We start from the raw sequence: 101,701 nt of genomic DNA, 5'->3' as shown, positions 1-101,701 counted from the left end.
TAGGCCATGCCGAGATAGCCGAACACCGGCTTGCGGCTGAAGGTCGAGACGATCTGGCTGATGATGCCGAAGCCCGGCAGGATCATGATATAGACTTCGGGGTGGCCGAAGAACCAGAAGAGATGCTGGTAGAGGACGGGGTCGCCGCCGCCCGCCGCATCATAGAAGGTGGTGCCGAAATTGCGGTCGGTCAGCAGCATGGTGATCGCGGCGGCGAGAACCGGCAGCGCGAGCAGCAGCAGGAAGGCGGTGACCAGCACCGACCAGACGAACAGCGGCATCTTGTGCAGGGTCATGCCCGGCGCGCGCATGTTCAAAATGGTGGTGATGAAGTTGATCGCGCCCAGGATCGAAGAGGCGCCCGCAATGTGCAGCGACAGGATCGCCATATCGACCGCCGGACCCGCCGAGCCGCTGGTCGACAGCGGCGCATAGACGGTCCAGCCGGTGCCCGCGCCATTGCCGGTGCCGCCGGGAACGAAGGTGCTGCCCAGCAGCAGGGCGAAGGCGGGGATGAGCAGCCAGAAGCTGATATTGTTCATCCGCGGGAAGGCCATGTCGGGCGCGCCGATCATGATGGGCACGAACCAATTGCCAAAACCGCCGATCATCGCGGGCATCACCATGAAGAAGACCATGATGAGGCCGTGCGCGGTGATGAGCACGTTCCACAGATGATAGGCCTGGTCCAGCGTCGCGTCCGGCCCGTCCATAACCATCGCCCAGTCTTGGAGATACTGGATGCCCGGCTGCGCCAGCTCGGCGCGCATCAGCCCCGAGATCGCGCCGCCGATGATGCCGGCAACGATCGCGAAGATCAGATAGAGGGTGCCGATGTCCTTGTGGTTGGTGGACATGAACCAGCGCTGGAAGAAGGCCGGCTTGTGATCGGCATCATGATGATCATGCGCATGATCGCCGTGATGATCGGCAGTGATGGTGGTCATGGCGTTCCTACCCTATCAAATCTTTTCTTGCGCCGTGGCGGGCGCGGCGGCGGCGCTTGCAGCGGGGGCCGCGCCCTTCAGCGTGCCACCCTGCGACTGGACCCACTGGTCGAACTGGGCGGGCGGCAGCGCCTCGATCGCGATCGGCATGAAGGCGTGCCTCGCGCCGCACAGCTCCGAGCATTGGCCGTAATAGACGCCCGGCTTCTCGATGAAGACGGTCTTTTCATTGAGGCGACCGGGCACGGCGTCCATCTTCAGCCAGAGCGAGGGCACGGCGAAGGCGTGGATCACGTCGGCGCCGGTGATAATCAGCTTGATCGGCCGACCGGCCGGCAGCACCAGGCGATTGTCGGGCGCGAGCAGATAGGGCTCGCCATTGGCCTTCGCCTTGTCCTCGGGCAGCATGTTGGACACATATTCGGGGATGCCGTTGTCGGGATATTCATAGCCCCAATACCACTGATATCCGGTGACCTTGACGGTCAGCGCATCCTTGGGCGCGGGCTTATACTGGTCGGCCAGCAGCCCGATCGAGGGCACGGCGATCGCCAGCAGGATCAGCACCGGCACCACCGTCCACACCACCTCGATAAAGGTATTGTGCGACGTCTTGGACGGCACCGGATTGGCGGCGCGGCGATAGCGGACCATGACATAGAGCATCAGCGCCAGCACGAAGATCGAGATGATCGTGATGATCGGCAGCAGGATGATGTCGTGCAGCCAGCGGGCGGTGTGGCCGGTGGGGCTGAACTGTTCCTGGAGCGACATTTCGCCCGGACGCGGCATGCCGATGCCTTCGGTCGGTTTCATGCGCGGCGGCGCTGCGACCTTGGCGGCGGGCGCGGGCGCGCTCGCATTGGCGACATTGGCGTCGGCCGAATCGGCAGGCGCGCCGGGGTCGGAGGATTTGGGATCGGCGTCCACCGGAGTCGCGAGCGCCGGCGCGGCCGCCGTGGCGCCATTGTCCTGCGCCAGCGCCGCACCGCCTGCGCCAAGTGCCGGCGACAAGGCCAGCAGCCCCGCAAGAACGATCGATTTCACCGTCTTCATAGTGTCTTCGTACCCCTAACCCCTTGGCGCCGCTGCAACGAAGACGCGTGGTAAAGCGCCCTATTGTCCTCGCCCGTCCGGTTCTGCGGCGGCTTATAGGCAGGCTTTTACCCAGCCTCAAGCATCTGGGAGCAGATTTTCTTCGCTGTTGCAACGCTTGCCGTCGCCGCCTATCGGCAGGAGGCCGCGCATGGGCGCGCGATCATGGCGGGCCGGTCGGCTTGGCCATGCGGACGAATTGCGGCCGGCGGGCGTCTGCGCCCCCGCGCGACAGGGTAGACGGAACGGCATGACGGACGAAGAGGTATTGGCGGAATTCCGAGCGGCGGGCGCGCTGCTCGAAGGACATTTCATCCTCTCGTCGGGCCGCCGCAGCGCCAATTATCTGCAATGCGCCCGCGTCCTCATGAACGCTGACCGCGCCGGCCGGCTTGCCCGCGCGGTCGTGCAGAAGCTGCCGCGCGAATTGCGGCAGGAGATCGATCTGGTCGTCTCGCCCGCCATGGGCGGCCTCATCATCGGGCATGAGGTCGGCCGCGCGCTGGACAAGGATGCGGTGTTCCTCGAACGGCCCGAAGGCGTGTTCGAGTTGCGGCGTGGCTTCGCCATCGCGCCGGGGCAGAAGGTGCTGATGGTGGAGGATGTCGTGACCACCGGCCTCTCGTCGCGCCAGGCGATCGAGGCGGTGGAGAAGGAAGGCGGCATCGTCATCGCCGAAGCCGCGCTGGTCGATCGCTCGGCGGGCGAGGTAGAGCTGGGCGTCCCCTTCTACCCGCTCGTGTCGATCAACTTTCCGGTCTATGAAGCCGACGCGGTGCCGCCTGAACTGGCGGCGATCCCGGCGACCAAGCCCGGCAGCCGGAAGCAGTAGCCAGCCCCCATGTCCACGCCGCTGCGCCTCGGGGTCAATATCGACCATGTCGCCACCATCCGCAACGCGCGCGGCGGCGCGCATCCCGATCCGGTCAAGGCGGCGCTGCTGGCAGTGAAGGCCGGCGCGGACGGCATCACCGCGCATCTGCGCGAGGACAGGCGCCACATCCGCGACGAGGATATCGCGATGCTGATGGCGGCGCTCGACGTGCCGCTGAACCTTGAGATGGCGGCGACGGAGGAAATGCTGGAGATCGCGCTCAAGCATCGCCCGCACGCTGCCTGCATCGTGCCGGAAAAGCGGGAGGAGCGCACGACGGAGGGCGGGCTGGACGCCGCCGGGCAATTTGAGGCGCTGCGGCCGGTCGTGGCCAAGCTCAATGAAGCGGGCATCCGCGTCAGCCTCTTCATCGAGGCCGACGCCAAGCAGATTGACGCCGCGATCCGCCTCGGTGCGCCGGTGGTGGAATTCCACACCGGGGCTTACGCCCATCTCGACGGTTCTGCCCGCGCCGCCGAACTGCGCCGCATCGCCGACGCCGCCGCGCTTGCCGCCAGGAACGGGATCGAGCCGCACGCGGGCCATGGCCTCACTTTCGACAATGTCGCGCCGATCGCCGCTATCCCCCAGATCGCCGAACTCAATATCGGCCATTTCCTGATCGGCGAAGCGATCTTCGGCGGGCTGGAGGGCAGCATCCGCGAAATGCGGCGGCAGATGGACCTGGCGCGGTGACGACAGAAGGTCGTCATCCCAGCGAAGGCTGGGATCTCAGGCCGGATAGGACGCGCCTGGAGGCACGAGACCCCAGCTTTCGCTGGGGCGACGGCCTGGGGGGACCGTCGTGATCATCGGCCTCGGCTCCGATCTCTGCAATATCGAGCGGATCCAGAATTCGCTCGACCGCTTTGGCGAGCGGTTCGTCCGGCGCGTCTTCACGCCGCTCGAACAGGCCAAGGCCGCCCGCCGTCCGCTCACCCGCGCGGGCACGCTCGCCAAGCGCTTCGCCGCCAAGGAGGCTTTCTCCAAGGCGGTCGGCACCGGTTTCAAGGCGGGTGTGTTCATGAAGGATATCGGCGTCGTCAACGCCCCCTCCGGCGCCCCGACCCTCGCGCTGACCGGCGGCGCCAAGGCGCGGCTCGACGCGATGACGCCAGCCGGCCACCGGGCGGTCGTTCACCTGACGCTCACCGACGATCATCCATGGGCGCAGGCGTTCGTCATCATCGAGGCGCTGCCGCTATGAGCGACGAATCCACCAGCGAAAGCCAGCCCGTGACGGCCATCGACCTTCCCGAAGAACAGCAGGCCACGCCCGCCAAGACGCCGGTCAATTGGTGGCAGGAAATGAAAAGCATTTTCCTGCTGATCCTCGCCGTGCTCGCCTTCCACAGCTTCGTCGCCAAGCCCTTCTATATTCCGTCCGAATCGATGATGCCGGTGTTGCTGACCGGCGACCGGCTGGTGGTCAGCAAATTCCCCTATGGCTGGTCCTATGTCTCGCCCAGCTTCCATCCGCTGCCCTTCCTGAAAGGCCGCATCCTCGGCCGCCTGCCCGAACGCGGCGACATCGTCATCGTCTCGCCGCCCAACCGGCGCGAGGATTATATCAAGCGCGTCATCGGCCTGCCCGGCGACATATTGGAGGTGCGCGGCGGCCAGGTCATCCTGAACGGCACGGTCGTGCCGCAGAAGGCGCTCAAGCCCTTGCGCATCCCGGTCGACGGCAACGCGCCCTGCCCGCCGCTGCAATTTCCCGGCGCGCTGGTGACGGATCGCGACGGCAAAAGCTGGTGCGAGCTGCCGGTGCGGCAGGAAATCCTGCCCAATGGCAAAACCTATATCACGATCGATACCGGGCCGAGCGCGCTCGACTGGTATGGGCCGGTGCGGGTGCCGGCCGACCATGTCTTCCTGATGGGCGACAATCGCGACAACAGCGCCGACAGCCGCGCGCCGCTGGAGGAAAACGGCCTGGGCGGGCCGGTGCCGTGGGAAGCGATCGGCGGTCGGGCGGAGTTCATCACCTTCAGCCTGGACGGCAACGCGACCTGGAACCCGTTGAGCTGGCTCCACGCCTTCCGCGCCGGCCGCGCCGGCAACAGCCTGCGCCCGGCCAGCGTTTCGCGTCGCGATTGACGGGAACAGCATTGACGGGAACAGGGGCGACGCCGTCCGGTTTCTCTGTCATGATGATCGCGCGGAGAGGAGTCGGAGCGCCATGACCGAGTATCTGGACAAGCAGAAGAGACTGCATTTCGATCTGACCAATGTGGGGTTGCGCGCGCACGCCACATCGGCCGGGCTGGTGCAATTATGCCTGGAGCTGCGCCGGTCGGGGGTGCTGGATGACGCCGCGCTCGAGCGGATCAAGGGCAGCATCGCCTGCGACATAGAAGTGTCGGCCCCGCGTTCCGTCGCTACCCCCGCTTTCCGGCGCGATGTCAGAGCGCGGATCGACCGGATTTTCGCGGGCGAGGAGAAGATCGGCCACGACGATCTTCTGCCGGTCGAAGCCATGGATGACGAGGCGTTCCAGGGTCACGCCTGACCCTTGGCGCACACAGAAAAGGGGCCGAAAGCCGGCCCCTGTTTCTGCTATTCCGGCCTTCCGCCGATCAGCGCCCCGGCTGCGGGATCGCGCCCTGCTGCATCTGCTGCTGGATCTGCATCAGCTCCGCCTTCGACTTGAAATCATGCAGCGTCACGTCGAACACCAGCACCGACCCGGCCGGGATCGGGCCGGCGGCCTGATCGCCATAGCCGAGCTGCGGCGGAATCCAGAGGCGGTATTTGCCGCCCTTCTTCATCTTCTGGAGCCCTTCGGAAAAGCCCGGCACCACGCCGTCGACGGGCATCGGCGCCTGCGGATTCTCGTCGAACACCGTGCCGTCCAGCAACGTGCCCTTATAGCCCACCAGCGCCACGTCGGCGGTGGTCGGGCTGGCGCCGGTCCCGTCTTCCAATATCTTGTACTGAAGGCCCGACTCGGTCGTCACCACACCCTCGGCATGGCCATTGCTGGCAAGGAAGGCCGACGGCGAAGGCTCGACGCCCTGCTGCCCGGCCCAGGCCAGCCCGCCCGCCGCCAGCGCCACCAGCGCGACGCCGATCCACAGGCGCGTCAACGAACCCTTGGCGATGGGACGAAGGGGGACAGCCGTTGTGGACATGGGGTTTTACGCTCGCTTATGGGTCGCGGAAGTTCAGGCATCAGCGGGGCGGCGCAAGGCTGCCCCGCGAAACGGCGTCTTACTTGACGCCGTCGCGCTCGGCGCGCTTGCGCTCCATCTTGCGCGCGCGACGGACAGCGGCGGCCTTTTCGCGGGCGCGCTTTTCCGACGGCTTCTCATAGTGACGGCGCAGCTTCATTTCGCGATACACGCCCTCGCGCTGCAGCTTCTTCTTGAGTGCGCGAAGAGCCTGGTCGACATTATTGTCGCGAACGATGATCTGCATAAACCCGTCTATCTCCAATCGAAAACGATCGATTCGCCGGGACCATTACATCCTTCCCGACGGGCCGACCGAATAGCAAAGCCAGTGAGTCGTCGCGGGTCGCCCCGCGCCATGTGGGCGGCGCCCTACCAGCGCGAGCCCGCAAATTCAAGCCCAAAGCCCGCACTCTCGACATTTGCGCGGGGGACGGGAATAGTGCCTCGCATAAAGCATAAGGAGGATCGCCATGGCAACCGCCGCGAAACGGCCCGACATATCCGCCGCCGAATGGGACGCGCGCCAGCAGCTCGCCGCCGCCTATCGCATCTTCGACCATCTGGGCTGGTCGGAACTCATCTACAACCACATCACCCTGCGCGTGCCCGACGAGCCGGCCGCCTTCCTCATCAACCCCTTTGGCCTGGGCTATCACGAAGTCACCGCGTCCAACCTGGTCAAGATCGATATCGACGGGCAAGTGCTCGACGGCAGCCCCTATCCGGTGAACCGCGCCGGCTTCACCCAGCATAGCGTGTTCCACCGCCATCTGCCCGACGCCCATTGCATCATCCACACCCACACCACCGCCGGCATGGCGGTGAGCGCGGTGGCCGAAGGACTGCGCCCGATCAGCTTCTACGCCGCCGCCTTCATCGGCCGCATCGCCTATCATGAGTTCGAGGGCGTCACGATTCGGCCCGAAGAGGGCGAGCGGCTGATCGCGAACCTGGGCGACAAACGCATCATGATGCTGCGCAACCATGGCACATTGGTGATGGCGGGGAGCCTGCCCGAAGCCTTCCTCCAGCAATGGATTCTCCAGCGCGCCTGCGAGATCCAGGTCGCCGCCGGCGCGGCCGGAACCCCCGTCGACATCCCGCCCGAGGTGATCGCCGTCCACCAGCGCGACCTGTCCGGCGTGCAGCTGCCGGTCGGGCCGGGCGTGCCCGATTTCCAGTCGCTGGTGCGGGTGATCGATCGGATCGATTCGAGCTGGCGGGAGTAGCATCAGAGGCACGTCCCCGGCATCTCGGGTGGGATATAGTTGATCAGGTAGAATGGTAACGCGAGTCCAATCAGCCACGCAGCCGATATACCCATTATGATTTTGGACCGACGCTCTGCAAATGTGAGAAGTTGGACGAGGATCACTATTATGTTCACGAATGCCATGAAATAAGGGACGATGACCCACACCTCCTTGTTACAGCTGCTCGATTCATAATCCGGGTGGGTCATTTGGCCAACTGTGATCAGGATTGCCAAAAGACTCATAAGGCCAATGACGAATAGAATGCTGTAACCCAAAAACCGATTGAGAGACTTGTAAACCGTCTGTTCGTAACGGTCATCTTCGTGCATAAGCCTCCAGCATGATTAGGGCTGCGGACAACTCTCCCCCTCCGCCGCCAGCCGCCGCACCTCCTGCGCCGCGACCTGGGCCAGCCAGGCGCGGCGCTGCGCCTTGTCGGCATTCTCCTCCGCCAGCTTCCGCGCCGCCAGCGCCGCGTTGCGCTCCTTCACCGCCATGCGCGCATAGCTGAAGGCCGCGATCGACAGGCCGGACAGCACGACGATCAGCAGCAGCGCAGCGGCCGACAGTCCCGCCGCGATCCGCCGGCTGCGGCGCTGGTCGCGCCGGTAGAGCGCGGCATAGGATGCGCCCAGCAGCCCGGCGATGAGCTTCAGCTTCACCACGTTCCGCTCATTCTTCTGGAGATCGGGCGCGAGCGGCTCCAGCGGCCGGGTCCGGTCCAGTTCGCCATCCTCGTCCAGCGCGAACAGCAGGGGCGCGGGAAAACAGTCCTGCGCCGCATCGCCCGGCGTCCCCGCCGCGATCACGGCGAACACCGGCGCTTGCGGGTTCATCGTCTTGAACGCGCGGATTTCCTTGTCCACCCATATCGACCGCGCGGCGGCGGGCGAGCAGATGACGATCAGCGCGTCCGATCGCGCCAATGCCCCCTGCAATTTCGGTCCCAGCTCCGCCGCGCCAGCCAGCTCATCCTCGTCGCGGAACACCGGCCGCAGCCGCGCCGGGATCGGCCCGCGCTCGCCCATCGTGCCGACCAGCCCCTGGGGCACGCGGTAATTCTCGATCGCCCGGTGCAGCCAGCGCGCGACCTTCATATCGGCATGGCTGTAGCTAATGAAGGCGGCGTAGCGGCCGCTGCCGCCGCCCACCAGCGCGCTCAACTGCTTTTGCGCGAAACCCGCCAGCTCCGCCCCGCCCGCCAGCACTGGCTTTCCGACCGCGGCGGCGGTATCTACCGGACTCGAAAAGATTTTGCCGAGGGGATTGGACATGATGCGCTTCATCCTAGTCGCGGGCGCCGCAATGCTGACGGCCGGCCCCATCGGCGCGCAGACGCCCGCGCAGCAGCCCGCCGCCGCGCCCGCCCCGGCCGCCGCCCCCGCCGATCCCTTCGCCCAGGCGATCGCCGCGCGGCAGGTCGCCGATTTCGCCCGGCGCGAGCGCGATCCCTATGCCATGCTCACCGCCGCGCGCATGTTGCAGCAGGTGCCGATGACCGACGGCGCCAAGCCCGCCGAGGGCGACGCCGCCTTCTCGCCCGAGGCGCTGTTCGCCGAAGCCAGGACGCTGGCGCGTGACGATCAGGCGCTGCTGCTTCAGATCCGCATGGCGCAATCCTCCGGGCGCGGCGTCGTCGCCTCCGCCTTCGGCAAGGGGCTGGTGCGCCGCGTGCTCGACGTCAATCCGCGCAATGCCTATCGCTTCACCGTAACGGCCAAGGGCGGCGAGCCGCTGCGCATCGGGGCGATCGGCGACATTGGCACGGCCATGTATATCCGTCTGCTCGACGCTTCGGGGAAGCAGCTCTGCCTCGACGACAATGCCGATTACGCGCCGGTCTGCGCGGTTACGCCGCGCGCTTCGGGGCAATATCGTGTCGACATCGGCAACAAGAGCGCCGCGCGCAGCCGCACCGTGATCCTCAGCAACTAACGATCCGGCTCCGTCCATCGCCCCTCAATTCCCGGTGTAGAGTTCGCCGATGGTCAGGCTCGCCTGGCCCCCGCTCTTTGCCAGCAGCTCCCGGATCGGCGCGACCAGCCGGGCCGACGCGCGCTGATTCTCCACAGTCCTCAGCAGCAGGCGGAAATCCTGCGGCGGCTGCGGCGTCACCAGCGCCACCACATGATCCGCGCCATAGGGCGGGATCACCTGGCTTTCGAGCACGGGCAGCGACTGGCCGGGCGCGAGCTGCCCGTCTTTGTCCTGCTCGGCCACCGGATAGAGGCGCTGCACCGTGCCGTCCGCCGCGATGTTGAACACGGTGGCGTAGCGCGGGCCGCTGGCGACCTGCGTCTGGGCGAGCGCCAGCGTCACCGGCGCGCCGGCGGGATAGCGCGCGCCATTGTCCTGCGGGCCGACCATCAGCCGCGCCGCCTGTTCCGACAGCATCGGCCGCAGCGCTTCGAGCGCCGCCCATTTGTCGATCACGCCGCGCACCTGCGCCGCCGTCTTCACATTCTGCGCCACCACGTCGCCGGTCCGCCGCAGCATCGCCTGCGCGCGCGCGTCCCATACGAAGTCCGCGCCCTGCCCGTCGGTCAGGATGCGCCAGGGATAGTCGCCGGTCACGCTCGCCCGCGCCTTCACGTCCGCGACATAGAGGCCGGGGAGCGGCGGCGGCGCGGGCGGGGCGGGCGGCGGCGGCACGGTGGCGAACAGCCCCTGCCCCTCGCGCCCCGGCGGGATGATCGTGTTGCTCTCCTGCCGCTGCCCGCTCAGCATCCGCACCTGGACGTTGAGATAGCTGCCCAGTTCGCCGATCGAGAGGCTGCCGTCGCCATTCTGATCGGCGGCCATGCCCTGCCCGTCGGGGCGCGGCGTCGTCAGCCCCTGCTCGAACGACCAGGTGAGGAAACCGCGCGTCGGCGCGCCCTCGACCGGCAGCGCGTTTTCCCAGGCGATCTGGTCGTCGCGCGCGGCGCTGATGTAGAAGAGGTTGGGCAGGTCGTCGCGGGTCGCGCCGGCCGGGGCAGCAGCATCACCGCCCGCCAGCACGCTGGCGAAGCGCGGCGCGGGTCGGGCCGCCAGCTCGACATTGCGCGCGCCCAGCGTCAGGCGCGGGGCCATGCCGCGCACGCGCGGATCGACCGAGCGGTGCAACGTGCCCGAATGACAGGTGTCCGCCATCATCAGCACCTGCACCCCGCGCGGCACATAGAGCGACAGCCAGGTGTAGAAATCCTTGTCGACGATGAACCGCTCGGGATCCTGCACATCGGGGTCGAAGCCGGGCAGCGGCAGAAACTGGTCGGTGTCGCCGTCGCGCGTCCCCTTGACCGCCGCTTCGGCGAGCGCGCCATGGCCGGTATAATAGAGGAAAATCCAGTCGCCCGGCTTTGAGCGCAGCCCCAGCGCATGGAGCGCGGTCTCGACCGTGGTGCGACTCACGCCTTCGTTGCGCAGCACCGTGACGTCCTGCGCGCCCTGCCCCCGGATCAGCGTCTCCATCGCCGTCAGGTCATTTTCCGGCCCGGCCAAGTCCATGATAAGTTTGGACTGGAACTGCCAGGAACCGACGAGCAGCGCGCGTGTCTCGGCAAAAGCGTAACCTGGATCAAGCAATAGTGTGACAACGAATGTTAATACTGTTGCCCAGAGTCCACGCTGCCGCTTCGACATTGGAAGCCCCTATGGTTTTTTATTGCCTCGACAAGCACATATCCATAATCGTAGGACGGTAATGAGAGCAATAACTATATCTTGACTCGGAGCGGACAGATGGCGGCATTTCGTTCCACTTTAACCATTGCAAGCTTTGGATTTCTTTTGGCGGCTTCGGCTAACGCTCTGGCGCAGCAGGACAACGCTCCGCCTCCGTCGGATCAGGGTGCGGCCGGGCGGGGCGTGCGGATCGTGCCGCCCGAGCCGGTTTCGCCGCCGCCCGTTGCAAATCCGCCACAGCCCGTCGCGCCGGTCGCCAATGCCGTCGCCGCCGACCCGGCGGTTGCGGTCGGTCCCGCCGCGCCCGCCGCGCTCAAGCCCTGCGACCGTCCGGTGAGCCGGCCGAACCTGCGCTTCGACCAGCCCGATGGTTTCGATTCCCGCCTTCGCTCGAAACTGCGGCGCGGCCGGACCGTGGTGGTCGATCTCGCCACCCCCTATGCCGCCGACAAGGAAGCGCCGCTGCCGCTCGGCGCATGGCTCAATGAAGTGAAGCAGAGCGGCGGCTCGGTCGAGGCGCAGCCCTATTGCGTCAAGGGCCGGGGCCTTGGCGGCTTCTTCGCCCGCTTGTTCGGCGGCGGCCCGGCGGAACCTTATAAGGCCGCGCGCCGCTATGACGCGGTGCTGCACGTCGATGCGCTGGACCAGCGCGTGACGCAGGTCAGCTTCACGCCGCGCAAGGCGCGTCCGTGACCGATCGGGCGACGGGGGGCGGGCGCGGCTGGTTCGCCACGCTGCTGCTGGGCTGGCTGCTCGCCGCCTGTGCGCTTGGCCCGGCCGCGCGCGCGGCGGAAGAGCCGCGCCTGGCGCTCGTCATCGTCAACGGCGCCTATCAGTCCTTCGACCGCCTGGGCTCCACCTATGGCGATGGCGAGAAAGTCGCCACGGCGCTCAACGCGACCGGCTTTGCCGACGCCAGCGGGCAGGGTCCGGTGCAGGTCCGTCGCGATCTCAGCCGCGCCGATATGCTGGCGGCGGTCGCCGATTTCCGCGCGAAGCTGGCGGCGGCTGGCCCCAAGGCGTTCGGGATGCTCTATTTCTCCGGCCATGGCGCGGCGCTCGGCAGCTATGGCGACGTCATGCTGCTGCCGGTCGATGCCGGCCGCGACCTGACGCCCGAAAGCGCTACCCTCACCCGCGCGGCGCTCACCCATAATCTCCTGGGGTCGGGCGCGAAGACGGTGCTGATCGTGCTCGACATGTGCCGCAACGTGCTGCCCGCGCCGCCGCCGTCGCTCACGCAGATGATCGCGGCCGAAACCGGAACCGAAGCGTCGGCGGTCGGCGAACTGGCCGGCAGCAAGGGGCTGCGCCGCATGATCCGCGCGCCGTCGGCGACGATCCGGCCCGACCAGGGCTATCTCGTCGCCTTCTCCACCAGCGCCGATCAGGTCGCGTTCGACGACGGCATCTTTTCCAAGGTGCTGGCCGAGGAAATCCGCCGGCCGCAGCAGAATATCGCCGATGCGCTGAAGCGCGTGTCCGATCGCGTTGCTTTGTCCTCGGGCAAGAATTTCCAGAAGCCGACCTTCGACTATGGGCTTCAGGGCGCGCCGCCCTGCTTCATCTCCTGCGACCGGGCGGCGAGCGACCGTTTCTACGACTGCGCCAACTGCCCGTGGATGCGCGCGATCCCCGCCGGCCTCAGCCCGTTCGGCTCGCCCGCCTCCGAACCCGGCCGGGGCGGGGACGAGGCGGTGCAGGCCGATGTGCGGATCGACAAGCCCTTCGCCATCGGCGTCTATGAAGTCACGATCGCCGAATGGAATGCCTGCGTGCGCGACAATGCCTGCGCGAAGCTCGGCAGCTGGTCGAAGGAAAACCCCAATCCGCTGATCCCGGCGACCGACATCAGCTATGAGGATGCGCAGGCGTTCCTCGCCTGGCTCAGCGTCCAGTCGGGCCGGGCCTATCGCCTGCCGACAGAGCAGGAATGGGAATATGCCAGCCGGGGCGGCGCATCCACCGCCTTCCCCTGGGGCGACGATATCGGCCCGTCCATGGCCAATTACGATCATACCGCCCGCTATCGCGGATCGGACACCGCACCCTATCGCGGCTATCCCGAGGCGGTGAACAGCTATCCCGCCAACGCCTTCGGTCTCAACCAGATGCAGGGCAATGTGTGGGAATGGACGTCGGGCTGCACCGACACGAGCTGCCGCGCGCGGGTGATAAGGGGCGGATCGTTCGAAAGCGCGCCCGACGCGCTCCGCTCCGCCAATCGCTTCACCGTGGCGCCGGGCAAGAGGCGGCAGGATGCCGGGTTGCGGGTGGTGCGCGACCTGGAACCGGATGAGGTCGGCAGCATCGGCTAGTTATTGTGATGGGTTCGCGCGTCGGCTGGGGCCGGGGCGCAGCAAGAGGGGTACGTTATGAAGACAATGATGATCGCCGCCACCCTGGCGGCGCTGCTTCCGGGCATCGCGCAGGCATCGCCTTATTATGCGAGCATCGGCAGCCCCAACAGCATGCAGCACACCGCCATCACCACGGCGCTCAACCTCAACGATCTCGACTATGACGATGATCCGGATACGCCGGGCTTCGACATCGAGGGCGATGCCGACACGATTGGCGGCGCTTTCACTTATTGGGGCAGCGCGGGGGTCGAGGGCCAGCGCTACGAGCTGCGCTACCAGAAGGCGATGCGCGTGTCGGAAGGCAGCCGCGCCCGCATACTGATCGATCCGGTGCTCAATGTCCTGCACGTCAATGACGGCCAGACCACGATCATGGGTACGCTATCGACCGGCGTCGAGCTGCCGGTCCAGCCCAACTGGCTCATCACCCCGCGCGTCGCCTATAGCGCCAGCGACAATGACGGCTATTTCGGCGCGAGCAGCGAAGTGCTGACCCTGTCGGCCACCAGCCGCTACAAGATCGCGCAGGTCGGCCGGGGCGATCTCACCATCGGCAACATGGTCGGCTGGTCGACCACCACCGATATCGGCATCGGCAAGGATCCGGGCTTCTATTTCAAGGAGGATGTCTGGTCCTTCCGCAACGGCGTCGCCTATCAGCTGCCGTTCAAGGGCCGGATGTTCGGCGGCCGCCAGGGTTCGCTGCGCGCCAGCTACACCTGGACCAAGCTCACCGGCGATCCGCAATCCTATGAGGATGTGCATGAAGCCGCGCTCAGCGTCGGCATCCGCACCCGCGAAGCCGAGCAGAAGAGCCGCGCCGAACAGCTGCGCATCGGCCTCATCTATACCCATGGCACCAGCAGCTTCTCGCATGATTTCGATTTCGACGCGGTGACGCTGACCGTGGGCTATCGCTTCTGACACAAGGCAATCTGGGGGAGGAACGGGTGATGACTCGCCGTCTCATGACATGGGGCCTGCCGGCGCTGGTGGCATTGACCGCCGGCGCATCCTGGGCGCAGCAGAGCGGCGAGCCGGTCTTCATGACCGGGGCCGCGCCCGTTTCTCCCGAAGATTACGCCAAATTCCCCAAACAGGGCCGCTTCCGCGCCTATCTGCCCAAGCGGGTGGACCTGTCCAACGCCTATCCGCCGCCCGGATCGCAGGGGCCGCAGCCCAATTGCGTCGCCTGGGCCACCACCTATGCGGCGCGCACCTTCCTCAATTTCCGTGACAAGGATGTGCAGCCGGCCCAGCCCGCCGACCAGATGAGCCCGGCCTATGTCTATAACCGGCTGCGCCCGCCCGGATCGCCCTGCACCGGCGCGATCACCATCGTCCAGGCGCTGACCCTGCTCAAGAATGAAGGCACGGTCAGCCTCGCCGAATTCCCCGACGACATGACCAAATGCGCGATCCCCGCGCCCGAAGCCTTGAAGGCGAAGGCCGGCGACTTCCGCCTGCTCGACTGGCGCGCGATCGACCGCGAAGTGAAGGACGACTGGCGCACGCCGATCATCCTCGACGACGTCAAGGGCGCGCTGGCGCGCGGCGCGCCGGTGATCTTCTCGATGCCGGTCGCCGCCGATTTCATGGCCTTTCGCGGCGACGGCATCTTCCGCCGTCCCGACAAGCCGCAGAAGCTCAATTATCACGCCATGGCGATCGTCGGCTATGACGAGGACCGCCAGGCGCTGCGGATCATGAACAGCTGGGGTCCGATCTGGGGCGACAAGGGCTATGCCTGGATCGACTATGACACGTTCAAGCTGCTGGCGGGCGAAGCCTATTCGCTCGAAGCGCCGCTGACGACGACCCCTACCGGCGTTTCGCCGCCGCCCCCGCGCACCGACGCGCAGAATTTCGCCGAGCAGATGGCGGCCATGCCCTGCGGCGCGGTGTCGGTGCAGGGGAAGAGCGTCACCGGCTTCTCCGGCGACCTCAACGCCATTGCCGCGCTCAGGGAAGCGGCGGCCAAGGCCGACCCGCAGCTCAGCTTCGCCGTCCGCCACCTCCCCTGGCCGCAATGCGAGGCGGCGCTGACCCTTGCCCAGCCGCTCAACCGGCAGGGAACCACCATCGCCGCGCTTACCGAGACCGGCGGCGCGCGTGATGGCGATCCGGTGGCGATGAAGGAGAATGACATTTTCGGCGTCAGTGCGACCACCACAAGCGCCCGCCCCTATCTCAGCATCATCTATCTTCAGGCGGACGGCAGCGCGGTGGAACTCAATCGCAGCCACCCCGAGCCCGATGCGAAGGGACAGCGCCGGGTGACGATCGGCCTCAGCAAGACGGCGCAACGCTATCAGGTCGCGCCGCCCTTCGGCGCCGAACTCATCCTCGCCCTCGCCTCGGACAAGCCCCTGTTCGGCGACGATGAAGTGGTGAGCGGCACCGAGCGCCAGTTCCTCACCCGGCTGCGCGCCAAGCTCGCCGCGCGCAAGGGCGACGGGGTCGCCGCCGCGCTGGTGCGGCTCCAGACCAGCAACTGACCCCGGCCATGGGGGGCAGGGCGCGCAAGGGGATCAGGGGGCTGAAAGTGCCCCATGTCGCGCCGGTCGTGCGCTTCGGCGCGATGGCGGTCGCTTTTGCACTCGGCACCTGGGGTTTTGCACAGGCCTATGGGCAGGCAGGCATGGCCTCGACCCTTGCGCAAGATGCGCTGCGCGCGCTGCGCCTGATCGTCGGGCAATTCCCGCAGGCGCTGGAAAATCGCGACCTGCCCTTGGCGCTCGACATCGCGCGCTGGGCGCTGCCGCTGCTGACCTTCTGGTCCACCGTTGCCCTCGCCTGGGAGCAGCTTCGCAATCCCCTGCGCCTCGCCCTTATCCGCGCGCGCGGCGACCATCTGGTGATCGCGGGCGATCCCGATGGCGGGCTCGCAGCGCAGGCGGCGCATGGCGCGATGGATGACGGCCGCCGGGTGCTGCTCTGGGCGCAGGACCGGCGCACGCCCTGGATCGCCGACGCGCTGGAGGCCGGCGCGGCCGAGGTGGAGCAGGCGAACGCCGAGGAAAGCGCCGCCGCGCTGGCGCTGGACAAGGCGCGCGCCGCCTTGCTGCTGTCGGGCGAGGCGCGCCACAATATCGCGCTCGCCTCCGCGTTGCTCGCGCAGGCCGCCAGAGTCCGCCCCGCCGGCGATCCGCTCGACATCATCCTGCGCGTCGACGATCTCGATCTGCGCCGCAGCATCGAGGGCCGCTTCGACCATGGCGACCGGCGCACCGCACGCGTCCGCCTCGCCGCCCTGCCCGACATCGCCGCGCGCCATCTCGCGCTCGCCCGGCCGATCGACGGCTTCGTGCGCGTCGGCGACGCAGCGCGCCCGGTCCTCTCGCTCGGCTTCACCCCGCTCATCGAGCGCTTCGTCCTGCGCACGCTCGCCGGCGGCCATTATCGCGACGGCGGCAAGCCCGGCTTCACCCTGTGCCTCCCCGGCGCGGCACAGGCGGAGGAGGGATTTCGCGCACGCAACCCCGGCGCGGATACGCTCTCCCCGGTTCGCTTCGTGGAGGCGCGGCTCGATCCCGCGCGGATCGGCGCGTTGTTGGCCGACGCGCCCGATCCGGTCGCCATCCTGATCGACGCCGGTGACGACGACCGCGCGCTCGCCCTCGCGCTGGCGGTCGATGCGCATTATCGCGCCGCCGACCGCCCTGCCCCACCGATCCATGTCCGCATGGACGGCGCGCCCGATCATCGCATCGGCGCTGGCATCCTCCCCTTCGGCGCGCTCGCCGACCTTGCCGATCCCGACATGCTGCTCCAGGACCGGCACGACGCGCTCGCCCGATCGATCCACGACTTCTATCTCGAAGGCCGCTTCACCGAGGGCGAGACGATCGGCGCGCGCGCATCCATGCAGGAATGGGAGGATCTGCCCGAGAGCTTCCGCGACGATAACCGCCTCGTCGCCGATTGCTACCAACTGAAGCTGCGCGACATCGGCGCGCGGCTGGTGGACGGAATCGGTCCCGGCCTGCACCTCACCCCCGACGAGCTGGAGGAACTCTCCCGCGCCGAGCATGACCGCTGGATGGCGGCGAAGCTGGTGCAGGGCTGGACCCATGCCCCCGTCCGCGACGACGCGCGCCGGCTGCATCCCGACATCGTCCCCTATGACGACCTCAGCGAAGCGATCAAGGATCTCGACCGCGAGCAGGTGCGGATCATGGCGCGGCTGCTCGGGGCTTCGGGCAAGCGCGCGCTACGAACGCTGACGGTCGCGCTGCTGCCTGGCGGCGCAGCGACCGATCCCGCCCCCCTGCTGGACGCGCTCGCCAGCCACTATCCCGATCGCGCCCCGGTACTTCTGGGCCTGTTCTCCGATCCTGCCGCGCGCGCCATACTAGCGGCAGGGCGCGGCGCGCTCGCCCAGCTTGCGCTTACCGGCCATGTCCAGCCGATCCTAGACAGGCTGCCCGCCAGCGAAGCCACAACGGCCGCCCGCCTCATCGATCGCGCCGACCGAATCCACGCGCTGCCGGCCGGTATCGATCCCGCCGCCTGGCTCGCCGACCAGGGCGACCTGCTCATCGGCGCGTCCAACGACCCGCGCGCCATCCGCCTCGACGCGGATGGCGGAATCGCGCGCGCGCCATGGACACGCTGAAAGGGCTGCCCAAGCTGCTCGCCGCGATCGGCGCGGGTCTCTGGCTCACCCTGCGCGCCGCCAGCGGCATGGCCCGCCGCACCCTGGCGGGCGACGCTCTGGCCCAGCGCCAAATGGCGCAGGCGCTTCCCGTCCATGTCTGGCGGCCGCTCCGCACGCTGCTCCCGCTCGCCGCGCTTGCCGGCGCGATCGCCGGGACAGGGGCAGCGCGGCTGCTTGCGCTGTACAACGCCCAGATCCCGGTGCTGACCGCCCTCGCCGCCATCCTGCTCCGCGACATCGCGCCTTTGCTCGTCGGCCTGTTCGCCTGCGGCAGCGTGTCGGTGGCGCTCGCCGCCCGCCTTGGCGCGATGGCGCTCAACCGCGAGATCGACGCGTTGGAAGCGCTCGGCCGCGATCCCGTCGCCCATGCGCTCGGCCCCTCGCTCGCCGCCGTGCTGCTGTCGATCCCCATCCATATATCGCTGGCAGCGGTGGCGGCGGTGATCGGCTGCGGCGTGCCGCTCGGCCTCATCGCCAATGTCGCCTGGCCGCTTTGGGCTGGCTACGCCCTTTCGCACGACGCGGCACAGGCGCTGCTCACCGGCATGGGCAAGCTGCTGCTCTACGCGCTCATCGCCTTCGCCGTCGGCAGCGCGGTCGGCGCGAAACCAGTCCGCTCTCCCGCCGATATCGGCCGACGCGCGATCACCGCCTTCACCGCTGGCCTCCTCGGCATCTTCGCCGCGGCGGCGATCTGGACCGGCCTTGCATGAGCGCGCTGCTCGCCTTCGATCATGTCAGCCTCGTCATCGGCGGCGCGCGGCTGCTCGACCAGATCGACTTGGCGCTGGAGCCGGGCGAGCGGATCGCGATCATCGGCGAAAGCGGCGCGGGGAAGGGCTGGCTGCTCAAACTCGCGCTCGGCCTCGTCGCCCCCAGCAGCGGCACGGTCATGCTGATGGACACGCTCCTCGATCAGGGCAGCGCGGACGCCCGCCGTCTCGCCCGCGCCCGCTGCGGCGTCGCGATGCAGGGCGCCTCGCTGCTCGGCGACCTCAGCGTCGAGGAAAATATGCGGCTCGCCCTCGGCAGCGCCGGCCCGCGCGCCGCGCGCCGCATCGACCGGCTGCTGCTGGAATTTGCGCTGGAACAGGCCGCCGCCACCCGCGCCGACGCGCTGTCGGTCGGCGAGCGCCGCCGCACCGAACTCGCCCGCGCCTTCGTCCGCGATCCCGAACTGCTGATCCTCGACGAACCCTTCGAAGGCGCCTTCGCGCGCGGTGACGCCCTCGAAGCGCAGGTCCGCCGCCGCATCGTGCCGCAAAAACGCGCGCTCCTGCTGCTGACGCAGGACGAAGCCCTCGCCGCCCGGCTCTGCAACCGCCTCTATCGGCTGGAGCGCGGCCGGCTGCTTCAGCAGGCGGCGGCCGAGACCGTCCCCGCCGCCACATCCTGAACGAAGCTCCCGACCGCCTGCTCGATCGCCCGGTCGAACGCCGCCGCGCGCGCTGTGCCCGATGCGCCGCTTACCGGAACGGTGCCGCACGCGCGGCCAGCCCACACCGCCTTGCCGCCCGCGACCTGCGTCACATCGAACGCCACCACCGCCTTCGCGCCGCCCGCCTCGCTCACTTCCTCGAACCGGTCGAGCACCGCCACTACTCGCCGGTCTGCGGCCAGCGGCAGGTTCGGCCCCGTCACGCTGGCAAACCGCGTCCGCAGCCCCACCACCAGCGCGCGGGCCAGGCTGTCGGCCGGCGGCTCCTCCCAGAACAGGGTCGCCGCCTGGCGTATCTCGCCCGGCGCGTCCGCATCGACATAGGCATAGCGCAGCCCGCCGATCGCCCCACGCGCCTGCACCGGCGATACCGCAAAGCTCGGGCTTGCCGCCACCACCCCCGCCGCAAAGCGCGGCGACAGGCGCATAGTGACGGGTGTATCCCCGCCCTTCAAGGCGGCGCACCCGGCCAGCCACAGCAGCAACAGCGGAGCCACCAGCCTCATTTCGCGCCTCCCGGCGGAGGCGGATCGGCATAACGCTGCCCCCGTATCGCATAGGTCGGATCGCCCGCCAGCCGCTCGGACAGGCTGCCCAGGCTCGCGCTGGTGCGCTCCAAATTGGCGCTCGTCGCCACCAGAGAGGCCGACGCCCCCTCCAATATCCCGCGCACCTCGCCCGCGCTGCTGCGTCCTTCGGCGAGCAGCCCGGCGATGCTCGCCTGATTTTGCGCCACCAGCGCCTGCGTCTCGCGCAAGATGCCGTTGAGCGCGGCGACATCGATCTGCGACGCCCGCCCGCTCGCCTGCCGCACGTTCGATAGCGTCAGCGCAATATCCCCCTTGCCCGGCGCGAAACTCCGGTCGAGCTGCGTCGACAGGCTATTGAGCGCCGCCAGCGTCTGCGTCGCGTTCTGCGCCACTTGCGCCATGTCGACCGCGCTCGATCCGTCGCCCTGCAACATCCCCGACAGCTTCTGCGCCATGGCATTGGCGGTCCGCGCCACGGCCGCCGCCTCGCCGATCGCGGTCGCGGCGGTCTCGAACAGGTCGGCGGCGCGGCGGCATCCCGGCAACGCCTCGCCGCCCGCCCCGCCCGGCACCGGATCGCAGCCATAGGCCAGTCGCGCCGCGCGACATTGGGCAGGCGCCGTCTCCAGCGCGACGAGTTCGATGCGCGGCGCGGTCAGCGGATTGGCCGACGCCACCGTGGCGAAGGCGCAGTCCGACGGCCGCCAGTCCCGGTCCACCCCCATGCGCACGGCAAAGATGCGCCGCGCGCCATCAAGGTCGATCGACCGCACCGCCCCGATCGGCGCGCCGCGAAAATAGACGGGAACGCCGGGCGACACGCCCTCGACATCGTCGAAGCTGGTGGCGACCACCCGCTGGCGGAAGAAGGGATCGGGCACCAGCGCGAGCACGGCGACGACCATGATCGCCAGCAGCGCCGCGCCCAGGCCCCATCTGATCTGCGTAACCGAGTCCGGCGCCATGCCCCCACTCCCCTCGCCAAAGAACAGACCCGGCCGGGGTTCTTGTCAAGCGGCAACGCCTTGATCCGCGTTAGAGGAGCCCCAGTCGCGCGAGGTCGTTCAGCATCGCGGGCGGCATCGCGTCCAGATCGTCCGCCTCGCCGCCATCCAGATCGGGCGGCGCATCCTTATCCTCCAGATAGCGCCATCCCTGATGCGCGCGCTTGGGGGTCGATCGCACCGCGATCAGCCTCGGCTCCAGCTTGATCCAATGCCGGCCCGTCCCGGTTTCCTCGAACCCCAATATCGGGCTGCGTCCGACGATCCGGTGCTGGTGAATCCAGAATAGCGACCCGCCCGCCATCTCCGCCACCCGCTTGGGCAGATAGCGGGTCGAGGTGCGCGCCTCCCCCGGCTGGCTTTCCAGCCAGACGCGCAAGGTGGCGGGGCTTTCGGTCCCGAACGCGATCTTGGTGATGTTGAGCGGCATATTGACTAGGGCTTCCAGACGCAGTGCTCCTGCGAAAGCAGGAGCCCAGGGTGGATGGCACAGCGCGTGCCGCCCTGGGTTCCTGCTTTCGCAGGAACACGTCATCTCAGATGGGGACTTGCTTCACCCCGTCAATCCCGCCGCCGTCGCCAGCCCCAGGAAAGCCAGGAACCCCATCGAATCGGTAATCATGGTGACGAAGATGGAGGACGCCACCGCCGGGTCGAGATTGAGCCGGTCGAACGCCAGCGGCACCGCCGCGCCGGCGAGGCCCGCCGTCACGATATTGGTAATCATCGCCGCCGCAATCACCCCGCCGAGCGCCGGATTCTGGAACACCAGCGCCACGCCCAGCCCCAGAACCAGCGCGACGGTCGCCCCGTTCAATATGGCGACGCGAATCTCGCGCAAGATAGTCCGCCGCGCGTTCGATCCGGTGATCTGGTTGGTCGCGAGCGCGCGCACCGTCACCGCCATCGTCTGGCTGCCGGCATTGCCGCCCACCCCCGCGACGATCGGCATCAAGGTGGCAAGCGCCACCATCTTCTCGATCGTGCCCTCGAAAATGCCGATGATGGTCGATGCGACCAACGCAGTGACGAGGTTGGTGAGCAGCCAGCGCACCCGCGCGCGATAGCTGTCCATCACCGGCTCGTTGATGTCGCCCTCGCCCGCGCCCGACAGGCGGAGGATATCCTCGCCCGCTTCCTGCGAGATAATGTGGACCACATCGTCCACCGTTATCATGCCGACCAGCCGGCCGCTCGCGTCCACCACGGCGGCGGAGATCAGCGCATATTTCTGGAAGCGCAGCGCCACTTCCTCCTGGTCCATGTCGACCGGGATCAGCGTCTGCTCGCGCTTCATGAGGTCGGCCATGGCGATGCCGCGCGGGCAGGTCAGTATCCAGCTGAGCTGGGCATAGCCCACCGGCCGATGCGCCGCGTCGACGATGTAGATTTCCCAGAAGTCGCGGGTCAGATCGGCATTGTCGCGCAGATAGTCGATCACCTGGCCCACGGTCATATGCTCGGGCACCGCGACCAGGTCGCGCTGCATCAGGCGGCCGGCCGACTCCTCGGGATAGGACAGCGCGCTTTCGATCGCGGCGCGGTCCTCCGGCTCCATCGCCTCGAGCACGGCCTGCTGGTCGGCCGCCTCCATATCCTCGATGATGGCGACGGCGTCGTCGGTGTCGAGTTCGGCGGCGAATTCCGCGACCTGCTCGGGCGCGAGCGCGCCGATCAGGTCGTCGCGGACATAGTCGTTGAGTTCGGATAGAACCTCCGCGCCGACCAGGTCGCCCAGCGCCGCCGCCACCTCGGCGCGCCGCTCGGACGGGGTCAGTTCCAGCAGGTCGGCGATGTCGGCGGGGTGGAGCGGCGACACCAGCTCGCGCGCGGTTTCGCTATCGCCTTCCTCCACCGCGTCGAGCACGGCGGTCAGAAATTCGGGTTTCAGCCGGTCGTCCTCGTCATGGCTGGCCTCGGCCGCCTCGATCAGAATCGAGGTCTGGTCATCCCCATGGCGCAAGGGGTCGGCCATATCGCCGCGCTCGCTCATCGCGCCCCCTACTGTCCGGTTCCTGTAACATGTCGTCGCTTTCGCCCATGGGCCACGGAAAAGCAATGGGCAGTCAGCGCTTCCATCCCGGTCTTTAGCCTTTATATGGGCTCGACCTACCCCTTCCCCGGCAAGAGAGGATTTCCATGGCCGACGACACGCTCACACTCACCCTCGACAGCGGCGGCGATGTCGTCATCAAGCTGCGGCCCGACCTCGCGCCCGGCCATGTCGCGCGCATCGTCGAGAACGCCAAGGAAGGCTTTTACGACGGCGTCGTGTTCCACCGCGTCATCCCCGGCTTCATGGCGCAGGGCGGCGATCCGACCGGCACCGGCATGGGCGGCCACCCCGACAAGCCCGACCTCAAGGCCGAATTCAGCCGCGAACCGCATGTGCGCGGCGTCTGCTCGATGGCGCGCGCGTCCAATCCCAACAGCGCCAACAGCCAGTTCTTCATCTGCTTCGACGATGCCACCTTCCTCGACGGCCAATATACCGTCTGGGGCGAAGTGACGTCGGGCATGGAGCATGTCGACGCTCTGCCCAAGGGCGAACCGCCGCGCACGCCGGGCAAGATCGTGACCGCGACTGTCAGCTAGAACATCGAGCATTTAATCTGATCCGTTCGCTTCGAGCAGGTTCGAGCGAAGTCGAGAACCGTCCGTCGAGAAGGCCGTCGCAAGCGTTCTCGATACGCCTTCTCGACTTCGCTCGAAGTCTACTCGAACCGAACGGAGGGTGTTCGGATTTGAGGCTCGGCGCTCTTATAGCATCGTCACCCCGCACTTGGTCCGGGATGACGCCAAAGTCGACATGATCCCGCGTTACGGCCGCTTGCGGGCCATGCCGTCGGTCATCGAAATGGGCTGCGCCACCGCCGCATTGTCCGCGACCCCCGGCGTCTCCGGCGCGACATAGGCGCTGATGCTCTCGATATGCCAGCGCCTTTGCTCGGCGGTCGATCCAGGCACGTCGTTGACCCGGCGCAGCACCACCTGTCGCAGCGTGTAGAAGGGCTTCCCGGTCGCGGCGATGCGGCCATAGACCTGCACGGGCACCGTCACATAGCTGGAGCCCGCCGCGCCTTCGGGATCGGACGGCGCGCCGATACTGGCGTGAATTTCGCTGAAGCCCCGGAAGCGCGCGGCGAAGCGTGCATCGTCCTGCATGCCGATAGCGCCGGCAGGATCCCACAAATCCTGCGCGTCCTCGAACCTTTTTTCCTCCAGCAGGCCATAATAGCCCTGCACCACCTGCGCCGCGCCCTGCGCGCTGTCGGGATCGATCGCGCCTTCCTCCAGCGGCGCGGGATCGACCGGCAGCCCGCCCGGCGTTCCCGGTTCGGGCGGGGTCAGCGGCTCCATCAGCGCCAGCGCCTCGGCGCGGATATTATTCTCCACCTGGACGCTGTTCGCCCCGTTGGCGAGATTGTCGATCGCGCTCTCCTCCCGCCCGTCGCAGCCGGCGACGAGCAGGAGGGAGAGCAGCGCGGCGGCCTTCAGGTCAGCCCGCATCAGTCGGGGCGCGCCCTTGAACCACGCTCGCGCCCGCCGCCCCAGCTGCGCTGCGGACGATCGGCGCGCGGCGCATTGCCCGCGCCCCAATTGCGTTGCGGTCGCTCCATGCGCGGCTGGCCGGTGCCGGGCTGCGGCTGCGGGCGAGCAGCGTCATTGCCGCGCCAGCGGTTGCGCCCGCCATCTACGCCGGGCTGCGGCGGCTGGCCGTCCCAGCGCCGGCCATTCCATGGCCCGCGCCCCTGCTCACCGGCGCCGGGCCGCCCGCTCCACTGACCGTCATTGGGCCGCCCGTCGCCGGGGCGCCCGTCGCGCCAGTTGCGGTCGCGCCCGCGCCAGCGATCGCCGTCGGGCCTGCGGCCGGACCATTGCCCGTCACGCCGCCCTTCCCACCGGCGGCCTTCCCAATAGCGCCGCTGTCCATCGTTCCAGCGATGCCGGCGGCCGCCCCGGTCATAGACATAATAGCCGCTGCCGGGATAATAGAAGCCGTCATACCAGCCATAATAGCCGGCCCCGGCATAGCCCGGTCCCCAATAGGGGTCGTAGCCGCCGCCATAATAGCCGCCATTGCCATAATAGCCGGTGCCGACACTCACGCCGCCATAGCCATAGCCGTCATCATAGCAGCCGCTGAGCGCGAACGCGCCGGCGAGACCCGCCAGCGCCATTAACCGACGTCGGATGCCCGTCATCGCCTGTCTCCTGAATATATTTCTGATGTCGGAGTAACGCGCGCGAGTTGAATTGGTTGTGAATGAAAGTTGCGGGTGAATATCGTTTATCGCAGGTTCAGATAAGGCCCATTCCGTTCATCCAAGTGACAGAAACCGTGCCGTTTCCGTCACATAAGGGGGCTTTGCCGGCCTTTCTCACAAAGTTTCGGAAACCTTCTTCTATCCCCGATCATTGATGGTCCTGTCGACGCAGCGCCGCTTGGAGCGAGCCGGTCGGCCCGGCGGGTCCACACCGCCGCTTATCCCACACAATAAAACAAGGGTCACACCTCATGAAGACACTGCTTTTCACGGCGGTCGCCGCCGCGTCTTTGTTCCCCGTCGCCGCCATGGCGCAGGAGGATGCAGGCTCCACCCGCCGCGTCGAACCTTATGTCGGCGTCATGGGCGGCGTGCATAATTTCGATAGCGAGACCGGCAAGGAAGGCATCCCGCCCGTCGGCTATAAGGGCCGTATGGTCGAGAGCGTCGCCGGCGTGAACTATAATGTCGCCGGCCCGGTCGTCCTCGGCGTGGAGGGCACCGCGTCCAAGGGCGTGTCGGGCGACATCGACTGGGAATATGGCGTCGCGGGCCGCGCCGGCGTGAAGGCAGGCAAGGACAGCCTGATCTTCGGCAAGGTCGGCTATAAGTGGGTCAATTTCGACGCGCTCGGCCCGGACAGCCCGGACTTCCACGGCACCACCTATGGCGCGGGCGTCGAACTCTCGCCCGCCGACATGGGCAGCTCGGCGCAGAGCAGCAATATCCGCCTCCGCGTCCAGGCCGACACGATGGGCAATTTCCGCTCGATCCGCCCGATGGCGGGCGTCGTCGCGAAATTCTGATCTGAGACAGGGCGGGTCTGCGTGACCCGCTCCGTCACTTGGTCAGCGCCTTCGGGCGCTGGGGTCCGGGGCGGCCATGGACTGCGGCCGTCCCGGATTCTATTTATCAGCCTATGCGGACCCGTCCTGGCATCTGCGCCCGGAAGGCGCGCTATCCCTCGCTGGCGGACGCCACCGCCGTCGCCCTGCGCGCCAGCATCACCCTGCGCCCCTATCGCTGTGCCCTTTGCCGTGACTGGCACCTGACCAGCCGGACCAAGGGGATGCGGAGCCTGCGCCCTTGAGCGCTTACCCGCTGTTCCGCAGCGCCGTCGCGATCGCGTTGATCGACAGCTCGATCCCTTCCTTGATCCGCGCATCGTCCTCGCCCGCCCGGTGGCGCTTGAGCAACTCCACCTGCAACAGATTGAGCGGCTCGATATAGGGCAGCCGCAGCCGGATCGACTCGTCGAGCGCCGGATTCTTCTCCAGCAGCCGCCCCTGCCCGGTCGCCGCCAGCAGACCGTCATGCGCCTGTGCCCACCCGTCGCGGATGCGCCCGAAGATCGCCTCCGCCTTCCCCTGATCCTCGACCAAAGGCAGGTAGCGCGCCGCGATGCCCAGGTCCGATTTCGCCAGCACCATCTCCAGATTGGCGAGCGCCGATTTGAGGAAAGCCCAATGCTGCGCCATGTCCGCCAGCAGCGCCTTGTCCTCGAAAGCGGTGAGCGCGTGGCCCACGCCATACCAGCCCGGCAGCATCACCCGCGCCTGCGCCCAGCTGAACACCCAGGGGATGGCGCGCAGATCCTCGATCGCATTGCTCTTGGTCCGGCTCGCCGGTCGCGATCCGATCTTCAGGCCCGCAATTTCCTGGATCGGGGTCAGCTCGCGGAAAAATTCCTTGAACCCCTCGGTGCCGTAAACCAGGTCGCGATAGGCGGCAAAAGCGCTCTTCGACAGCGCATCCATCGCCCCGGCAAAGCGCTCGGCGTCGCGCGCCGAAATCGGCTCGGGCTCCAGGCTGGCGAGCAATGTCGCGCTCGTCATCGCTTCCAGATTGGTCATGGCGACGTCGCGCGTGCCGAATTTCGCGGCGATCACCTCGCCCTGCTCGGTGATGCGGATGCGCCCCTGCACGCTCCCGCGCGGCTGCGCCTGAATGGCGGCGAAGGCGGAACCGCCGCCCCGCCCCACCGCGCCGCCGCGCCCGTGGAACAACTGCATCGCCGCGCCCGCCTCGGCGAACACCGGCTCCAGCGCCTGGCTCGCCTTGTAGAGGCTCCAGGTCGAGGTGATATAGCCGCCATCCTTGTTGCTGTCCGAATAGCCGATCATCACTTCCTGATGGCCGCGCGCCTTCACCACCCCGGCGATCTCAGGCAGGCCGAAATAGGCGGTCATGATGCTGGGCGCGGCCTCCAGGTCGGCGATCGTCTCGAACAGCGGGATCGCCATCACGGCGGCCTGCGGCGGCGCGCCGTCCACCCCCGCGCGCCACAGTCCCGCCTCCTTGAGGAGGATATTGACCTCCAGCAGGTCGGACACGCTCTCCGCCTTGGAAATGATATAGTGGGTGATGCAAGCCGGCCCGTAGGTCCGGTGCGCCTTCGCCGCCGCATGGACGATCGCCAGTTCCGACGCGGTCTCCTCGCTATAGTCGCTGAACGGCGCGCCCAGCGGCCGGTTGTTCGCCAGCTCGCGCCGCAGCAGCGCGATCCGCGCATATTCGTCGAGCGCCAGATAATCGGCCTCGACCCCGGCGACCTTCAGCAGTTCGGCGACCACCCGCTCATGCACGGCGCTATTCTGCCGCATGTCGAGCGTGGCGAGGTGGAAGCCGAACGTCTCGACCGCGCGAATGAGCCGCCCCAGCGCGCCGCCGGTCGCCAGCGCCCCGTCGCCCTCGCTCGCCAGCCCCTGCGCCACGGTGACGAGGTCGCGGCGCAACTCCTGCGGGCTGGCATAAGGTTCGCCCTTCAACGTCGCCGGCCGGGCCGGCTGCGCGCCGGTCAGCGCGGTGCAGGTCGCCGCCAGCCGCGCATAAATGCCCGACAGCGCCCGCCGATAGGGCTCGTCCTTGCGGCTCGCCGATGCGTCGCCGCTCGCCTCGGCCAGCGCCAGTACGGCGTCGGGCACATGCGCGAGTTCGGTCGAGAGCGAGAGTTCCGCCCCCAACCCGTGCAGCGCGTCAAGATAATAAGCGATCGCCGCGCCGCAGCCTTTCTTGAGCGCCAGCTCAAGCTGCTCGGCCTGGACGAAGGGATTGCCGTCGCGGTCGCCGCCAATCCAGTTGCCCAGCCGCAGAAAACTCTGCGGCCGCGCCCCCAGCACCCGCTCCCACCGCGCATAGAGCGCCGGCAGCACCGGCAGGAAAACATCGCGGAAATAAGCGAGCACATTCTCGATCTCGTCGGCGACGAACAGCTTCTCGCGCCGCAAGGGGCGCGTCTGCCAGAGCAGCGCGATCTGGCGGAAGATCGCCTCGTCCAGATTTTCGCCCTCGTCGGTCTCGGTCCGCCCCGCGTCCTTGAGCAGCATGAGCGCAGCGATGCGGTTCTTATGGTCGATCATGCTCTTGCGCCGCACCTCGGTCGGGTGCGCCGTCATCACCGGCACGATCAGCGACCGGGACAGCAGCTCCAGCACCGCATCCCGCCCCACGCCCTCCTTCTCCAGCCGCTCGATCGCCGACGCCACGTCCGCGCCCGGTTCGGCCGCCACCCCCTGCCGGTCCTCGGCCAGGTTGGCGAGCATCGAAAACAGCATGAAGCCGCGCGTGAAGGCCAGCGTATCGTCGAGGCTCAGCGCCTCAAGCCCGGTGTCGGTCAGGTCCGCGCCCTGCACCCCCCGCGCCCGGTCGACCGAGGCGGAGCGGATATATTCGGTCTGCTTGTAGAGCTTCTCCCCGCCATAGGCGCGAATGACGTCGCCGAGCAGCTTGCCCAGATAGCGGATATCGGGATTTTGCGAGATCGCAGGAGCGGACGGATTGGATGCCAGAGTCGCCATGGCTGTGGATGCTGCATCGCAGCAAGGCGGCGGTCAAGGCAAAGCGGCCATATCGGCCGATGTCGCCCGCTAGCGCTCTTTCAAAATAGGAAATTCTCTGATCTATGCTGATCGATGACGATCCTGTCCCTTGCCTTTCCGCTTCTCGCGCCTCGACGCGCAACTGTCGCGTCACCGTGACCCGATCGGCGCGCAACTGTGACCCAACAGGCGCGTTGGTGACGCGTCGTGGGCGCGTCGCTGTGACCTTCAGGCCCGAAAACCCATCTTTTCCGTTCGGAAGTGGCGACAACGGTGTGAACTTCGGGACTGTGACCCGCACCGGCTTTCGCGACCGATGCCACGCCCCTTGCGCTGCCCCGCCGCCCGCGCCAAAAGCCCGGTCGTGACCGCCAGCATCAGCATAGGAACCGACAGCCACGGCAGGGACGTGGCCGTGGACGTGGAGGAATTGCTCGCCACCCGCCTGCTCGTTCAGGGCAATTCGGGCTCGGGCAAATCGCACCTCCTTCGTCGCCTGCTGGAGGAAAGCGCCGCCATGGTGCAGCAGGTGGTGATCGATCCCGAAGGCGATTTCGTCACGCTGGCGGACGAATATGGCCATGTCGTCATCGACGCGGGCGATTATGGAGAGCGCGACATTGTCCGCATGGCCGCGCGCATCCGCGAACATCGCGCTTCGGTCGTCCTCAGCCTCGACGCGCTGGAACTCGAAGCGCAGATGAAATGCGCCGCGACCTTCCTCTCGACCCTGTTCGACGCGCCGCGCGACCATTGGTATCCAGCGCTGGTCGTGGTGGACGAAGCGCAGATGTTCGCCCCCGCGGCGGCGGGCGAGGTGTCGGACGAGGCGCGCCGGCTTTCGCTCGCCGCCATGACCAACCTCATGTGCCGGGGCCGCAAGCGCGGCCTCGCCGGCGTCATCGCTACCCAGCGGCTCGCCAAGCTCGCCAAGAATGTCGCGGCCGAAGCGTCCAACTTCCTCATGGGCCGCACCTTCCTCGACATCGACATGGCGCGCGCCGCCGACCTCCTCGGCATGGAACGGCGGCAGGCGGAGCAGATCCGCGACCTCGAACGCGGCCGTTTCCTGGGGCTCGGCCCCGCCATCGCCCGCCGGCCGGTGAATGTGAAGATCGGCGCGGTCAAGACCGGCACGCGCGGCGGATCGCACAAGCTGATGCCGCCGCCCGTCACCACCGGCGAGGATTTCCAGGAACTGCTCTTCGCGCGGGCCGAGGACGACACTCCGCCGCCGCCGCCCCGCGCCGACCCGCCGCCCCGTGCCGCCGAGGACATCATGCGCCAGCTCGCCGACGCGCCGCAGGCCAAGCCCGCCGCGCCGGAACTCGACTTCGGCCAGAATGAGCCGATCGTCGTCGCCGTGCTGGAGGAGATCGTCGCCGATCTGGGCGACGCGACCCCCTCGGTCGCCAGCCTCTACCAGGATTTCGGCGTCCGCTGCCGGATGAAGGGGCTGAAAACCTCCCCGCTCGACCTCCCGGCTTTCCGCAAGCGTTTCGCCATGGCGCAGGCCGGCATGGCCGACGCCGACGATCCCCGCTGGCAGGACGCGATGAAGGCATCGGCCCCGGTGCCGGAGGATATGCTCGCCCCCTTCCTCCTCATCGCCCGCGCCGCGCTCGACGGCCAGCCCTGCCCCGACGACGCGGCGCTCGCCCGCGCCTATGGCACCAGCTCGCCCGGCCGCGTCCGCCGCCTGATCGACTATATGGAGAAACTCGGCGTCATCGTCGCCCGCACCGATTTTTCCGGCAAACGCTCCATCGGCGTTCCCGGCCTCGGCCTCTCGACGGCCGCGGCGGAAGGATGATCCATGTCATGCCCGCCCCATCTTGACGCGGGCGGCATCCCCTGTAGCTTCGGCAGCCTTATTCCTCAGCCGGCTGGAGCGCGTTCGATGTGCCATGCCCCGATGCTGATTGCCGCGGCGCCCTATGCCGGACCCTCGTCGTCCGGCCGCCCTGCCTCATGCCTTTCGCCCGTCCGTCATTCCCTGCGGAGCGGCCGATGATCTCATAACAGGGGGAGAGGAAATTTCATGGAGATTGTCATTATCGCCATAGGATGCGGCCTTTTGGCCGTACTCTATGGTCTGTTCACGAGTCGGCAGGTGCTGAGCGCATCGCCGGGCAACGAAACGATGCAGGCGATCGCGGGCGCGATCCAGGAAGGCGCGAAGGCCTATCTCGGCCGCCAATATACTACCATCGCCATTGTCGGCGTGGTCGTGGCGGTGCTGGTCGCCCTCTTCCTCGGCATCACCTCGGCCGTCGGCTTCCTGATCGGCGCGGTGCTCTCCGGCGCGGCCGGCTTCATCGGCATGAACATCTCCGTGCGCGCCAATGTCCGCACCGCCGAAGCCTGTCGCGGCACGCTGCAATCGGGCCTCACCGTCGCTTTCCGGGCGGGAGCGATCACCGGGATGCTGGTGGCGGGCCTGGCCCTTTTGGCGATCAGCGTCTTCTTCTGGTATCTGGTCGGCCCCGCCGGCCATGCGCCCGACGACCGGCTGGTCATCGACAGCCTCGTGGCATTAGCCTTCGGCGCAAGCCTCATCTCCATCTTCGCTCGCCTCGGCGGCGGCATCTTCACCAAGGCGGCGGACGTCGGCGCGGACCTTGTCGGCAAGGTCGAGGCCGGCATCCCGGAGGACGACCCCCGCAACCCCGCCGTCATCGCGGACAATGTCGGTGACAATGTCGGCGACTGCGCCGGCATGGCGGCCGACCTGTTCGAGACCTATGTCGTCACTGTCGGCGCGACCATGGTGCTGACCGCCCTGCTCGTCACCGGCGTGGACAACGCCTTCCTGCTCAATCTCATGGCGCTGCCGCTGGCGGTGGGCGGCATCTGCATCATCACCTCGATCATCGGCACCTATCTGGTCCGCCTCGGTGCCAGCCAGTCGATCATGGGCGCGCTCTACAAGGGCTTCTGGACCACGGCGATCCTGTCGATCCCGGCCATCTATTATGTCACCTGGCAGGTGCTGGGCGACATGAACGCCGTGTTCGGCGCGGACCTCGACGGCGTCGGCGGCTATACCGGGATGCGCCTCTTCTGGTCGATGATGGTGGGCCTCGCCGTCACCGGGCTGCTGGTGGTCATCACCGAATATTATACCGGCACCAATTATCGTCCGGTCCGGTCGATCGCCAAAGCATCCGAAACCGGGCACGGCACCAACGTCATTCAGGGCCTCGCCATCAGCCTTGAATCCACCGCGCTGCCGACGATCGTGATCGTCATCGGCATCATCGTTGCCTATCAGCTCGCCGGCCTCATCGGCATCGCCTTCGCCGCGACGGCGATGCTGGCGCTTGCCGGCATGGTGGTGGCGCTGGATGCCTACGGTCCTGTCACCGACAATGCCGGCGGCATCGCCGAAATGAGCCATCTGGACGACAGCGTCCGGGTCAAGACCGACGCGCTCGACGCTGTGGGCAACACGACCAAGGCGGTGACGAAGGGCTATGCCATCGGCTCGGCGGGCCTTGCCGCGCTGGTGCTGTTCGGCGCCTATACGGAGGATCTGAAATTCTACAATTCGGCCCTCGGCCTTACCGCCCCGGTCGATTTCAGCCTCTCCAACCCCTATGTCATCGTCGGCCTGCTGCTGGGCGCTTTGCTGCCCTATCTGTTCGGCGCGATGGGGATGACCGCCGTCGGCCGCGCGGCCGGCGACGTGGTCAAGGACGTGCGCGACCAGTTCGCCACCAACAAGGGCATCATGGAAGGGACATCGCGCCCCAACTATGCCCGCACGGTGGACCTCGTCACCCGCGCCGCGATCAAGGAGATGATCGTCCCCTCGCTGCTGCCGGTGCTCGCCCCGATCGCGGTCTATTTCATCATCGCAGGGGTGGCCGGCGTGTCGAACGGTTTCGCGGCGCTGGGCGCGCTGTTGCTTGGCGTCATCGTCTCGGGGCTGTTCGTCGCCCTGTCGATGACCTCGGGCGGCGGCGCGTGGGACAATGCGAAGAAATATATCGAGGACGGCCATCATGGCGGCAAGGGCAGCGAAGCCCACAAGGCCGCGGTGACGGGCGACACGGTCGGCGATCCCTATAAGGACACCGCCGGCCCGGCGGTCAATCCAATGATAAAGATCACCAATATCGTCGCGCTGCTGCTACTCGCCGCGCTGGCGCATGGCGGCTGACCGGCGATCGCTAGACATGACAACCCCCGGCCGAGGGTCTCGGCCGGGCGTTTGTGCGCCCGTCATGGGGTTCAGCGCTGCGCGACCTGAACCGCCGGCTTGTGGTGGATGGTGAGCCCGTCCAGCGCCCACTCCGCCTTGCTGCGGCAGGTGGTGACGGGAACCAGCGATCCGGCGCGGGGCTCGCGGAAGCAGTAACGGTCCTGCGCGGCGTCATAGGTCACCTTGGCGTCACCGAACCGGCCTTCGGCCTTAGCGAAGGCAGGAGTGGCGGCGGCCGAAACGGCGATGGCGGCGGCAACGACGGCGGCGGCGAAAGCGATGGTCTTCATGTCAAATTCCTTCCCTGAAACTGTGGTTGTGACCCTTGCCGGATCATGACCTCGACATTGCAGGGGGCGTGCCAAATTCGAAAAATCGCGGTTTACCGTGGTTTATTGCGCCGTTCCACATACGGGACATGCGGCCAATACGATAAAGCGGGCAAAACCGCCAAATAGCGGGAATATGTTCCAGGCCGATAAGGATCGTCTGCCTTTACTCTTTCTTAAGGGCGCGCGCGCAGGCTGCGGGGGCGGTCGGCCCCTGGAGTGAGACCGTCCCGCACGCCGAGCCAATGATGCAGGTCGATATGGGTGAACCAATGACGCCGCAGGACAGACTGACCGACGAACAGGGCCGCCTGGCTACCCTGCACCGCTATGACATTCTCGATACGCCCGCCGAGGGCGCGTTCGACAAGATCACCGAAATGGTGCGCAGCGTCGTAGGCGTGCCCATTTCGGCGGTGTCGCTGATCGACCGGGAACGGCAATGGTTCAAGTCGATCGCGGGCCTCGACGCTGCCCAGACCCCGCGAAGCGTCGCCTTCTGCGATCATACGATCCGGCAGGCAGAACCGCTGGTCGTCGCGGATGCGCAGACGGACGCGCGCTTCGTGGACAATCCGCTGGTAACCGGCGATCCCGGCATCCGCAGCTATGCCGGCGTGCCGCTGCGCACGCCCGATGGCTATCAGATCGGCTCGCTCTGCGCGATCGACACCAAGGCGCGCGATTTTTCCCCCGAACAGCTCGCCGTCCTGAGCGGCCTCGCTCCCATCGTCGTCGAACAGATGGAACTGCGCCTGCTTGCCGAGCGCGACACGCTGTCGGGCGCACTCACCCGCCGGGCCTTCATCGCCGAAGTCGACAAGCAGATCGCGCTCTTCCTGCGGCACCAGCGCCCGTCCGCTCTGCTCTTGCTCGACATCGATCATTTCAAGGCGATCAACGACAGCCATGGGCATGGCGCGGGCGATGAGGTGATCGCCGCCGTCGCTGATCTCTGCCGCGGCCTTTCGCGCCCGAGCGACTCGCTCGGCCGGCTGGGCGGCGAGGAATTCGGCCTGCTGCTGCCCGAGACGAGCGAGGCCGACGCGCTCGCCGCCGCGCAGCGCTTCTGCGACACGCTCGCGCGCCATATCGTGCCGCATGATCCGCCGCTGACCGTCACCGCGAGCTTCGGCGTGGCTGCGGTCGGGCGCAACCGGCTGACCAGCGCGAGCTGGATCGCGGCCGCCGACGCGGCGCTCTACGCCGCCAAGCGCGGCGGGCGCAACCGGGTCATGTTGGCCCCGCAGGACGCGCTGCGCGCTGCCTGATCCAGCGCTAACCGCCCGTTCCCGCGTCATGTTTTGCGTGACGCGCCCGATGATCTTCATTATCGTTTCGGCCGGGGACAGACATGGGGCGGGGACGATGAAGGCGATAGCGGGATGGCTTGCAGGCGCAGCTCTGGTTGCGGCGGGGATGGGCCACGCGCAGACGCCGCCTGGGCCGGCGACGCCCGCCGCGCCCGCCGCGCCGAAACAATGGACGATCGAGGATTTCGCGGCCCTGCCGATGATGGACGCGCCGGCGCTGTCGCCGGACGGGCTGCGCATCGCCAGCCGCGTCGCGGTGGCGGGCGAGCAGAAGCTGGTCATCGCCGATATCGCCGACGGCCCCAACCGCATCCGCTCGCTGGCGCTGGGCGAGAATGATCTCAACTGGTGGAAATGGGTCAATGACGACTGGCTGATCGTCGGCCTGGGGACGGAAACCAATGTGGATGGCTATCCCTGGTATATCAGCCGCGTCGCCGCGCTGAAGCGCGACGGCACCAAGATCAACATGATCGCCAAGAACACGGCGGCGCAAAGCGCCGACGACGTCATCTGGGTGGCGCGCGACGGCACGCCCCGCATCCTGCTCTCGTACCAGACCTCCATCTTCTACAACGAAGCCGGCTTCTGGCCGCGTGTCGATGAGGTGGACGTCAGCACCGGACGGATGCGCAACATCATGACGCCGCGCGAGATGGTGCGCAGCTGGTATGCCGACGCCAGCGGGACGGTGCGGATGGGCGTGGGCTATAATGACAGCACGCGCACGTCCAAGCTGCTTTACCGCCCCGACGTGAAAACCAGCTTCCGCGTCGTAGACCGCGCCGATCGCCGCCGCGACGAATCGCTGGTCGTGCCGCTGCTCTTCACCGCCGATCCGACCCGCGCCGTCGCCAGCAACGATCGCGACGGCACGGATGCGCTGTACGAACTCGATCTTGGCACGCTGGAGCTGGGCAAGAAGCTGTTCGAAGCCCCCGGTTTCGATCTGGACGGCATCGTCGAAGATTCGGCCGGCAGCGGCCTTGCCGGGGTGCGCTACACCGGCGACGCCGCAGCGGTGCATTGGTTCGATCCCAATCTGGCGAAAATCCAGGCCGATCTCGACAAGGCTGTGGGCAATCGGCGGGCGCGCATCGTGTCGTTCAGTCGGGACGGCCAGCGCATGGTCGTCCATGTCGGCACGCCCGACCAGCCCGGCGTCTATTATTTCTACGACACCGCCGACGGCGCGATGAGCGTGCTGGCGCGCGCCAGCAGCCGCTTTCCGGGCACGAGCCGGCTCTCCCCGGTCAGGACCATCCGTTACAAGGCGCGGGACGGGCTCGAGATCGCTGCGGTTCTGACCGTGCCGGCGGGGAAGGATCCGAAAAATCTGCCCTTCATCCTGATGCCCCATGGCGGCCCCTTCGCCCGCGACGCCGAGGAATGGGACTGGTGGGTGCAGTTTCTCGCCTGGCGGGGCTATGCCGTGCTTCAGCCCAATTATCGCGGATCGTCGGGCTATGGCACCGCCTTCGCGGAGAAGGGCGAGGGGCAATGGGGCCTTGCCATGCAGGACGACCTCAATGACGCGGTCGATTGGGCGGTGAAGCAGGGCATAGCCGATCCCAAGCGCGTGTGCATGGTCGGCGCATCCTATGGCGGTTACGCCGCCATGCGGGCGGCGCAGCGCGATGGCGGCAAATATCGCTGCGCTGTCTCCTATGCCGGCGTATCGGACCTGTCTGCGATGATGCGCTATGACAGCCGCTTCCTCTACCACAGCAGCCGCAAGGCGTGGATGAAGGAGCAGGCGCCCAATTTCGCCGCCGTGTCCCCCATCAATTTCGCCGCGCAATTTTCGACCCCCATCCTGCTGATCCACGGCAAGAAGGACCGCCGGGTCCAGGTGAGCCAGTCGCGGGAAATGGCCGAGAAGCTGAAGGCTGCGGGCAAGGTGGCAGGGCAGGATTATATCTATGCCGAACAGCCGCTCGGCGATCATCATTTCTCCCGGGAGGCGGACCGGCTGGATTTTCTGCAAAGGCTCGACGCCTTCCTGAAACAGCATAACCCGGCCTGAAGGCGATGGCGGCAGGCGGTCGGACCCTGATGACGCTGATGATGCTGGCGGGCTGCGGGTCCGAGGACGCGACGCCCCCCGCGCCAGCGCCTGCGCGGCAAGCCCCGATCGCGAAAGCAGCGCCGGCTCCGCCCGTGCCGCGTGATGATCTCTCGCCCCGCGCGGCACCGCCCGCACCCTCATCGGGAGACGCGCCGCCGCCAAGGTCCGACGCCCCGCCGACACCGGATTATCGCGCCATCGGCACCGAACCCTTCTGGGCAGTGACGATTGGGGGATCGGCTGCCACGCTGGAGCGGCCGGATCATCCGCCGATGCGGTTCGGAGTGATGCGCGAGGCGGATGATCGGGCGATCCGCTATCGGGCAGACGGCTTTTCGCTGACCGCCACCGAAGGACCGTGCAGCGACGGGATGAGCGACGCTGTCTGGTCCGACCGGGTGCAGATCGCCTTTGCGGGCGGCACGCTCAAGGGCTGCGGGGGGGTTCGGCAGGATATGTGGGAAGATCGGCGTTGATCGTTATGTCCATGGGCCAACTGAGATAAGGATGACGGCATGACCAACGGTTCCACCCGCCGCGCCGTGCTGGCCGCCGCTGCTTCGCTGCCGGTGATCGCCCGGTCGAGCGACGCCGCGGCGCAGGTCAGACCGGAGCCGCCGGTTCCGCCCAGCGGTCCGAAGAAGAGGCTGGGCATGATCGTGTTCGACGGATTCGAGCTGCTGGACGTGTTCGGTCCGCTGGAAATGTTCGGGATGTTGAAAGACCGGGTCGAGATCGTCATGCTGGCTGAAAAGGCGGGGCCGGTGAAGAGCGGGGCAGGGCCGGCGGTGGTCGCCGATATGGCCTTCACCGATGCGCCCAAGCTGGACATCCTCATGATACCTGGCGGGATCGGGACGCGGCGCGAGGTCAATAGCGCGCCGTTCCTGAGCGCCGTCGCCGCTTTGGCGAAGGACGCGCCGCAAGTCGCCACCATCTGCACCGGATCAGGCTTGCTCGCGAAAACCGGCCTGTTGGACGGCATGCGGGCGACGAGCAACAAGATGGCCTGGGCATGGGCGACGGCGCAGGGGGCCAAGGTGCTGTGGACGCCGAAAGCCCGCTGGGTGGAGGACGGCAAATATATTTCGTCATCGGGCATTTCCGCCGGCACCGACATGGCGTTGGGACTGATCGCGAAGATGTACGGCAAGGACATGGCGCGCTGGGTCGCGCACCGGGCGGAATATCGCTGGAACGAGGATGCCGGCGACGATCCATTCGCTGCGATGAACGGGCTTTAGTCAGCGCGCATCGCTTCGGCGACGAGCGCTTCGGCCTCCATCAGCAGCGCGTCCTCGGCCGCGCTCTGCGCCACCTGTTCCCGCCCGATCAGGATCAGCACCGGAACGGCAAGCGGGCTGACGCGGTCGAGCGTCACATGCAGCATCGTCGTCGCCGCCCGGTCGATCAGGTCGCCCAGCCGCCCCACATCGGTCATCCGCGCCCGCGCGTCGGCCCATGCCGCCTTCAGCAGCAGATGGTCAGGCTGATATTTGCGCAGCACGTCGTAGATGAGGTCGGTCGAGAACGTGACCTGCCGCCCGGTCTTGCGCTTGCCGGGATGCTGCCGCTCGATGAGGCCGGAGATCACCGCCACGTCGCGGAAGGCGCGCTTCAGCAGGCTCGACTGCTCGACCCAGTCGATAAATTCATGGTCGAGTATGTCGGCCGAGAAGAGGCTTTTGGGATCGGTGACGGGCTTGAGCCCATAGACCGCCAGCGCATAGTCGTTCGACACGAAGCCCAGCGGCATCAGCCCCTGGGCATCCATGCGCCGGGTTAGCAACATACCGAGCGACTGGTGCGCGTTCCAGCCCTCGAAACTGTAGCAGAGGAGGTAGTGGCGCCCCTCGTGCGGGAAGGTTTCGATGAGAAGCTGGCCGGGCTGCGGCAGGGCGGAGCGGAGTTTCTGCATTTCCAGCCATTCGCGCACATCCTGCGGGAAGCGGTGCCACTCCTGCGGCTCGGCGAGGAAGTGGCGCACGCGATCGGCAAGGCGGGTGGACATCGCCATGCGGGTGCCGCCCCAGCTCGGGATGCGCGCCTGCTTCGAGGTCGCGCGCACGACGAGGTCGGTGGTGTCCATCCGCACCACCTCCAGCGCCGCGCCGGAGAAGAAGAAGCTGTCGCCCGGCCGCAGTTGCGACGCGAACCCCTCCTCCACCGTGCCAAGCTTGCGGCCGTTGGCGAAGCGGACAATGAGCGCGGGCTGATCGACAATGATGCCGGCGTTGAGGCGATGCTGCTGGATGAAGCGCGGATGCGACACGCGCCAGCTGCCGTCTTCGTCCTGCGTGAGGCGCTTGAAGCGGTCGTAAGCGCGCAGGGCGTAGCCGCCGCCTTCGATGAAATGGAGGACGTTGGCGAAGGCTTCCTCCGTCAGCGCGCTATAGGGGGTGGCGGATCGCACCTCCGCCAGCATCGCCTCCGCGCGGAAGGGGCCGGCGCAGGCGAGACCCATGACATGCTGGGCCAGCACGTCGAGGCTGCCGGGGCGGAAATCGTCGGCGTCGCGCTCGCCCGCCTCCACCGCGTCGAGCGCCGCGCGGGCTTCGAGATATTCGAAGCGGTTGCCAGGGATCAGGATCGCCTCGCTCGCCTGGTCGAGCCGGTGGTTGGCGCGGCCGATCCGCTGGAGCAGGCGCGAGCTGCCTTTGGGCGCGCCCATCTGGATCACGCAATCGACATTGCCCCAATCGACACCGAGGTCGAGGCTGGCGGTGGCGACCAGCGCGCGCAGTCTGCCTGCCGCCATCGCCGATTCGACCTTCCGCCGCGCCTCGATCGACAGGCTGCCATGGTGGATGGCGATGGGGAGGTTCTTTTCGTTCGCCTGCCAGAGTTCCTGGAAGATGAGTTCGGCCAGGCCGCGCGTATTGCAGAAGATGAGCGTCGTCTGCCGCGCCTCGATCTCCGCCATCACCTGTTTCGCGGCATATTTGCCCGAATGGCCCGACCAGGGCACGCGGCCTTCGGGGATGAGGATGGCGACATTGGGATCGACGCCGTCCTCGCCCAACACCGGCGTCACCGCGTCGATGTCGCCATCGGGCGCGAGCCAGGCGCGGTAGGCGTCCACATCCGCGACCGTGGCGGAGAGGGCGACGCGGCGCAGCGCGGGGTTGATCGCCTGTAGCCGAGCCATCGACAGGCTGAGCAGGTCGCCCCGCTTCTGGGTGGCGAAGGCGTGGACCTCATCGACGATCACCGTCCGCAGCCGATCGAACAGCAAGGCGGCGTCCGGATAGCTGAGCAGCAGCGAGAGCGATTCAGGCGTGGTCAGCAGGATCTGCGGCGGGCGGACGCGCTGGCGCGCCTTACGGTCGGACGGGGTGTCGCCGGTGCGGGTCTCGACCTGGATCGGCAGACCCATTTCCTCGATCGGGGTCAGCAGGTTGCGGCGCACGTCCACCGCCAGCGCTTTCAACGGCGAGACATAGAGGCTGTGCAGTCCCTCGGCCGGATCGCGGATCAGGTCCACCAGCGTCGGCAGGAAGCCCGCCAGCGTCTTGCCCGCTCCGGTGGGCGCGACGAGCAGCGCATGGTCGCCCCGCTCGGCCGCCGCCAGCATCTCTGTCTGGTGCCGGCGTGGCCGCCAGCCGCGCGCCGCGAACCAGTCGTCTATGAGGGAAGGAAGCGCGGCCATGGGAGGGATGTAGGTTCCTCCCTTGCCTCTGTCATCGTCCCTGCAGGGGCATCGGAACAATGATGCAGCGCCAGGACATAATATTTCAATCGCCCTCTGGCGGCTCGACCCGCGCCTGCGGTAGACTGGCGCCATCAGCAGCGGCGCGTCAGACGCCGCCACCCATGCAGGAGATCGACATGACTGGCGAAACAGAAGCCGACCTCACCGGCGCAGAGCCCGCGCGCAACCGTCGCCGCCCCAAGGCGCCGATCATGGAAATCGACGGCCGCAAGCTCAAGCCCGCGACGCTGATGATGGGCCATGGCTATGATCCGACGCTGTCGGAGGGATCGCTCAAACCCCCGATCTTCCTCACCTCCACCTTCGCCTTCGACAGCGCGGCGGCGGGCAAACGGCATTTCGAGGGCGTGACGGGCCTCCGGCCGGGCGGCGCGGAGGGGCTCGTCTATTCGCGCTTCAACGGCCCCAATCAGGAGATTTGCGAGGACCGGCTCTCCGTCTGGGAAGAAGCGGAAGATGCGCTGCTCTTTTCCAGCGGCATGTCGGCGATCGCCACGACGCTGCTGGCGCTGGTGCAGCCGGGCGACGTGATCGTGCATTCGGCCCCTCTATACGCCGCGACCGAGTCGCTGATCGGTCGCATTCTCGGCAAATTCGGGGTGCAGTGGCTCGATTTCCCCGCCGGCGCGACCGAGGCGGAGATCGGCGCGGTGATCGACACGGCGAAGGGGCTGGGGCGCGTCGCTCTCCTCTATCTCGAAAGCCCGGCCAACCCGACCAATGTGCTGGTCGATCTGGAGGCGGTGGTCGCGCGGCGCGACTCGCTGTTCGCTGGCGAGGCGCATGTGCCGCCGATCGCGATCGACAATACCTTCCTGGGGCCGCTGTGGCACAAGCCGATCGCCCATGGCGCGGACCTCGTCATCTACAGCCTCACCAAATATGCGGGCGGACATAGCGATCTGGTGGCGGGCGGGGTGCTGGGCAGCAATGCGCTCATCAACGCCATCCGCCTGATGCGGAACACGATCGGCACGATCCTCGATCCGCACAGCGCCTGGATGCTGCTGCGGAGCCTGGAGACGCTGGAATTGCGGATGAGCCGGGCGGGCGAGAATGCGGCGAAGGTCTGCGCCTGGCTGCGCGATCAGCCGCAGGTGGAGAAGGTCGTCTATCTCGGCTTCCCGGAGACCGAGCGGCAGGCGGACATTTATCGCCGCCATTGCACCGGCGCGGGATCAACCTTCTCGCTCTACTTGAAAGGCGGGGAGGCGGAGGCGTTCGCTTTCCTCGACGCGCTCAAGATCGCCAAGCTGGCGGTCAGCCTGGGCGGCACCGAGACGCTGGCGAGCCATCCCGCCGCGATGACCCATCTGTCGGTGCCGGCGGAGCGGAAGAGGGCGCTCGGCATCGGCGACAATATGGTGCGCATCTCTATAGGCTGCGAGGATGCGGACGATCTGATCGCGGATTTCGCCCAGGCGCTGCGGCAGGTGGGCTGAGCGATGGGGCGGCCGTTGCTGATGGTGGGGCAGCCTTTGCTGGCCCCCCTGCTGCCGATGTTGCAGGCGCAGTATGACGTCATCGCGCTGTGGGACGCGCCGCCGGCGGAGCGGCTGGCGGCAGTGGAGGCTTTGGTGTGGGCGGGGGAGTTTCCGCTGGCCCGTGACCTTGTGGACGCGATGCCGCGCCTGTCGCTGATCGCCTGCTTCACCGTGGGCTATGACGGCGTGGACCTGGCGTTGGCGCGGGAGCGGGGCATTGCCGTCGCGCATGGCGGTGCGGCTAATGCGGAGGATGTCGCCGACCATGCCATCGGCCTCATGATCGCGCACCGGCGCTGGATCGTGGCGGGCGACCGCCATCTGCGTAGTGGCGGGTGGACGATCGAGGCCAAGACGCGGACGCACTCGATGCGCAGCGCGCGGCTCGGGATCGTCGGCATGGGCGCGATCGGCATCGCCGTTGCCGAGCGGGCGGCGGCGATGAAGATGGCGATCGGCTGGTGGGGGCCGCGCGACAAGCCGGCGCTTGCCTGGCCGAGGGCGGAGTCGCTGCTGGCGCTCGCGCGGGAGAGCGACATTCTCGTCGTGGCGGCGAAGGCCGACGAGCGCAATCGCGGGATGATCGACGCAGCGGTGCTGGACGCGCTGGGGCCGCAGGGGCTGCTGGTCAATGTCGGGCGGGGGCAGTTGGTGAACGAACCCGCGCTGATCGTGGCGTTGAAGGATGGGCGGCTTGGGGGCGCGGCGGTCGACGTGTTCGACCCCGAGCCGACCGATCCAGCCAAATGGGCGGACGTGCCCAATGTCGTACTAACGCCGCATACCGGCGGGGCGACGCATGAGGCGGTGGCGCAGATGGCGGCGACGCTGATGGGCAATCTGGCCGCGCATTTCGCGGGGGAGGCGTTGCCGGCGCCGGTGTTGGGGTGAGGGGCAGTCCCCCTCATCCAACTTCGCCTAGCCGCTGCGCGGCAAGGCTTCATATCCTTCTCCCCCTGGGGGAGAAGGACAAGCGGATCAGAACTTGAACACCGTGCCCAGATAGACGGCCTGGCTGTCCTGGCGCTCGTCGGTCATGGGGGCGAGGCGGCCGGCGACGCTGTTGTTGTAGCGGACGCCGGCGGTGACGTTCAGGTTGCGCGTCAGCGAGTAGGAGCTGGCGAGATCCAGCGAATAATCCTTGTCCGCGGACGGGTTCTTCACGCTGGCGACGGGCTCGCGGCGGGTTTCGAGCAGCACCTTGGTGCTGAAGCGATCCTTCTTGCCGTCATCCAGCGAGAAATTCTTCGCGTCGACCATGGTTTCGAGCGCCACCGGATCGAGCGCCTTGCGGCCAACCGATTCGGGCAGAGCGAATTTGCGCCAATTATGTCCGCCGTTCAGGCTGAATGCGACCGGGGTGATATCGACCGGGGCCACAGTGCGGTTGATCGTCACGCCGTCGTCGGCGGCGCGGACCATCACGGTCACCGATCGGCGGCCGCTCAGCGACCCACTGGTGGGCGTGAAGCGGAAACCCTGCCCGCTCGCCTTCGCCGCGATCTTCGCATAAGCGGCGGCGAGCTTGGGATCGCGGATGGTCGGGGTGAAAGAGGAAATGCTGCCAAGCGCGTCGAGCGACACGAGCGTGCCGCTGTGCGCGCGCGCCAGATCGCTGGCTGCGCCGAATGCCGGGGACAGCATGAAGCCGGTCACGGCTGCCGCCGCCCCTGCTACTGCCAAATATCCCCTATTCACGCGCATGACCCGAATCTGCCCCCGTCACTCTATGTTTCATGACGCACTACACCCATAAAGCCGCTACTGGCTAGTGGCAGAACGCCTTTTTGTGCCGGCTGTTGCATCGAATACACAGGCCCGCTACGCGCTCGCGGCGTGCCGATGGGCGCATGGCACAGCGCCCCCTTGCCCCGCGCCGCACGGCCACTATAGAAGCGGGCAGTTTTTCGTCTTTTTCAAGCTAGGACATGCCTGATGGTCCGCCGCCTTCCCGCTTCTGCAACCGCCGGCCTGATGCTGGCCGCGCTCCTGCCGCTCGCCGCCTGCGGGGGCGGGTCGAAGGACCGGCCCAAGGCGGACCTCGCCGCGTCGAAAGTGACGACGATCGGGGTGAACGCCTATCTGTGGCGGGCGAGCCTCGACACTTTGTCCTTCATGCCGATGGTGCAGACCGATTCGAACGGCGGGGTGATCGTGACCGACTGGTACGCCAATCCCAATACGCCGGGCGAACGGATGAAGGTGACGGTGTCGATCCTGGACCAGGATCTGCGCGCCGACGCGCTGCGCGTCGCGGCGAGCCGGCAGGTCAGCCAGAACGGCCAGTGGGTCGATGCGCCGGTCGCCGCTGCGACGGTGCAGAAGCTGGAGGAGATCATCCTCACCAAGGCCCGCGACCTGCGCCGCATGGCGATTGCGGGCTGAGACTGTAAACACGCATTTCTCCGTTCGGCCCTTCGACAGGCTCAGGAGAGCGAAGTCGAAGCCTATCACTGAGCGCAGCGAAGTGACCTCCCTGCGGTCGGTCTGGCCCTTCGACTTCGCTCAGGGCGAACGGAGCTGGAGGGAATAGACACATCATGCAAAGGCGCTTCAACCCGCTTGAGGCCGACGCCCGATGGCAGGCGACCTGGGACGAGAAGCAGAGCTTCAAGGCCGACGACGCATCGGCCAAGCCACGCAGCTATGTGCTGGAGATGTTCCCCTATCCGTCGGGGCGCATCCATATCGGCCATGTCCGCAACTATTCGATGGGCGACGTGCTGGCGCGCTTCCGCCGGATGACCGGGCATGAGGTGCTGCACCCGATGGGCTGGGACGCCTTCGGGATGCCGGCGGAAAATGCCGCGATGGAGAAGAAGGTCCATCCGGGGACATGGACGCGCGCCAACATCGCCAACATGCGCGCGCAATTGAAAAAGCTGGGTTTCGCGATCGACTGGTCCAGAGAACTCGCGACCTGCGAGCCGGACTATTATGGGCATGAGCAGGCGCTGTTCCTGGACATGCTGGAGGCCGGCCTCGTCTATCGCAAGGAGAGCGCGGTCAACTGGGATCCGGTCGACATGACCGTGCTGGCGAACGAGCAGGTGATCGACGGGCGCGGCTGGCGGTCGGGCGCGCTGGTGGAGAAGCGCAAGCTCAGCCAATGGTTCCTCAAGATCACCGCCTTCGCCGATGACCTCCTGGAGGGGTTGAAAAGCCTCGACCAGTGGCCCGACAAGGTGCGGACGATGCAGGAAAACTGGATCGGCAAGTCGGTCGGCCTGCAATTCCGGTTCGACTTTGCGCCTTTCCCGGAGCGCGAGGCGCTGGAGGGACTGGACGCGGGCGCGGGGATTGCGGTCTATTCGACCCGGCCCGACACCATCTTCGGCGCGAGTTTCGTCGCGATCGCGGCGGACCATCCGGTGGCGCAAGCGGTGGCGGCGAATGATGCGGACGCCGCCGCCTTCATCGAAAAGTGCAAGGAAGGCGGCACCACCGCGGCCGAGCTGGAGACGGCGGAGAAGCTGGGCTTCGACACCGGCCTGTCGGTGACGCACCCGTTCGATCCCGAATGGCAACTGCCCGTCTTCATCGCCAACTTCGTGCTGATGGACTATGGTACCGGCGCGGTGATGGGTGTGCCGGCGCATGACCAGCGCGACCTTGATTTCGCGCGCAAATATATGCTGCCTGTCGAGCGCGTCGTCGCTGCGGAGGGCGAGGCGGACAAGCCGATTCACGACGAAGCCTATACCGGCCCGGGTCGCCTCGTAAACTCGCGCTTCCTCGATGGGATGAGCGTCGAGGAGGCAAAGGCCGCCGTCATCGCCCGGGCGGAGAGCGAAGGCTGGGGCGAGGGCAAGACCGTGTTCCGCCTGCGCGACTGGGGCGTTTCGCGCCAGCGTTACTGGGGCACGCCGATCCCGGTGATCCATTGTGAGGGCTGCGGCGTGGTGCCGGTGCCCAAGGCGCAGCTGCCGGTGGTGCTGCCTGAGGATGTGAGCTTCGACATTCCCGGCAATCCGCTCGATCGCCATCCGACCTGGAAGCATGTCGACTGCCCCACTTGCGGCAAGCCGGCGGTGCGCGAGACCGATACGCTCGACACCTTCGCCGATTCGAGCTGGTATTTCATCCGCTTCGCCAGCCAGCCCGCCGACAAGCCGTTCGACCGGGCGACGGTCGAGCAATGGCTGCCGGTCGGCCAATATATCGGCGGGGTGGAACACGCAATCCTGCACCTGCTCTACGCCCGCTTCTGGACCCGCGCGCTCCAGCATATGGGGCAATTGGGCTTTGCCGAGCCGTTCACCGGCCTGTTCACGCAGGGGATGGTGACGCACGAGACCTACAAGGCGGGCGACGGAAGCTGGCTGTCGCCGGGTGAGGTCAAGAAGAACGGCGACGACTATACCCACATCGAAAGCGGCGCGCCGGTGACGGTCGGCCGCGTCGAGAAAATGTCCAAGTCCAAGAAGAATGTCGTCGATCCCGACGACATCATCGCCCAATATGGCGCGGACGCGGTGCGCTGGTTCATGCTGTCCGACAGCCCGCCCGAGCGCGACCTGCCCTGGACGGAAGCCGGGATCGAGGGGTCTTGGCGCTTCGTCAATCGCGTCTGGCGGTTGTTCGGCGAAGCTGACGCGGGCGCCGAGGGGCAGGACAAGGCGCTCGACCGCAAGCTGCACCAGACCATCGACGGGGTGGCCAAGGACATCGAGGCGCTGGGCTTCAACAAGGCCGTCGCCAAGATTTACGAACTGGTGAACGCGATCGAGAAGGCGAAGCCTTCGACGTCGCGCACCACCGCGATCCGCGCGCTCGCGCTGCTGGTCGCGCCGATGACGCCGCATCTGGCCGAAGAGGGCTGGGCGGAGATGGGCGGAGAGGGATTGATCGCTGACGCGGCCTGGCCGGCGGTCGATCCGGCACTGCTGGTCGAGGATGAGGTTACCATCGCCTGCCAGGTGATGGGCAAGCTGCGCGACACCATCATAGTGGCGAAGGGGACGCCGAAGGAGGAGCTGGAACGGCTCGCCATGGCGGCGCCCAATGTCGCGCGCGTCCTGGACGGGGCGAGCCCCAAGAAGGTGATCGTGGTGCCGGATCGGCTGGTCAATCTCGTCATCTGAACCGGCTGCCGTGCTCCTGTGAAAGCCGGAGCCCAGGGTCGACCGGCCTGCGCTCCATCCTGGGCTCCGGCTTTCGCCGGAGCACGGTTTAAATCGGCGTGGACAATGCTAAGGAGGGTCCATGAAGCGCGCACTCCCCCTCATCGCTCTCGCCACCCTCACCGCCTGCGGGCTGCGGCCGGTCTATGGCGGGGGGAGCCATGGCGCGGTGGCCAGCGCGCTCGGCAATGTCGAGGTCGCGCCGATCGAGGGCAAGGCGGGCTGGCTGGTGCGCAATGCGCTCAATGACCGGCTGGCGGCGATGGGGCAGGGCGATGCGCCCCGCTACCGGCTGGTGGTGAAGCTGGACGATGACATCGCCGGCTTCGGCCTCCGCTCCGACGCCGCCATCACCCGCGAGCGGCGGACGCTGCGCGCGCGATACCAGCTGGTCGATGCCGCGACCGGCGCGCAGATACTGGACGACACCGCCGGGTCGGACGCGGGCATCGACGTCACCTCCAGCGAATATGCGACGATCGCGGCCGAGGACACCGCGCTCGAACGGCTGTCGCAGCGGGTCGCCGACCAGATCGTCACCCGCCTCGCCCTCCATTCGCGCAAGGCGGCCAATCCTTGAAGGCCAGCCGCAGCCAGATGGAAAAGGCGCTGGATGCGCCGCCCGCCGAGGTCCGCTTCTTCCTGCTCTACGGCCCCGACGAGGCAGGCAGCACCGCGCTGGCCCGGCGGCTGGAGCGAGCGATGGGGCCGGAGGCGGAGCGGATCGACCTCGACAATGCGACGCTGAAGGACGATCCCGCGCGGCTGGCGGACGAGGCGGCGTCCTTTTCCATGTTCGGCGACAAGCGCTGGGTGCGGGTGAGCGGGATGGGGGACGAGGCCGCCCCGGCGCTCGCCGCGCTGCTGGAGGCGGAGGCGGCGGGCAATCCGGTGATTGCGGTCGCGGGCGCGCTCAAGCCCACGTCGAAGCTGCTGAAGCTGGCACTGGACCACAAGGCGGCGCTCGCGCTCATATCCTACCAGCCCGACGCGCGGGAGGCGGAGCAGATCGCCATCGGCATCGCCCGCGGAGGGGGCTTGCGCCTCCCTACCGAACTGGCGCGGCGGATCGTCGATCTCGCCAATGGCGACCGCGCGTTGATGGCGGGCGAGGTCGAGAAGCTGATCCTCTACCTCGACGCCGCGCCCGAGCGGCCGCGCGAGGCGAGCGCCGAGGCGCTCGATGCGCTGGCCGCCGACAATCCCGATACCGAGACCGGGCCGCTGGTGAATGCGGTGCTGGGCGGCGACCTCAAAGCCATGCACAAGGAGTTGCTGCGCCTCACGGAGACCGGCGCGGCGATGGCGTCGGTCATCCGGCCGCTGCTCAACCGCGCAATGCTGATCGCCACGATCCGCGCCGAGGCCGGCGATGGCGGCCGCGCAGAGGCGGCGGTGGAAGCGGCGGGCAAGGCGGTGTTCTGGAAGGAGAAGGTGGCGGTCACGCGGCAGGTGCGCCAGTGGGATTCGCCCGGCATCGCCCGTGTGGTCCAGCGGCTGCTGGATGCCGAGCGCGCGACCCGGTCGGGACGGGGCACCGGCGACCTGATGGTGCGGCAGGAATTGCTGACGATCGCGCGGCAGGCGGCGCGGGAGCGGGCTTGATCGCGCCCCTCGGCACGACCATATTGCCGCCATGGACAAGCTCACTCTTTCCGAAGCCGAATGGCGGCAGCGCCTGTCGCCCGAACAATATCATATACTGCGCGAAGCGGGCACCGAGCGCGCCTTCACCGGCAAATATAACGCCAACAAGGCGGACGGCGTCTATTATTGCGCCGGCTGCGGCGCGGAACTGTTCGATGCCGAAGAGAAATATGACAGCGGATCGGGCTGGCCGAGCTTCACCGCGCCGGTCGATATCGATGCGGTCGAGGAAATCCGCGACGCCAGCCACGGCATGATCCGCACCGAAGTGCGCTGCGCCACCTGCGAGGGGCATCTGGGCCATGTCTTTCCCGACGGGCCGGGCGTCAATGGCCTGCGCTACTGCATGAACAGCGCCAGCCTGGACTTCAAGCCGCGCGACACAGCCGAGTAACCAGCCTCCATTCATCCTCCATAAAGCGCCGATCGTGATGAAGGCGCATCGCGCCAGCATTTGCGCTGGCGAGCGCGGGGATTAGGCCCTATTCGGGGCGGCACAGATGGCAGGATCAGGCAAGAGCAAGGCGGCGCGCACGGGCGTCAGGAAATGGCTGGTGCGCGGGGTCAAGATCGGCCTGGCGGCGGCGGTCGCTGGCCTGCTGGCGGTGGTGATTGCGGTGGTGATCGCGATGCAGTCGCTGCCGAGCTATGACAGCCTGAAATCCTCGCCCAACGGCCAGATGATCCGCGTCCATGCCGCCGATGGCAGCGTGATCGTGTCGCTGGGGCCGAGCTTTGGCCAATGGCTCCCTTACGAGCAGATCCCGCAGGTCATGGTCGACGCCATGATCGCGACCGAGGACAAGCGCTTCTACCTGCACCCTGGCATCGACCCTGTAGGCATGGCGCGCGCGGCGTGGGTTGCGGTGGAGCGGCGCGGATCGGGCCGGCGCTGGCAGGGCGCATCGACCATCACCCAGCAGGTGACGCGCAACATCTTCCTCAACAACAGCTATAGTTTCGGCCGCAAGGTGCGCGAGATGGTGCTGGCGCTCGCCATGGAGCGCAAATTCTCCAAGCGGCAGATTTTGGAGCTTTACCTCAACAAGGTCTATTTTGGCGGCGGCGCTTACGGCATCGATGCCGCCAGCCGCAAATTCTTCGGCCATCCCGCGACCCGGCTGGACCTCCCCGAAGCGGCGATCATCGCCGGGCTGGTGAAAGCGCCGTCGAGCTACTCGCCCACCGCCGACGCCGATGCGGCGATCGGCCGCGCGGGCGTGGTGCTGGACCTGATGGAGGAGAATGACAAGATTTCCGCGTCGGAGCGGGCGAGCGCCGACCTTGCCGGCGTCAAAATGGCGCCCGAGCCGCCGCAGAACAGCGTGCGCTATTTCACCGACTGGGCGCTGCCGCAGCTCGACGTGCTGATCGACGAGCCCAATGAGCCGCTGGAGGTCTATACCACCATCGATCTTGGCATGCAGAATGCCGCGACCGCCGCGATCAAGGCCAATGTGCCCGCCGGCACGCAGGGCGCTCTGGTGAGCCTGGACCGCGACGGCGCGGTGCGGGCGATGGTGGGCGGGCTGGACTATGTGACCTCCAACTATAACCGCGCCACGACCGCGACGCGGCAGCCGGGATCGGCCTGGAAGATCTTCGTCTATATGGCGGCGCTGGAGGCGGGCTATACCCCCGACACCAGCGTGACCGACGAGCCGGTGACGATCAACGGCTGGAGCCCGCGCAACAGCAATGGGCGCTTTTCGGGCGCGATCGACGTGCGGACCGCCTTTGCCTATTCGATCAACACCGTCGCGGCGAAGCTGGGCGTAGAGGTCGGGTTCCCGACCGTTGCCGACATGGCGCGGCGGTTCGGGGTGACGACGCCGATCAACACCCACCCTTCCATGGTGCTCGGCACATCGGACGTGCGCCTGATCGACATGACCCGCGCTTTCGCCTCGATCGCGCGCAAGGGGATCGCGGTGACGCCCTATGGCATCACCAAGGTGACGACCGCCGACGGCCGGCTGCTCTATGCCCATGAGGATGATACCAGCCGCGTGCTGGTCGCGCCCTGGGTGGCGGCGGGCATGACCGACCTCATGCAGACGGCGGTCAGCACCGGCACCGGGCGCGCGGCGCAGATCGGGCGGCCGGTGGCGGGCAAGACCGGCACCACCAGCAGCAACAAGGACGGCTGGTTCCTGGGCTTTTCCAGCGGCATCACCACCGGTGTCTGGATGGGCCGCGACGACGCGCGCGCGGTGGGCGTGCTCCAGGGCGGCCGCGCGCCGGCCCGCGCTTTCGCCGCCTATATGAAGGTCGCGACGGCGAAGCGCCCGGTCGAGCAGTTCGAGACCGAGGTCACGCTGCCCGAATGGCAGCTGGAGCCCGACGAGGAAGCCTATTATGGCGCGCCCGACAATGGCGCCGATCCCGGCATGATGGTGGACGAGAACGGCCTGCCGATCGAGCGCGGCCGCCCCGAGGGATCGGATCCGGAGGACGACCAGCAATTGGAGGTCGATCCCGAGGACCGGCCGCAGCCGCCCAAGCTCGACCAGCAATGGATCGACAATGTGCTGGGTCGCCAGCGGCAGCAGCAGCCAAGGCCAGCGCCCAACCCCTGAGGCGGGCCTTAACCCGCCCCTTGGTCCGCGCCGGCGAAGCGCATCTTGTCGGCGGCGCTGGCGTCGGGGAGCAGGAAGTCGACCTTGCCCCTGCCGAAATCGATCGCAACCCGGTCGAAGATCCGCAACGCGCTGATGCCCAGCAGCAGCGCCGGCTTCTCCTGCATTCCGAGTTCGGCAAACGGGCTGGCGTCGGCGAAGAGGACCGGCAGCTCGATAAGATTGACGCGCCCCATCCGCACCGATTTGATGCGGCCGACCTCGGCGCTCATGGTGCCGCCAGTGACGCTGGTAAGGGTCGTGCTGAGCATGGCGGGCGCGCGCTTCTTGGCCAGCAGCTTGTCGCGCAGCGCCAGATTGCCGATGCTGTAATTGGTGCCGGTGTCGAGCATGATGTTGACCCGCATCCCATTCACTTCGGAATCGAGCAGGATGAGCTGGCCGCGCCTGCGCCGCGCCTCCACGACGATCGTGTCGGGATCGACCCGCGCGGCACGGCGGGCGTTGCTGCTGGCGATCTCCATGCGGCCGGTGCGGAAATTGAGCGTCACCCTTTTGGCGTGCAGGCTGTCGAGACCCAACAGCCCCGGTGCGCCGAGATGCTCGCCCTCCAGCACCGGGGCGACGATGTCGTCCACCTTGCCACCGCCGAAGGTCAGGTTCGGCACTGCGACCGTGCCGGCTTCGGCGCGGCCGGTCATGCTGATGATCGTCACATTTTCCTTGGGCGGCAGGGCAAGTTGCTGCGCCAGATCGCGGGCGATGACGGTGCGCTGCGATCCGGTGTCGATAATGAAGTTCCACGGCCCCTTGCCGTCGATCGAAATGGGGATGGTGACGCGATCGTCGGGATCGGTGGCGGTGCGGACCACCGCCGGCGGCTGGGCAGGATCGAGCGCGGGCGCATCCTGCGCGGGCAGAGGGGTAGCGCCAAGCGCCAGCAGGACGCCCGGCCAGACGGCGATCCGTGCCATATCCTCATCCTTCCCTTTTTGTTGAGGGTGCTTATATCATGGGTACGGTCAGTCGCGCCAGCGGCACCTTCTGCTTGATTTTCCGACCGGTCCCGCCTTGACTTGCGGGGGAGCGGCCCGGTAAACGCCAGAATATCCACCCGCCCGTCCGGCGCGGGAACCGGCAGGCGTCCTGCCCGCTTCTCTCCTCATCCCCTCTACGCCCATCTCCATCCTCTCCATCGGACCGACCCGCATATGCATCTCAAGGATCTCAAGAAACAAGCGCCCGCCGACCTCGTCACCATGGCCGAGGAACTGGGCGTCGAAGGCGCATCGACGCTGCGCAAGCAGGATCTGATGTTCGCGATCCTGAAGGCCGAGGCGGAGAATGGCGAGCAGATCATGGGCGAGGGCACGATCGAGGTGCTGCCCGACGGCTTCGGCTTCCTGCGCAGCCCCGAAGCGAACTTCCTGGCCGGTCCCGACGACATCTATGTCTCGCCCAACCAGGTGCGCAAGTTCGGCCTGCGCACGGGCGATACGGTGGAAGGCGAAATCCGCGCGCCCAAGGATGGCGAGCGCTATTTCGCGCTGACCAAGCTCAACACCGTCAATTTCGACGATCCCGACGCGGTCCGCCACCGCGTCAATTTCGATAACCTGACGCCGCTCTATCCCGAGCAGAAGCTGCGGCTCGACACGCTTGATCCGACGATCAAGGACAAGTCGGCCCGCGTCATCGATATCGTGTCGCCGCAGGGCAAGGGCCAGCGCACGCTGATCGTCGCGCCGCCGCGCGTCGGCAAGACGGTGATGCTCCAGAATATCGCCAAGGCGATCACCGACAATCATCCCGAAGTCTTCCTAATCGTGCTGCTGATCGACGAACGGCCGGAAGAAGTCACCGACATGCAGCGCAGCGTGAAGGGCGAGGTCGTGTCCTCCACCTTCGACGAGCCGGCCACCCGCCACGTCCAAGTCGCCGAAATGGTGATCGAGAAGGCCAAGCGCTTGGTGGAACACAAGAAGGACGTGGTCATCCTGCTCGATTCGATCACGCGCCTCGGCCGCGCCTACAACACCGTCGTGCCGTCCTCGGGCAAGGTGCTGACGGGCGGTGTCGACGCCAATGCGCTCCAGCGGCCCAAGCGCTTCTTCGGCGCGGCGCGCAATATCGAGGAAGGCGGGTCGCTCTCGATCATCGCCACCGCGCTGATCGACACCGGCAGCCGCATGGACGAGGTCATCTTCGAAGAATTCAAGGGCACCGGCAACTCGGAAATCGTGCTGGACCGCAAGGTGGCGGACAAGCGCATCTTCCCGGCGCTCGATGTCGGCAAGTCCGGCACCCGCAAGGAAGAGCTGCTGGTCGACAAGCCGACGCTCAGCAAGATGTGGGTGCTCCGCCGCATCCTGATGCAGATGGGCACGATCGACGCGATGGAATTCCTGCTCGACAAGATGAAGGATTCCAAGACCAACGAGGATTTCTTCGCGACGATGAACCAGTAAGCGGAAGGGACGTTAGACCGCGATGTTCGACCTTCTCGCCACGGCTGCCGCCGCTGCCCAGGGGCTGGGTTCGCCGGCTGATATCTGGCAGCATATCGTCAATGATTTCAGCAATATAACCTCGCCATCAGCGCTGTCCGCCTTCGTGCAGGTGCTGATGATCGACGTGCTGCTGGCAGGCGACAATGCGATCGTCGTCGGCGCGCTGGCGGCGGGGCTGCCGACCGATCAGCGCAAGAAGGTGATCCTGATCGGCATTCTTGCCGCTCTGGTCCTTCGCATCGCCTTCGCGCTGGTGGTGAGCCAGCTCATGCAGATCGTCGGCCTCATCCTGGCGGGCGGGCTGCTGCTGCTCTGGGTGAGCTGGAAGATGTGGCGCGAGCTGCATCCCAAGCGTGGGGCAGAGACGCCGACCGATCCGAGCGACGATGACGTGTCCGGCGTGCGCCCGGCCAAGAGCTTCGCCGGCGCGGCCTGGGCGGTCGCGGTCGCCGACGTGTCGATGAGCCTCGACAATGTGCTGGCGGTTGCCGGCGCGGCGCGCGAGCATCCGGGCATTTTGATGATCGGACTGGTGCTGTCGGTCGCACTGATGGGCATCGCCGCCAATGTCATCGCCCATTATATCGAGCGCTTCCGCTGGATCGCCTATCTGGGCCTTGCGGTCATCATCTATGTGGCGGTGAAGATGATCTATGACGGCTTTGTCGATCATCAGGTCGGGATATTGACGCTGTTCGCCTGACGACGGGGTAACTTGCAAAGAAGGGGACGGCTTCGGAAGACGCTGTCCCCTTTTTCGTGGCAAAGCCCGGTCAGGGGATCAATATGGTCGCGCCGGTGGTCTGGCGGGATTCCAGGGCGCGATGTGCTTCGGCTGCGTCCTTGAGCGCGAAACGCTGGCCGATCACCGGCCGGATCGTGCCATCCGCCATGCGATCGAACAGGCGCGCGGCGGTGTGGTCCAGTTCGGCGCGAGACGCGACATAGTCGAACAGCGTAGGGCGCGTAACGTAGAGCGACCCGCCCCGGCTCAGCTCCAGCAGGCTGATCGGCGGCACCGCGCCTGACGCATTGCCGTAGCTCACCATCAGGCCGCGCCGCTTGAGGCTGGCGAGCGAGGCAGTCCAGCTGTCCTTGCCCACGCCATCATAGACGATATCGACGCCGTTGCCGCCCGTCAGCGCCCGCACCTCGTCCGCGAGCCTGTCCAAAGGCCCATGGAGGCTGTGGTCCGCCGAAACTCGCGCCGCCTTCTCGGGCGATCCGCTATGGGCGATCACGGTTACGCCCTTCGCGCGCAACCATGGCACCAGCACCGAGCCGACCCCGCCGGCGGCGGCATGGACCAGCGCGATCTGCCCCGGCTCCAGAGCTGCGACATCCTCCGCCAGGAAGCAGGCGGTCATGCCCTTGAGCATCATCGCGGCGGCATCTTCAGAGGCGCGGGCGTCGGGCAGGTGGACGAGATGCGCCGCCGCGACACGCCAGTGGGTGCAATAGCTGCCCTTTCCCGTGCCGCTCGCCACCCGGTCGCCGGGTTTGAAGTCGGCAACGCCGGGGCCGACCGCCATGACGCGGCCCGCGCCTTCGAAACCGGGAGTCAGCGGGAGATCGGCAGGATAGAGGCCGGTGCGGAAATAGGTGTCGATATAGTTGAGGCCGACCGCCTCAACCGCCACCAGCACCTCGCCTTCACCCGGCTGGCCCGGATCGAAGGGTTCGGCAACAAGCACCTCCGGCCCGCCATGCGCCTTGACGACGATCCGCCAGGGCGCTGCGCTCATGCCAGATGCTCGGCGAAGAAATCGGCGGTGCGGCGGTCGGCCAGTTCCGCCGCTTCGTCCACCCGGCGATCGCCCATTTCCGTGGCGAAGCCATGGTCGAGCCCTTCATAGTCATAAAGGGTGACATGGCGATTGTCCTTCAATCCTTCGTGCATCGCCTTCTGCGTGTCGGCGGGCACGAAGCCGTCATTGGTCGGGATGTGCAGCATCAGCGGCTTGCCGATCGCGTGCTGCTCGCCCAGCAGCCCATCGATGCCGACGCCATAATAGCCGACGAACGCATCGCCATCGGTCCGGCACGCGGCCATGAAGGCCAGCCGGCCGCCCAGGCAATAGCCGACCAGCCCGACCTTGCCTGACCCGCCGAGCTTCGCGCGCGCCGCCTTGATCGTCGCTTCCAGGTCGCGGATGCCCTGATCCTGGTTGAATTTGGGGATATATGCCAATGCCTGCTGCATCTCTTCGGACACGTCGGCGTCGAGTTCGATATGCGGTTCGATCCGCCAGAACAGATCGGGCGCGATGGCGAGATAGCCCGCCTTTGCCCAATTGTCGCATTTGCGGCGTATACCCTCGTTCACGCCGAAAATTTCCTGGATGACGATGATCGCGGCCGATGCCTCGCCCTCCGGCGTCGCGACATAGGCGTCGAACTGCGCGCCGCCTTCCAGCGTAGTGACAGGGGTGAACTCGCCCATTTCGATTCCTCTCAGCCGATGATGGTGGGGCCATATTGAGCGCTAAAGGACGCGGCGCAACCTCCTTCTCCCTTAACAATTTGCCTTTTGGACGCGAACTGCGGCATGACGGCGTGCAGGCGCGCCGCGACAGGGAAGGGCAGCAGAATGAAGGTTACCGTCGACGTGGATTGCACCCCGGCCGAAGCGCGGTCCTTTCTGGGCCTCCCCGACGTGACGCCCATCCACGACAAATATATCAAGACCATGCTCGACAGCTTCGACGGCGTGGGCAGCGTCGAGCAGATGGAGACTCTGTTCAAGAGCTTCTCGCCGCTCGGCGACGCGGGGATGCGGCTGTTCCAGCAGATGATGAATGTCGGACTGGCCGGGATGGGCGGCGGCAAGGACGACAAGAAATAGGTCCCATGACGCAGGGCAGGGGCGGCACGATCTTCGCCCTGTCGAGCGGCGCGCCGCCGGCGGGGATAGCCGTCATTCGGATAAGTGGAACGGGCGCGCGGACCGCACTGGCGGCGCTGGCGCGGCGCGTGCCGCCGGCGCGTCAGGCGAGCCTTGCGCTGCTGAAAGACCCGATGGATGGCGGCGCGCTCGATCGCGCTTTGCTGTTGTGGCTGCCCGGCCCGGCGACGGTGACGGGCGAGGATATGGCCGAATTGCACTGCCATGGCGGCCGCGCAGTAGTGGCGGCCGTGGAGAGCGCGCTGGCCGCCCTGCCCGGACTGCGGCGGGCCGAGCCGGGCGAGTTCACGCGCCGCGCGTTCGAAAATGGCCGGATGGACCTGAATGCGGTCGAGGGGCTTTCCGACCTGCTCGCCGCCGAAACCCAGTCGCAGCGTCGCGCTGCGCTGGCGATGGCGGAGGGGCATTTCTCGCGCCGGGTCGAGGACTGGCGGCAGCGGTTGCTGGACCTGTCGGCCATGGCGGAGGCGGCGCTCGACTTTTCCGACGAAGATGATGTGCCCGATGACGCGATTGAGGGGCGGGTCAGCGGTGAGATCGCGGCCATGATGCGGGAGGTTGGCGCTGTGCTTGCTGCGCCGCCGGCCGAGCGATTGCGGGACGGAGTGCGGGTCGTGCTGGCAGGACCGCCCAACGCCGGCAAGTCCACCTTGCTCAACGCGCTGGTCGGGCGCGACGCAGCCATCGTTTCCGACATCGCCGGAACGACGCGCGACCGGATCGAGGTGCCGGTGGCGATCGACGGGGTCGCCTATCTCTTCACCGACACGGCAGGGCTGCGGGCGGACAGCGGTGACGCGGTCGAAGCGATCGGGATCGACCGGGCGCGCGCCGCGTTGGACGCGGCCGATATCATCCTGTGGCTGGGCAAGACGGATGATCTGCCGCGACCCGACGCGATCCTGGTCGCAGCGCAAAGCGACCGGGCAGGCGCGGCTCGCCCCGGCCTACGCCTATCAGCGCTGACCGGCGAGGGGATGGACGCGCTGCGGGCGATGTTGCATCGGCGCGCTTCGGCGCTGCTCCCGGGGGACAGCGACCATGCCCTGCACGCGCGACAGAGACAGCGAGTGGGACAGCTGTTTGCCCATTTGCAGGGCGCGGTCGCGACAAGCGATCTGCTGGTCGCGGCGGAGGAATTGCGGCTGGCGCGGGGGGCGATCGACGCGCTGACGGGGCGCGCGGGGACCGAGGATATGCTCGACCGGCTTTTTTCAGGCTTCTGTATCGGCAAATGAACCTGTTCCACGTGGAACGTTTTTGACCGATGCCGCCCCGATCTGATAAGGGGCGGCCATGCAGACAAGCTATGACGTGATCGTGGTCGGCGGCGGCCATGCCGGCTGCGAAGCCGCCGCAGCGGCAGCGCGCAAGGGGGCGCGCGTGGCGTTGCTCACCTTTGCGCGGGCGACGGTCGGCGCAATGTCGTGCAATCCGGCGATTGGCGGGCTGGGCAAGGGTCATCTGGTGCGGGAAGTCGATGCGCTGGACGGGCTGATCGCGCGCGCCGCCGACGAAGCTGCAATCCACTATCGGATGCTCAACAGCAGCAAGGGCGCTGCGGTGCAGGGGCCGCGCGTGCAGGCGGATCGCAAGCGCTATCGGGCGGCGATCCATCGGCTGCTCGACGCCCAGAATGGATTGACGGTCGTTGAGGGTGAGGCCGACTCGCTGCTGCTGTCCGACGGCAAAGTTGCCGGTGTGGGGCTGGCCGGTGGGCAGGCGCTGGGCGCATCGGCTGTTGTTCTTGCCACGGGCACCTTCCTGGGCGGACGGCTTTTTCGCGGCGATGAACGGGAGGAAGGCGGCCGGATCGGCGAGCAGGCTGCGACGATATTGGGCATGCAGCTCCGCGCGCTGGGCCTGCCGATTGCGCGGCTCAAGACCGGGACGCCGCCCCGGCTCGACGGGCGGACGATCAACTGGGCGCGGCTGGAGACGCAACCGTCGGACGGACAGGACTGGACCATGTCGCCGCTGACCCCGGCCCGCGTCCTGCCGCAGCTTTCCTGCGCCATCACCCGCACCAATAACGAGACTCACCGGATCATCCGCGAAGGGCTGGGCCGGTCGCCTTTGTTCAGCGGGGCTATAGAGGGGCAGGGGCCACGTTACTGCCCGTCGATCGAGGACAAGGTGCTGCGCTTCGGCGACCGCGACGAGCATCAGATATTTCTGGAGCCCGAAGGGCTGGACGATCCGCTCGTCTATCCCAACGGGATCAGCACGTCGCTGCCGACCGACGTGCAGGTGGCGATGCTGCGGTCGATGGCGGGGCTGGAGCAGGCGGAGATCGTCGTGCCCGGCTATGCGGTCGAATATGACCATATCGACCCGCGCGCACTCGACGCATCACTGGCGGTGCGGGACGTGCCGGGGCTGTTCTGCGCGGGTCAGATCAACGGCACGACCGGCTATGAGGAGGCGGCGGCGCAGGGGCTTGTGGCGGGCGCCAATGCTGCTGCGTGGGCGGGCGGCGGCGACACCATGATCCTGGATCGCGCGACATCCTATATCGGCGTGATGATCGACGATCTGGTGTTGCAGGGCGTGACTGAGCCTTATCGGATGCTGACGGCCCGGGCAGAGTATCGGCTCCGGCTGCGGGCGGACAATGCAGAGACGCGGCTCGGCGAAATCGGTCTGCGCCATGGCTTGATCGGGCCGGCGCGCTCGGCACGACTGGCGGAGCGGGCGAGGCTGCGCACCAGGGTCGAAGCTGCGTTGGGGCAGATGATGACGGCGAGCGCGCTGGCGAAAGCAGGCGTGCCGGTGCGGCAGGATGGCGCAAGGCGCAGCCTGTTCGAATGGGCACGCTTCCCGGAAGTCGATGCGACGCTGCTGCTGGATCTTGCACCAGCGCTGCGGGAAGCGCCTGCCGAGCTGCGCGCCGAAATGTTGGAGGACGCGCATTATGCGCCCTATCTCCAGCGGCAGGACGCCGAGATTGCCGAGCTTCGGCGCAACGAACGGGTGCATATTCCGACGGGATTCGACTATCGCCATATCGGCGGACTTTCCAACGAGATGATCGAGCGACTCGAATCGGCGCGGCCGGACACGTTAGCCGCCGCTGCGCGCATCCGGGGCATCACGCCCGCCGCGCTGGCTGCAATCCTCGTCCATATCCGACGCGAGGCGGCGTGACCGAGCAGGAGGCGCGCGCATGGATGGACGCGCAGTTCGATGTTTCACGTGAAACATGGGAGAGGCTTGAAGCCTATGTCGCCATGCTGCTGGCCGAGGCGGACGAGCAGAATCTGATCGCCGAATCGACCAAGGCGCATATATGGGCGCGACATATCGTCGATTCAGCCCAGTTGCTGACCCACGCGGCGTGGGTCGATGGCGAGTGGATGGATCTGGGGTCGGGAGCGGGGCTGCCGGGAATAGTGGTTGCCTGTCTGCGACCGGACCCCTTGGTCATGGTCGAATCGCGCCGCAAGCGGGTCGCGTTTCTGGAGCAGGTGATCTCCGCACTGGGTTTATCCAATGCCCGCGTCCATGGCGGACGAGTTGAACAGGTTCCCGCTACCCCAGCGGCGGTCATCAGCGCGCGGGCTTATGCTCCTCTGCGCAAGCTGCTCCAGTCCGCGCTGCACCTGTCCGATAAAAATACGCTGTGGGTGCTGCCCAAGGGGCGAAATGCGGAAAATGAACTGGAGGCGGCGCGTCCGGCATGGCAGGGTGTGTTCCACGTGGAACCCAGCGTGACCGATCGCGAAAGCGCCATCATTATCGCTCGAGGGGTCCGACCCGCCGGCAAGAGGAAGCATCGCCCATGATCCGCATCGCCATCGCCAATCAGAAAGGCGGGGTCGGCAAGACCACGACCGCGATCAACCTCGCGACGGGGCTTGCGGCGACGGGCCTGCGGGTGCTGCTGGTCGATCTCGATCCGCAGGGCAACGCCTCTACCGGCCTCGGCATCGGGCAGGCGGATCGCGCGCAGTCGAGCTATGACCTGTTGGTCGGTAATTGCGCGCTGGACGATACGATCGTCACTACCCGCGTGCCCAAGCTCGACCTTGTCCCCGCGACGCAGGACTTGTCGGGCGCGGAGATCGAACTGATCGACTATGAAGAGCGTACGCATCGGCTGGCGCGGGTGCTGGACGAGGCGCAGCCGGGCAGGTGGGACATCTGCCTGATCGATTGTCCGCCTTCGCTCGGCCTGCTGACGATCAACGCGATGGTCGCGGCGCAATCGTTGCTGGTGCCGCTGCAATGCGAGTTTTTCGCGCTGGAGGGGCTCTCGCAATTGCTCACGACGGTCGAGCGGATTCGCGGGCGGTTCAACCCCGGCCTGTCGATCATGGGCGTAGCGCTCACCATGTATGACCGGCGCAACCGGCTGACTGATCAGGTGGCGGACGATGTGCGCGCGTGTCTCGGCGATCTCGTCTTTTCCACGGTCATCCCGCGCAACGTCCGCCTGTCCGAAGCGCCGAGCCATGGCGTGCCGGCGCTGATCTACGACTTTCGATGCTCAGGATCGGAAGCCTATATGCGGCTCGCGCGCGAATTGATCGCGCGCCTGCCCCGCCAGGAGGTTGCGGCTTGAGCGACGACACGACCGAGAAGCCCAAGGCGGCGAAGCGTCCGCAGGGACTGGGGCGGGGCTTGTCCGCGCTGCTGGGCGATGTGACGCGCGAGGAGCCGGCCGCCGCCGCCGCGCCGCAGGCCAATGGCAAGGCGGTGCAGAGCATCGAGGTGGCGCTGATCCATCCGCACCCGGAACAGCCGCGCCGCCATTTCGATGAGGCCGCCTTGCAGGAGCTGGCCGACAGCATCGCCAAGCGCGGCGTCATCCAGCCGATCATCGTGCGGCCGCATGGCGGCGGGTTCCAGATCATCGCCGGCGAGCGTCGCTGGCGCGCGGCACAGCGGGTGCAGCTTCATCGCATTCCCGCCATCGTTCGCGACTTTAACGAGCAGGAAACGCTCGAAATCGCGCTGATCGAAAATATCCAGCGCGAGGATCTCAACCCGATCGAGGAGGCCGAGGCCTATCGCAAGCTGATCGCCGAATTCCATCATAGCCAGGAAGCGCTGGGGCGGATCGTCGGCAAATCGCGCAGCCATGTCGCCAATCTGATGCGCCTGCTGGAGCTGCCGGCGAGCGTGCAGGACCAGGTGATGCAGGGCCGCATCTCCATGGGCCATGCCCGCGCGCTGATCGGCGCGCCCGATTGCGAGCGGCTGGCAGGGCAGGTGGAGCAGAAGAAGCTGTCGGTCCGCGACACCGAACAGCTGGTACGGCGGACGAAGACCGGGGACGATGCGCCGACCGGACGGAAGAGCGGCGGCGGCGGCAGCTCTGGCAAAGACCCGGATATTGCCGCGCTGGAGCAGCATCTGTCCGACATATTGGGCCTCAAGGTCGGGATCGCCCATGATGGCGGCGCGGCGGGCGGGATGCTCGCGCTGCGCTACTCCAATCTCGACCAGCTCGATATGCTCTGCCAGCGGCTTTCGGGCGAGCGCATCTAGTGGATTGATTTTGACATTTGCATCCCCTGGAGGCTGGGATGGGTCTGCAAATGTCAAAATCGTAAAATCCACTAGAACATATATTTCTAGTGGTCCGAGAAGATTCTGACATTCGAGCGCGCCTTCGCTTCAAACGGCACCGAATGTCAGAATAGGACCACTAGCCCTAGTCTTTTGGCGGGGCGGCTCCTAGGTTGGCGGCATGGCCGATATGCTTTCCACCGCCGCCGCGCCCGCGGTCATCCGCCGCGCCGACTATCGCGTTCCCGACTGGCTGGTGCCGGAGGTCGCGCTCGACTTCGATCTCGACCCCGCGCTTACCCGCGTCCGCGCGGTGCTGTCGGTGGTCCGCAATGGCGAGCATGACCGGCCGCTGCGGCTCGACGGCGACGGGCTGATCCCGCTGGAGGTGAAGATAGACGGGCGGCTGCTGACGGATGCCGAATGGCATCTGGACGCGGGCGCGCTCATCATTGCGCTGCCGGGTGAGGCGCACAGCGTAGAAACGCTTGTCGAACTGGCTCCGGCGAGCAACAGCAAGCTGATGGGGCTTTATGCAAGCGGCGGGCTGCTCTGCACCCAATGCGAGGCGGAGGGGTTCCGGCGGATCACCTTCTTCCCCGACCGGCCCGATGTGCTGTCCCGCTACAGCGTGCGGATGACGGCCGACAAGGCGCGTTTCCCGGTGCTGCTCGCCAATGGCGATCCGATCGCGCAGGGCGTGCTGGCGGACGGGCGGCACTGGGCGCAGTGGGACGATCCCTATCCCAAGCCCTGCTATCTGTTCGCGCTGGTAGCGGGCGACCTTGCGTGCAACGTCGACCAGTTCGTGACGATGAGCGGGCGCGAAGTGCGGCTCGGCATCTGGGTCAAGGAGACCGACCTGCCGCGCACCGCTCATGCGATGCAGGCGCTCAAAAACAGCATGGCGTGGGACGAGCGCGTCTATGGCCGCGAATATGATCTGGACGTGTTCAACATCGTCGCCGTTGCCGACTTCAATTTCGGGGCGATGGAGAATAAAGGCCTCAACATCTTCAACTCGCGCTATATTCTCGCCGACCCGGAGACCGCGACCGACATCGACTATGACGGCGTCGAGGGGGTCGTGGCGCATGAATATTTCCACAACTGGTCGGGCAACCGAGTCACCTGCCGCGACTGGTTCCAGCTGAGCCTCAAGGAAGGCTTCACCGTCTTTCGCGACCAGAATTTCTCGGCCGATATGGGCAGCCATGCGGTCAAGCGGATCGAGGATGTCCGCATCCTGCGCGCGGGGCAGTTCCAGGAGGATAATGGCCCGCTCGCCCATCCGGTCCGGCCAGAATCCTATATGGAAATCAGCAACTTCTACACATCGACCATCTACAACAAGGGCGCGGAGCTGATCCGCATGATGGCGTTGATGCTTGGGCCGGAACGGTTTCGGATGGGCACCGACCTCTATTTCGACCGGCATGACGGGCAGGCCGCGACCTGCGAGGACTTCGTACTGGCGATGGAGGAGGGCGGCGGCATCGACCTTGGCCAGTTCCGCCTCTGGTACGAGCAGGCGGGGACGCCCCATGTCCGCGCGCTGCTGTCGCATGATCCAGCAACGCAGACGGTCGAACTGGCGCTGGAGCAGACGCTGCCGCCGACCCCCGGCCAGCCGGACAAGCAGCCGATGGCGGTTCCGCTGCGCACCGCTTTGTTCGATCCCGCCACGGGGCAGCATCATGGCGATGAACTGCTGATGCTGACGGAGGCGAAGCAGAGCTTCCGCTTCGAGGGCTTCGCCGCGCCGCCGATCCTCTCGATCAACCGCGGCTTTTCCGCGCCGGTGATCGTCGAAACCAACCGCAGCCAGGCCGATCTCGCCTTCCTATCGGCGCATGACGACGATCCCTTCGCCCGCTATGAGGCGATGCAGCAACTGATGGTCAATGTGCTCGTCGGCCGGGTCGCAGGCCAGGCGGCGGACGATCAGGCAGTGGTCGAGGCGATCCGCAACACGCTGACCAACCCGCTGCTCGACCCGGCCTTCATTGCCGAAACGATCCGGCTGCCGAGCGAAGCCTATCTCGGCGATCAGATGGCGCGGGTGGACCCCGATGCCATCCACGCGGCGCGCGACGCGCTCCAGCAGAAGATCGGCGCGGCGCTGGAGCCGCTATGGCGCGACATTCATGCGCGCACCAAGGCGAACGGCTTTTCGCTGTCGTCGGCCGCCAAAGGCGCGCGCAAGCTGCGCAACGCGGCGCTCCATTATCTGGTTGCGTCGGGCGCAGCGGACGGTCCCGCGATCGCTTTCGCCCAGTTCAGCGAGGCAGACAATATGACCGAGCGGCAGGCGGCGCTCGGCACGCTGGCGAACGGCACAAGTCCCGAGCGCGAGGCGGCACTCGACATTTTCTACAACCGCTATGCCGACGATGCGCTGACGCTCGACAAATGGTTCCAGACGCAGGCTTTCGCGCTGCATCCCGATACGGTGGCGCAGGTCGAGGAACTGGGGCGGCACAAGGATTTCACCCTCGCCAATCCCAATCGGGTGCGGTCGCTTTATGGAGCGTTTGCGGCAAACCAGTGGGCGTTCCACCACGCATCGGGGAAAGGATATGCGCTGGTGGCGGACTGCATCATCGCGCTCGATCGGCTCAATCCGCAGACCGCCGCGCGGCTCGTGCCGCCGCTGGGACGCTGGCGGCGCTTCGATGAGGCGCGGGCGGCGCTGATGCGGGGGGAATTGCAGCGGATCCTGGCGCAGCCGGGGCTGTCGAAGGATGTTACGGAGCAGGCAGGGAAGAGTCTGGAGTAAGTTCCGTGCTCCTGCGAAAGCAGGAGCCCAGGGCGGCTACGGACTGCCGGTTAACCCTGGGCTCCGGCTTTCGCCGGAGCACGAAATTAATCTTTCACAGCCGCGACCCAGGCGGCGACGTCGGTGGCCACCTTGTTTGCGGCGCTGTTGAGGGGGACACCGACGGTCGTGGCGTCGATCTTGGCGCCCACCGGCGCGCTCGCGGTGAAGCGCTGGCGGGCGAGGGCGACGCCCGCGGGGGTGGTCAGCACCGCGTCATAGGTGACGATGGCGCTGTTGCTGGGTTCGTCGATTTGGAAGGCGACCAGCTCGCCTGACAGGCGCTGCCCGCCGTCACCCGAAAACTGCCCGCTGTCGAGCACGACCCGGTCGGTGGTGGCGGAAATGGTTTCGGCGAGCAGGCGGCGGAACAAATGGCGCGGCGTGTCGGCCCATTGCACCTTCACCACATAGGCGACCGACGTCGGCGAGGTCTGCACCGGCACGCGGATCGTGTCGAGCATCTTGGGCGCTTCGGGATCGGCGACGATCAGCGTGCGCCCGTCGCCCGAGACCCGCGCTGCGCCCGCCGGCACCTTCTGCACAGCGTCGAGAGTCAGCAGCTGGGCAGGCGGTTTGCCGCCGATCGAGACGCAGCCGGACAGAAGGATGGCAGCGGCCAGCGCGGTCATCGCGCCAAGGGGTTTCGCGTGGATCATCGTCCGCATCTCTTTCATCATCATGGCTTGTAATCCGGCAGCTTGGGCGATCCGACCAGCGAGCTTGCGCCCTGCTGGTCGAGCTTTTCGGCGACGCCGCGGAAGGCGCGCGACATTTCGCGCAGGTCGCGGACCAGCTGATTGACCTCCGGCATGGTCTGGCTGCTGAAGGCGCGGACGCCCGGCTGCGCTTCGCCGATCGTCTTGTCGAGCGTGTCGATGCTGCGGCTCGCGGCCTGCACCGTCTTGCGAAGGTCGGCCATCAGCGGCTTGCCCTGATCGTTGAGCAGCGAGTCGGTGGTGGCGGCGAGCTTGCCGATCTGTTCCACGGCGACACCAGTGCGCTGCACCGCAACGCGCGCTTCGGCGAGAGTCGCCGCGATCTCCGGGCTGCGATCGGCGAGCGCGCCCGACACGCGCTCGACATTGGCGAGGATGCCGGCGATCGACTGCTGATTCTTGTCGTTCAGCAGCTCGGTCAGCCGCTCGGTGAGCGTCGAGAGACGCTCCAGCAGCTGCGGCGCATTGTTCAGCAGTTCGCCGAGCGCGCCGGGCTTGGTCGGAATGACCGGCACACCATCGGGGCAGGCGGCGGTGACATTTTCAGGCGGGCAGAGGATCGGCGGCGCCCCCTTGACCGCGCCGTCGAGCACGATTTCGCTGACCCCGGTGAAGCCGACGCCCGAGATGGTGGCGGTGGTGCCCTGCAAGACGGGGGTGCCCTCGCGCACCGAAATACGGACCTTCACGAAGCTGGGATCGCGCTTCCACAGCTCTATCGTCTCGACCTGCCCTGAAGGGACGCCTGCATAATTGACCGCCGACCCCTTGGCGAGGCCGTTCACCGACTGCTTGAAGAAGATGTCATATTCCTGATTGTCGCCCTGCGACAGGCGCGAGAACCAGAAGGCGGCAGCCATGATCGCGGCCAGCAGCAACAGCGTGACCGTGCCGACCAGCACATGATTGGAGCGGGTTTCCATATCCTATCGCCTTCCGTCCGGCGGGCCGTCCGCCGCCCTGTTCTTTTCGCGTGTCACCGCCGCGGTCGCGGCGCGGCCGCGCGGGCCGTTGAAATATTCCTGGATCCACGGATGATCGGTCGCCAGCAATTCGTCGATCGTGCCGACCGCGATCACGCGCTTGTCGGCCAGCACCGCCACCCGATCGCAGATCGAATAGAGCGTATCGAGATCATGGGTAATGAGAAAGACAGTGAGGCCCAGCGTCTGCTGCAACTGGCGCGTCTGCTCGTCGAATGCCGCCGCGCCGATCGGATCGAGCCCGGCGGTCGGCTCGTCGAGGAAGAGCAGGTCGGGATCGAGCGCCAATGCGCGGGCGAGGCCAGCGCGCTTCTTCATGCCGCCCGACAGCTCGGCGGGATATTTGGGGCCGGCTTCGGTGGGAAGGCCGGTCATGCGAATCTTGTAGGCGGCGATCTCGTCGCGCAGCTGCGGCCCGATATTGGGATAATATTCGCGGATCGGCACTTCGACATTTTCGGCGACGGTAAGGGTCGAAAACAGCGCGCCGCCCTGAAACAGCACGCCCCAGCGCTTGCGGATCGCCAGCGCCTCATCGTCCAGCCGGCCGATCATCGATTCGCCAAAGACGCAGATTTCGCCCTCGTCGGGCGTCTGGAGGCCGATGATCGAGCGCATCAGCACCGACTTGCCCGTGCCCGATCCGCCGACCACGCCCAATATCTCGCCCTTGCGCACGTCGAGGTCGAGATTGTCATGCACGGTCTGGTCGCCGAAGCTGTTCTTGAGGCCGCGCACCTTGATGGCGACGTCATTATGCTCGAACGCTTCCTCGACGCGCTGCTCCTCAGCAGCGATCATGTCTTCCTCGCGCATCAGGTCCACCCTACCCAAGTGAAGAAGACGGCGAAGAAGGCGTCGATGACGATGACGAGGAAGATCGCCTGCACCACCGCGGCAGTCGTGCGCAGGCCGACTTCCTCCGCATTGGCCTTGACCTGCATCCCCTGAAAGCAGCCGGACAGCGCGATGATGATGCCGAATACCGGCGCCTTGATGAGGCCGACCCACAGGTCCGTGATCGGCACCACCTCCCGCAACCTCTGGACGAACGTGATCGGCGGGATGTCGAGTGCCACCGCGCAGAGGAAGCCGCCGCCGATGACCGCGACGATCGAGCTGTAGAAGCCGAGCAGCGGCATCATGACGACGACCGCCAGGGTGCGCGGCAGCACCAGCGCTTCCATCGGCGAGACGCCGATGGTCCGCATCGCGTCGACTTCTTCGGTCAGCTTCATCGTGCCGAGTTGCGCTGCGAAAGCGGAGCCGGACCGGCCCGCAACCATGATCGCGGTCATGAGCACGCCAAGCTCACGGAAGGTGAGGCGCCCGACCAGGTTGATGGTCAGCATCTCCATGCCGAACTGGCGCAACTGCACCGACCCCTGCTGGGCGATGACGATGCCGATGAGGAAGCTCATGAGGCCGATGATGCCGAGCGCGGACACGCCGACAACCTCGAACCGCTGCACCACCGCGTTGAGGCGGAAGCGGCGCGGGTGGCGGATGATGTTCCAGCTCGCGACCAGCGTGCTGCCGAAAAAGCCGACCAGGCCGACGAGCGTCGAGCCCGCCGTCGTCACGGCCTCGCCGATCTGACCGACGACGCGGGACACGGGATGCACCTTGTCCGGGCGGATGGGGACTGGCTCGTCCAGCTCGCCGACCGCCTCGATCAGCCGCCGCGCATCCTCGCTGCCGCCGCTGATGTCGCAGCCCAGCCGCCGCGCCGTCCGGTGGACGGTCCAGGCGCCGATCGTGTCCATATGGCCGACCTCCGACAGGTCGATCGCCTGCACCGGCCCTTGCACGGCGTCGAGCCGGTTGGGCAGGTCGCGCAGGCACGCTATGGCGAGCGAGCCGGAAAGCCGGATCACCGTGCCGCCGTCGCGTGTGTCCTCGGCAAGATCAGCGGCTGTGTGCATTATGGGGGATGTGTGGTCCATTATCGGTTGCGCGGCAAGCCGAAACGGCCCATCCGCAAGTCCGAACGAAGGGTGGGCGCAAAAGTTTCGGAAACGGCATAATGTACAGGCTGGCGATCTACGACATGGACCGCACGGTGACGGTGCATGGCACCTATACCGGCTTCCTGCTGCATGTCGCGCGGCGCATGGCGCCGTGGCGATTGCTGTTGTTCCCCTGCGTCATCCTGGCGATGCTGGCCTATGTGCTGAAGCTCATCACGCGGCAGCGGCTGAAGGAGGTCAATCAGGCGCTGATGGTCGGCTGGAACGTCGAGCGCGCGAAGCTCATGCCCCATATCGAAAGCTATGCCGACACGGTGATCGCGACCAATTTGCGACAGGGGGCTGTGGCGCAGATCGCGCAGGATCGGGCGGACGGGTGCCGGCTGGTGCTCGCCACCGCATCCTACCGCCTCTATGTCGAGCCGATCGCCCGCCGGCTGGGCTTCGACGCGGTAATCGCGACCGACCATCTGAGCCAGGATCTGCGCTATGTCCGCGCGAAGATCGCCGGCGAAAATTGCTACGACACCGGCAAGCTGCGGATGATAAAGGCGTGGATGGCGGCCGAGGCGATCGACCGGGCGAGCGCGCATATCCGCGCCTATTCCGACCATGTGTCGGACGCGCCGATGCTGGAATTCGCCGATGTGGCGTTCGCGGCCAATCCCCACAAGCCGCTGGCGAGGCTGGCGGCGGAGCGCGGATGGGCGCGGGTGGATTGGGCGTAACTTCCCACCCGTTCGGTTCGAGCCTGTCGAGAACCGTTGCGCCGGAGTTCTCGACAGGCTCGAACCGAACGGAAGTCAGGCGCTTAGGCCGTCGATCGCGCCCCATCCCGCCGCGCCGATTCCGCTAAGCATATGCCTGTGCGCCGGTCGCACGCCACCCAATGCCATGACCGGGGCGTCGATCAGGCGCGCGATTGCGGCAAAGCGCGCGCGGCCAAGCGTCGGCGCGCCGGGGTGCGATCGGGTCGGGAAGAGCGGGGAGACGAAGCAGAGGTCCGCGGACCGGGCCGCCAGCGCCTCGCGCGGGGTGTGAACCGGGGCGCTGCGCAACAGCGGCCGGGCAGCGCGCCGCCGGTCACGGCCATGCGCGCCGTCCGCGCGCCAGGCCGCCGCTTCGCGCACCGATCCGGCCAGCAGCAGCGTCAGCCGCCGCCGCCGCGCGATCTGCCGCAGCGTCTCGAACAAGGCGCGACGCTCCACCGGCGCGGTGCGATAATGGCGCAGGATGATCCCTGCGCGGCCCTTGGGCAGTCGCGCCGCCGCCGCCAGCAGCGCCGCGTCAGGCACCCGCTCGTCGGTCATCAGCCAGAGCGTGGGCACGGATTTGCGGTGGCGAGGGCGCATGGCCCATCCTATAGCAGCGCCGATGAGCAACGACAGTATCGAAGCCGCCGCGCGCCTCGCGGACGTGCGCGAAGGCATGGACCGCGCGGCGCGGCTGACCGGCCGCGCCGGCGACGCCATCCGCCTGATCGCCGTGTCCAAGACGCATGACGCTGATGCCGTCCGCCCGCTGCTGGCGGCGGGGCAGCGCGTGTTCGGCGAAAATCGCGTGCAGGAAAGCCAGGAGAAATGGCCGGCATTGCGGGCGGAATGGCCTGATGTGGAACTGCATCTGGTCGGCCAACTCCAGTCGAACAAGGCGGCCGAGGCGGTGGCTTTGTTCGATGTGATCCACGGCCTCGACCGGCCTTCGCTGTTGAGTGCGCTGGCAAAGGCGATGGACGCTGCGGGCAGGCGGCTGCCCTGCTTCATCCAGGTGAATATCGGCGCGGAGGCGCAGAAGGGCGGCTGCGCCATTGCCGACACGCCCGCGCTGATCGCGGCGGCGCGGGAAGCGGACATTCCGATACTGGGGCTGATGTGCGTGCCGCCCGCCGGGATCGAGCCAGCGCCCTTCTTCGCGCTGCTGGCGAAAATGGCGCGCGAGGAGGGGCTGGAGCGGCTCTCCATGGGCATGTCGGGCGATTATGAGACCGCGATCATGCTGGGCGCGACCGATGTTCGCGTGGGCACGGCCTTGTTCGGCGAAAGGCCCGCCCCGGCCCGCCCGATACCGGGGAGCGGGCGGGGGATGGTGAGGAACTCGGGGGTGTGATATCGATCCTCCCCTGTAAGGGGAGGGGGACCGCTCGCGAAGCGAGTGGTGGAGGGGTGTCCCGCTATCGATAGGGTGACACCCCTCCGTCAGGGCTGCGCCCTGCCACCTCCCCTTGCAGGGGAGGATGGTGCTCCTCAAAAACTCCCGCGGAGGGTGATGCCGTAGGTGCGCGGTTCGGCGAGATAGGCGGAGATGAGCTGGTTCGCCATCGGCGCCCCTTGCGCGAACTGGCCGGTCGTCGATGTCGCCGGGCTGCTCGACTGGAGCGGGCTGGAGAAGGCGACCTGGGTGTAATCGGTATTGAAGATATTCTGGCCCCAGAATTCGATCGCCCAGCGCTGGTCCTTGCCGCGTATGCCGACGCGGGCGTTGAAGACGGAGAAGCCATCCTGATATTTTTCCGGGAACAGGTCGGACCCGGTGTTGAAGCCGCTGTTCATGCGCCCATCGACGTAGAAGAGGGCGGACAGCCCGCTCGATCCGATCGCCGGGGTCCAGGCGATGCTGGCGGTGGTGACCGATTGCGGCGCATTGCTGTTGATCGATCCCGGTAGCAGGAACAGGGCCGGGTCGAGCGGCACGCGACCGTCGCTGCTGCCGACCAGACGATTGGCGAACTTCGCGCGCGACCAGGTGAAGCCGCCCGATACACGCAGGTTGCGCACGGGCGAGACCGACGCTTCCAGCTCGACGCCCTGGCTGATGAGGCCGGGCGCGACATCGCCGCTGTCGCAGGTGCGCGCGGCGGTCAGCGCGCTGTCGCAGCCATTGATATTCTGCACGACGAAGCTGGTGCCGTTGAAAGTGTTCAGCTGGAAATTCTTGAACTCCTGCCGGAAGGCGGCGATGTTCGCGCTCCATTTGGGCTGGCTGTATTTCAGGCCGACCTCGAAAGCGTCGACCTTTTCGGCGGCGAAGCGCAGGCTGGTGACGTCGGCGTTGGTGCGGGGGGCATAGACCGCCGGCACTGCGTTCAGCCCGGTCGATCCGAGCTGGAACCGGTCAAGGTTGAAGCCGCCGGCCTTATAGCCCTTGGAATAGCTGCCGTAGAGGAGCAGGTCGTCGATCGGCTTCCACGAGACGACCGCCGTGCCGCTGAATTCGCCGTCGCTGATCCGGTCGTTGAGATCGAGCGCGTTGAGCGTGGTCGAGCCGTTGCCGAGGCAGCCGAGGGTGAGGATGCCGCCGGCGAGTGTCGCCGCGCTGCCGAGCGCCGGATTGACCGCCAGCCCCGGCAGCGACGAGGACTGGAGCGCGGCGCAGGTCGCGTTGTTGTTGTTAAGATCGGCCGAAAAACGCTTGCGCTCGCGGGTGTAGCGCAAGCCCAGCGTCACATCGAGCCGGTTGGTCAGGTGAACGATGTTGTGCGTGAACAGCGCCCAATTCTCGCTCTTCTGTCGATAGATGGAGGCGACGTCGCCGGTGCCCGACGGGATCGCCGCCAGCGCGCGCAACCCGTTGCCGAGGCCGGTGGAGATCGCGCCCGCCTGCGCGGTGGCGATCGGCAGCGGCACGCCCCGGCCGGTCAGCGCGGCGATCAGGCCGGCGTTGAGGTTAGCCTGGGTGCCGGTGATAAGCGCTGAAGTCGCAAGGCCGCTGCCGCAGGCGGCGAGCTGCTGCGCGGTGAAATTGCTGTTCGCGCTCGCCCCCGCCATCAGACGGCAGGCGGCGAAGCGGCCATAATCTGCCCCGAAGCGGATATTGTCCTGCAAGGTCAGCCGCTCATTGGCGTAATAGCCGCCGACCAGCCAGTCGAGCGCATCGCTGAACGCCGACCCTTGCAAGCGCAATTCCTGCGTGAAGGTCTTGAACTGGCGATAGGTGTTGGGATCGCGATAGAGCAGGTCGGCGCGATTATAGTCATAGTCGCCATAGTCGCGCGACTTATAGTCGCGATAGGCGGTGATGCTGGTGAGCTTGGCATTGCCGAAATCATAGTTGATCTCGCCCGATACGCCCCAGTCGCGCAGCTTGGACACATAATCGCGGCCGGGCGTGATGGCGAGGTCGCGGTCATAGGGATCGGCGGGGATGACGCTGCCCTGGCCCGCAAGGATCGCAGCGATGCGGTTGAAGGGCGCGTCGGTGTAGGAGGGGCCGTTGCCGACCGGCCGCCGCTCGCGCGCCTCGATATAGGCCGCGCCGCAACAGCTTTCGTCGCGATTGGTATAGTCGCCGATCAGCCGGATCGAGAGCGCGTCGTTGGGCTCGATCAGCGCCTGGCCGCGCAGGAAATAGCGGTCGCGATCATTGGTGTCGCCGATCGTGTTGCCCGCGCCGTCGACCAGATCGTAGAAGCCGTCGCGCTTGCTCCAGACGCCGTCGAGCGCCAGCGCGATGTTATCGCCGACCGGCCCGGTGACGCGGCCCGACAGCCGCCAATAATCGTAATTGCCGTAGGTGATCTCGCCCTTGGCGTGGAATTCGCGCTCCGGGGCCTTGCTGATGATGTTGATGAGGCCGGCCGAGGCATTGCGGCCGAACAGCGTGCCCTGCGGCCCGCGCAGCACCTCGACCCGCTCGATCTCGCCCAGTTCGTTGAGGCCCGCGCCGGTGCGCGAGCGATAGACGCCGTCGATGAACACCGCGACCGAGCTTTCGAGGCCCGGATTGTCGCCGACCGTGCCGATGCCGCGGATGCGCGCCGAGGCATTGGCTTCGGAGCCGGTCGAGGAGACGAGCAGCGAGGGGGCGAGTTGGTTCAACGTGCGGATGTCGCTCGCGCCGCTATTCTGCATCGCCGCCGCGCCAACGGCCGAAACGGCGATCGGCACGTCCGACAAGGGGCTGGCGCGGCGGGTCGCGGTGACGATGATGTCAGCGCCCGGTTCTTCGGCGGCGGCTTGCGGCGCAGCATTGTCCTGCGCCATGGCGGGCGCGCCCATGCCGAGCGCTATCGCGCCAACGGTCGTCAGCCAGAGACTCTTGTCTGTCATGATGCTTTTCATCCTCTCCTGGCGCGCGCGGCTTTCTGCCGCGTCAGCGTGGGCATGATTATGCGGCCACAGCCACCCGATGGCAATAGACCCTAGCTTTTGCGCGGTTTTTTCGCGGTGCAGCGCGCGCATACTCATGCGCTGTTGCCTAATGGCAACGGCTTAAAATTCGCTTTCCGTAACGTCGCTTTACGATAACGGAAAGCGCAGCAGCCGATCGGCGACCGGCACCAGCGCCGCTGCCCCCGGCCCCACCGCGCGCCGAATCTCGCCATGTCCTGCATCCAGCCCTCCGGTCAGCGTGCCGAGCGCCGGCAGGATCAGCTTGGTCGCCGATCCCACGAAGCACCGCCGCGACACATGCCGGCCGCGCAGCGACAGGCGTAGCTTGGGATGGAAATGGCCCGAAATCTCGGGTCGGGGATCATCGGCCTGCGCCTCATGCCGCAGCCATATCCCCCCCAGTTCCGCCTCCGCCACGCGCCGCCCCCCCGGCATGGTCGCGACCCCGACGTCATGATTGCCGGTAATCCAGGTCCAGTCCAGCCTTTCCGTAAGGGAAATCAGCTTTTCCCGGACATCGGGCGCCAGCCGCGCCGCACCGTCGCGATCGTGGAAACTGTCGCCCAGCGACCAGACCGCCCGCGCGCCCGTGCGCGCCACCAGCATTTCTATAAGGTCCAGCGTCGCATGGCTGTCATGCGGGGGCAGGAACTGGCCGAAGCGCGCATACCAGCTCGCCTTTTCAAAATGCAGGTCGGCGACCAGCAGCGCGCCCTGGGCGGGCCAGAAGAGCGCGGCTTCGGGGAGCGCCAGAAAGGCATGGCCTGCGAACGAAAGGGGAACCATGCCCCGCCTATGCGCCTCCCTGCGCCGGCTTTCAAGTGGGCGCGCGAACCCCTATAGGCGCGGCCATGCCCCCCTTCACCGTCGCCGCCCTGTATCGTTTCGCCCGTTTCGAGGAGCCGGACGCCATAGCCGCCGATCTGCGCACCCTGTGCGCGGAACTGGGCACCTGCGGCACGCTGATCGTCGCGGGCGAGGGGGTCAACGGCACCGTGGCAGGATCGGCCGAGGCAATCGCGACGTTGGTTGCGCATGTCCGCGCGCTGCCCGGCTGCGCCGACACCGACATCAAATATGCCGAGGCTGACGCCGCGCCCTTCGCCCGGATGAAGGTGAAGGTGAAGGCGGAGATCGTGACGCTGGGCGCGGGCGACCTTGATCCGGTTACCCAAGCCGGCGCGCATCTCGACCCCGCCGAATGGAATGCGCTGATCGCCGATCCCGACACGGTCGTCATCGACACGCGCAACGCCTATGAGGTCGCGGTGGGAAGTTTCGAGGGCGCGATCGACCCTGAGACGCGCGCGTTCCGCGACTTTCCCGCCTGGTTCGACGGCTTTGCCGCGACGCTGAAGGCGGAAAGCCGCGCGCCCAAGATCGCAATGTTCTGCACCGGCGGGATACGCTGCGAGAAATCGACCGCACTGGTGAAGGCGCGGGGCTTCGAGGAGGTCTATCACCTCAAAGGCGGGATATTGCGCTATCTGGAGGAGGTGCCCGAAGCGCAGAGCCGCTGGCGGGGCGACTGCTATGTGTTCGACGAGCGGGTGGCGGTGGGCCATGGCCTGAAACCCGGCGACTATGTCACCTGCCGCGCCTGCGGCCTGCCGCACCGGCGCGATGCGGCGCATGATTGCGCGGGCGACGGGTCGGGGGCGTGGCCGCATCGGGGGTAGGGACGCCGATGTCAAATCCCCTCTCCCTTGATGGGAGAGGGATGCGAAGACTTGGCAGCGTGCTGCCTAGTCGAAGCTGGGCGAGGGTGAAGCGATGTCGCGCAACTGACCCAACGCCTGCCATCCCCCTCATCCAACTTCGCCTAGCCGCTGCGCGGCGAGGCTTCGTATCCTTCTCCCTCCGAGGGAGAAGGAGAGCTTACGCCCGATAACTATGCAAACCCGCGCCATGCGCGCGGAGCCACGCACGCGCCGGCTTCGGGTCGGCACCATAGATGCGGCGGTGGGCGGCGTGGAAGGCGGGGCTGTGGTCCATGTGGAGCAGGTGCGCCAGTTCATGCGCTACGGTCGCGCGGCGGACATCGGGCGGGCAGAGGATCAGCCGCCAGCTGTAGCGGATCGCCCCGTCCGACGCGCAGCTGCCCCAGCGGCTGCGCGGATCGCCGATGCCGACAGAGGCGACGGCAAGGCCATGGTCCGCCGCCATGGCGCGGGTTTCCGCCTCCAGCACCGCCCGCGCCCGCGCGACGAGCCAGCGCTCGACCCGCGCGCCGACCGATTCCGCCGCGCCGCCGAGCAACAGCCGGTCCTCCTCCAGCCGGATCGTGCGCGTCGCGCCCTCGACCCAGCAAATGCGCACCGTGCGCCCCTCCAGCGGAAAGGCCGCGCCATGCTCCAGCCGGGTGATCGCCGGCTGCTTCGCCATCTGCGCGCGGACCCAGCCCTCATGATCCTGCGCCCAGCCCAGCGCCTTGCCGAGATTGGCGCGCGCCGGGAGCGAAAGGCGCAGTTCGCCACGCGTGGCGTCGATCGTCAGCCTATAGGCGCGCGCGCGCGCGGAGCGGCGCACGCGCACCGGCATCGCCACGCCGTCGACCAGGATCGCGGCGTCAGAGTTCCCGGTCGACAAGATGATGTTCCCAGTCGCCGGCGTCCGCCTCCGCCACGGTCCAGCCGCGCACCGACTCGCCGGCGCGGTGCACCGCCTCCCGGTCGCCGGAGATGAGATAATGCCATGCCGGCAGCGGCAGCCCCTCGCCGCGCAACCGATAGGCGCAGGTGCGTGGCAGCCATCCGATCTGGCGCACCTTCGTCGGGGTCAGCCGCACGCAGTCGGGCACGAAGGTGCGGCGATTCTTGTAGTTGCTGCACTGGCCGCTCTGGCGATCCAGCAAGCGGCAGGCGACGTTGGTGGGATAGATGTTGCCCGTGTCCTCATCCTGGCATTTGTGGAGGCAGCATTTGCCGCAGCCGTCGCACAGCGCCTCCCACTCGGCGCGGTCGAGCTGACCCAAGGGCTTTTCCCAGAAGGGGATCACTTGATCCATCGGTCGAGGAAGGCGGTGACATTGCCGGGCGCGCCTTCGTCCTTGTCGGGGGTGGCGGGGTCGTCCACCGGCACCAGCGCGACCGGCTTGCCGTCGGGATCGAACAGATAGGGCGTGCGGCTGTGGCTGACGAGATAGTCGCTCGCGCCCTTGCTCTCCTCGGCATGATAGACGACCACGAAATCCTTTGTGACTTTCGCGATCTGCTCCTGGCTGCCGGTGAGGCCGATCAGGCGGGGATGGAAAGCAGCGACGTAGTTTTTCAGCACCTCGGGCGTGTCACGGCCCGGATCGACGCTGATGAGGATGGGCTGCACCTTGGCGCCGAGCGCCGGCTTTTCCTTCTCGAACGCCGAAAAGCCCTGCATGATGCGTTGCAGGTCGATCGGGCAGACATCCGGGCAATAGGTGTAGCCGAAATAGACGAGGCGATATTGGCCCTGATAGTCGCTCCAGCGGGCCGGCTTGCCATTCTGGTCGATGAGGGTGAAGGGCGCGCCGATCCGCGCGCCGACAAGGTCGCCCTGCGCGCTTGATGCGTTGCCGCCATCCCCCATATTGCAGGCGGAGAGCAGGGCGAGCACGGGCAGGATGAAGGCGGCGGCGTCTTTGTTCATGGCGGGGCCAGCCATGCCCTGCTAGCACGCGATTTGCAATCAACGGGGCCTGACCATGACGACGAAACGCCTGACCGCACTTCTGGGATCGCTGGCGCTGGGGCTGATGACGCCCGGCGCAGCGCAGGCGCAGTTTTCGGACAATTATAATTTCCTCAAAGCGGTCAAGGACAAGGACGGGCAGAAGGTCACCGACCTCATCCAGAAGCCCGGCTCCACCGTCATCAACAGCCGCGACGTCACCAGCGGCGAAAATGCGCTGCATATCGTGGTCGCGCGGCGCGACGCGACCTGGCTCACTTTCCTGCTGGCGAAGGGCGCCAACCCCAACCTCACCGACAATGATGGCAACACGCCGCTGATGGACGCGGTGCAGAGCCGGTTCGAGGAAGGGGTGCGGACTTTGCTGACCTACAAGGCGCAGGTCGACAAGGTGAACGACAATGGCGAAACCCCGCTGATCCGCGCGGTGCAGTTGCGCGACGTGGCGCTCGTCCGCCTGCTGGTGGCGCAGGGGGCCAATCCCGACAAGCGCGACAGTATCGCCGGCATGTCGGCGAAGGATTATGCGCAGCGCGATACGCGGACGCCAGGGCTTGTCGAGGCGCTGGATGCGGCGAAGAGCAGCGCGGCAAAGCCGACAGGGCCAGTGCAGGGGCCGGTTTTCTGATTGTGGCCAACGGGCAGATGATCGTCAGTTCGCACTGACTTCTTCATCGTCCCACCAACGTATATCGGTTATCGCACTGCTGCGCCGCAAACATTGGTCCATCGCGCTCGCCAGCCGTTCAACGGCGTCAAACACGAAAATCTTTCTAAACCATCGCCGCACATAGGGTCTCGATGGCTCTATGAAGCACAGGAAGCCATCGTCGAATTCCAGATACTGCCCGCACCCGATCCACAGAGGGAAGGGGTCATTGGCGATGATGATACGCCAGCCCCAATCCTCTGCGGCGATAGATTCGGCCGCGCTTCCATAAAGAGGCAGCGACTGAGCCAAGAGTTCGGCAACCGCCCGTCCTTTGACGGGATGGGCGCCATCGCGCTCGTTCAGTTCGGCTGACCGGAATTCAACGTGCGATCGCATCACCACCCCAGTTCCGCAGCGTGATCGGGATCGCCGAGCGCGGTCAGGCGGCGGGCGGCGCGGCGGGCGAAGCGGAGGGTTTCGGCCTTGCGCCGCGCCGCCGCGAGCGGCTCCACCGGCGCGGGGCGGACCAGTTCGGCGTCATATTGATCCGCGACGATGAGGCCGGTGCGCGCGGGCCAGAGCGCTTCGCTGTCGAACAGGGCAAGGTCGAACCCCGCCGGCACCGCCCAGAAGAAGCGGTCGCAATAGTCGAAATAGTCGGGCCACTTCATGTCGCCCATGAGGTCGGCGCGGCTGCACTTGATCTCCACGATGGTCAGCCGCCCCGCGCCGTCGATCGCCATGATGTCGGCGCGGCGGCCATTTGGCAGCGGCACTTCCAATATGCCGCTCATGTCGTGCCGGAAGAAAAGGCGCAGCGTGCCGCGCGCGACGGCGAGCGCGGTACCGTCGGTCAGGGGTGAGCAGCTGTCTTTCGTCGCGGCGTCCATGCGCCGACCTTAGAACAGGTCGAGAACAAATGAAAAGGCCGATTCGGCGAACCGAACCGGCCTTTTGAAGCAATCGCATTACGTTCCCTGGCACAGGCCGGGGTCCAGTTCAAAGCGTGGGACTGGACCCCGGCCTGCGCCGGGGAACAGCAAGCTCTTGGTTTGGTCAGGTCGCACCGATCTCAGCGATAGAAGACGTGGTTGTCGATCGACGCCAGCTTCGCCTTGCCCCAGCCGGGCGAGACGCGGCGGGCGTGAAAGAAGAGCGCACCTTCGGCCCGGCTGTCCCAGCCGCCTTCGGCCGCGATCTGCGCCACGGCGACGGCTTCGCGCCAGTCGCGGCTGTCGGTGCGGATCGGCGGCATGGCGCGGCCGCGCACGAAGCTGAACTGGCTCGGCTGATAGACGACGCCGCACAGGCTGTCGGCAAAGCGGCCGGACTTGGCGCGGTTGATGATCACGCGCGCGACGGCCAGCTGGCCCTCCAGGCTTTCGCCCTTGGCCTCGAAATAGACCGCGCCGGCGAGGCATTTCATGTCGCCGTCCAGCTCCTCGGGCGCGCCATGGGCGTCGACCAGAGCAGCGAGGCTGCTTGCCTGAACCGGGGTGTCGGGGGAGATCATGGTGTCGCCCTTCGGGGCGGGGGTCAGCGGCTGCGCGACTTCGCGCGGCGCTGAGAAGATGACGGCGGGCTGGCTGCCGGCCGAAGGCGCGACCGGAAGGGCGCCGGAAAGAGAGACTGCCGAGGGGATGGCTTCACCCGCGATCGACATGTCGGAGGCCATGACCGCAGCGGTTGCGGACAGGGAAAGCGCCGCCGTGATGGCAGCTTTCAGACGAAAACTCATTGTGGCTCAAAATTAGGCGGTTCTTGGCCGGGGCGTCGTCTTTTAACCCGATATTCTTGTCGACGACCGGCCGCCCCCCGTCTGCGTGTTTACCGCGCCCGCCCCCCATGGGCGAAAGCGGCAACCTGCGCGTTGGCGTGCGCGCGCCTCTGCCCAAACCATATCGGAGAGTCAACGATCAGCAGATCGTTTCAGCGGCGAACCGTTCTGCGTTCGGGATATCAAGCTCGATTATCCACAGGTCGGGGTCCGACCTGCGGCGACGCGCTATATACTGATCCAGCGCCTCCGCGCCGTCTTCGGGCGCAGGTCCGCAGGGCATCAACGCATAATTCCCGTCGAGGTTCGGCACGCGCTCGAACAGGCCGGTAAAGCGCCCGCGCTCCAGCGCCTGCACCAATATGACGCCGCTGATGTCGTCGCCCCGCACGACGACCGTCGCGAAGCCCCCCTCGGCGGTCACGCGGCGGCGGAGCGCAGCGACCAGCGTGGCGCTGGTCAGCCGCGCGTCAGCCGCCATAGCCGGGCAGCGACGACAGGGCGAATTGCGATCGCATGAAGGTGCCGGTGCCGCGCCCCACTTCCTCGCCATCGGCGTCGATCAGGCTGGCTTCGGCGACATAGACGCGGCGCTTGCCGCTGATCCAGCGGCCCTCGGCGCGTATCCGGCCCGGACCGATCGGGCGGGTGAAGAGCAGGTTGAACGCGGTGGTCAGCAGGAAGCGATCGCTGACGAGGCTGTTGGCGGCGTAGAAGGCCGCATCGTCCAGCATCTTGAAATAGACGGTGCCGTGGATCGCGCCGGCCGCGTGGAACTGGCTTTCGTCCACCTCGAAGTCGATGATCGAGCGCCCGGCCTCGGGGATTTTGAGTTCCGAGCGGAACAGCCGGTTGATCGGCGCGGAGCGATAGAGCGACTCGAGCGCGCGGAAATGCGCCGCCTCGCCGCTTGGGCCGTCAGGCTGCGTCACGCGCCCCGCCGCCGGCGAGCAGCGCGTGCAGCGCCTCGGTCGATTTCGCGCCGCGCAGCCGCGCCACGACCGACTCGTCGCGCAGATAGCGCGATACGCGGGCGAGGGTCTTCAGATGCTCCGCGCCGCTGTCGACCGGCGAGAGCAAGGCGAAGAGAATATCGACCGGCGCGTCGTCGACCGCGTCGAACGGCACCGCCGGATCGAGCAGCACGACCACGCCGCACATGCGGGTAAGGCCGGGCAACTTGGCATGGGGAATGGCGACGCCGCCGCCGAAGCCGGTCGAGCCCAGCCGCTCGCGCTCGAACAGCGCATCGGCGACCTCGTCCGCCTCCAGCCCATAGGCGCAGGACGCGAGCGTGGCGATCTTCTGAAAGAGCGACTTCTTGCCATTGGCGGCGACGCCCGTGGCGAGCGCCTCGGGCGAAACGATATCGGTGAAGTGAACCATGGCCAATCCGAAACGGCCGGGCCGCGCAGCGTCTTTTCCTCGCGCGATCCCCGGACTGTGAAAGCCCGGCCCCATAAGCCGCCTGCACCCGATGGTCAACAGGCGGCCGGGGCCGGGCGAGGAGGGTCAGCCGCGCGGCTCTACCCAACCACCGCCCGTGGCTTCAGCCACGGGGTTCTACCCATCCGATCGTGCCATCGTGGCGGCGATAGACCATGTTGTAGGCCGATGTGCCGGCGTTGACGAACAGCAGCGCGTTGGTGTTGCGCAGGTCGAGCATCATCACCGCGTCGGACACGCTCGCTTCGGGGATGTCGACGCGGGTTTCCGCGACGATCAGCGGCGCGTCCGCCGGCTCCTCCTCCTCGGCGCCACCGGCGAAGATGGTATAGCCCGCGCCGTCAATATCATCGACGCTATATCCGTTGGCGCGCTGCGCCTCGGCCGCCGCCGTCTGAGCGCTGCGGTCCTTGAGGCGGCGCATGTAGCGGCGAAGCTGCTTTTCGATCTTGTCGGCCGCCTGGTCGAAGGAGGGATGCGCCTCCTGCGCCTCGCCTGCGCCCTTCAGGATCAGCCCGGTCATCACATGGCAGACGATGTCGCAATGGAATGCGCCATGGGGCGCCTTGCGGAAAGTGACCTGGGCGGAAAGCGCGCGGGAAAAATATTTCTCGGCCACCGCCTGCAAACGATCGGTGACATGGCTTTTCAGCGCCTCACCCGTTTCGACCTGATGCCCGGAAACACGAATATCCATATGCCTTCTCCTTATTCTTGCCGGGCCGCCAGGGAAGCGGTCCGGTTGGGTGCGGAGGGCATAGGCCGCTTGGATCGCGTCTATGCCTCCTGCAGCCAGAGCGGCTCTTTCAGCGTCGCGATGAACGCCGCGTGCCGTTCCAGCTCGGCCGCGCTGGCCGCAAAGACCCGCGCGGGACGAACAGGGCGAACCACGGCGGATGCCGTCAGTTCCACCCTGACGATCTCGCTTTCTTCCTCCTGTGCCAGACCAAGGCCGATCTGCCGGCCGCCGGTCAGTTCGATATAGAGCTGCGCCAGCAATTCGGCGTCGAGCAGCGCGCCATGCTTGATGCGATGGCTGCGGTCGATGCCGTAACGGGTGCAGAGCGCGTCGAGACTGTGCTTGGCGCCGGGATGCAGCTGGCGCGCGATCGCGACGGTGTCGATCATCCGGTCCATCGACACTTCGGGATGGCCGCACAGCCGCAGTTCATGGTTGAGGAAGCCGAAGTCGAAGCGCGCATTGTGCGCGACCAGCGGGCTGTCCTCCAGAAACTCCAGCAGCTCCAGCGCGCCGCGCGCGAACACCGGATGCTTGGCGAGGAAATCGGCGGACAGGCCATGCACCGCGAAGGCGGCGGCGGGCATGTCGCGCTCGGGATGATAATAAGCGTGGAAGGTGCGGCCGGTCGGCACCCGATTCACCAGTTCGATACAGCCGATCTCGACCATCCGGTCGCCCGATGCCGGATCAAATCCTGTCGTTTCGGTATCGAAAATGACTTCGCGCATGGCCTCTTCAACGACTCTTGTCTGTCATCTTATCGGCCTGTCTTGGCGCCAAGGCAAGCGACGAGACGCCGCACCTGCGCGCGCGTGTCGGCAAAAGTCGCGCCGGTATGGATGATATGGTCGGCGCGCCGGCGTTTCTCGGCGTCAGGGGTCTGGAGGCGGACGATCTGGCAGAATTTGGCCGGCGTCATGCCCGGCCGCGCCAGCACCCGCTTGCGCTGTTTCCACGCCGGGGCGGTGACGACGATCACGCCGTTGAGTCGCTTCTGCCCATGGGTCTCGAACAGCAGGGGAATGTCGAGAATCACGAATGCGCGGCTGCGATGACGGCGCAGGAAGGCGCGGCGGCTGGCCTGCACCGCCGGATGGACGATCGCTTCCAATGCGCGGCGCTCGTGCGGATGGCCGAACACCGCCGCGCCGAGCTTCGCCCGATCGACTCCCGCCGGCCCGGTGGTGCCGGGGAAGCGCGCCTCGATCGCGGGCAGAAGCGCGCCACCCGGCCCTTGCAGGCGATGAACCTCAGCGTCGGCGTCGAACAGCGGCACGCCTTCGCGCGCGAACATCGCCGCGACCGCCGACTTGCCCATGCCGATCGATCCGGTCAGGCCGTAGATCTTCATCTAGTCCGCAGCCGTCAGCAACGCCCGCAACTCCGCATCCAGTTCGCGAGGCGCGGCAGCGTCGAAGAAGATGTCGAACGCCAGCGCCGCCTGCCCGATCAGCATTTCGAGGCCGTCGAGCGTCTTGAGCCCCCGCGCGCGCGCCGCTTTGAGCAGCCCGGTTTCGAGCGGCGCATAGACGATGTCATAGACGGTGGCGGCGGCGGGCAGCGGCGACAGGTCAGGCTCGAACACAGGCTGGCCCACCATGCCGAGCGAGGTTGAATTGACCAGCAGATCGACCGGCGGCAGCGCATCGCTCATGCCGATGACCCGGCCCTTCACCCCCGCCCGGTCGAGCAAAGCCTGCCCCTTGGCCGCGTCGCGCGCCATGATGGCGATCTCCGGCACGCCCAGCGTCGCGAGCGCGAACAGGATCGCGCGCGCCGCCCCGCCCGCGCCGACGATGAGCGCGCTCTTGCCCTTCCATCTGTCGCGCAGCAACGGCTGGAGGAAACCGCCGGCATCGGTATTGGTGCCGATCAATGGCCCGCCGGTCTCGCTGGCGATGGTGTTGACCGCGCCGATCCGCTCCCGCACCCCGCCCGGATCATCGACATAGTCCATCACCGCGATCTTGTGGGGAATGGTGACGTTGCAGCCGAGCCAGTCGGGATCGGCGCGCCGCGCGAGGAAATAGGCGGAGAGGCCCTCCGCCGCCACATGGGTCTTGCGATACTCCGCCTCGATATTCAGCGCATCGAGCCAAAAATTGTGGATCAGCGGCGATTTGCTGTGCGCGATCGGATCGCCGATCACTTCGGCGTAAGGGAGTTCAGACATCTATAATCCGTGCGCCTTGGCCACCTTCTGCAAAACTGACACCTTTTGGGCAGCGGGATTTGCATCAAGCGAGCTTCTATATTCTTTGGCAGCGAGCGCAACTCCGCTGAGTGTACCGGGGATATCGAGGATGAACGCCATCTCAAGCTGTCCGTCTCTAGTTAAATCAACAATGTTATTGCGATCCTCACAGTATAGAACATCTGATCCGTTGACTATGAACATTGAAGATTTTTGACTAAACGCCATCAAAGCATCAATATTATCTGGTAAATTTTCTACCCGGTGAAACGTCCGTATCGCCTTTTCAATCCGCTTTGGACGAACGCCCATGTCCAATAAGCGCTTAATCGATCTCAATATCACTAAGTCGCGATAGCTATACTGACGCTTCTTGCCGTGATGCGGCTGCCGCTCTGATTCGGGCTGAAATATACCCGACCTTTCGAGATAATTTAGCATGACTGTGGTTTTGAACCCAGCCAACCAAGATAGCTCGAGAGCAGAATATTCCCCTTCCATATTACAAGTATAACGCAATACTCAAAATATTTCGACCTATAACTGCAGCTTTGAACTTTTCACCACCTATGGTGTCGCGATATCTTACGACCTACAACCTGTAGGGGTATAGCCATGATCGCGGAAATTTGGGAAGGTCATCAGCGCTGGTTCGGTCAGTTAGTGGATGAAGGGAGTGGCAGGCGTGACGGCATGATCTTCACGGCGACCAGCCGTGGCAGCGTTATCGCTGAGATAAGAATTTGGGTGCCCTTGACCCATCTAAAATTCGAGGATCGTTTAGACCCTACCTATCGCTAGCTTGCCAGAACGCCGCGCACGCGCAGAAAGTCAAGCAAAGGCAGCAGCGGCAAGCCCTGGATCGCGAACTGGCTGCCCTCGACCTTGCTGAAGAGCTGCGCGCCCGGCCCCTCGATCCGGTAGCAGCCGACGCACCAGCGCAATTGCTCCCAATCGGCGTCGAGATAGGCGTCGATGAAGGCATCTGAGAGCGGCCGCACAGTCATCCGCACCCGCTCGATATGCCGCCAGATCGGTTCGCCGTTGAGCGCGATCACCGCCGCGCTGTGGAGATGATGCGCTCGCCCCGACAGCAGCCGCAGGATGCGCGCGGCGTCCGCCCGATCGACCGCCTTGTCGATCATGCTGCCGTCGTCGAGCGACAGCGTCTGGTCGCAACCCAGAACCAAAGTCCCCGGCGCGCGGCGCGACACCTTGAGCGCCTTCAGCTCCGCCAGCGCGTCGGCCAGCGCCCGCGCGTCGAGCCCGTCGCCGCGCAGCGCCGCCTTCGCCGCTTCCTCATCCACACCGGGCGAAAGCGGCTCGAACGGCACCCCCGCCGCGCTCAGCATCGCCCGCCGGCTCGCGCTCTGCGAGGCGAGGACGATCATGCTTCCGCCTCCGCCAGTTCGCGGTCGTTGAACAGGTTGATGATCGCCGCCGCCGCTTCCTCGATCGACCGGCGAGTCATGTCGATCACCGGCCAGCCATTGTCGGCGAACATGCGCCGGGCGAAGGCGAGTTCCGCCTGCACCTTGTCGCTGTCGACATAGGCGGTTTCAGGCGCCTGGTTTAAGGAGAGCAGCCGGTTGCGGCGGATCTGGATCAGCCGCTCAGGGCTGACGGTCAGGCCCACGACCATCGGATGCTTCAGCGAAAAGAGGCTGCGCGGCGGCGGCGATTCCGGCACCAGCGGGATGTTCGCGGTCTTGTAGCCGCGATTGGCGAGATAGATGGAGGTCGGCGTCTTGGACGCGCGCGACACGCCGGCGAGCACGATATCGGCCTCCTCCCAATTTTCATGCCCCACGCCATCGTCATGGGCGATGGTGAACTGGATCGCCTCGATCCGCGCGAAATAGGCTTCGTCCAGGATATGCTTGCGCCCCGGCCGGGTCCGGGTTTCCTGCCCCAATATGTTGGAGAGCGCGTCGGCCACGCTGTCGAGCGCCGCGACATGGGGCAGGCCGAGCGCCCGGCACCGCGTCTCCAGCCGCTTGCGCAACAAATGGTTGGTCAGGGTGAAGAGGACGAGGCCGGGATTGGCGGCGATCTCCTCCATGATCCGGTCGAGATGGACCTCGGACCGCACCATCGGCCAGAAATGGCGGATCGCCTCGACATTCTCGAACAGACCGATCGCCGCCTTGGCGATATTCTCCAGCGTCTCGCCGGTGGAGTCGGAGAGGAGGTGCAGGTGGATGCGCGCCATGGGGCATGTCTGTGGGCAGGCTGTGGATAAAGCAAGGGATGAAATCGGGGATGGAATCCACCTGAACGTCCGTCCCCACAGGCTGGACTCTTATCCACACCCCTCCAACAGGCCCGCAATTTCCTCCACAGCCTGTGGGTAACGGGGACAAGCTGGCTGACTCGGACGCGATAGCGTGACCCCGGGGAGTCAAGCTGTTGGCAAATCCGGGCACAGCGCATAAACCCCGCTGCCAACGGAGTATCTATCTCCATCAACCTTTGAATCTAATATTAAGAGAGAATGAGATGCCCGTGGACGCCATGGCCAATCCGATCAATGACACCCTGATCGAAAAGCCCCTGCTCGGCGTCCTGCGGGGCGACGTGCCTGCAGTCCCGCCGATGTGGCTGATGCGCCAGGCGGGCCGCTACCTGCCCGAATATCGCGCGCTGCGGGCACAGAAGGGCGGCTTCCTCGAACTCGTCTATGACAGCGAAGCGGCGGCCGAAGTGACGCTCCAGCCCCTGCGCCGCTTCGGCTTCGACGGCGCGATCCTCTTTTCCGATATCTTGATCGTGCCCTATGCCATGGGGCAGCATCTCTGGTTCGAAGCCGGCGAAGGCCCGCGGCTCGCGCCGATCCTCGCCGAGACCGATCTTACGGCGCTCACCCCCGATTTTTCGCGCTTTGAAGCGGTCTACGAAACGGTGCGGCGGGTGAAGGCGGCGCTGGACCCGGCCGTCACTTTCCTGGGCTTTGCCGGCAGCCCCTGGACCGTCGCCACCTATATGGTCGCGGGGCAGGGCAGCAAGGATCATGGGCTCGCGCGGCGCATGGCCTACAGCCAACCCGACCGTTTCGCCGCGCTGATCGACGCGATCATCGACGCGACCGTCACTTACCTCTCGGGACAGATCGAAGCCGGGGTGGAAGCGGTGCAGCTATTCGACAGCTGGGCCGGGAGCTTAGCGCCCGCGCAATTCGCCCGCTGGGTCATCAAACCCAATCGGCGGATCGTGGATAAGCTCAAAGCCATCCACCCCGATATTCCCATCATCGGCTTCCCGAAGGGCGCGGGCGCGAAGCTCGCCGATTATGCGCGGCAGACCGGGGTCGATGCGGTGGGCATCGACGAGACGATCGATCCGCACTGGGCGAATGAGGCGCTTCCCAAGGGCATGCCGGTGCAGGGCAATCTCGATCCGCTCGCGCTGATCGCCGGCGGCGCGGCGGTCGAGCAGGCGGTGGACGATATCCGCGCCGCCTTCGCCGGTCGGCCGCACATATTGAACCTGGGCCATGGCATATTGCCCGATACGCCCATTGCGCATGTCGAAGCGCTCATTAGCTATGTGCGGCGATAAGGAGCAGTGACCATGGCCTATCTCGGCGCCGCCTATCTCTGGGTGAAGGCCGCCCATGTCATTTTCGTCATCTTCCTGATGGCGGGGCTGTTCATGATGCCGCGCTTCTTCGTCTATCATCAGGAAACCGCGCCCGGATCGCCCGAGGACCGCAAATGGATCGAGCGCGAGGCGCGGCTGCTCAAGATCATCCTCAATCCCTCGCTGATCCTCGTCTGGCTGTTCGGCCTGATGCTGATGGTGGAGATCGGCGCGTGGAGCTTCGGCTGGTTCCACCTGAAGCTGCTCTTCGTCCTCGGCCTTTCCGCCTATCATGGCTGGATCGCGGCTTATGCCAAGAAGCTCGCGAAGGGGCAGCGGACGCTCACCGACCGGCAGCTGCGCCTGATGAACGAAATCCCCGGCGTCGCCGCCGCAGTGATCGTGATCGCGGTGATCGTGAAACCCTTCTGACGGTCCTTCAGGCCGGATCGACCGCGATATTGTCGATGAGGCGCGTCTTGCCGAGCTTCGCCGCGCCCAGCAGCCGGGCGGGGCGGTCGGCGGTGTGGATCGGCTCCAGCGTCGCCGCATCGCACAGCGTCACATAGTCGATGGGGTCGAAGCCATGCTGGCTCAGCGTCGCGATTGCCTTGGCAAGCGCCGCATCCACCGGCTCGCCCTTCTCGATCTGGCGCTTGGCCTCGCCGAGCGCGCGGGGCAGCGCCAGTGCCGCCTTGCGCTCCTCGTCGCTCAGATAGGCGTTGCGCGAGGACAAAGCGAGGCCATCCTCCGCCCGCTGGGTCGGCATCCCGACGATCTCTACCCCTATATCGAGGTCCGCGACCATGCGGCGGATGACGGCGAGCTGCTGATAATCCTTCTGCCCAAAGATCGCGACGTCGGGCCGCACCTGGTTGAGCAGCTTGGTGACGACCGTGGCGACCCCGTCGAAATGCCCCGGCCGCGCCGCGCCGTCGAGTCCCTCGCTCACGCCCGACACGCTGATAGTGGTGGCGAAGCCGGCGGGATACATGACGTCGACGGTCGGCGCCCAGAGAATGTCCACACTGGCTGTGGCAAGCATCTGCGCGTCCTTCGCCTCCCGCCTAGGATAGGCGTCGAGATCCTCGTTCGGCCCGAATTGCCTCGGGTTGACGAAGATCGAGACGACGACATGCCGCCCATGCCGCCGCGCTTCCTCGACCAGCGCCATATGCCCGTCATGCAAAGCGCCCATGGTAGGCACGAGAACCACCGGCTTGCCATCGGCTTTCAACGCCGCCACGGCGGCGCGGAGAGACGGCAGGTCACGCAATATTTGCACGGGGCAATGGGCTCCGATAAGGCGAGGGGACATTCCGCTAAAGGCATGACCCGGCGGGAGCGTCAACACACAGATTGTGATAACAGGGATCACACGCGACCAATGGGCATTTCGCAGCCGCATCTCATCGTCTTCGCCAATGAAAAGGGCGGCACGGGCAAGTCGACCACGGCAGTCCATACCGCGATCGCCCTGTCGGCGTTGGGTCACAATGTCGGCATGATCGATCTCGACCCGCGTCAGCGCACCGTCACCCGCTACATGGAGAATCGCCGCGAAACCGCGCGCCGGCGCGGCATCGATCTGCCAACGCCCGATTTCGCGGTGTTCACCGGGGACAGCATCGCCGCCCTGGACGATCTGGTGGTCGAACTGGCGGTAGGTCGCGACTTTCTGGTGGTGGATACGCCGGGGCGCGATGACATATTCGCCCGGCACATCGCGCCCCATGCCAATACGCTGGTCACGCCGATGAACGACAGTTTCGTCGATTTCGACCTTATCGGCCAGGTCGATCCCGAAACCTTCAAGGTGCGCCGCCTGTCCTTCTATTCCGAACTGATCTTCGAGACGCGCAAGACCCGGGCGAAGGTCGATGGCGTGTCGATCGACTGGGTGGTGCTGCGCAACCGGCTCCAGCATCAGGACGCGCGCAACAAGAAACGGGTGGGCGACGCCTTGATGGAACTCTCCCGCCGCGTCGGCTTCCGCGTCATCCCCGGCCTGTCGGAGCGGGTGATCTTCCGCGAACTCTTCCCCTCGGGCCTGACGCTGCTCGACAAGGGGCATCTGGGCGACCTCGGCGTCAGCCACATCGCCGCGCGGCAGGAATTGCGCGAGATGGTGGCGAGCCTTGCGCTGCCGACGCGCGAGGGGGTCGGCGCGATGGACCTGCTCGGCGCCGCCTGATGGGGCTGCTGGCGCTGCTGCTTGGCGGTCTGGCCGTCTGGCTGATCTGGACGGGGAGATTGCAACGGATGACCGCAAAGGACGGCATGGTGCTCGGCGCGGCGCTGGTGGGCGCGGTGCTGGCGGCGAAGGGCAAGCCGGTGATCGGCGCGCCGTTGCTGATCGGCGCGGCCTTGTTCTTCGCCAAGCAGGGCAATGCGCGTGCGAAACTGCGCCGGCAGGCCCCCACGCCCGACGATCTGGCGCAGGCGCGCGCGCTGCTGGGTGTCGCGCCTGATGCCGATCCCGCTACGATCCGCGCCGCGCACCGCCGGCTGATCGCGTCGGTCCATCCCGACAAGGGCGGGACGGAGGCGCTCGCCGCGCAGATCAACGCCGCCCGCGACCTGCTGCTCGCCGCGCGCCGGGAGCGGTGAGCCACCGCTTCGATCCCACGCTGCTGCGCGACTATGATCTGCGCGGCACGGTGGGAAAGACGCTCCATGCCGCCGACGCCTGGGCGCTGGGGCGCAGTTTCGGCACGGTCGTCCGCCGCGCGGGCGGACGCCGCATCGCGGTCGGCTATGACGGGCGGCTGAGTTCGCCGATGCTGGAGGCGGCGCTGGTGGAGGGGCTGGTCGCCACCGGCATCGACGTGCTGCGGATCGGTCTTGGGCCGACGCCGATGCTATATCATGCCGAAATGACGGGCGATGTGGATGGCGGCGTTCAGATAACCGGCAGCCATAATCCCGGCGACCAGAATGGCTTCAAGCTGGTGCACGCCCATGCCCCCTTCTTCGGCGCGGACATCCAGCGGCTGGGCGTCATGGCGGCGACGGGAGACTGGATTGACGGGGCGGGGCAGATCGAGACCGTCGCCATATTGGACGCCTATGTCGCGCGCCTGGTGGAGGGTTTCGACGGCCCGGCTTGCCGGATCGGCTGGGACGCGGGCAATGGCGCGGCCGGGCAGGCGGTCGAGCAGCTCGTCAAGCTGCTGCCCGGTGAGCATCATCTGCTCTTCACCCAGATAGACGGACATTTCCCCAACCATCATCCAGATCCTTCGCTCGACCGGAATCTGGCCGACCTGCGCACGCTTGTCCGCGCCAAAAGCCTCGATTTCGGTGTGGCTTTCGACGGCGACGGCGACCGGATCGGCGTGGTCGACGGGCAGGGTCGGGCGATCGCGGGCGACCAGCTGCTGGGCCTGTTTGCTGAGGATGTGCTGAAAAACCGCCCCGGAGCGCCGATCGTCGCCGATGTGAAGGCGAGCCAGACGCTGTTCGATCGCATCGCCGCACTCGGCGGCCGGCCCGATATGTGGAAAACCGGGCACAGCCACATCAAGTCCAGAATGAAGCAGATCGGCAGTCCGCTGGGCGGCGAGACCACCGGCCATCTCTTCTTCGCCGACGATCATCCCGGCTATGACGACGCGCTCTACGCCGCGGTGCGGCTGATCCGGCTGGTAGGGGCGCTGGGCCGCAGCGTAACCGAGATGGTCGATGCCCTGCCGCGCAGCGTCATCACGCCGGAATTGCGCTTTCCCGTTGCGGAAGCGCGCAAGTTCGCGGTCATCGAGGAGGTGCAGGCGCGGCTGCGCGACGCGGGCGCGGATATGTGCCTGATCGACGGCGTTCGCGTGCGTCGGAGCGAGGGCTGGTGGCTGCTGCGCGCATCGAACACCGAGGCGGCGCTCGTCGCCCGGGCGGAGGCGGCGCACGAATCGGGGCTGGCGCGGCTGCTGGCCGATCTCGATTCGCAACTCGCTTCGTCCGGGGTAACGCGCTTGGCCTGACGCTCTCAAGCGCGGGGCGGACTTTCGGATCGCGAAACTTCGCGCCTGTCGTCACCCTGTTTTCCGCTACGGAAAGGGTAGCGAAATGCTACGATTGCAAGACATGCAACCGCCCCCGCACATTTCGCATTTGCAACAATTGCCGCTGACCCGCAAATGGAACGGGCCTTTCAGGCATCCTCTCCTAAAACTTCAAGGCCGCCTTCGGGCGGCTTTTTTTTTTGCCCGTCTTTTCCCGGCGCGCCGTAGCGTCGGTGGCGCGCGAGCGGTCCGGACGCGCCCGCACATACTGGAAATTAACCACGTCTTTGCTAAGCGCCCTGGCTCATAAAGCCAGGGTCGCGCGTTGCTGCGCCGCCTGCGGGCACCAGACAGAGTCGCTATAAACAGAGGTTTGCCATGTCCCTTCGCCGCCCCTTCATTCCGTTTCTGCTCGCTGCTGGCGGCATGATCGCGCCTCTGCCCGCGCTCGCGGGCGGCTTCTATCTTCAGGAACAGTCGCCGTTAGAGATCGGCCGCGCTCTGTCCGGCGGCGCGGCGGCGGGGGACGATCCGTCCACCATCTATTTCAACCCCGCCGCGATGACGGCGCTTCCCGGCATCCAGGTTTCGGCCGGCGCATCGGCGCTGATGCCCTTTGCGCACCAGAGCAATCGCGGCACGGTGCGCACCGTGCCCGGCACGCCGCTGCGCCTGCCGGTCACCGGCGGCGACGGCGGCAATCCGTTCGACAGCGTGACGCCGGTGCCCAGCTTCTATGCCAGCGCGCAGCTGACCGACCGGCTGTGGCTCGGCCTCGGCGTCAATGCGCCGTTCGGGCTGAAGCTCGAATATGACGATGATTTCTTCGGCCGCTACGACTCGCTCTACACCGACCTCAAGACCTACAATATTCAGCCGTCCGCCGCCTATAAGCTGACCGACCGCCTGTCGATCGGCGGCGGCGTGGACGTGCAATATGTGAAGGCGGAACTGACCAACGCCCTGCCGCAACTCTCGCCGCTCGCCACCTCGGACGGTTTCGCCCGATTGAAGGGCGACGATTGGTCGATCGGCTGGAACGCCGGCCTGTTCTACACCAGCGGCGACACCAATTGGGGCGTCCATTATCGCTCGGGCATTACGCACAAGCTCGCCGGCACGCAGAGCGTGTCGGGTCTGCTTGGCCCGATCGCCACGGGCAATGGCGATTTCGCCGCGACCGCGTCGCTCGCCCTGCCCGACATCGTGACCGTCAGCATGATGCACCGGCTGACCCCCAATCTGCGCGCGATGCTGACCGCCAAATGGTATAATTGGTCGAAGTTCAAGGGCATCGCCGTCACCACCGCAGCCGGCACCAGCAACAAGGAACTGGACTATCGCGACAGTTACTCGTTCAGCGCCGGCGGCGAATATGATGTCAGCCCGCGGCTGACGCTGCGCGCGGGCACGATGTTCGACCGCACCCCCACCAACCCGCAGCATCTGACGACGCGCGTGCCCGATGGCGACCGCGTCTGGCTGTCGGCCGGCGCGACCTACAATATCTCGCCCGCCGCCGCGCTCAATATCGGCTATGCCCACACCTTCGTCGACAAGGCGCGGATCGTGCGGCCCGACAGCTATTATCCCGCGCCTGCGACCGTCACTGCGACGACGATCACGGATACGACGGGCAATGCCGATCAGGTCGCGGCGTCGGTGACGCTCCGCTTCTAATCGCCGCCACGAATGACTATAGGGGCTGCGTAGCTTACGGAGCCCCTTTTTCATGTCCGACCATAATCCCGGCCTTCGCCCCTGGCGCGACATCGCCCGCCGCCAGAGCCGCCAGATCATGGTCGGCAACGTCCCCGTCGGCGGCGGCGCGCCGGTCACCGTCCAGACCATGACCAACACCCCGACCCATGACGTGCGGGCTACGGTCGACCAGATTCGCCGCTGCGAGGAGGTGGGCGTCGACATCATCCGCGTCTCCTGCCCCGACGAGGACTCGACCGCCGCCCTGAAGCAGATCGTGCGCGCCGCGCGCGTGCCGATCGTCGCCGACATTCATTTCCACTATAAGCGCGCGCTGGAAGCCGCCGACGCGGGCGCGGCCTGCCTGCGCATCAACCCCGGCAATATCGGCAGCGAGGCGCGGGTCAAGGAAGTGGTGGACGCGGCCAAGGCGAACGGCTGCTCGATCCGCATCGGCGTCAATGCCGGCAGCCTCGAAAAAGACCTGCTCGAAAAATATGGCGAGCCCTGTCCCGAAGCGCTGGTCGAAAGCGCGCTCGACCATATCAAGCTGCTCCAGGATCAGGATTTCCATGAGTATAAGGTCGCGGTGAAGGCGAGCGACGTGTTCCTCGCCGTCGCTGCCTATATGCAGCTGGCCGACGCGGTGGATTGCCCGCTGCACCTTGGCATCACCGAGGCGGGCGGGTTGATCGGCGGCACGGTCAAGAGCGCGATCGGCATCGGCAACCTGCTCTGGGCCGGGATCGGCGACACGATCCGCGTCTCCCTCTCCGCCGAACCGGAAGAGGAAGTGCGCGTCGGCTACGAAATATTGAAGTCGCTCGGCATCCGCACGCGCGGGGTGAAGGTCATCTCCTGCCCGTCCTGCGCGCGGCAGGGCTTCGACGTCATCCGCACCGTTCAGGCGCTGGAGGAACGGCTCCAGCATATCCACACGCCCTTGTCGCTTTCGGTCCTCGGCTGCGTCGTCAACGGCCCCGGCGAAGCGCGCGAAACCGACATCGGCCTCACCGGCGGCGGCGCGGGCAAGCATATGGTCTATTTGTCGGGCCTCACCGACCATACGATCCAGGACGAAGGGATGATCGACCATATTGTGAGCCTTGTGGAAGCCAAGGCGGCGGAGATCGAGGCGGCCAAGCTGGAGGCTGAAGCCACCGACGCGGGCAAGGCGCAAGCGGCGGAGTAGCCTTGGCGAAGCAGGACCGATCGGCTATTCAGGTCTTGGAGGCTCGACATGACCTATAGTGGCAAGATGATCGCGGGCGGCAAGGCTGTTTTGCCGGCGGAGTTGCGCCGCGAGTTCGGCCTGCGTGATGGCGACCGGATTATCTTCGAGCGCCATGGCGAGGGCATATTGGTCAAAAGCTATGATCAGGTGCTGCGCGAGGTGCAGTCCAATCTCAAGGCGCTGATTAAGCATCCCTTCACCGTCGACGAATTCCTTGCGGAGCGACGCGCCGAAGCGGACGGCGAATGACCGTCATCCTCGACACGTCGGCATTGTTGATTCAGCTGTTGGATGAACCCGGCGCCGACATGGTGCGGCCGCATATGGGGACCGCGCAAATCTCCATCGTCAATCTTTGTGAAACCTACGCCAAGCTGATCGAGGCAGGGGTGTCGAAGGAGGATGCGGAGGCGGAGGTGAGGCATGTCGGCTTGCGCGTTCGATCCTTTCGCGAAGCCCATGCGCTCGAAGCGGCGGCATTGCGGCCCCTGACCCGACATCTGGGTCTGTCGCTGGGCGATCGTGCCTGTCTTGCGACCGCGCGCATCAACGGTCTGCCGGTCCTCACCGCCGATCGCCTATGGGCCGATCTCGACGTCGGCGTCGATATCCGCCTCGTCCGCTAAGTCGCCATGCCGGACGCCCGCCCCTTCGCCATCCCCTTCGCCGTGTGCTGCCTCGGCGTTGCGCTCTTCTCCGTCATGGATGCGGTGATGAAGGGGCTGAGCCTGTCGATCGGCCTTTACAATGCGCTGTTCTGGCGCGCGCTGACGGGGACGCTGCTGGGCGCGGTGCTGATGCGGGCGACGCGGCGGGGCTGGCCCGCGCCGCCGGTGATGCGCATCCACCTGCTGCGCGGCGTCGTGGTCGCGCTGATGGCGGCGCTTTTCTTCTGGGCGCTCATGCGCCTGCCGATCGCCGAAGCGATCGCGCTCTCCTTCATCGCGCCGCTCATTGCCCTCTATCTCGCCGCGCTGCTGCTCAAGGAGCGGGTCGGGCGGCAGGCGATCGGCGCGTCCCTCCTGGGGCTGGTTGGGGTGGCGATCATCCTGTCGGGGCGGCTTCAGGGGCGCTATGAGGCCGACGCGCTGCTCGGCGCGCTGGCGACGCTCGCCTCGGCGGTGCTGTTCGCCTGGAACCTCGTGATCCAGCGCCAACAGGCGCAACTCGCTTCCCCGGTCGAGGTCGCCTTCTTCCAGCATCTGGTAATGCTCGGCGTCTTTGCGCTCGGCGCGCCATTTCTGCTCACAGTGCCGCCAGTCACGGCTGTTCCGCTCGTCGTCCTTGCCGCGACCCTCGCCTTCACCTCGCTCGCCACCCTCGCCTGGGCCTATGCGCGGGCAGAGGCGCAGCGGCTCATCCCGGTCGAATATAGCGCCTTCCTCTGGGCTTCGATCGTCGGCTGGCTCGCGTTCGGCGAACGGGTGACGCTGACCACCATCGCCGGCGCGGTGCTGATTGTCGCGGGCTGCCTGATCGCCGCACGGGCCAAGCGCCCCGACCTCGCCCATGTCGAAGCAGGAGCCGCATGACCGACATTCGCATCCGTCCGGCGGAGGCCGGCGACATCGACACGATCCATGGCTTCATCCTGGCGCTCGCCGACTATGAGCGGCTGGCGCATGAGGTAAAGGCCGATCGCGCCACGCTTGCCCGCTATCTGTTCGGCCCGCGCCCGATGGCCGAAGTGCTGATCGCGGAGCATGACGGCGCGGCGATCGGCTTCGCGCTCTTCTTCCACAATTTCTCGACCTTCGAGGGGCGGCCCGGCGTTTATCTGGAGGATCTGTTCGTCGTGCCGCAGGCGCGCGGACTCGGCGCAGGCAAGGCGCTGCTCGCGCGGCTGGCGCAAATCGCGATCGAGCGCGATTGCGCGCGTCTGGAATGGTGGGTGCTCGACTGGAACGAACCCTCGATCGCCTTCTACAGGGCGCTCGGCGCCAGGCCGATGGACGAATGGACGGTGCAGCGGGTCGATGGCGACGCGCTCCACGCGCTCGCCGCCGCGCGATGACCTGAAACGCCCCGCACTTGACGCGGACTCCCCGCTCGGCGCATTGTACCGAAACGGAACATTTGGGGGAAATGGGGTAGTTATGGCCGTCGGCCGCACCGTCAAGCGATCGCCGGAATGGCGCGAGATGCTGAAGCGCAGCCTCATTCGCAGCGGCGCGCTCATCAGCGCGCTGGCGCTGATCGCCGCCACCCTGTTCCTCGCGCTGGCGCTGCTGAGCTACGCGCCAAGCGATCCGTCGATGAACACGGTCGCGGGCGATCAGGTGGCCAATATCATGGGTCCGCCCGGCGCATGGGCGGCCGATTTCCTGCTTTGGCTGCTCGGCGTGCCGGTGGCGCTGATCCTGCCGCTGATGGCGGTGACGGCGCGCCGGCTCTGGGGCGATCAGGACATGGCGGGCTGGAAGGGGCAGTTCGGCAAATGCCTGCTGGGCATCATCCTCGTCGGTATCGCGCTGGCTTTGTTCCAGACCGAACCGCTCGTCGGCCTGCCCGCCGGATGGGGCGGGGTGATCGGCCTCGTCACCGCCAAGGGCGTCGCCAGCCTGATTGCGCAGGCGCCGGCCGCCGCGCCGTGGATCAGGGGCGCGCTGGTCGTGGTCGCGCTGATCGCCGGCCTCTTCGCCTGCTACCGCAGCCTGGCGCTGGAAAAGCCGCTCATCGCGATGCGCCGGCCCACATTGCCGCGCCTCAGCCTGCCGCGCCCCAGCCTCGCCTTCGCAGGGAGCGCCCCGGCGGAAGACGATGAGGATGACGAGGACATGGCCGAGCGGGTCATCGCCCCGCGCAGGCAGGTCACCAACGAGCCCAAGCCGCCCATCACCATCCAGAGCCCCAAGCCCGCCCCGGTGCAGCGCGCCATGGCCCCGGTCAGCCAGGACGATCTGTTCGGCAATTCGTCTTTGCCCTCGCCCGACCTGCTGAACCCGGTCCCCGCCAACCAGGGCGGCAAGATCGATAAGGCGGCGCTCGAGCGCAACGCCCGGCTGCTCGAATCGGTGCTGGACGACTTCCATGTGAAAGGCAATATCGTCGAGGTCCGCCCTGGCCCGGTCGTCACCATGTACGAGCTGGAGCCCGCGCCCGGCATCAAGGCGAGCCGCGTCATCGCGCTGGCCGACGACATTGCGCGCAACATGTCGGCGCTCTCGGCGCGCGTCGCGACCATTCCCGGCCGCACCGTCATCGGCATCGAACTGCCCAACGCGCACCGCGAAGGCGTGTCCTTCCGCGAACTCATCACCTCGGAGCAGTTCGCGCAGGAAGCGACGCTGCCCATCATCCTGGGCAAGAATATCTCGGGCGAACCGATCATCGCCGATCTTGCGCCCATGCCGCACCTGCTGATCGCGGGCACCACCGGATCGGGCAAGTCGGTGGGCCTCAATGCGATGATCCTGTCCTTGCTTTACCGCATGACTCCCGATCAGCTGCGCCTCATCATGATCGACCCCAAGATGCTGGAACTGTCGACCTATGACGACATTCCGCATCTCCTTTCGCCGGTCGTCACCGAACCGGCAAAGGCGATCCGCGCGCTCAAATGGGCGGTCGAGCAGATGGAGGACCGCTATCGCATGATGGCGTCCATCTCGGTCCGCAACCTCGCCAATTATAATGAGAAGGTCCGCGCCGCGAAGGCCAAGGGCAAGCCGCTCGGCCGCCGGGTCCAGACCGGCTACGATCCCGAAACCGGCAAGCCCATCTATGAGGAGGAGCAGCTCGATTTCCAGCCGCTGCCGCAGATCGTGGTGGTAGTGGACGAGCTTGCCGACCTCATGATGACGGCGGGCAAGGAAGTCGAATTCCTGATCCAGCGCCTGGCGCAGAAGGCGCGCGCGGCCGGCATCCATCTCATCCTCGCGACGCAGCGCCCCTCGGTCGACGTCATCACCGGCGTCATCAAGGCGAACCTGCCGACCCGCATCAGCTTCTTCGTGACCAGCAAGATCGACAGCCGCACGATCCTCGGCGAGCAGGGCGCGGAACAGCTGCTGGGCAAGGGCGACATGCTCTATATGCATGGCGGCAAGGGGCTGACGCGCGTCCACGGTCCCTTCGTGTCCGATGACGAGGTGCGGATGGTCGCCGATCACTGGCGCGCGCAGGGCCAGCCAGACTATATCTCCGCCGTCACCGAGGAGCCGGAAGAAGGCAGCTTCGCGCTTGAAGGCGTGGACCTGGGCGACGATAGCGCCGACGCGCAGCTCTTCCGCAAGGCGTGCCAGCTCGTCTTCGAGAACCAGAAAGCCTCGACCAGCTGGCTCCAGCGCCAGCTGCGCGTCGGCTATAACAGCGCCGCGCGCCTGATCGAGAAGATGGAGGAGGAAGGACTGGTCGGCCCGCCCAATCATGTCGGCCGCCGCGAAGTGCTGCGCGACGAGAATGGCAATCCGCTATAGCAACCGGCAGGGCTGCAGCCTGTCCTCGCCGATGATCCTCCCCGCCTGACTGTCCCGCGCCGGCACTATTTCGCCGAGCGCGCAATTTTTGCTGCAAACGACTTGAGACACGCCTCCGTTTATTTACATAGGTTATGTTTAACGGGGCATCAAGGATTGCGATATTGGCGGGGGTATCGCCCGATCAACTCGAGCAGGCGGTCGCTGCGTTCGACGCGGCGCCCTTCGAACCTGATCGCTGGGACGAAGGGCTGCGCCTGCTGGGTCAGCTTTGCGGCGGCTGGACCGCGCAACTGCTCGCAGTCGACGATGGCGGCGCTATCCGCCGCAACCAGATTCCCCGGATGCCGGACGACGGCATAAGGGAGTGGGAAAGGCAGGGCGGCACCTTGCCCGATCGCAATCCGCGCGCGGTGACGCTCTTCGCCGCGCCGTTCAGCATCCGCTGCGATGACGATCTGTTGCCGCGCGCGGCGCAGGAAAGCTCGCCTTTCTACCGCGAACTGTTCGACCGCTTCGACGCCCGCTTCATGCTGGTGGGCACGCTTCCGCCCGGCGAAGGGGTGCGCAGGATCGTCGGCGTGCTGCGCGCGCGGCGTCAGAACCATGCGGATCGCGCCGATGTCGATACCATGGCCCGGCTGCTGCCCCATGTGCAGGCGGCGGTCTCGACCGAGGCGCGGCTCAACGCGCGCGACCTGCGCCTGGTGGTCGATTTCTCCGACCAGCTCGACCAGGCGGTCTTTGTCTGCGACCGGCGCGGGCATGTCCTGGCGCACAGCGCGGCGGCGGACCGGCTGCTGGCGTCGGGCCGGTTCGTGCGGCTCCAGATGCGCACCCTTCGCGCCGCCGCCGATCATCAGGATGGGCCGTTGCAGGCGGCGCTGCGGCTGGCGAGCGGTCCCCCCGCCGATGCCGTCCAGCGCGTTCGTCACACCAGCATCGCCCTTACCGACGCGGAAGGCCGCGCCTGCCGCGTCGATGTCGCGCCGCTGCCGCCCTCGGTCCTGCCGATGATGGCGTCCGATGCGGCCTGCATCGTCCATATCGCGCTGCCGCGTCCGGCGGCGGAACCGCGTCAGCTGCTGGCGCAGGCGTTCGGCCTGTCCCCGGCCGAGGCGGCGGTCGCGCTCGATCTCGCGTCGGGCATGACCGCGAACGAAATCGCCGCCGGCCGCAGCGTCAGCACCGAAACCGTGCGGGCGCAGGTGCGCGCCGTGCTGCAAAAGACCGGCGTGTCGAAGGCGACGGCGCTCGCGGCGCTCATCGGCCGCTTCAATCTCTGAGCCCCTCGCCGATGAACGGCACGGAACGACCGGGTTCACAGGTCGTTCAATCGCCTCATCCTAGACCGCATCCGTAACAACCGGAGACCCCGCTGATGAAGCCCCTGTTCCTGGCGCTGGCTGCCGCGCCCGCCGCGCTCGCTCTTCCGTTCACCCTGCCCGCCGTCGCGCAGCAGGGCCAGTCGGACCTTTCGCGGGTGAGCGCCTATATCCGCGCGGTCACCACCATGACCGCCGACTTCAGCCAGACCGACCGCAACGGCCAGACGCTGACCGGCAAGCTGACTCTCAAGCAGCCGGGCAAGATCCGCTTCCAATATCAAAAGGGCGTACCGCTGCTGATCGTGGGCGACGGCAAGGCGCTGACCATGATCGATTATGAAGTGCGGCAGGTGCAGCGCTGGCCCATCGGCAATTCGCCGCTCGGCGCACTGATCGACCCTACCAAGGATCTCTCCAGGTTCGGCAAGGTGGTGCCGAGCGGCGATCCCTCGATCCTGAGCGTCCAGGCGCGCGATCCCAAGCGGCCCGAATTCGGGACGATCACCATGATCTTCCGGCGCGACGCCGCCAGCCCGGCGGGCTTGCAGCTGTACGGCTGGGTGGCGCTCGATTCGCAGAACAACCGCACTGCCGTGCGCCTCACCAACCAGGCCTATGGCGTGCCTGTCCCCGATTCGACTTTCCGCTGGACCGATCCGCGTCCGCGCGGCCGGGCGAGCGGCTGAATCGAGCGGCTGGCGCGACGGACGGAAAATCTGTCAGGCCCGTTCATCGCGCGCTCATCTGACCCCCGCTAATCAGAGGCTCACGGCGCGAGACCAAACCGGGATTTCCCCCCTGTTACCCGGTCCCCAGCTCCCGCCGCGAAGCGCTTCAAGGGCGCGATCGAGACCCCCGTTCCACGCCCCCGGAGCGGGGGTC

102 protein-coding genes are annotated in these 101,701 nt (G+C 66.7%); 59 read left to right on the top strand and 43 right to left on the bottom strand.

Translation table 11 applies throughout. The features are described 5' to 3' along the window. Both V2B31_RS04370 and coxB read right to left on the bottom strand, forming a co-directional pair. Window positions 1-947, bottom strand: a 947-nt coding sequence (locus tag V2B31_RS04370) for a cbb3-type cytochrome c oxidase subunit I (protein ID WP_328275715.1), incomplete at its 3' end; no start/stop codon positions are given. A 15-nt stretch (window positions 948-962) separates the two neighbouring features. Continuing rightward, window positions 963-2,003 (bottom strand): cytochrome c oxidase subunit II, encoded by a 1,041-nt coding sequence (gene coxB, locus V2B31_RS04365; RefSeq protein ID WP_328275713.1) that lies wholly within the window; start codon window positions 2,001-2,003, stop codon window positions 963-965. A gap of 289 nt (window positions 2,004-2,292) precedes the next feature. Between coxB and pyrE the strand changes: the two genes are divergently transcribed. From pyrE to V2B31_RS04340, 5 genes are all read left to right on the top strand, one after another. Continuing rightward, entirely contained in the window at window positions 2,293-2,874 is a 582-nt protein-coding gene (pyrE, locus tag V2B31_RS04360) for an orotate phosphoribosyltransferase (protein WP_328275711.1), read from the top strand. A gap of 9 nt (window positions 2,875-2,883) precedes the next feature. Then, on the top strand, window positions 2,884-3,612 hold the full coding sequence (locus V2B31_RS04355; protein ID WP_328275709.1) for a pyridoxine 5'-phosphate synthase: 729 nt from the start codon (window positions 2,884-2,886) through the stop codon (window positions 3,610-3,612). Between the two features lie 109 nt (window positions 3,613-3,721). Further along, window positions 3,722-4,123, top strand: a complete 402-nt coding sequence (acpS, locus tag V2B31_RS04350) for a holo-ACP synthase (protein ID WP_328275707.1) — start codon at window positions 3,722-3,724, stop codon at window positions 4,121-4,123. Beyond that, entirely contained in the window at window positions 4,120-5,016 is an 897-nt protein-coding gene (gene lepB, locus V2B31_RS04345; protein ID WP_328275705.1) for a signal peptidase I, read from the top strand. The genes acpS and lepB overlap by 4 nt, the downstream gene beginning before the upstream one ends. Before the next feature lie 82 nt (window positions 5,017-5,098). Further along, a complete protein-coding gene (locus V2B31_RS04340) occupies window positions 5,099-5,428 on the top strand; it encodes a hypothetical protein (RefSeq protein WP_328275703.1) in 330 nt (109 codons plus the stop codon). A 67-nt stretch (window positions 5,429-5,495) separates the two neighbouring features. Here the strand turns inward: V2B31_RS04340 and V2B31_RS04335 are convergent, their stop codons facing one another. Both V2B31_RS04335 and rpsU read right to left on the bottom strand, forming a co-directional pair. Further along, complete coding sequence (locus V2B31_RS04335) at window positions 5,496-6,050, bottom strand: FKBP-type peptidyl-prolyl cis-trans isomerase (RefSeq protein WP_328275701.1); 555 nt, start codon at window positions 6,048-6,050, stop codon at window positions 5,496-5,498. 79 nt (window positions 6,051-6,129) lie between these two features. Further along, window positions 6,130-6,336: a 30S ribosomal protein S21 gene (gene rpsU / locus V2B31_RS04330; RefSeq protein ID WP_328275699.1), complete on the bottom strand. Its 207-nt coding sequence runs from the start codon at window positions 6,334-6,336 to the stop codon at window positions 6,130-6,132. Window positions 6,337-6,562: 226 nt separating this feature from the next. Here rpsU and V2B31_RS04325 point away from each other — a divergent pair, with 226 nt between their 5' ends. Then, a complete protein-coding gene (locus V2B31_RS04325) occupies window positions 6,563-7,321 on the top strand; it encodes a class II aldolase/adducin family protein (protein ID WP_328275697.1) in 759 nt (252 codons plus the stop codon). Window positions 7,322-7,692: 371 nt separating this feature from the next. Here V2B31_RS04325 and V2B31_RS04320 read toward each other — a convergent pair whose 3' ends face one another. Next, window positions 7,693-8,622 (bottom strand): toll/interleukin-1 receptor domain-containing protein, encoded by a 930-nt coding sequence (locus V2B31_RS04320; protein WP_328275695.1) that lies wholly within the window; start codon window positions 8,620-8,622, stop codon window positions 7,693-7,695. Between V2B31_RS04320 and V2B31_RS04315 the strand changes: the two genes are divergently transcribed. Beyond that, window positions 8,621-9,283: a hypothetical protein gene (locus tag V2B31_RS04315; RefSeq protein WP_328275693.1), complete on the top strand. Its 663-nt coding sequence runs from the start codon at window positions 8,621-8,623 to the stop codon at window positions 9,281-9,283. The genes V2B31_RS04320 and V2B31_RS04315 overlap by 2 nt on opposite strands. Before the next feature lie 24 nt (window positions 9,284-9,307). Here the strand turns inward: V2B31_RS04315 and V2B31_RS04310 are convergent, their stop codons facing one another. Then, complete coding sequence (locus tag V2B31_RS04310) at window positions 9,308-10,915, bottom strand: caspase family protein (RefSeq protein WP_328275691.1); 1,608 nt, start codon at window positions 10,913-10,915, stop codon at window positions 9,308-9,310. A gap of 204 nt (window positions 10,916-11,119) precedes the next feature. Here V2B31_RS04310 and V2B31_RS04305 point away from each other — a divergent pair, with 204 nt between their 5' ends. Genes V2B31_RS04305 through V2B31_RS04275 form a run of 7 tightly spaced genes read left to right on the top strand, consistent with a single transcriptional unit; the run spans window position 11,120 to window position 19,433 of the window. Further along, window positions 11,120-11,707 carry a hypothetical protein gene (locus V2B31_RS04305; RefSeq protein WP_328275689.1) on the top strand — a complete coding sequence of 196 codons (588 nt, stop codon included), beginning with the start codon at window positions 11,120-11,122 and terminating at the stop codon, window positions 11,705-11,707. Continuing rightward, window positions 11,704-13,332 (top strand): SUMF1/EgtB/PvdO family nonheme iron enzyme, encoded by a 1,629-nt coding sequence (locus V2B31_RS04300; protein WP_328275687.1) that lies wholly within the window; start codon window positions 11,704-11,706, stop codon window positions 13,330-13,332. Before V2B31_RS04305 ends, V2B31_RS04300 begins: the two co-directional genes overlap by 4 nt. A 57-nt stretch (window positions 13,333-13,389) precedes the next feature. Further along, window positions 13,390-14,301: a hypothetical protein gene (locus V2B31_RS04295; RefSeq protein WP_328275685.1), complete on the top strand. Its 912-nt coding sequence runs from the start codon at window positions 13,390-13,392 to the stop codon at window positions 14,299-14,301. A gap of 29 nt (window positions 14,302-14,330) precedes the next feature. After that, window positions 14,331-15,875 (top strand): C1 family peptidase, encoded by a 1,545-nt coding sequence (locus tag V2B31_RS04290; protein WP_328275683.1) that lies wholly within the window; start codon window positions 14,331-14,333, stop codon window positions 15,873-15,875. A gap of 8 nt (window positions 15,876-15,883) precedes the next feature. Continuing rightward, the gene (locus tag V2B31_RS04285; protein ID WP_328275681.1) at window positions 15,884-17,995 is read left to right on the top strand and encodes a RyR domain-containing protein; all 2,112 of its coding nucleotides are present in this window, start codon (window positions 15,884-15,886) and stop codon (window positions 17,993-17,995) included. Further along, a complete protein-coding gene (locus V2B31_RS04280) occupies window positions 17,983-18,750 on the top strand; it encodes an ABC transporter permease (RefSeq protein WP_328275679.1) in 768 nt (255 codons plus the stop codon). Before V2B31_RS04285 ends, V2B31_RS04280 begins: the two co-directional genes overlap by 13 nt. Next, window positions 18,747-19,433, top strand: a complete 687-nt coding sequence (locus tag V2B31_RS04275) for an ATP-binding cassette domain-containing protein (RefSeq protein WP_328275677.1) — start codon at window positions 18,747-18,749, stop codon at window positions 19,431-19,433. The genes V2B31_RS04280 and V2B31_RS04275 overlap by 4 nt, the downstream gene beginning before the upstream one ends. Here V2B31_RS04275 and V2B31_RS04270 read toward each other — a convergent pair. The 4 genes from V2B31_RS04270 to mgtE form a co-directional block, all read right to left on the bottom strand. Beyond that, the gene (locus V2B31_RS04270) at window positions 19,391-19,981 is read right to left on the bottom strand and encodes an ABC-type transport auxiliary lipoprotein family protein (protein WP_328275675.1); all 591 of its coding nucleotides are present in this window, start codon (window positions 19,979-19,981) and stop codon (window positions 19,391-19,393) included. The two genes, V2B31_RS04275 and V2B31_RS04270, sit on opposite strands and share 43 nt — an antisense overlap. Further along, on the bottom strand, window positions 19,978-20,970 hold the full coding sequence (locus V2B31_RS04265; protein ID WP_328275673.1) for an MlaD family protein: 993 nt from the start codon (window positions 20,968-20,970) through the stop codon (window positions 19,978-19,980). Before V2B31_RS04265 ends, V2B31_RS04270 begins: the two co-directional genes overlap by 4 nt. A gap of 70 nt (window positions 20,971-21,040) precedes the next feature. After that, entirely contained in the window at window positions 21,041-21,439 is a 399-nt protein-coding gene (locus V2B31_RS04260; RefSeq protein ID WP_328275671.1) for a DUF1489 family protein, read from the bottom strand. Between the two features lie 123 nt (window positions 21,440-21,562). Continuing rightward, the gene (gene mgtE / locus V2B31_RS04255) at window positions 21,563-23,002 is read right to left on the bottom strand and encodes a magnesium transporter (protein ID WP_328275669.1); all 1,440 of its coding nucleotides are present in this window, start codon (window positions 23,000-23,002) and stop codon (window positions 21,563-21,565) included. A 146-nt stretch (window positions 23,003-23,148) separates the two neighbouring features. On the opposite strand from mgtE, the gene V2B31_RS04250 reads away from it, so the two are divergent. Beyond that, window positions 23,149-23,604, top strand: coding sequence for a peptidylprolyl isomerase (locus tag V2B31_RS04250; protein WP_328275667.1), 456 nt, complete (start codon window positions 23,149-23,151; stop codon window positions 23,602-23,604). A gap of 225 nt (window positions 23,605-23,829) precedes the next feature. On the opposite strand, the gene V2B31_RS04245 is transcribed toward V2B31_RS04250, so the two are convergent. Together V2B31_RS04245 and V2B31_RS04240 are read right to left on the bottom strand one after the other, a co-directional pair. Then, complete coding sequence (locus tag V2B31_RS04245) at window positions 23,830-24,519, bottom strand: hypothetical protein (RefSeq protein WP_328275665.1); 690 nt, start codon at window positions 24,517-24,519, stop codon at window positions 23,830-23,832. Beyond that, complete coding sequence (locus V2B31_RS04240) at window positions 24,519-25,214, bottom strand: peptidase (protein ID WP_328275663.1); 696 nt, start codon at window positions 25,212-25,214, stop codon at window positions 24,519-24,521. The genes V2B31_RS04245 and V2B31_RS04240 overlap by 1 nt, the downstream gene beginning before the upstream one ends. A 314-nt stretch (window positions 25,215-25,528) precedes the next feature. Here V2B31_RS04240 and V2B31_RS04235 point away from each other — a divergent pair, with 314 nt between their 5' ends. Further along, window positions 25,529-26,083 (top strand): outer membrane protein, encoded by a 555-nt coding sequence (locus V2B31_RS04235; protein WP_328275661.1) that lies wholly within the window; start codon window positions 25,529-25,531, stop codon window positions 26,081-26,083. Between the two features lie 113 nt (window positions 26,084-26,196). Next, entirely contained in the window at window positions 26,197-26,367 is a 171-nt protein-coding gene (locus V2B31_RS04230) for a hypothetical protein (protein ID WP_328275659.1), read from the top strand. A 4-nt stretch (window positions 26,368-26,371) separates the two neighbouring features. On the opposite strand, the gene ppc is transcribed toward V2B31_RS04230, so the two are convergent. Next, window positions 26,372-29,074: a phosphoenolpyruvate carboxylase gene (ppc, locus tag V2B31_RS04225; protein WP_328275657.1), complete on the bottom strand. Its 2,703-nt coding sequence runs from the start codon at window positions 29,072-29,074 to the stop codon at window positions 26,372-26,374. A 385-nt stretch (window positions 29,075-29,459) separates the two neighbouring features. Between ppc and V2B31_RS04220 the strand changes: the two genes are divergently transcribed. Further along, window positions 29,460-30,908, top strand: a complete 1,449-nt coding sequence (locus V2B31_RS04220) for an ATP-binding protein (protein WP_328275655.1) — start codon at window positions 29,460-29,462, stop codon at window positions 30,906-30,908. Window positions 30,909-31,136: 228 nt separating this feature from the next. Continuing rightward, window positions 31,137-33,260: a sodium-translocating pyrophosphatase gene (locus V2B31_RS04215; protein ID WP_328275653.1), complete on the top strand. Its 2,124-nt coding sequence runs from the start codon at window positions 31,137-31,139 to the stop codon at window positions 33,258-33,260. A gap of 71 nt (window positions 33,261-33,331) precedes the next feature. Here the strand turns inward: V2B31_RS04215 and V2B31_RS04210 are convergent, their stop codons facing one another. Continuing rightward, window positions 33,332-33,592: a hypothetical protein gene (locus V2B31_RS04210; RefSeq protein ID WP_328275651.1), complete on the bottom strand. Its 261-nt coding sequence runs from the start codon at window positions 33,590-33,592 to the stop codon at window positions 33,332-33,334. A gap of 299 nt (window positions 33,593-33,891) precedes the next feature. On the opposite strand from V2B31_RS04210, the gene V2B31_RS04205 reads away from it, so the two are divergent. The 4 genes from V2B31_RS04205 (at window position 33,892) to V2B31_RS04190 (ending at window position 38,256) form a co-directional block, all read left to right on the top strand. Next, window positions 33,892-34,902, top strand: coding sequence for a sensor domain-containing diguanylate cyclase (locus V2B31_RS04205; RefSeq protein ID WP_328275649.1), 1,011 nt, complete (start codon window positions 33,892-33,894; stop codon window positions 34,900-34,902). A gap of 97 nt (window positions 34,903-34,999) precedes the next feature. Further along, window positions 35,000-36,970, top strand: coding sequence for an alpha/beta hydrolase family protein (locus V2B31_RS04200; protein ID WP_328275647.1), 1,971 nt, complete (start codon window positions 35,000-35,002; stop codon window positions 36,968-36,970). Between the two features lie 29 nt (window positions 36,971-36,999). Continuing rightward, window positions 37,000-37,488, top strand: a complete 489-nt coding sequence (locus V2B31_RS04195; protein WP_328275645.1) for a membrane-like protein — start codon at window positions 37,000-37,002, stop codon at window positions 37,486-37,488. Between the two features lie 39 nt (window positions 37,489-37,527). Beyond that, window positions 37,528-38,256 carry a DJ-1/PfpI family protein gene (locus tag V2B31_RS04190; RefSeq protein WP_328275643.1) on the top strand — a complete coding sequence of 243 codons (729 nt, stop codon included), beginning with the start codon at window positions 37,528-37,530 and terminating at the stop codon, window positions 38,254-38,256. Here the strand turns inward: V2B31_RS04190 and V2B31_RS04185 are convergent. After that, window positions 38,253-40,661, bottom strand: a complete 2,409-nt coding sequence (locus V2B31_RS04185) for a ligase-associated DNA damage response DEXH box helicase (RefSeq protein ID WP_328275640.1) — start codon at window positions 40,659-40,661, stop codon at window positions 38,253-38,255. The two genes, V2B31_RS04190 and V2B31_RS04185, sit on opposite strands and share 4 nt — an antisense overlap. Before the next feature lie 179 nt (window positions 40,662-40,840). Between V2B31_RS04185 and V2B31_RS04180 the strand changes: the two genes are divergently transcribed. Continuing rightward, a complete protein-coding gene (locus V2B31_RS04180; RefSeq protein ID WP_328275638.1) occupies window positions 40,841-42,166 on the top strand; it encodes a cystathionine gamma-synthase family protein in 1,326 nt (441 codons plus the stop codon). Between the two features lie 3 nt (window positions 42,167-42,169). After that, window positions 42,170-43,099, top strand: coding sequence for a 2-hydroxyacid dehydrogenase (locus V2B31_RS04175; RefSeq protein WP_328275636.1), 930 nt, complete (start codon window positions 42,170-42,172; stop codon window positions 43,097-43,099). Window positions 43,100-43,186: 87 nt separating this feature from the next. On the opposite strand, the gene V2B31_RS04170 is transcribed toward V2B31_RS04175, so the two are convergent. Beyond that, window positions 43,187-43,912 (bottom strand): hypothetical protein, encoded by a 726-nt coding sequence (locus V2B31_RS04170; RefSeq protein WP_328275634.1) that lies wholly within the window; start codon window positions 43,910-43,912, stop codon window positions 43,187-43,189. Between the two features lie 231 nt (window positions 43,913-44,143). Between V2B31_RS04170 and V2B31_RS04165 the strand changes: the two genes are divergently transcribed. The 6 genes from V2B31_RS04165 (at window position 44,144) to V2B31_RS04140 (ending at window position 51,557) form a co-directional block, all read left to right on the top strand. Then, window positions 44,144-44,593: a DUF3576 domain-containing protein gene (locus V2B31_RS04165; protein ID WP_328275632.1), complete on the top strand. Its 450-nt coding sequence runs from the start codon at window positions 44,144-44,146 to the stop codon at window positions 44,591-44,593. Window positions 44,594-44,748: 155 nt separating this feature from the next. Then, a complete protein-coding gene (gene leuS / locus V2B31_RS04160; protein WP_328275630.1) occupies window positions 44,749-47,292 on the top strand; it encodes a leucine--tRNA ligase in 2,544 nt (847 codons plus the stop codon). 121 nt (window positions 47,293-47,413) lie between these two features. Continuing rightward, window positions 47,414-47,911, top strand: coding sequence for an LPS assembly lipoprotein LptE (lptE, locus tag V2B31_RS04155; RefSeq protein ID WP_328275628.1), 498 nt, complete (start codon window positions 47,414-47,416; stop codon window positions 47,909-47,911). Then, window positions 47,908-48,936 (top strand): DNA polymerase III subunit delta, encoded by a 1,029-nt coding sequence (gene holA / locus V2B31_RS04150; protein ID WP_328275626.1) that lies wholly within the window; start codon window positions 47,908-47,910, stop codon window positions 48,934-48,936. The genes lptE and holA overlap by 4 nt, the downstream gene beginning before the upstream one ends. Before the next feature lie 31 nt (window positions 48,937-48,967). Next, window positions 48,968-49,372, top strand: a complete 405-nt coding sequence (gene msrB / locus V2B31_RS04145; RefSeq protein ID WP_328275623.1) for a peptide-methionine (R)-S-oxide reductase MsrB — start codon at window positions 48,968-48,970, stop codon at window positions 49,370-49,372. Between the two features lie 106 nt (window positions 49,373-49,478). Further along, window positions 49,479-51,557, top strand: a complete 2,079-nt coding sequence (locus V2B31_RS04140) for a transglycosylase domain-containing protein (RefSeq protein ID WP_328275621.1) — start codon at window positions 49,479-49,481, stop codon at window positions 51,555-51,557. A gap of 8 nt (window positions 51,558-51,565) precedes the next feature. On the opposite strand, the gene V2B31_RS04135 is transcribed toward V2B31_RS04140, so the two are convergent. After that, window positions 51,566-52,531, bottom strand: coding sequence for a retroviral-like aspartic protease family protein (locus V2B31_RS04135; protein WP_328275619.1), 966 nt, complete (start codon window positions 52,529-52,531; stop codon window positions 51,566-51,568). Window positions 52,532-52,768: 237 nt separating this feature from the next. On the opposite strand from V2B31_RS04135, the gene rho reads away from it, so the two are divergent. Both rho and V2B31_RS04125 read left to right on the top strand, forming a co-directional pair. After that, entirely contained in the window at window positions 52,769-54,025 is a 1,257-nt protein-coding gene (rho, locus tag V2B31_RS04130) for a transcription termination factor Rho (protein ID WP_328275617.1), read from the top strand. Between the two features lie 22 nt (window positions 54,026-54,047). After that, on the top strand, window positions 54,048-54,770 hold the full coding sequence (locus V2B31_RS04125) for a YjbE family putative metal transport protein (protein WP_328275615.1): 723 nt from the start codon (window positions 54,048-54,050) through the stop codon (window positions 54,768-54,770). 70 nt (window positions 54,771-54,840) lie between these two features. Here the strand turns inward: V2B31_RS04125 and V2B31_RS04120 are convergent, their stop codons facing one another. Beyond that, window positions 54,841-55,812 carry a quinone oxidoreductase family protein gene (locus tag V2B31_RS04120; protein WP_328275613.1) on the bottom strand — a complete coding sequence of 324 codons (972 nt, stop codon included), beginning with the start codon at window positions 55,810-55,812 and terminating at the stop codon, window positions 54,841-54,843. Then, window positions 55,809-56,510: a dienelactone hydrolase family protein gene (locus V2B31_RS04115; protein ID WP_328275611.1), complete on the bottom strand. Its 702-nt coding sequence runs from the start codon at window positions 56,508-56,510 to the stop codon at window positions 55,809-55,811. Before V2B31_RS04115 ends, V2B31_RS04120 begins: the two co-directional genes overlap by 4 nt. Window positions 56,511-56,657: 147 nt before the next feature. Between V2B31_RS04115 and V2B31_RS04110 the strand changes: the two genes are divergently transcribed. From V2B31_RS04110 to pepN, 7 genes are all read left to right on the top strand, one after another. Next, entirely contained in the window at window positions 56,658-56,912 is a 255-nt protein-coding gene (locus V2B31_RS04110) for a DUF6489 family protein (protein WP_328275609.1), read from the top strand. Between the two features lie 5 nt (window positions 56,913-56,917). Further along, window positions 56,918-58,210 carry a tRNA uridine-5-carboxymethylaminomethyl(34) synthesis GTPase MnmE gene (mnmE, locus tag V2B31_RS04105; RefSeq protein WP_328275607.1) on the top strand — a complete coding sequence of 431 codons (1,293 nt, stop codon included), beginning with the start codon at window positions 56,918-56,920 and terminating at the stop codon, window positions 58,208-58,210. Window positions 58,211-58,268: 58 nt separating this feature from the next. Then, entirely contained in the window at window positions 58,269-60,119 is a 1,851-nt protein-coding gene (mnmG, locus tag V2B31_RS04100) for a tRNA uridine-5-carboxymethylaminomethyl(34) synthesis enzyme MnmG (protein WP_328275605.1), read from the top strand. Beyond that, window positions 60,116-60,757, top strand: a complete 642-nt coding sequence (rsmG, locus tag V2B31_RS04095) for a 16S rRNA (guanine(527)-N(7))-methyltransferase RsmG (RefSeq protein ID WP_328275603.1) — start codon at window positions 60,116-60,118, stop codon at window positions 60,755-60,757. The genes mnmG and rsmG overlap by 4 nt, the downstream gene beginning before the upstream one ends. Continuing rightward, complete coding sequence (locus tag V2B31_RS04090) at window positions 60,754-61,536, top strand: ParA family protein (RefSeq protein WP_328275601.1); 783 nt, start codon at window positions 60,754-60,756, stop codon at window positions 61,534-61,536. The genes rsmG and V2B31_RS04090 overlap by 4 nt, the downstream gene beginning before the upstream one ends. Beyond that, the gene (locus V2B31_RS04085) at window positions 61,533-62,465 is read left to right on the top strand and encodes a ParB/RepB/Spo0J family partition protein (RefSeq protein WP_328275599.1); all 933 of its coding nucleotides are present in this window, start codon (window positions 61,533-61,535) and stop codon (window positions 62,463-62,465) included. The genes V2B31_RS04090 and V2B31_RS04085 overlap by 4 nt, the downstream gene beginning before the upstream one ends. A gap of 202 nt (window positions 62,466-62,667) precedes the next feature. After that, entirely contained in the window at window positions 62,668-65,265 is a 2,598-nt protein-coding gene (pepN, locus tag V2B31_RS04080) for an aminopeptidase N (protein ID WP_328275597.1), read from the top strand. Window positions 65,266-65,351: 86 nt separating this feature from the next. Here pepN and V2B31_RS04075 read toward each other — a convergent pair whose 3' ends face one another. From V2B31_RS04075 to V2B31_RS04060, 4 genes are read right to left on the bottom strand one after another with little or no spacing between them, the layout of a single operon-like run. Continuing rightward, entirely contained in the window at window positions 65,352-65,984 is a 633-nt protein-coding gene (locus V2B31_RS04075; RefSeq protein ID WP_443021796.1) for an ABC-type transport auxiliary lipoprotein family protein, read from the bottom strand. Continuing rightward, entirely contained in the window at window positions 65,984-66,946 is a 963-nt protein-coding gene (locus tag V2B31_RS04070) for an MlaD family protein (RefSeq protein ID WP_328275595.1), read from the bottom strand. Before V2B31_RS04070 ends, V2B31_RS04075 begins: the two co-directional genes overlap by 1 nt. A gap of 3 nt (window positions 66,947-66,949) precedes the next feature. Next, the gene (locus V2B31_RS04065) at window positions 66,950-67,822 is read right to left on the bottom strand and encodes an ABC transporter ATP-binding protein (RefSeq protein WP_328275593.1); all 873 of its coding nucleotides are present in this window, start codon (window positions 67,820-67,822) and stop codon (window positions 66,950-66,952) included. Beyond that, window positions 67,822-68,931: an ABC transporter permease gene (locus V2B31_RS04060; RefSeq protein WP_328275591.1), complete on the bottom strand. Its 1,110-nt coding sequence runs from the start codon at window positions 68,929-68,931 to the stop codon at window positions 67,822-67,824. Before V2B31_RS04060 ends, V2B31_RS04065 begins: the two co-directional genes overlap by 1 nt. Before the next feature lie 98 nt (window positions 68,932-69,029). On the opposite strand from V2B31_RS04060, the gene V2B31_RS04055 reads away from it, so the two are divergent. Continuing rightward, window positions 69,030-69,704: an HAD family hydrolase gene (locus V2B31_RS04055; protein WP_328275721.1), complete on the top strand. Its 675-nt coding sequence runs from the start codon at window positions 69,030-69,032 to the stop codon at window positions 69,702-69,704. Window positions 69,705-69,779: 75 nt separating this feature from the next. Here V2B31_RS04055 and V2B31_RS04050 read toward each other — a convergent pair whose 3' ends face one another. After that, entirely contained in the window at window positions 69,780-70,328 is a 549-nt protein-coding gene (locus V2B31_RS04050; RefSeq protein ID WP_328275588.1) for a thiamine phosphate synthase, read from the bottom strand. Between the two features lie 22 nt (window positions 70,329-70,350). Between V2B31_RS04050 and V2B31_RS04045 the strand changes: the two genes are divergently transcribed. Further along, window positions 70,351-71,082 carry a YggS family pyridoxal phosphate-dependent enzyme gene (locus V2B31_RS04045; RefSeq protein ID WP_328275586.1) on the top strand — a complete coding sequence of 244 codons (732 nt, stop codon included), beginning with the start codon at window positions 70,351-70,353 and terminating at the stop codon, window positions 71,080-71,082. Window positions 71,083-71,219: 137 nt separating this feature from the next. On the opposite strand, the gene V2B31_RS04040 is transcribed toward V2B31_RS04045, so the two are convergent. Together V2B31_RS04040 and pdeM are read right to left on the bottom strand one after the other, a co-directional pair. Further along, a complete protein-coding gene (locus V2B31_RS04040) occupies window positions 71,220-74,021 on the bottom strand; it encodes a TonB-dependent receptor (RefSeq protein ID WP_328275584.1) in 2,802 nt (933 codons plus the stop codon). A 189-nt stretch (window positions 74,022-74,210) separates the two neighbouring features. Beyond that, entirely contained in the window at window positions 74,211-74,870 is a 660-nt protein-coding gene (gene pdeM, locus V2B31_RS04035) for a ligase-associated DNA damage response endonuclease PdeM (protein WP_328275582.1), read from the bottom strand. Between the two features lie 65 nt (window positions 74,871-74,935). Here pdeM and trhO point away from each other — a divergent pair, with 65 nt between their 5' ends. Beyond that, window positions 74,936-75,763 carry an oxygen-dependent tRNA uridine(34) hydroxylase TrhO gene (trhO, locus tag V2B31_RS04030; protein WP_328275580.1) on the top strand — a complete coding sequence of 276 codons (828 nt, stop codon included), beginning with the start codon at window positions 74,936-74,938 and terminating at the stop codon, window positions 75,761-75,763. A 199-nt stretch (window positions 75,764-75,962) separates the two neighbouring features. On the opposite strand, the gene V2B31_RS04025 is transcribed toward trhO, so the two are convergent. From V2B31_RS04025 to V2B31_RS04015, 3 genes are read right to left on the bottom strand one after another with little or no spacing between them, the layout of a single operon-like run. Continuing rightward, window positions 75,963-76,673: a M48 family metallopeptidase gene (locus tag V2B31_RS04025; protein ID WP_328275578.1), complete on the bottom strand. Its 711-nt coding sequence runs from the start codon at window positions 76,671-76,673 to the stop codon at window positions 75,963-75,965. After that, a complete protein-coding gene (locus tag V2B31_RS04020) occupies window positions 76,654-77,079 on the bottom strand; it encodes a YcgN family cysteine cluster protein (RefSeq protein ID WP_328275719.1) in 426 nt (141 codons plus the stop codon). Before V2B31_RS04020 ends, V2B31_RS04025 begins: the two co-directional genes overlap by 20 nt. Then, window positions 77,079-77,723 (bottom strand): SCO family protein, encoded by a 645-nt coding sequence (locus tag V2B31_RS04015; protein WP_328275575.1) that lies wholly within the window; start codon window positions 77,721-77,723, stop codon window positions 77,079-77,081. Before V2B31_RS04015 ends, V2B31_RS04020 begins: the two co-directional genes overlap by 1 nt. 40 nt (window positions 77,724-77,763) lie before the next feature. On the opposite strand from V2B31_RS04015, the gene V2B31_RS04010 reads away from it, so the two are divergent. After that, window positions 77,764-78,378: an ankyrin repeat domain-containing protein gene (locus V2B31_RS04010; protein WP_328275573.1), complete on the top strand. Its 615-nt coding sequence runs from the start codon at window positions 77,764-77,766 to the stop codon at window positions 78,376-78,378. 24 nt (window positions 78,379-78,402) lie between these two features. Here V2B31_RS04010 and V2B31_RS04005 read toward each other — a convergent pair whose 3' ends face one another. The 11 genes from V2B31_RS04005 to V2B31_RS03955 form a co-directional block, all read right to left on the bottom strand. After that, entirely contained in the window at window positions 78,403-78,798 is a 396-nt protein-coding gene (locus V2B31_RS04005; protein WP_328275571.1) for a hypothetical protein, read from the bottom strand. Then, on the bottom strand, window positions 78,798-79,292 hold the full coding sequence (locus V2B31_RS04000) for an MmcB family DNA repair protein (RefSeq protein ID WP_328275569.1): 495 nt from the start codon (window positions 79,290-79,292) through the stop codon (window positions 78,798-78,800). Before V2B31_RS04000 ends, V2B31_RS04005 begins: the two co-directional genes overlap by 1 nt. 182 nt (window positions 79,293-79,474) lie before the next feature. Continuing rightward, window positions 79,475-80,140, bottom strand: a complete 666-nt coding sequence (locus tag V2B31_RS03995; protein ID WP_328275567.1) for a cell wall hydrolase — start codon at window positions 80,138-80,140, stop codon at window positions 79,475-79,477. A gap of 178 nt (window positions 80,141-80,318) precedes the next feature. Then, window positions 80,319-80,660 carry a DUF1491 family protein gene (locus tag V2B31_RS03990; protein WP_328275565.1) on the bottom strand — a complete coding sequence of 114 codons (342 nt, stop codon included), beginning with the start codon at window positions 80,658-80,660 and terminating at the stop codon, window positions 80,319-80,321. Next, entirely contained in the window at window positions 80,650-81,111 is a 462-nt protein-coding gene (locus V2B31_RS03985) for a PaaI family thioesterase (protein WP_328275563.1), read from the bottom strand. The genes V2B31_RS03990 and V2B31_RS03985 overlap by 11 nt, the downstream gene beginning before the upstream one ends. After that, a complete protein-coding gene (locus tag V2B31_RS03980) occupies window positions 81,098-81,565 on the bottom strand; it encodes a PTS sugar transporter subunit IIA (protein ID WP_328275561.1) in 468 nt (155 codons plus the stop codon). Before V2B31_RS03980 ends, V2B31_RS03985 begins: the two co-directional genes overlap by 14 nt. 163 nt (window positions 81,566-81,728) lie before the next feature. After that, on the bottom strand, window positions 81,729-82,322 hold the full coding sequence (hpf, locus tag V2B31_RS03975; protein ID WP_328275559.1) for a ribosome hibernation-promoting factor, HPF/YfiA family: 594 nt from the start codon (window positions 82,320-82,322) through the stop codon (window positions 81,729-81,731). Window positions 82,323-82,402: 80 nt separating this feature from the next. Beyond that, a complete protein-coding gene (dnaQ, locus tag V2B31_RS03970; protein WP_328275557.1) occupies window positions 82,403-83,095 on the bottom strand; it encodes a DNA polymerase III subunit epsilon in 693 nt (230 codons plus the stop codon). 29 nt (window positions 83,096-83,124) lie between these two features. Then, window positions 83,125-83,718, bottom strand: a complete 594-nt coding sequence (coaE, locus tag V2B31_RS03965) for a dephospho-CoA kinase (RefSeq protein ID WP_328275555.1) — start codon at window positions 83,716-83,718, stop codon at window positions 83,125-83,127. Beyond that, window positions 83,719-84,540 carry a shikimate dehydrogenase gene (aroE, locus tag V2B31_RS03960; protein WP_328275553.1) on the bottom strand — a complete coding sequence of 274 codons (822 nt, stop codon included), beginning with the start codon at window positions 84,538-84,540 and terminating at the stop codon, window positions 83,719-83,721. It abuts the gene before it with no gap. Continuing rightward, window positions 84,541-85,062, bottom strand: coding sequence for a MerR family transcriptional regulator (locus V2B31_RS03955; protein WP_328275551.1), 522 nt, complete (start codon window positions 85,060-85,062; stop codon window positions 84,541-84,543). It abuts the gene before it with no gap. A gap of 114 nt (window positions 85,063-85,176) precedes the next feature. Here V2B31_RS03955 and V2B31_RS03950 point away from each other — a divergent pair, with 114 nt between their 5' ends. Then, complete coding sequence (locus V2B31_RS03950; protein WP_328275549.1) at window positions 85,177-85,362, top strand: hypothetical protein; 186 nt, start codon at window positions 85,177-85,179, stop codon at window positions 85,360-85,362. On the opposite strand, the gene V2B31_RS03945 is transcribed toward V2B31_RS03950, so the two are convergent. Further along, complete coding sequence (locus V2B31_RS03945; RefSeq protein ID WP_328275545.1) at window positions 85,359-85,952, bottom strand: Maf family protein; 594 nt, start codon at window positions 85,950-85,952, stop codon at window positions 85,359-85,361. The genes V2B31_RS03950 and V2B31_RS03945 overlap by 4 nt on opposite strands. After that, entirely contained in the window at window positions 85,949-86,773 is an 825-nt protein-coding gene (locus V2B31_RS03940) for a pyruvate, water dikinase regulatory protein (RefSeq protein WP_328275543.1), read from the bottom strand. Before V2B31_RS03940 ends, V2B31_RS03945 begins: the two co-directional genes overlap by 4 nt. Before the next feature lie 302 nt (window positions 86,774-87,075). Between V2B31_RS03940 and hemE the strand changes: the two genes are divergently transcribed. Then, window positions 87,076-88,119: a uroporphyrinogen decarboxylase gene (gene hemE, locus V2B31_RS03935; RefSeq protein ID WP_328275717.1), complete on the top strand. Its 1,044-nt coding sequence runs from the start codon at window positions 87,076-87,078 to the stop codon at window positions 88,117-88,119. A gap of 12 nt (window positions 88,120-88,131) precedes the next feature. Continuing rightward, window positions 88,132-88,572, top strand: a complete 441-nt coding sequence (locus V2B31_RS03930; RefSeq protein ID WP_328275541.1) for a CopD family protein — start codon at window positions 88,132-88,134, stop codon at window positions 88,570-88,572. 7 nt (window positions 88,573-88,579) lie between these two features. On the opposite strand, the gene panC is transcribed toward V2B31_RS03930, so the two are convergent. Next, entirely contained in the window at window positions 88,580-89,425 is an 846-nt protein-coding gene (gene panC / locus V2B31_RS03925) for a pantoate--beta-alanine ligase (RefSeq protein WP_328275539.1), read from the bottom strand. A 102-nt stretch (window positions 89,426-89,527) separates the two neighbouring features. Between panC and V2B31_RS03920 the strand changes: the two genes are divergently transcribed. The 12 genes from V2B31_RS03920 to V2B31_RS03865 all read left to right on the top strand — a co-directional run bounded on the left by V2B31_RS03920 (window position 89,528) and on the right by V2B31_RS03865 (window position 101,505). Further along, on the top strand, window positions 89,528-90,334 hold the full coding sequence (locus V2B31_RS03920; RefSeq protein ID WP_328275537.1) for a division plane positioning ATPase MipZ: 807 nt from the start codon (window positions 89,528-89,530) through the stop codon (window positions 90,332-90,334). Next, entirely contained in the window at window positions 90,334-90,750 is a 417-nt protein-coding gene (locus tag V2B31_RS03915) for a J domain-containing protein (protein WP_328275535.1), read from the top strand. Before V2B31_RS03920 ends, V2B31_RS03915 begins: the two co-directional genes overlap by 1 nt. After that, entirely contained in the window at window positions 90,747-92,117 is a 1,371-nt protein-coding gene (gene pgmG / locus V2B31_RS03910; RefSeq protein ID WP_328275533.1) for a phosphoglucomutase/phosphomannomutase PgmG, read from the top strand. The genes V2B31_RS03915 and pgmG overlap by 4 nt, the downstream gene beginning before the upstream one ends. Before the next feature lie 399 nt (window positions 92,118-92,516). Then, entirely contained in the window at window positions 92,517-93,818 is a 1,302-nt protein-coding gene (locus tag V2B31_RS03905) for an OmpP1/FadL family transporter (protein ID WP_328275531.1), read from the top strand. Between the two features lie 52 nt (window positions 93,819-93,870). Further along, window positions 93,871-95,031: a flavodoxin-dependent (E)-4-hydroxy-3-methylbut-2-enyl-diphosphate synthase gene (ispG, locus tag V2B31_RS03900; RefSeq protein ID WP_328275529.1), complete on the top strand. Its 1,161-nt coding sequence runs from the start codon at window positions 93,871-93,873 to the stop codon at window positions 95,029-95,031. A gap of 48 nt (window positions 95,032-95,079) precedes the next feature. Continuing rightward, window positions 95,080-95,322 carry an AbrB/MazE/SpoVT family DNA-binding domain-containing protein gene (locus V2B31_RS03895; RefSeq protein ID WP_328275527.1) on the top strand — a complete coding sequence of 81 codons (243 nt, stop codon included), beginning with the start codon at window positions 95,080-95,082 and terminating at the stop codon, window positions 95,320-95,322. Further along, a complete protein-coding gene (locus V2B31_RS03890) occupies window positions 95,319-95,699 on the top strand; it encodes a type II toxin-antitoxin system VapC family toxin (RefSeq protein ID WP_328275525.1) in 381 nt (126 codons plus the stop codon). Before V2B31_RS03895 ends, V2B31_RS03890 begins: the two co-directional genes overlap by 4 nt. Before the next feature lie 6 nt (window positions 95,700-95,705). Next, window positions 95,706-96,605 (top strand): DMT family transporter, encoded by a 900-nt coding sequence (locus V2B31_RS03885; protein WP_328275523.1) that lies wholly within the window; start codon window positions 95,706-95,708, stop codon window positions 96,603-96,605. Further along, window positions 96,602-97,087: a GNAT family N-acetyltransferase gene (locus V2B31_RS03880; RefSeq protein ID WP_328275521.1), complete on the top strand. Its 486-nt coding sequence runs from the start codon at window positions 96,602-96,604 to the stop codon at window positions 97,085-97,087. Before V2B31_RS03885 ends, V2B31_RS03880 begins: the two co-directional genes overlap by 4 nt. 82 nt (window positions 97,088-97,169) lie before the next feature. Next, on the top strand, window positions 97,170-99,491 hold the full coding sequence (locus V2B31_RS03875; RefSeq protein WP_328275519.1) for an FtsK/SpoIIIE family DNA translocase: 2,322 nt from the start codon (window positions 97,170-97,172) through the stop codon (window positions 99,489-99,491). A gap of 164 nt (window positions 99,492-99,655) precedes the next feature. Then, entirely contained in the window at window positions 99,656-100,777 is a 1,122-nt protein-coding gene (locus V2B31_RS03870; RefSeq protein WP_328275517.1) for a helix-turn-helix transcriptional regulator, read from the top strand. 95 nt (window positions 100,778-100,872) lie between these two features. Beyond that, window positions 100,873-101,505 (top strand): LolA family protein, encoded by a 633-nt coding sequence (locus V2B31_RS03865; protein ID WP_328275514.1) that lies wholly within the window; start codon window positions 100,873-100,875, stop codon window positions 101,503-101,505. The last annotated feature ends 196 nt before the right edge of the window (window positions 101,506-101,701 follow it).

Source organism: Sphingobium sp. (assembly GCF_036170395.1).
GTDB lineage: Bacteria > Pseudomonadota > Alphaproteobacteria > Sphingomonadales > Sphingomonadaceae > Sphingobium.
Note: the sequence above shows the minus strand (reverse complement) of the source record. Positions and strands in the feature narration are given on the sequence as shown.

What these genes read in the sequence shown, in the direction of transcription:
- coxB (WP_328275713.1), bottom strand. Translation starts at nt 2,003, where the DNA reads ATGAAGACGGTGAAATCGATCGTTCTTGCGGGGCTGCTGGCCTTGTCG.
- pyrE (WP_328275711.1), top strand. Translation starts at nt 2,293, where the DNA reads ATGACGGACGAAGAGGTATTGGCGGAATTCCGAGCGGCGGGCGCGCTG.
- V2B31_RS04355 (WP_328275709.1), top strand. Translation starts at nt 2,884, where the DNA reads ATGTCCACGCCGCTGCGCCTCGGGGTCAATATCGACCATGTCGCCACC.
- lepB (WP_328275705.1), top strand. Translation starts at nt 4,120, where the DNA reads ATGAGCGACGAATCCACCAGCGAAAGCCAGCCCGTGACGGCCATCGAC.
- V2B31_RS04340 (WP_328275703.1), top strand. Translation starts at nt 5,099, where the DNA reads ATGACCGAGTATCTGGACAAGCAGAAGAGACTGCATTTCGATCTGACC.
- V2B31_RS04335 (WP_328275701.1), bottom strand. Translation starts at nt 6,050, where the DNA reads ATGTCCACAACGGCTGTCCCCCTTCGTCCCATCGCCAAGGGTTCGTTG.
- rpsU (WP_328275699.1), bottom strand. Translation starts at nt 6,336, where the DNA reads ATGCAGATCATCGTTCGCGACAATAATGTCGACCAGGCTCTTCGCGCA.
- V2B31_RS04325 (WP_328275697.1), top strand. Translation starts at nt 6,563, where the DNA reads ATGGCAACCGCCGCGAAACGGCCCGACATATCCGCCGCCGAATGGGAC.
- V2B31_RS04315 (WP_328275693.1), top strand. Translation starts at nt 8,621, where the DNA reads ATGATGCGCTTCATCCTAGTCGCGGGCGCCGCAATGCTGACGGCCGGC.
- V2B31_RS04320 (WP_328275695.1), bottom strand. Translation starts at nt 8,622, where the DNA reads ATGTCCAATCCCCTCGGCAAAATCTTTTCGAGTCCGGTAGATACCGCC.
- V2B31_RS04295 (WP_328275685.1), top strand. Translation starts at nt 13,390, where the DNA reads ATGAAGACAATGATGATCGCCGCCACCCTGGCGGCGCTGCTTCCGGGC.
- V2B31_RS04290 (WP_328275683.1), top strand. Translation starts at nt 14,331, where the DNA reads ATGACTCGCCGTCTCATGACATGGGGCCTGCCGGCGCTGGTGGCATTG.
- V2B31_RS04285 (WP_328275681.1), top strand. Translation starts at nt 15,884, where the DNA reads ATGGGGGGCAGGGCGCGCAAGGGGATCAGGGGGCTGAAAGTGCCCCAT.
- V2B31_RS04280 (WP_328275679.1), top strand. Translation starts at nt 17,983, where the DNA reads ATGGACACGCTGAAAGGGCTGCCCAAGCTGCTCGCCGCGATCGGCGCG.
- V2B31_RS04275 (WP_328275677.1), top strand. Translation starts at nt 18,747, where the DNA reads ATGAGCGCGCTGCTCGCCTTCGATCATGTCAGCCTCGTCATCGGCGGC.
- V2B31_RS04270 (WP_328275675.1), bottom strand. Translation starts at nt 19,981, where the DNA reads ATGAGGCTGGTGGCTCCGCTGTTGCTGCTGTGGCTGGCCGGGTGCGCC.
- V2B31_RS04265 (WP_328275673.1), bottom strand. Translation starts at nt 20,970, where the DNA reads ATGGCGCCGGACTCGGTTACGCAGATCAGATGGGGCCTGGGCGCGGCG.
- V2B31_RS04260 (WP_328275671.1), bottom strand. Translation starts at nt 21,439, where the DNA reads ATGCCGCTCAACATCACCAAGATCGCGTTCGGGACCGAAAGCCCCGCC.
- mgtE (WP_328275669.1), bottom strand. Translation starts at nt 23,002, where the DNA reads ATGAGCGAGCGCGGCGATATGGCCGACCCCTTGCGCCATGGGGATGAC.
- V2B31_RS04250 (WP_328275667.1), top strand. Translation starts at nt 23,149, where the DNA reads ATGGCCGACGACACGCTCACACTCACCCTCGACAGCGGCGGCGATGTC.
- V2B31_RS04245 (WP_328275665.1), bottom strand. Translation starts at nt 24,519, where the DNA reads ATGCGGGCTGACCTGAAGGCCGCCGCGCTGCTCTCCCTCCTGCTCGTC.
- V2B31_RS04240 (WP_328275663.1), bottom strand. Translation starts at nt 25,214, where the DNA reads ATGACGGGCATCCGACGTCGGTTAATGGCGCTGGCGGGTCTCGCCGGC.
- V2B31_RS04235 (WP_328275661.1), top strand. Translation starts at nt 25,529, where the DNA reads ATGAAGACACTGCTTTTCACGGCGGTCGCCGCCGCGTCTTTGTTCCCC.
- V2B31_RS04230 (WP_328275659.1), top strand. Translation starts at nt 26,197, where the DNA reads ATGCGGACCCGTCCTGGCATCTGCGCCCGGAAGGCGCGCTATCCCTCG.
- ppc (WP_328275657.1), bottom strand. Translation starts at nt 29,074, where the DNA reads ATGGCGACTCTGGCATCCAATCCGTCCGCTCCTGCGATCTCGCAAAAT.
- V2B31_RS04215 (WP_328275653.1), top strand. Translation starts at nt 31,137, where the DNA reads ATGGAGATTGTCATTATCGCCATAGGATGCGGCCTTTTGGCCGTACTC.
- V2B31_RS04210 (WP_328275651.1), bottom strand. Translation starts at nt 33,592, where the DNA reads ATGAAGACCATCGCTTTCGCCGCCGCCGTCGTTGCCGCCGCCATCGCC.
- V2B31_RS04205 (WP_328275649.1), top strand. Translation starts at nt 33,892, where the DNA reads ATGGGTGAACCAATGACGCCGCAGGACAGACTGACCGACGAACAGGGC.
- V2B31_RS04200 (WP_328275647.1), top strand. Translation starts at nt 35,000, where the DNA reads ATGAAGGCGATAGCGGGATGGCTTGCAGGCGCAGCTCTGGTTGCGGCG.
- V2B31_RS04195 (WP_328275645.1), top strand. Translation starts at nt 37,000, where the DNA reads ATGACGCTGATGATGCTGGCGGGCTGCGGGTCCGAGGACGCGACGCCC.
- V2B31_RS04190 (WP_328275643.1), top strand. Translation starts at nt 37,528, where the DNA reads ATGACCAACGGTTCCACCCGCCGCGCCGTGCTGGCCGCCGCTGCTTCG.
- V2B31_RS04185 (WP_328275640.1), bottom strand. Translation starts at nt 40,661, where the DNA reads ATGGCCGCGCTTCCTTCCCTCATAGACGACTGGTTCGCGGCGCGCGGC.
- V2B31_RS04180 (WP_328275638.1), top strand. Translation starts at nt 40,841, where the DNA reads ATGACTGGCGAAACAGAAGCCGACCTCACCGGCGCAGAGCCCGCGCGC.
- V2B31_RS04175 (WP_328275636.1), top strand. Translation starts at nt 42,170, where the DNA reads ATGGGGCGGCCGTTGCTGATGGTGGGGCAGCCTTTGCTGGCCCCCCTG.
- V2B31_RS04170 (WP_328275634.1), bottom strand. Translation starts at nt 43,912, where the DNA reads ATGCGCGTGAATAGGGGATATTTGGCAGTAGCAGGGGCGGCGGCAGCC.
- V2B31_RS04165 (WP_328275632.1), top strand. Translation starts at nt 44,144, where the DNA reads ATGGTCCGCCGCCTTCCCGCTTCTGCAACCGCCGGCCTGATGCTGGCC.
- leuS (WP_328275630.1), top strand. Translation starts at nt 44,749, where the DNA reads ATGCAAAGGCGCTTCAACCCGCTTGAGGCCGACGCCCGATGGCAGGCG.
- lptE (WP_328275628.1), top strand. Translation starts at nt 47,414, where the DNA reads ATGAAGCGCGCACTCCCCCTCATCGCTCTCGCCACCCTCACCGCCTGC.
- msrB (WP_328275623.1), top strand. Translation starts at nt 48,968, where the DNA reads ATGGACAAGCTCACTCTTTCCGAAGCCGAATGGCGGCAGCGCCTGTCG.
- V2B31_RS04140 (WP_328275621.1), top strand. Translation starts at nt 49,479, where the DNA reads ATGGCAGGATCAGGCAAGAGCAAGGCGGCGCGCACGGGCGTCAGGAAA.
- V2B31_RS04135 (WP_328275619.1), bottom strand. Translation starts at nt 52,531, where the DNA reads ATGGCACGGATCGCCGTCTGGCCGGGCGTCCTGCTGGCGCTTGGCGCT.
- rho (WP_328275617.1), top strand. Translation starts at nt 52,769, where the DNA reads ATGCATCTCAAGGATCTCAAGAAACAAGCGCCCGCCGACCTCGTCACC.
- V2B31_RS04125 (WP_328275615.1), top strand. Translation starts at nt 54,048, where the DNA reads ATGTTCGACCTTCTCGCCACGGCTGCCGCCGCTGCCCAGGGGCTGGGT.
- V2B31_RS04120 (WP_328275613.1), bottom strand. Translation starts at nt 55,812, where the DNA reads ATGAGCGCAGCGCCCTGGCGGATCGTCGTCAAGGCGCATGGCGGGCCG.
- V2B31_RS04115 (WP_328275611.1), bottom strand. Translation starts at nt 56,510, where the DNA reads ATGGGCGAGTTCACCCCTGTCACTACGCTGGAAGGCGGCGCGCAGTTC.
- V2B31_RS04110 (WP_328275609.1), top strand. Translation starts at nt 56,658, where the DNA reads ATGAAGGTTACCGTCGACGTGGATTGCACCCCGGCCGAAGCGCGGTCC.
- mnmE (WP_328275607.1), top strand. Translation starts at nt 56,918, where the DNA reads ATGACGCAGGGCAGGGGCGGCACGATCTTCGCCCTGTCGAGCGGCGCG.
- mnmG (WP_328275605.1), top strand. Translation starts at nt 58,269, where the DNA reads ATGCAGACAAGCTATGACGTGATCGTGGTCGGCGGCGGCCATGCCGGC.
- V2B31_RS04090 (WP_328275601.1), top strand. Translation starts at nt 60,754, where the DNA reads ATGATCCGCATCGCCATCGCCAATCAGAAAGGCGGGGTCGGCAAGACC.
- pepN (WP_328275597.1), top strand. Translation starts at nt 62,668, where the DNA reads ATGGCCGATATGCTTTCCACCGCCGCCGCGCCCGCGGTCATCCGCCGC.
- V2B31_RS04075 (WP_443021796.1), bottom strand. Translation starts at nt 65,984, where the DNA reads ATGATGAAAGAGATGCGGACGATGATCCACGCGAAACCCCTTGGCGCG.
- V2B31_RS04070 (WP_328275595.1), bottom strand. Translation starts at nt 66,946, where the DNA reads ATGGAAACCCGCTCCAATCATGTGCTGGTCGGCACGGTCACGCTGTTG.
- V2B31_RS04065 (WP_328275593.1), bottom strand. Translation starts at nt 67,822, where the DNA reads ATGCGCGAGGAAGACATGATCGCTGCTGAGGAGCAGCGCGTCGAGGAA.
- V2B31_RS04060 (WP_328275591.1), bottom strand. Translation starts at nt 68,931, where the DNA reads ATGCACACAGCCGCTGATCTTGCCGAGGACACACGCGACGGCGGCACG.
- V2B31_RS04050 (WP_328275588.1), bottom strand. Translation starts at nt 70,328, where the DNA reads ATGCGCCCTCGCCACCGCAAATCCGTGCCCACGCTCTGGCTGATGACC.
- V2B31_RS04045 (WP_328275586.1), top strand. Translation starts at nt 70,351, where the DNA reads ATGAGCAACGACAGTATCGAAGCCGCCGCGCGCCTCGCGGACGTGCGC.
- V2B31_RS04040 (WP_328275584.1), bottom strand. Translation starts at nt 74,021, where the DNA reads ATGACAGACAAGAGTCTCTGGCTGACGACCGTTGGCGCGATAGCGCTC.
- pdeM (WP_328275582.1), bottom strand. Translation starts at nt 74,870, where the DNA reads ATGGTTCCCCTTTCGTTCGCAGGCCATGCCTTTCTGGCGCTCCCCGAA.
- trhO (WP_328275580.1), top strand. Translation starts at nt 74,936, where the DNA reads ATGCCCCCCTTCACCGTCGCCGCCCTGTATCGTTTCGCCCGTTTCGAG.
- V2B31_RS04015 (WP_328275575.1), bottom strand. Translation starts at nt 77,723, where the DNA reads ATGGCTGGCCCCGCCATGAACAAAGACGCCGCCGCCTTCATCCTGCCC.
- V2B31_RS04010 (WP_328275573.1), top strand. Translation starts at nt 77,764, where the DNA reads ATGACGACGAAACGCCTGACCGCACTTCTGGGATCGCTGGCGCTGGGG.
- V2B31_RS04005 (WP_328275571.1), bottom strand. Translation starts at nt 78,798, where the DNA reads ATGCGATCGCACGTTGAATTCCGGTCAGCCGAACTGAACGAGCGCGAT.
- V2B31_RS04000 (WP_328275569.1), bottom strand. Translation starts at nt 79,292, where the DNA reads ATGGACGCCGCGACGAAAGACAGCTGCTCACCCCTGACCGACGGTACC.
- V2B31_RS03995 (WP_328275567.1), bottom strand. Translation starts at nt 80,140, where the DNA reads ATGAGTTTTCGTCTGAAAGCTGCCATCACGGCGGCGCTTTCCCTGTCC.
- V2B31_RS03990 (WP_328275565.1), bottom strand. Translation starts at nt 80,660, where the DNA reads ATGGCGGCTGACGCGCGGCTGACCAGCGCCACGCTGGTCGCTGCGCTC.
- V2B31_RS03980 (WP_328275561.1), bottom strand. Translation starts at nt 81,565, where the DNA reads ATGGTTCACTTCACCGATATCGTTTCGCCCGAGGCGCTCGCCACGGGC.
- hpf (WP_328275559.1), bottom strand. Translation starts at nt 82,322, where the DNA reads ATGGATATTCGTGTTTCCGGGCATCAGGTCGAAACGGGTGAGGCGCTG.
- dnaQ (WP_328275557.1), bottom strand. Translation starts at nt 83,095, where the DNA reads ATGCGCGAAGTCATTTTCGATACCGAAACGACAGGATTTGATCCGGCA.
- coaE (WP_328275555.1), bottom strand. Translation starts at nt 83,718, where the DNA reads ATGAAGATCTACGGCCTGACCGGATCGATCGGCATGGGCAAGTCGGCG.
- aroE (WP_328275553.1), bottom strand. Translation starts at nt 84,540, where the DNA reads ATGTCTGAACTCCCTTACGCCGAAGTGATCGGCGATCCGATCGCGCAC.
- V2B31_RS03955 (WP_328275551.1), bottom strand. Translation starts at nt 85,062, where the DNA reads ATGGAAGGGGAATATTCTGCTCTCGAGCTATCTTGGTTGGCTGGGTTC.
- V2B31_RS03950 (WP_328275549.1), top strand. Translation starts at nt 85,177, where the DNA reads ATGATCGCGGAAATTTGGGAAGGTCATCAGCGCTGGTTCGGTCAGTTA.
- V2B31_RS03945 (WP_328275545.1), bottom strand. Translation starts at nt 85,952, where the DNA reads ATGATCGTCCTCGCCTCGCAGAGCGCGAGCCGGCGGGCGATGCTGAGC.
- V2B31_RS03940 (WP_328275543.1), bottom strand. Translation starts at nt 86,773, where the DNA reads ATGGCGCGCATCCACCTGCACCTCCTCTCCGACTCCACCGGCGAGACG.
- hemE (WP_328275717.1), top strand. Translation starts at nt 87,076, where the DNA reads ATGGCCAATCCGATCAATGACACCCTGATCGAAAAGCCCCTGCTCGGC.
- V2B31_RS03930 (WP_328275541.1), top strand. Translation starts at nt 88,132, where the DNA reads ATGGCCTATCTCGGCGCCGCCTATCTCTGGGTGAAGGCCGCCCATGTC.
- V2B31_RS03920 (WP_328275537.1), top strand. Translation starts at nt 89,528, where the DNA reads ATGGGCATTTCGCAGCCGCATCTCATCGTCTTCGCCAATGAAAAGGGC.
- V2B31_RS03915 (WP_328275535.1), top strand. Translation starts at nt 90,334, where the DNA reads ATGGGGCTGCTGGCGCTGCTGCTTGGCGGTCTGGCCGTCTGGCTGATC.
- V2B31_RS03905 (WP_328275531.1), top strand. Translation starts at nt 92,517, where the DNA reads ATGTCCCTTCGCCGCCCCTTCATTCCGTTTCTGCTCGCTGCTGGCGGC.
- ispG (WP_328275529.1), top strand. Translation starts at nt 93,871, where the DNA reads ATGTCCGACCATAATCCCGGCCTTCGCCCCTGGCGCGACATCGCCCGC.
- V2B31_RS03895 (WP_328275527.1), top strand. Translation starts at nt 95,080, where the DNA reads ATGACCTATAGTGGCAAGATGATCGCGGGCGGCAAGGCTGTTTTGCCG.
- V2B31_RS03890 (WP_328275525.1), top strand. Translation starts at nt 95,319, where the DNA reads ATGACCGTCATCCTCGACACGTCGGCATTGTTGATTCAGCTGTTGGAT.
- V2B31_RS03885 (WP_328275523.1), top strand. Translation starts at nt 95,706, where the DNA reads ATGCCGGACGCCCGCCCCTTCGCCATCCCCTTCGCCGTGTGCTGCCTC.
- V2B31_RS03880 (WP_328275521.1), top strand. Translation starts at nt 96,602, where the DNA reads ATGACCGACATTCGCATCCGTCCGGCGGAGGCCGGCGACATCGACACG.
- V2B31_RS03875 (WP_328275519.1), top strand. Translation starts at nt 97,170, where the DNA reads ATGGCCGTCGGCCGCACCGTCAAGCGATCGCCGGAATGGCGCGAGATG.
- V2B31_RS03865 (WP_328275514.1), top strand. Translation starts at nt 100,873, where the DNA reads ATGAAGCCCCTGTTCCTGGCGCTGGCTGCCGCGCCCGCCGCGCTCGCT.